The 103,930-nt window shown below is 64.0% G+C and carries 100 protein-coding genes, 1 rRNA gene and 1 pseudogene (1 of these 102 running past the window's edge); 41 read left to right on the top strand and 61 right to left on the bottom strand.

What is annotated here, in order from left to right:
* From ASC48_RS05795 to ASC48_RS05765, 7 genes are all read right to left on the bottom strand, one after another.
* Positions 1-66: ribosomal RNA gene (locus ASC48_RS05795) — 16S ribosomal RNA — on the bottom strand; the annotation flags it as partial.
* A 588-nt stretch (positions 67-654) separates the two neighbouring features.
* Positions 655-1,821, bottom strand: coding sequence for a thiolase family protein (locus ASC48_RS05790; protein WP_055454798.1), 1,167 nt, complete (start codon positions 1,819-1,821; stop codon positions 655-657).
* A 4-nt stretch (positions 1,822-1,825) separates the two neighbouring features.
* Positions 1,826-3,274: an AMP-binding protein gene (locus ASC48_RS05785; RefSeq protein ID WP_055454797.1), complete on the bottom strand. Its 1,449-nt coding sequence runs from the start codon at positions 3,272-3,274 to the stop codon at positions 1,826-1,828.
* Positions 3,271-3,831 carry a biotin transporter BioY gene (locus ASC48_RS05780; RefSeq protein ID WP_055454796.1) on the bottom strand — a complete coding sequence of 187 codons (561 nt, stop codon included), beginning with the start codon at positions 3,829-3,831 and terminating at the stop codon, positions 3,271-3,273. Before ASC48_RS05780 ends, ASC48_RS05785 begins: the two co-directional genes overlap by 4 nt.
* A 204-nt stretch (positions 3,832-4,035) precedes the next feature.
* Positions 4,036-5,412: an ammonium transporter gene (locus ASC48_RS05775; RefSeq protein ID WP_055454795.1), complete on the bottom strand. Its 1,377-nt coding sequence runs from the start codon at positions 5,410-5,412 to the stop codon at positions 4,036-4,038.
* Between the two features lie 12 nt (positions 5,413-5,424).
* Complete coding sequence (locus tag ASC48_RS05770) at positions 5,425-5,763, bottom strand: P-II family nitrogen regulator (protein WP_026355689.1); 339 nt, start codon at positions 5,761-5,763, stop codon at positions 5,425-5,427.
* Between the two features lie 401 nt (positions 5,764-6,164).
* Positions 6,165-6,743, bottom strand: coding sequence for a DUF924 family protein (locus tag ASC48_RS05765; protein WP_244270008.1), 579 nt, complete (start codon positions 6,741-6,743; stop codon positions 6,165-6,167).
* A 141-nt stretch (positions 6,744-6,884) separates the two neighbouring features.
* On the opposite strand from ASC48_RS05765, the gene ASC48_RS05760 reads away from it, so the two are divergent.
* A complete protein-coding gene (locus ASC48_RS05760) occupies positions 6,885-7,148 on the top strand; it encodes a sulfurtransferase TusA family protein (RefSeq protein WP_055454864.1) in 264 nt (87 codons plus the stop codon).
* On the opposite strand, the gene ASC48_RS05755 is transcribed toward ASC48_RS05760, so the two are convergent.
* Positions 7,149-7,448 (bottom strand): 4a-hydroxytetrahydrobiopterin dehydratase, encoded by a 300-nt coding sequence (locus ASC48_RS05755; protein WP_055454863.1) that lies wholly within the window; start codon positions 7,446-7,448, stop codon positions 7,149-7,151.
* 181 nt (positions 7,449-7,629) lie between these two features.
* On the opposite strand from ASC48_RS05755, the gene ASC48_RS05750 reads away from it, so the two are divergent.
* Positions 7,630-8,094, top strand: a complete 465-nt coding sequence (locus ASC48_RS05750) for a low molecular weight protein-tyrosine-phosphatase (RefSeq protein ID WP_055454794.1) — start codon at positions 7,630-7,632, stop codon at positions 8,092-8,094.
* 6 nt (positions 8,095-8,100) lie between these two features.
* On the opposite strand, the gene ASC48_RS05745 is transcribed toward ASC48_RS05750, so the two are convergent.
* Positions 8,101-8,958 carry a phosphatase PAP2 family protein gene (locus tag ASC48_RS05745; RefSeq protein WP_055454793.1) on the bottom strand — a complete coding sequence of 286 codons (858 nt, stop codon included), beginning with the start codon at positions 8,956-8,958 and terminating at the stop codon, positions 8,101-8,103.
* A gap of 192 nt (positions 8,959-9,150) precedes the next feature.
* Between ASC48_RS05745 and ASC48_RS05740 the strand changes: the two genes are divergently transcribed.
* Positions 9,151-9,762 (top strand): 2-hydroxychromene-2-carboxylate isomerase, encoded by a 612-nt coding sequence (locus ASC48_RS05740; RefSeq protein WP_055454792.1) that lies wholly within the window; start codon positions 9,151-9,153, stop codon positions 9,760-9,762.
* A 3-nt stretch (positions 9,763-9,765) separates the two neighbouring features.
* Here ASC48_RS05740 and ASC48_RS05735 read toward each other — a convergent pair whose 3' ends face one another.
* The 4 genes from ASC48_RS05735 to ASC48_RS05720 all read right to left on the bottom strand — a co-directional run bounded on the left by ASC48_RS05735 (position 9,766) and on the right by ASC48_RS05720 (position 13,645).
* On the bottom strand, positions 9,766-10,653 hold the full coding sequence (locus ASC48_RS05735) for a cation diffusion facilitator family transporter (RefSeq protein WP_055454791.1): 888 nt from the start codon (positions 10,651-10,653) through the stop codon (positions 9,766-9,768).
* Between the two features lie 138 nt (positions 10,654-10,791).
* Positions 10,792-11,535: a DUF1223 domain-containing protein gene (locus ASC48_RS05730; protein WP_082439996.1), complete on the bottom strand. Its 744-nt coding sequence runs from the start codon at positions 11,533-11,535 to the stop codon at positions 10,792-10,794.
* A 125-nt stretch (positions 11,536-11,660) separates the two neighbouring features.
* Complete coding sequence (locus tag ASC48_RS05725) at positions 11,661-12,428, bottom strand: SDR family oxidoreductase (RefSeq protein ID WP_055454789.1); 768 nt, start codon at positions 12,426-12,428, stop codon at positions 11,661-11,663.
* Positions 12,429-12,442: 14 nt separating this feature from the next.
* Complete coding sequence (locus ASC48_RS05720) at positions 12,443-13,645, bottom strand: mandelate racemase/muconate lactonizing enzyme family protein (RefSeq protein WP_055454788.1); 1,203 nt, start codon at positions 13,643-13,645, stop codon at positions 12,443-12,445.
* Between the two features lie 160 nt (positions 13,646-13,805).
* On the opposite strand from ASC48_RS05720, the gene ASC48_RS05715 reads away from it, so the two are divergent.
* From ASC48_RS05715 to ASC48_RS05700, 4 genes are all read left to right on the top strand, one after another.
* Complete coding sequence (locus tag ASC48_RS05715; protein WP_208975545.1) at positions 13,806-14,561, top strand: GntR family transcriptional regulator; 756 nt, start codon at positions 13,806-13,808, stop codon at positions 14,559-14,561.
* 96 nt (positions 14,562-14,657) lie between these two features.
* Positions 14,658-15,677 carry a TRAP transporter substrate-binding protein gene (locus ASC48_RS05710; protein WP_244270007.1) on the top strand — a complete coding sequence of 340 codons (1,020 nt, stop codon included), beginning with the start codon at positions 14,658-14,660 and terminating at the stop codon, positions 15,675-15,677.
* Positions 15,678-15,848: 171 nt separating this feature from the next.
* On the top strand, positions 15,849-16,427 hold the full coding sequence (locus ASC48_RS05705) for a TRAP transporter small permease subunit (protein WP_055454861.1): 579 nt from the start codon (positions 15,849-15,851) through the stop codon (positions 16,425-16,427).
* A gap of 3 nt (positions 16,428-16,430) precedes the next feature.
* Positions 16,431-17,759 (top strand): TRAP transporter large permease, encoded by a 1,329-nt coding sequence (locus tag ASC48_RS05700; protein WP_208975543.1) that lies wholly within the window; start codon positions 16,431-16,433, stop codon positions 17,757-17,759.
* A gap of 102 nt (positions 17,760-17,861) precedes the next feature.
* Here ASC48_RS05700 and ASC48_RS05695 read toward each other — a convergent pair whose 3' ends face one another.
* The 6 genes from ASC48_RS05695 to ASC48_RS05670 form a co-directional block, all read right to left on the bottom strand.
* Complete coding sequence (locus ASC48_RS05695) at positions 17,862-18,479, bottom strand: DsbE family thiol:disulfide interchange protein (protein ID WP_055454786.1); 618 nt, start codon at positions 18,477-18,479, stop codon at positions 17,862-17,864.
* Positions 18,476-18,661 (bottom strand): heme exporter protein CcmD, encoded by a 186-nt coding sequence (ccmD, locus tag ASC48_RS05690; RefSeq protein ID WP_055454785.1) that lies wholly within the window; start codon positions 18,659-18,661, stop codon positions 18,476-18,478. Before ccmD ends, ASC48_RS05695 begins: the two co-directional genes overlap by 4 nt.
* Positions 18,662-18,668: 7 nt before the next feature.
* Positions 18,669-19,436 carry a heme ABC transporter permease gene (locus tag ASC48_RS05685; protein ID WP_055454784.1) on the bottom strand — a complete coding sequence of 256 codons (768 nt, stop codon included), beginning with the start codon at positions 19,434-19,436 and terminating at the stop codon, positions 18,669-18,671.
* A 143-nt stretch (positions 19,437-19,579) separates the two neighbouring features.
* Complete coding sequence (ccmB, locus tag ASC48_RS05680; RefSeq protein ID WP_055454783.1) at positions 19,580-20,251, bottom strand: heme exporter protein CcmB; 672 nt, start codon at positions 20,249-20,251, stop codon at positions 19,580-19,582.
* Complete coding sequence (gene ccmA / locus ASC48_RS05675) at positions 20,248-21,024, bottom strand: heme ABC exporter ATP-binding protein CcmA (RefSeq protein WP_409842636.1); 777 nt, start codon at positions 21,022-21,024, stop codon at positions 20,248-20,250. The genes ccmB and ccmA overlap by 4 nt, the downstream gene beginning before the upstream one ends.
* Positions 21,025-21,124: 100 nt before the next feature.
* On the bottom strand, positions 21,125-23,917 hold the full coding sequence (locus ASC48_RS05670; protein ID WP_055454782.1) for a bifunctional aconitate hydratase 2/2-methylisocitrate dehydratase: 2,793 nt from the start codon (positions 23,915-23,917) through the stop codon (positions 21,125-21,127).
* A 519-nt stretch (positions 23,918-24,436) separates the two neighbouring features.
* On the opposite strand from ASC48_RS05670, the gene acnA reads away from it, so the two are divergent.
* The gene (gene acnA / locus ASC48_RS05660; RefSeq protein ID WP_055454858.1) at positions 24,437-27,115 is read left to right on the top strand and encodes an aconitate hydratase AcnA; all 2,679 of its coding nucleotides are present in this window, start codon (positions 24,437-24,439) and stop codon (positions 27,113-27,115) included.
* Between the two features lie 136 nt (positions 27,116-27,251).
* Here the strand turns inward: acnA and ASC48_RS05655 are convergent, their stop codons facing one another.
* Positions 27,252-28,397, bottom strand: coding sequence for a hybrid sensor histidine kinase/response regulator (locus ASC48_RS05655; RefSeq protein ID WP_055454780.1), 1,146 nt, complete (start codon positions 28,395-28,397; stop codon positions 27,252-27,254).
* A gap of 236 nt (positions 28,398-28,633) precedes the next feature.
* Here ASC48_RS05655 and ASC48_RS05650 point away from each other — a divergent pair, with 236 nt between their 5' ends.
* Entirely contained in the window at positions 28,634-29,599 is a 966-nt protein-coding gene (locus tag ASC48_RS05650; protein WP_055454779.1) for an AEC family transporter, read from the top strand.
* Between the two features lie 2 nt (positions 29,600-29,601).
* Here the strand turns inward: ASC48_RS05650 and gluQRS are convergent, their stop codons facing one another.
* Both gluQRS and ASC48_RS05640 read right to left on the bottom strand, forming a co-directional pair.
* The gene (gluQRS, locus tag ASC48_RS05645) at positions 29,602-30,468 is read right to left on the bottom strand and encodes a tRNA glutamyl-Q(34) synthetase GluQRS (protein WP_055454778.1); all 867 of its coding nucleotides are present in this window, start codon (positions 30,466-30,468) and stop codon (positions 29,602-29,604) included.
* Between the two features lie 74 nt (positions 30,469-30,542).
* Positions 30,543-35,360 carry an NAD-glutamate dehydrogenase gene (locus tag ASC48_RS05640; protein ID WP_055454777.1) on the bottom strand — a complete coding sequence of 1,606 codons (4,818 nt, stop codon included), beginning with the start codon at positions 35,358-35,360 and terminating at the stop codon, positions 30,543-30,545.
* A gap of 86 nt (positions 35,361-35,446) precedes the next feature.
* On the opposite strand from ASC48_RS05640, the pseudogene ASC48_RS05635 reads away from it, so the two are divergent.
* The 4 genes and pseudogenes from ASC48_RS05635 (at position 35,447) to ASC48_RS05620 (ending at position 38,800) form a co-directional block, all read left to right on the top strand.
* Positions 35,447-36,014, top strand: a pseudogene (locus ASC48_RS05635) (peroxidase-related enzyme).
* A gap of 103 nt (positions 36,015-36,117) precedes the next feature.
* Positions 36,118-37,068 carry an N-acetyl-gamma-glutamyl-phosphate reductase gene (gene argC, locus ASC48_RS05630; protein WP_055454776.1) on the top strand — a complete coding sequence of 317 codons (951 nt, stop codon included), beginning with the start codon at positions 36,118-36,120 and terminating at the stop codon, positions 37,066-37,068.
* A 57-nt stretch (positions 37,069-37,125) separates the two neighbouring features.
* Positions 37,126-37,731, top strand: a complete 606-nt coding sequence (leuD, locus tag ASC48_RS05625) for a 3-isopropylmalate dehydratase small subunit (protein ID WP_055454775.1) — start codon at positions 37,126-37,128, stop codon at positions 37,729-37,731.
* A gap of 178 nt (positions 37,732-37,909) precedes the next feature.
* Positions 37,910-38,800, top strand: a complete 891-nt coding sequence (locus ASC48_RS05620) for a protein-methionine-sulfoxide reductase heme-binding subunit MsrQ (RefSeq protein ID WP_055454774.1) — start codon at positions 37,910-37,912, stop codon at positions 38,798-38,800.
* A gap of 4 nt (positions 38,801-38,804) precedes the next feature.
* On the opposite strand, the gene ASC48_RS05615 is transcribed toward ASC48_RS05620, so the two are convergent.
* Both ASC48_RS05615 and ASC48_RS05610 read right to left on the bottom strand, forming a co-directional pair.
* The gene (locus ASC48_RS05615; protein WP_208975542.1) at positions 38,805-39,263 is read right to left on the bottom strand and encodes a Crp/Fnr family transcriptional regulator; all 459 of its coding nucleotides are present in this window, start codon (positions 39,261-39,263) and stop codon (positions 38,805-38,807) included.
* A 67-nt stretch (positions 39,264-39,330) separates the two neighbouring features.
* Complete coding sequence (locus ASC48_RS05610) at positions 39,331-40,014, bottom strand: response regulator transcription factor (RefSeq protein ID WP_050474100.1); 684 nt, start codon at positions 40,012-40,014, stop codon at positions 39,331-39,333.
* A gap of 192 nt (positions 40,015-40,206) precedes the next feature.
* Here ASC48_RS05610 and ASC48_RS05605 point away from each other — a divergent pair, with 192 nt between their 5' ends.
* From ASC48_RS05605 to ftsY, 4 genes are all read left to right on the top strand, one after another.
* Positions 40,207-40,749, top strand: coding sequence for a L,D-transpeptidase family protein (locus tag ASC48_RS05605; RefSeq protein ID WP_055454772.1), 543 nt, complete (start codon positions 40,207-40,209; stop codon positions 40,747-40,749).
* Positions 40,750-40,896: 147 nt separating this feature from the next.
* Positions 40,897-41,817, top strand: a complete 921-nt coding sequence (gene dapF / locus ASC48_RS05600) for a diaminopimelate epimerase (RefSeq protein WP_072242532.1) — start codon at positions 40,897-40,899, stop codon at positions 41,815-41,817.
* Entirely contained in the window at positions 41,814-43,082 is a 1,269-nt protein-coding gene (gene mtaB / locus ASC48_RS05595) for a tRNA (N(6)-L-threonylcarbamoyladenosine(37)-C(2))-methylthiotransferase MtaB (protein WP_055454770.1), read from the top strand. Before dapF ends, mtaB begins: the two co-directional genes overlap by 4 nt.
* A 33-nt stretch (positions 43,083-43,115) precedes the next feature.
* Positions 43,116-44,357, top strand: a complete 1,242-nt coding sequence (gene ftsY, locus ASC48_RS05590) for a signal recognition particle-docking protein FtsY (protein ID WP_055454769.1) — start codon at positions 43,116-43,118, stop codon at positions 44,355-44,357.
* A gap of 29 nt (positions 44,358-44,386) precedes the next feature.
* Here the strand turns inward: ftsY and ASC48_RS05585 are convergent, their stop codons facing one another.
* The gene (locus tag ASC48_RS05585) at positions 44,387-44,833 is read right to left on the bottom strand and encodes a hypothetical protein (protein ID WP_141658876.1); all 447 of its coding nucleotides are present in this window, start codon (positions 44,831-44,833) and stop codon (positions 44,387-44,389) included.
* Between the two features lie 254 nt (positions 44,834-45,087).
* Here ASC48_RS05585 and queC point away from each other — a divergent pair, with 254 nt between their 5' ends.
* From queC to queF, 4 genes are read left to right on the top strand one after another with little or no spacing between them, the layout of a single operon-like run.
* Entirely contained in the window at positions 45,088-45,777 is a 690-nt protein-coding gene (queC, locus tag ASC48_RS05580; protein ID WP_072242531.1) for a 7-cyano-7-deazaguanine synthase QueC, read from the top strand.
* Positions 45,770-46,150: a 6-pyruvoyl trahydropterin synthase family protein gene (locus ASC48_RS05575; protein WP_055454766.1), complete on the top strand. Its 381-nt coding sequence runs from the start codon at positions 45,770-45,772 to the stop codon at positions 46,148-46,150. Before queC ends, ASC48_RS05575 begins: the two co-directional genes overlap by 8 nt.
* On the top strand, positions 46,147-46,875 hold the full coding sequence (gene queE / locus ASC48_RS05570; RefSeq protein WP_055454765.1) for a 7-carboxy-7-deazaguanine synthase QueE: 729 nt from the start codon (positions 46,147-46,149) through the stop codon (positions 46,873-46,875). The genes ASC48_RS05575 and queE overlap by 4 nt, the downstream gene beginning before the upstream one ends.
* A gap of 2 nt (positions 46,876-46,877) precedes the next feature.
* Positions 46,878-47,345 (top strand): preQ(1) synthase, encoded by a 468-nt coding sequence (gene queF / locus ASC48_RS05565; protein WP_055454764.1) that lies wholly within the window; start codon positions 46,878-46,880, stop codon positions 47,343-47,345.
* 78 nt (positions 47,346-47,423) lie between these two features.
* Here the strand turns inward: queF and ASC48_RS05560 are convergent, their stop codons facing one another.
* The 8 genes from ASC48_RS05560 to ASC48_RS05525 form a co-directional block, all read right to left on the bottom strand.
* Complete coding sequence (locus ASC48_RS05560) at positions 47,424-48,056, bottom strand: CbiQ family ECF transporter T component (protein WP_055454763.1); 633 nt, start codon at positions 48,054-48,056, stop codon at positions 47,424-47,426.
* 7 nt (positions 48,057-48,063) lie between these two features.
* Positions 48,064-48,834 carry an energy-coupling factor ABC transporter ATP-binding protein gene (locus ASC48_RS05555; protein ID WP_082439994.1) on the bottom strand — a complete coding sequence of 257 codons (771 nt, stop codon included), beginning with the start codon at positions 48,832-48,834 and terminating at the stop codon, positions 48,064-48,066.
* A gap of 83 nt (positions 48,835-48,917) precedes the next feature.
* On the bottom strand, positions 48,918-49,562 hold the full coding sequence (locus tag ASC48_RS05550) for a DNA-3-methyladenine glycosylase family protein (protein ID WP_055454762.1): 645 nt from the start codon (positions 49,560-49,562) through the stop codon (positions 48,918-48,920).
* On the bottom strand, positions 49,559-50,614 hold the full coding sequence (locus ASC48_RS05545) for an ATP-dependent carboxylate-amine ligase (RefSeq protein WP_055454761.1): 1,056 nt from the start codon (positions 50,612-50,614) through the stop codon (positions 49,559-49,561). Before ASC48_RS05545 ends, ASC48_RS05550 begins: the two co-directional genes overlap by 4 nt.
* Positions 50,615-50,659: 45 nt before the next feature.
* Positions 50,660-51,265, bottom strand: a complete 606-nt coding sequence (locus tag ASC48_RS05540) for an outer-membrane lipoprotein carrier protein LolA (protein WP_244270005.1) — start codon at positions 51,263-51,265, stop codon at positions 50,660-50,662.
* Positions 51,266-51,428: 163 nt separating this feature from the next.
* The gene (locus ASC48_RS05535) at positions 51,429-54,311 is read right to left on the bottom strand and encodes a DNA translocase FtsK (protein WP_055454760.1); all 2,883 of its coding nucleotides are present in this window, start codon (positions 54,309-54,311) and stop codon (positions 51,429-51,431) included.
* Positions 54,308-55,531, bottom strand: a complete 1,224-nt coding sequence (locus tag ASC48_RS05530; protein WP_055454759.1) for an aminotransferase class I/II-fold pyridoxal phosphate-dependent enzyme — start codon at positions 55,529-55,531, stop codon at positions 54,308-54,310. The genes ASC48_RS05535 and ASC48_RS05530 overlap by 4 nt, the downstream gene beginning before the upstream one ends.
* Before the next feature lie 120 nt (positions 55,532-55,651).
* On the bottom strand, positions 55,652-55,903 hold the full coding sequence (locus ASC48_RS05525) for a DUF1674 domain-containing protein (RefSeq protein WP_050474149.1): 252 nt from the start codon (positions 55,901-55,903) through the stop codon (positions 55,652-55,654).
* Positions 55,904-56,151: 248 nt separating this feature from the next.
* Between ASC48_RS05525 and htpX the strand changes: the two genes are divergently transcribed.
* The 5 genes from htpX (at position 56,152) to ASC48_RS05500 (ending at position 64,654) form a co-directional block, all read left to right on the top strand.
* On the top strand, positions 56,152-57,168 hold the full coding sequence (gene htpX / locus ASC48_RS05520; protein WP_055454758.1) for a zinc metalloprotease HtpX: 1,017 nt from the start codon (positions 56,152-56,154) through the stop codon (positions 57,166-57,168).
* A gap of 195 nt (positions 57,169-57,363) precedes the next feature.
* Entirely contained in the window at positions 57,364-58,773 is a 1,410-nt protein-coding gene (rsmB, locus tag ASC48_RS05515) for a 16S rRNA (cytosine(967)-C(5))-methyltransferase RsmB (RefSeq protein WP_208975541.1), read from the top strand.
* Positions 58,774-58,900: 127 nt separating this feature from the next.
* Positions 58,901-60,649 (top strand): heparinase II/III family protein, encoded by a 1,749-nt coding sequence (locus tag ASC48_RS05510; RefSeq protein ID WP_055454757.1) that lies wholly within the window; start codon positions 58,901-58,903, stop codon positions 60,647-60,649.
* Positions 60,650-60,757: 108 nt separating this feature from the next.
* Entirely contained in the window at positions 60,758-62,374 is a 1,617-nt protein-coding gene (gene purH / locus ASC48_RS05505; RefSeq protein WP_055454756.1) for a bifunctional phosphoribosylaminoimidazolecarboxamide formyltransferase/IMP cyclohydrolase, read from the top strand.
* 183 nt (positions 62,375-62,557) lie between these two features.
* Entirely contained in the window at positions 62,558-64,654 is a 2,097-nt protein-coding gene (locus ASC48_RS05500; protein ID WP_055454755.1) for a methyl-accepting chemotaxis protein, read from the top strand.
* Between the two features lie 60 nt (positions 64,655-64,714).
* On the opposite strand, the gene ASC48_RS05495 is transcribed toward ASC48_RS05500, so the two are convergent.
* From ASC48_RS05495 to ASC48_RS05470, 6 genes are all read right to left on the bottom strand, one after another.
* Complete coding sequence (locus ASC48_RS05495) at positions 64,715-66,073, bottom strand: MFS transporter (protein WP_055454754.1); 1,359 nt, start codon at positions 66,071-66,073, stop codon at positions 64,715-64,717.
* Between the two features lie 8 nt (positions 66,074-66,081).
* The gene (locus ASC48_RS05490; RefSeq protein WP_050474080.1) at positions 66,082-66,285 is read right to left on the bottom strand and encodes a DUF1737 domain-containing protein; all 204 of its coding nucleotides are present in this window, start codon (positions 66,283-66,285) and stop codon (positions 66,082-66,084) included.
* A gap of 36 nt (positions 66,286-66,321) precedes the next feature.
* On the bottom strand, positions 66,322-67,212 hold the full coding sequence (locus ASC48_RS05485) for an HpcH/HpaI aldolase/citrate lyase family protein (protein WP_055454753.1): 891 nt from the start codon (positions 67,210-67,212) through the stop codon (positions 66,322-66,324).
* Between the two features lie 220 nt (positions 67,213-67,432).
* Positions 67,433-67,828, bottom strand: coding sequence for a response regulator (locus ASC48_RS05480; RefSeq protein WP_019964371.1), 396 nt, complete (start codon positions 67,826-67,828; stop codon positions 67,433-67,435).
* Between the two features lies 1 nt (position 67,829).
* Positions 67,830-68,393: a hypoxanthine phosphoribosyltransferase gene (gene hpt, locus ASC48_RS05475; RefSeq protein WP_055454752.1), complete on the bottom strand. Its 564-nt coding sequence runs from the start codon at positions 68,391-68,393 to the stop codon at positions 67,830-67,832.
* A complete protein-coding gene (locus ASC48_RS05470; protein ID WP_055454751.1) occupies positions 68,390-69,376 on the bottom strand; it encodes a zinc-ribbon domain-containing protein in 987 nt (328 codons plus the stop codon). Before ASC48_RS05470 ends, hpt begins: the two co-directional genes overlap by 4 nt.
* Before the next feature lie 197 nt (positions 69,377-69,573).
* On the opposite strand from ASC48_RS05470, the gene ftsE reads away from it, so the two are divergent.
* From ftsE to ASC48_RS05450, 4 genes are all read left to right on the top strand, one after another.
* Positions 69,574-70,233 carry a cell division ATP-binding protein FtsE gene (ftsE, locus tag ASC48_RS05465; protein ID WP_072242530.1) on the top strand — a complete coding sequence of 220 codons (660 nt, stop codon included), beginning with the start codon at positions 69,574-69,576 and terminating at the stop codon, positions 70,231-70,233.
* 22 nt (positions 70,234-70,255) lie between these two features.
* Positions 70,256-71,299, top strand: a complete 1,044-nt coding sequence (locus ASC48_RS05460) for a cell division protein FtsX (protein ID WP_055454855.1) — start codon at positions 70,256-70,258, stop codon at positions 71,297-71,299.
* A gap of 116 nt (positions 71,300-71,415) precedes the next feature.
* Positions 71,416-72,186 carry a YdcF family protein gene (locus tag ASC48_RS05455; protein ID WP_208975539.1) on the top strand — a complete coding sequence of 257 codons (771 nt, stop codon included), beginning with the start codon at positions 71,416-71,418 and terminating at the stop codon, positions 72,184-72,186.
* 69 nt (positions 72,187-72,255) lie between these two features.
* Positions 72,256-73,026 carry a lysophospholipid acyltransferase family protein gene (locus tag ASC48_RS05450; RefSeq protein WP_208975565.1) on the top strand — a complete coding sequence of 257 codons (771 nt, stop codon included), beginning with the start codon at positions 72,256-72,258 and terminating at the stop codon, positions 73,024-73,026.
* Between the two features lie 16 nt (positions 73,027-73,042).
* Here the strand turns inward: ASC48_RS05450 and ASC48_RS05445 are convergent, their stop codons facing one another.
* Positions 73,043-73,573: a gamma-glutamylcyclotransferase gene (locus tag ASC48_RS05445; RefSeq protein ID WP_050474074.1), complete on the bottom strand. Its 531-nt coding sequence runs from the start codon at positions 73,571-73,573 to the stop codon at positions 73,043-73,045.
* Between the two features lie 103 nt (positions 73,574-73,676).
* Between ASC48_RS05445 and ASC48_RS05440 the strand changes: the two genes are divergently transcribed.
* Positions 73,677-74,702: a DUF2125 domain-containing protein gene (locus ASC48_RS05440; RefSeq protein ID WP_055454748.1), complete on the top strand. Its 1,026-nt coding sequence runs from the start codon at positions 73,677-73,679 to the stop codon at positions 74,700-74,702.
* 185 nt (positions 74,703-74,887) lie between these two features.
* Here the strand turns inward: ASC48_RS05440 and ASC48_RS05435 are convergent, their stop codons facing one another.
* Positions 74,888-75,376, bottom strand: a complete 489-nt coding sequence (locus ASC48_RS05435) for a GNAT family N-acetyltransferase (protein ID WP_050474145.1) — start codon at positions 75,374-75,376, stop codon at positions 74,888-74,890.
* Between the two features lie 204 nt (positions 75,377-75,580).
* On the opposite strand from ASC48_RS05435, the gene yddG reads away from it, so the two are divergent.
* Complete coding sequence (gene yddG, locus ASC48_RS05430) at positions 75,581-76,468, top strand: aromatic amino acid exporter YddG (protein WP_055454747.1); 888 nt, start codon at positions 75,581-75,583, stop codon at positions 76,466-76,468.
* A 39-nt stretch (positions 76,469-76,507) separates the two neighbouring features.
* On the opposite strand, the gene ASC48_RS05425 is transcribed toward yddG, so the two are convergent.
* From ASC48_RS05425 to argH, 4 genes are all read right to left on the bottom strand, one after another.
* Entirely contained in the window at positions 76,508-79,048 is a 2,541-nt protein-coding gene (locus ASC48_RS05425; protein WP_055454853.1) for a TIGR02302 family protein, read from the bottom strand.
* 177 nt (positions 79,049-79,225) lie between these two features.
* Positions 79,226-80,491 carry a diaminopimelate decarboxylase gene (gene lysA, locus ASC48_RS05420; protein WP_055454746.1) on the bottom strand — a complete coding sequence of 422 codons (1,266 nt, stop codon included), beginning with the start codon at positions 80,489-80,491 and terminating at the stop codon, positions 79,226-79,228.
* Positions 80,492-80,555: 64 nt separating this feature from the next.
* Positions 80,556-80,744 (bottom strand): hypothetical protein, encoded by a 189-nt coding sequence (locus tag ASC48_RS05415; RefSeq protein WP_055454745.1) that lies wholly within the window; start codon positions 80,742-80,744, stop codon positions 80,556-80,558.
* 81 nt (positions 80,745-80,825) lie between these two features.
* A complete protein-coding gene (gene argH, locus ASC48_RS05410; protein ID WP_055454744.1) occupies positions 80,826-82,211 on the bottom strand; it encodes an argininosuccinate lyase in 1,386 nt (461 codons plus the stop codon).
* A 55-nt stretch (positions 82,212-82,266) separates the two neighbouring features.
* Here argH and tlpA point away from each other — a divergent pair, with 55 nt between their 5' ends.
* Positions 82,267-82,965 (top strand): thiol:disulfide interchange protein TlpA, encoded by a 699-nt coding sequence (gene tlpA, locus ASC48_RS05405; protein WP_055454743.1) that lies wholly within the window; start codon positions 82,267-82,269, stop codon positions 82,963-82,965.
* A gap of 90 nt (positions 82,966-83,055) precedes the next feature.
* Here tlpA and ASC48_RS05400 read toward each other — a convergent pair whose 3' ends face one another.
* The 12 genes from ASC48_RS05400 to ASC48_RS05340 form a co-directional block, all read right to left on the bottom strand.
* On the bottom strand, positions 83,056-83,280 hold the full coding sequence (locus ASC48_RS05400; RefSeq protein WP_055454742.1) for a hypothetical protein: 225 nt from the start codon (positions 83,278-83,280) through the stop codon (positions 83,056-83,058).
* Between the two features lie 57 nt (positions 83,281-83,337).
* Positions 83,338-83,583, bottom strand: a complete 246-nt coding sequence (locus tag ASC48_RS05395) for a hypothetical protein (RefSeq protein ID WP_141658875.1) — start codon at positions 83,581-83,583, stop codon at positions 83,338-83,340.
* A gap of 366 nt (positions 83,584-83,949) precedes the next feature.
* Positions 83,950-84,150 (bottom strand): hypothetical protein, encoded by a 201-nt coding sequence (locus ASC48_RS05390; RefSeq protein WP_050474067.1) that lies wholly within the window; start codon positions 84,148-84,150, stop codon positions 83,950-83,952.
* Positions 84,151-84,213: 63 nt separating this feature from the next.
* Positions 84,214-85,707: a class I adenylate-forming enzyme family protein gene (locus tag ASC48_RS05385; protein ID WP_055454740.1), complete on the bottom strand. Its 1,494-nt coding sequence runs from the start codon at positions 85,705-85,707 to the stop codon at positions 84,214-84,216.
* 7 nt (positions 85,708-85,714) lie between these two features.
* Positions 85,715-86,596 (bottom strand): 3-hydroxybutyryl-CoA dehydrogenase, encoded by an 882-nt coding sequence (locus ASC48_RS05380; RefSeq protein WP_055454739.1) that lies wholly within the window; start codon positions 86,594-86,596, stop codon positions 85,715-85,717.
* Between the two features lie 184 nt (positions 86,597-86,780).
* Positions 86,781-87,719 (bottom strand): electron transfer flavoprotein subunit alpha/FixB family protein, encoded by a 939-nt coding sequence (locus ASC48_RS05375; protein ID WP_055454738.1) that lies wholly within the window; start codon positions 87,717-87,719, stop codon positions 86,781-86,783.
* A gap of 27 nt (positions 87,720-87,746) precedes the next feature.
* Entirely contained in the window at positions 87,747-88,496 is a 750-nt protein-coding gene (locus ASC48_RS05370; protein ID WP_055454737.1) for an electron transfer flavoprotein subunit beta/FixA family protein, read from the bottom strand.
* Between the two features lie 214 nt (positions 88,497-88,710).
* Positions 88,711-89,406 (bottom strand): rhomboid family intramembrane serine protease, encoded by a 696-nt coding sequence (locus ASC48_RS05360; RefSeq protein WP_055454735.1) that lies wholly within the window; start codon positions 89,404-89,406, stop codon positions 88,711-88,713.
* Between the two features lie 95 nt (positions 89,407-89,501).
* The gene (locus ASC48_RS05355; RefSeq protein ID WP_055454734.1) at positions 89,502-90,077 is read right to left on the bottom strand and encodes a cob(I)yrinic acid a,c-diamide adenosyltransferase; all 576 of its coding nucleotides are present in this window, start codon (positions 90,075-90,077) and stop codon (positions 89,502-89,504) included.
* 52 nt (positions 90,078-90,129) lie between these two features.
* Positions 90,130-90,327, bottom strand: a complete 198-nt coding sequence (locus tag ASC48_RS05350) for a twin transmembrane helix small protein (protein ID WP_055454733.1) — start codon at positions 90,325-90,327, stop codon at positions 90,130-90,132.
* A gap of 77 nt (positions 90,328-90,404) precedes the next feature.
* Complete coding sequence (locus tag ASC48_RS05345) at positions 90,405-91,283, bottom strand: SDR family oxidoreductase (RefSeq protein ID WP_055454732.1); 879 nt, start codon at positions 91,281-91,283, stop codon at positions 90,405-90,407.
* Between the two features lie 36 nt (positions 91,284-91,319).
* The gene (locus ASC48_RS05340; RefSeq protein ID WP_055454852.1) at positions 91,320-92,582 is read right to left on the bottom strand and encodes a ubiquinone biosynthesis hydroxylase; all 1,263 of its coding nucleotides are present in this window, start codon (positions 92,580-92,582) and stop codon (positions 91,320-91,322) included.
* Positions 92,583-92,767: 185 nt separating this feature from the next.
* Here ASC48_RS05340 and tesB point away from each other — a divergent pair, with 185 nt between their 5' ends.
* Positions 92,768-93,631 carry an acyl-CoA thioesterase II gene (gene tesB / locus ASC48_RS05335; RefSeq protein WP_055454731.1) on the top strand — a complete coding sequence of 288 codons (864 nt, stop codon included), beginning with the start codon at positions 92,768-92,770 and terminating at the stop codon, positions 93,629-93,631.
* A gap of 4 nt (positions 93,632-93,635) precedes the next feature.
* On the opposite strand, the gene ASC48_RS05330 is transcribed toward tesB, so the two are convergent.
* Entirely contained in the window at positions 93,636-94,838 is a 1,203-nt protein-coding gene (locus ASC48_RS05330; RefSeq protein ID WP_055454730.1) for a CobW family GTP-binding protein, read from the bottom strand.
* Between the two features lie 27 nt (positions 94,839-94,865).
* The gene (locus ASC48_RS05325) at positions 94,866-96,254 is read right to left on the bottom strand and encodes a D-alanyl-D-alanine carboxypeptidase family protein (protein ID WP_279626034.1); all 1,389 of its coding nucleotides are present in this window, start codon (positions 96,252-96,254) and stop codon (positions 94,866-94,868) included.
* 329 nt (positions 96,255-96,583) lie between these two features.
* Between ASC48_RS05325 and ASC48_RS05320 the strand changes: the two genes are divergently transcribed.
* The 7 genes from ASC48_RS05320 (at position 96,584) to ureG (ending at position 102,049) form a co-directional block, all read left to right on the top strand.
* The gene (locus ASC48_RS05320; RefSeq protein ID WP_055454728.1) at positions 96,584-97,474 is read left to right on the top strand and encodes an urease accessory protein UreD; all 891 of its coding nucleotides are present in this window, start codon (positions 96,584-96,586) and stop codon (positions 97,472-97,474) included.
* A 31-nt stretch (positions 97,475-97,505) separates the two neighbouring features.
* Positions 97,506-97,808 (top strand): urease subunit gamma, encoded by a 303-nt coding sequence (locus ASC48_RS05315; protein ID WP_019964339.1) that lies wholly within the window; start codon positions 97,506-97,508, stop codon positions 97,806-97,808.
* Between the two features lie 95 nt (positions 97,809-97,903).
* A complete protein-coding gene (locus tag ASC48_RS05310) occupies positions 97,904-98,209 on the top strand; it encodes an urease subunit beta (RefSeq protein ID WP_050474055.1) in 306 nt (101 codons plus the stop codon).
* 63 nt (positions 98,210-98,272) lie between these two features.
* Positions 98,273-99,985, top strand: a complete 1,713-nt coding sequence (gene ureC, locus ASC48_RS05305; protein ID WP_055454727.1) for an urease subunit alpha — start codon at positions 98,273-98,275, stop codon at positions 99,983-99,985.
* Positions 99,986-100,032: 47 nt separating this feature from the next.
* Positions 100,033-100,674 carry an urease accessory protein UreE gene (locus ASC48_RS05300; protein WP_055454726.1) on the top strand — a complete coding sequence of 214 codons (642 nt, stop codon included), beginning with the start codon at positions 100,033-100,035 and terminating at the stop codon, positions 100,672-100,674.
* A gap of 44 nt (positions 100,675-100,718) precedes the next feature.
* Positions 100,719-101,432: an urease accessory protein UreF gene (locus ASC48_RS05295; protein WP_055454725.1), complete on the top strand. Its 714-nt coding sequence runs from the start codon at positions 100,719-100,721 to the stop codon at positions 101,430-101,432.
* Complete coding sequence (ureG, locus tag ASC48_RS05290) at positions 101,429-102,049, top strand: urease accessory protein UreG (RefSeq protein WP_055454724.1); 621 nt, start codon at positions 101,429-101,431, stop codon at positions 102,047-102,049. Before ASC48_RS05295 ends, ureG begins: the two co-directional genes overlap by 4 nt.
* A 23-nt stretch (positions 102,050-102,072) precedes the next feature.
* Here the strand turns inward: ureG and ASC48_RS05285 are convergent, their stop codons facing one another.
* Both ASC48_RS05285 and ASC48_RS05280 read right to left on the bottom strand, forming a co-directional pair.
* A complete protein-coding gene (locus ASC48_RS05285) occupies positions 102,073-103,515 on the bottom strand; it encodes a TrkH family potassium uptake protein (protein WP_055454851.1) in 1,443 nt (480 codons plus the stop codon).
* Positions 103,516-103,711: 196 nt separating this feature from the next.
* Positions 103,712-103,930, bottom strand: the 3' portion of a protein-coding gene (locus ASC48_RS05280; protein ID WP_055454723.1) for a VOC family protein. The gene runs 165 nt beyond the window's last position; 219 of the gene's 384 nt are visible here — the last part of the coding sequence; the start codon falls outside the window, past its right edge — the gene reads right to left on this strand; it ends in the stop codon at positions 103,712-103,714.

The following is a 103,930-nucleotide window of genomic DNA, read 5'->3' as shown; positions in this document are numbered from 1 at the left end:
TTCGACTTGCATGTGTTAAGCCTGCCGCCAGCGTTCGTTCTGAGCCAGGATCAAACTCTCAGGTTAAACAAAAGTTCAATCTCAGGCACCAATTCTCAATCGCTGCATAAAGCACTCAAAGTTCCTGCACCCTTCTCAGGACACAGAACTCGACAGAGACCATCAAGGCCTCTCGGCCAAAATGTGTCTTCCTTGCTTCTTTTTCCGAAAAAGAAACGTACCTGTCCGTAACTCTTGCCTCTTGGCAAATCTGTCACCAGATCCGCCGAAGCACAAAGTCAACGCCGGCCGCGTTTCCCTTCCTTCAAATACCTGATTGTCAAAGAACAGAACGATCTCTCGTTCATCACCCAGCAGAAAACCGCCGCCGAACTCTCATTCAGCCACAAAAGCCACCCTGCCGGGAAGTCTCGGGAACAGCGTTCCCGCCGCCAGCGACGTTGCCGCCGTCGATGAACAGGCTTATACGCAGCTCCCCTGCCCCCGTCAACAACCTTCTGTCCGATTTTTTTGCAGCCGCTGATTATTTTTGCGGCTCCCATGTGGATAAGCTGGCTTACAAGCCCGCAAAAGCCGCAGAAATCAGCCACGAAACGGGGAAAAATGTTTATCAACAGGCACTTGCCGCGCCGCGAAAATTCTTCGCAGGCGCACTCAAGCCCGTGTGGACTGTAGAAGCAAGGCCGTTCCGAGCCCTCCGGCGGCGGCAATCGCAGCCAGTCCTATGCCCTTGCGCGGCCCCTTGGCGAGGATATGGGCGAGCCGGACCGCCAATATGGCGCCGGATGCACCAATGGGATGGCCACGAGCCAGCGCCCCGCCGCGCTGATTGACGCGCAGATCATCAAGGCCAAGGCCGAGCGCCCTGCGGCTCACCATCGCCTGAACGGCGAAGGCCTCCATCAGCTCCACAACAGAGATGTCTTCAAGGCTCATGCCGGTGCGGCGGAAGAGCTCCAGCGCCGCCTCATGCGCCCCCGCCGCCGGATTGGCCGGATCGCCTCCGGTCATGACGCCCTGCCCCACTGCGGCCAGAGGCATCAAACCCCGGTGCTCAGCTTCCTTGCGGCTCATCATCACAAGGATCGCCGCTGCATCGGCTTCCACGGCGATGGTCGATGCTGTCAGCCCATAGGCGTATCCGCCTGCAAGCACCGGAAGCCGGGACTGCAGCCTGGCCTCAAGCGGACGGGTGAAGGCATCCGCGTCAAGGTCTGCCAGCGGAACCGTCTCCGCTGCGAGATCTCCGGCCGCCTGAGCCCGCAAGGCGGCCGCATGGCTGGCACGGGCATAGGCTTCCTGTGCCTCACGGCTGATCTGCATATGCAGCGCCAGCCTGGCTGCGGCCTCTGCCGGGTCCGGATCCGGAAACGGCGGCGGCGCAAAGGCCGGACGGTCATAGGCAACAGGCACGGCACCCTTCTGCAGCGGGCGGTGCATGCGGACCGGCGCGCGGGAGAAACTTTCAACGCCGCCCGCAATGACCACATCCGCCTCCCCGGCCCGGATGGCGCGGGCTGCGAGGATCACCGCGTCAAGGCCGGAGCAGCATTGCCGGTCGGCGGTCATGGCGCTGACGGTCTGCGGCAGGCCTGCGGCCAGGGCCACCAGCCGGGCGGGATTGCCGCCCGCGCCCAGCGCATTGCCAAGGATCACTTCATCCACCGCCTCCACGGGCAGCCCGGCATCCGCGAGGGCTGCCTGCAGCACGGGCGCGCCCAGTTGCGCCAGGTCCAGCCGCGCAAAGGCGCCGCCGCGCGGGGCCACGGGCGAGCGCCGGGCAGCCACAATCACGGGGCCATGCGCCGTTGTGCCGGTCATGGCCTCACCTCGTCTGCAGCCGGGCATGGACAGCCCGTTCCAGCGCCGGAAGATCCGTCTTGCCGCCCGGCGTCAGGGGAAAGGCCTCGAACAGGAGAAAGGCACGCGGACAACGGGCACGGCCCAGGGCCGTCAGCACGGCGCGCCGCAGCTGGCTGCCGTCCTTCAGACGGTCAGCGGCTTCCGGTTCCGGCCAGATGGCGGCCGCCAGTCTTTGCCCGCGCAGACGGTCCGGCGCGCCGAAGACGGCGGCGGCCGTCACCCCGGGCACGGCGCGCAGCACCTTCTCCACCTCTTCGGGAAAGATATTGAGGCCGGAGCTGTTGATCATCCGCTTGTCGCGGCCCGCGAGATAGAGAAAGCCCGCCTCATCAAGCCAGCCCCGGTCACCGATGGTCAGCCAGCCGTCCTGCCAGCGCACTTCTTCCCCGCCGCCGCATATATAGCGGTCGAACAGCAGCGGGCTGCGCACCCACAAATGCCCGGCCCCGCCACTCGGCAGAACGTGGCCCTGCCCATCGCGGATTTCCACCTCCACTCCGGGAAAGGGGTGCCCGACGGACGCCTCCGGCCCCGTGCCATCCTGCAGGGAGATGAAGCTCATTTCGGAGGCGCCGTAGAACTCGCAGGTCCGCACGCCGGGCAGACGGCGGGTCAGCATCTGCCGGTCCTCCGGTTGCAGCTTGGCGCCGCTCGACAGGACAAGCCGCAAGGACGGCGCGGCCTCCACTTCGCGCAAGATCAGCTGCAGCTGGGTCGGCGTCGCATAGAGCATGGTGGTGCCGCCTTGCGCCAGGCGGCGGGCCACGGCCCTCGGCTGGAAACGCGGCATGACCTCAACGCCCGCTCCGGCGCAAAGCCCTTCGACCGCCGCATAAAGATGCAGCGAATGCACCAGCCCGCCGCAGACCAGCACCTTGTCCTGAGGTGAGGTGCCGAAGGCAGCAGCGCTCAGGCGGAAACTTTCCGTCCAGGAGCGGTGGGTGCGGGCAAAGCCCTTGGGCACACCCGTCGAGCCGGAGGTGAAGCCGGCATAGAAAAGATCTTCCGGCGCGGGAAAGGGCAGCGGCGTCCCTGCCGTTTCCTTCCGTTCCTCCGCCTCTGCCATCAGCGCCGGAAAACCGGCGGCATCAAGGACAAGATCAGGCGCAGAGGCGGCGAGGATCTGATCGCGCAGGGCATCGGGCCATGTGGTGTCGAGCATCAGGGCAATGCCCCCGGCCCGGCCTGCAGCAAAGAAGGCCATCAGCGCCTGCAAGGGATCTTCCAGAAAGATACCAATGCGCGGCTGACGGGAGGATACAGCAGGCAGGCGACGGTGCAGCTGAAGAGCCAGCGCTTCGACCCGGGTTTGCAGCGCGGCGAAAGTGAAACTTGCCCCGCCGCAAACCAGTGCGGTCTGGCCGGGGCGGGTGGCCGCGTGATGCGCCAGCGCCGCCCCGGTGAAACTCATGGCCGGCTCAGCAGGGCGCGCGGCAGGCCGCGGGCAACCGTCTGCGCCACCACGGCGGTGATCGCGACCTTGATGAGGTCACCCGGCAGATAAATGGCCGTGCCTGCCAAGGCCTTGGTGAAGGGCAGATCGGCCAGGATGATCAGGCCCGGGATGCCGAAGAGATAGACAACACCAACGCCGCCCACAGCTGCCGAGAGGGCAGCGGCGGCAAGCACCGGCAGATTGCGGCTGCGCTCCATGATGAAGCCCGCGACGAAGGCGCCGATGGGCCAGCCGATGAGGAAGCCTGCGGAAGGTCCGGCAAAGACGGCAAGCCCCCCGCGCCCGCCGGCCAAAAGCGGTGCGCCCAGCGCCACGGCGAAGAGGAAGAGCAGCATGGACAGGCCGCCGCGCACGGAGCCCAGCATCACACCGGCCAGCATCACGCCAAGGGTCTGCGCAGTGATGGGCACACCTGCCAGGAACGGAATGGCGAAGGGCGGAAACTGCCCCAGCACCGCAATCAGCGCCGCATAAAAGGCGATCTGCACCAATGCATAGTCTTTGCTTGCCATGATCCTGGCTCCTCTGCCCGTCAAAACTGCTTATTCACGCACCACCCGGCGACGGGCTTTTTAATGCGGCGGCGGCGCCATTGCAAATCCGCAGAAGAGAGGATTGCATGCCGGAGGATGAGGAACGCTCACAAAAAGCCCGGGGCGCGTACCCCGGGCTTGAGGTTTGGCCATATGGCCTGCTCCTGGGAGAGCTGGTCCGGATCAGAGGCGCTGGGAGCCCTGACCGAACTCCGGATAGGCTTCGACGCCGATTTCCACCTTGTCGAGGCCGAGAGCCTCTTCCTCGGGGCTGACGCGGATGCCGACGGTGGCCTTGAGGATCATCCACAGAACCAGCGAGGTCACGAAGATGAAGGCGCCGTAGGAGGCAATGCCGATCAGCTGGACGCCATAAGAGGTGTCTGCATTGGACAGCGGCACGATCAGGGTGCCCCAGATGCCGCAGACGAGGTGGACCGGGATGGCACCGACAACGTCGTCAATCTTCAGCTTGTCGAGCAGCGGCACGACGAAGACGACCAGCGCGCCGCCAACGGCACCGATGAAGACCGCCTGTGCAACAGTCGGGTTCAGCGGCTCGGCGGTGATGGACACGAGACCGGCCAGCGCACCGTTGAGCGCCATGGTGACGTCGACCTTCTTGTAGAGGATCTGGGTCAGGGCCATGGCAGCCACCACACCACCGGCAGCAGCCATGTTGGTATTGGCGAAGATGCGGGAGATGTCGGTCACGTCACCGATCGTGCCCATGGCGAGCTGCGAAGCACCGTTGAAGCCGAACCAGCCGAGCCACAGGATGAACGTGCCGAGGGTGGCCAGCGGAATGGACGAGCCCGGCATCGGGATGACCTGGCCGCTGGAGGTGTACTTGCCCTTGCGGGCGCCGAGGACGATGGCACCGGCAAGCGCCGCCCAGCCACCGACGGAGTGCACCAGCGTGGAACCGGCGAAGTCGGAGAAGCCCATCACTGAGAGCCAGCCCTTGCCCCACTGCCAGGAGCCCGCGATCGGGTACAGCAGGCCGGTCAGGACAACGGTGAAGAGGAGAAAAGGCCACAGCTTGATGCGCTCGGCCAGCGTGCCGGAGACGATCGAAGCAGCGGTGGCGACGAAAACCATCTGGAAGAACCAGTCGGAGGCCGTCGAATAACCGGTGTCCAGCGCATTGCCGCCGACCGGATCGAAGGAATAGGGGCCGAAGGAGCCCATGAAACCGCCGTCGACGCCGGTGTACATGAGGTTGTAGCCGGTGAGCCAGAACAGGATGCCGGCGATGGAATAGAGCGCAATGTTCTTCAGGCACTGCATCGACACGTTCTTGGACCGCACGAGGCCCGCTTCCAGCATGGCAAAGCCGGCCGCCATCCACATGACGAGGAAGCCGCCCAGAAGGAACAGCAGCGTGTTGAAGATATAGGCCGTGTCGGCGGCCAGGGCATAAGCCGGCGCCTCGGCGGCAGCAGCGGCGGTTTCAGTGGCAGCTTCTGCAGCCGGTGCAGCGGTCTGGGCCAGGCCCGGATCGGCCATCAGACCGAGTACCGCCATGCCGATTGCGGCATAAGCGAAAGACTTCTTCATGTTACTCACCCCTCAAAGCGCTTCTGTGTCGGTTTCGCCGGTGCGGATGCGAACCACCTGATCGATCGAATAGACGAAGATCTTGCCGTCGCCGATCTGGCCGGTCTTGGCGGCGCCGGAGATGACTTCCACGACCTTGTCGACGGACTCGCTGGAAACAGCGACTTCGATCTTGAGCTTCGGCAGGAAGCTCACCGCATATTCGGTGCCGCGGTAGATCTCGGTGTGGCCCTTCTGGCGGCCGTAGCCCTTGACCTCGGTGACGGTGAGTCCCTGGATGCCGATGCTCGTGAGGGCGTCACGCACCTCGTCGAGCTTGAACGGCTTGATGATGGCCATCACAATTTTCATGCTCGTTACCCGTTTCCCCTGCTTGTCACCGGTCCGGGACTGGACCGGTCTGGCCACCTGACCCGCATCCTCTGCGCTTCAGGAGGAACCTGCGCTGAGGGCGGGCCGGGCCGGCTTTCCCCTTCTCTTAAACAAGGACCGTGCCAACTTTGGCTGGAGGCAGGAAAATGCCCGATTTCCGCCAGATTCATGGGAGCAGGCGCGGAGGCGTCAGGTATCTGACCGTTCAGGAGGCAGCCAGAGAGCGATGGATGTGCCTATTTTCTATTCAAATCTCAAAAATTGCACATGCGATAAGCAAAACTGAAAAACAGAAACGCCACCGCCGCTTTTTAAGGCAGCGATGGCGTCCTGTTGGAGGCGCAAACTTCGGGATGGAGGCAGAAAGACGTCTGCTGATTTCAGGCCGAAAAGCCGCCATCGGCCAGATAGGCGGCCTCTTCCGCCGTCGTCTCGCGCTCAAGCACATGATTGCGGTGCGGAAAGCGGCCAAAGCGGCGGATCACATCGAGATGAACGAGGGCATAGAGATAGAACTCCTTGTCCCCGAGCCGGCGGAACAGATCGACGGATTTCTCTTGCTGGGCCATGTCCTCCGCATGTTCGAAAGGCAGGTAGAAGAAGGCACGGGCATCCTTGGGAAAGGCTTTGTCGAAGCCTCTGGCCAGTGCGGCCGTGGCGATGATCTGCGCTTTTGCATCGGTTGCGAAAGCGCGCTTGTCCTGCCGGTAGACATTGCGGGGGAACTGGTCGAGCAGCAGCAGCAGGGCCAGCGCGCCATGCGGCGTTTCCTGCCAGTGGTCCAGCGCGCCCGATGCCGCATCATCCATCAGCGGCACGAAATGGCTGCGGATATCCGCGTCAAAAGCATCACTGCGGGTGAACCAGGCTTCACGGCCGGCCTTCCACCAGAAATCAAGAACGGCCACCGGATCGGCGGCGGCCGTTTGAGTGGGAACGGGGATGGATGTGCTGGTCACGGGCTGTTTCCTTCTCGTCTGCTGTCTTTCAGGTCTCTTCCAATGTCGGCCCTTTCGGCGGTGTTTCAAGCCTTTGCGGCTTGACGCAGTGTTCACGGCAGGACAAGAGCTGAAGCCGGACGAAAAACCGTGCAGGGCATCATGGCAGCACCAGACACATCAGCACCTGACCAGCATCTCGACCTGAAGGGCCTCAAGTGCCCGCTGCCGGTGCTGCGCAGCCGAAAGGTGCTGGCGGGTCTGAGACCCGGCGCCGTGCTTGTGGTCGAGGCAAGCGACCCGATGTCGGTGATCGACATTCCCCATATGTGCAGCGAGGATGGGCACGCGCTTCTGGCCCAGGACAAAACCGGAAACAGCCTGCGCTTCACCATCCGCCGGGGTGCACAGAAGAACGAAGTCTGATCAGGTCATCCGCGCGGCGATACGGTCCATTTCCGCGGCCAGCGCAATGTCCAGCGCCGTCAGCCCGCCCGCATCATGGGTGGACAGGATCACCTCCACCGTGCGGTAGACGTTCGACCACTCCGGATGATGGTTCATCCGTTCGGCAGCCAGCGCCACCTGCGCCATGAAGCCGAAAGCTTCAACGAAACCTGAAAAGACAAAGCGGCGGGTGATGGCGTCGCGCCCCTCCACCAGCCGCCATCCGGTGAGCTGGGCCAGCGCTTTCCCGCGCTCCCCGTCCGTCAGACGTGCCGCCATCTGCATCTCCCGTCTTGAAATCCGCCGCGTCACGGGCATTTTCTCCCGCGTCCAACCGAATATAGGCCGGACGACAACTCTGGCCAGCGTTACCTCACACCAAGGCTCAGACGCCGCACGGGCTTGACCGGATCCCGGCCTGTCAGGCTCATCAAAATCTGGATCACACAGGAGCCCAGCCATGACATCTGTCCTCTTCGTCTGCCTTGGCAACATCTGCCGCTCACCGCTGGCAGAAGGCGCGTTCCGCAAGGTCGTGGAGGATCTGGGCGCGGGCAGCCGGGTGCTGATCGATTCGGCCGGAACCGGCGGCTGGCATCAGGGCGAGGCGCCGGACCCGCGCTCCATCGCCGTGGCGGCCCGCAACGGCATCGACATTTCCGCCCAGCGCGCAAGGCAGGTGGTGAAGGCCGATTTCAGCCGCTTCGAGCACATCCTCGCCATGGACAGCAGCAATCTCAACAATCTGCGCAAGCTGAGCCCGGCAGAGGCCCCAGCCCGCCTACGGCTGTTTCTGGAAGCAGAGGGAATGGATGTGCCCGACCCCTATTACGGCGGCCCGGCCGGATTCGAGACCGTATTCCGGATGGTCATGACAGGCGCTGAGAATCTGGCGGCAGAGCTGGGGCTTGGCCGGCAAGGCTGACCCGCCTCAGCGGAACTTCGCCACAAAAGCCCGCAGCGCCCGGCCGATTGCAGCCAGAAGCGGCAGCACGGCGCGGCGCAGGCGCAATCCCGCCGCAGACAGTCCGGCATCAAGCTGTGCGTCGCCTGCCCAGCGCGGCGTCCTCACATAGAGCAGCCAGTAGACCGACAGGAGCACCAGGAAGGTCAGCCCCCAGGCCAGCAGCGTGTCGGAGAGAAAGTGACCGCCGAAGGCCACCCGGTTCACCGACAACGCCAGCATCAGCGGCAGAATGGTCAGCACCACCGCCGGGCGCCAGCTTTTCGGCACCACAAACGCCAATGCCATCAGCCACATACTGGCAGAGCCCTCACCCGAAACGAAGGAACAGTTGGTGCTGCACCAGTCCGTCTTGAGCCACACCGGTATGAACGGCAGATCTCCGCCGAACTGCTCCACCATCACCGGGCGCGGACGGCCCCAGTTGTTCTTCAGGATGGTGTTGACCAGGATGCCCGGCCCCAGCACCAGCGTGGAGAGCAGGAACACCGGCTTGCGCAGCGGCATCAGCGGCGGCAGCTCCGGCAGCAGCAGCTTGAGAAGCAGCACAAACCCGCAGATGACGGCCACCGTCTGCACCAGATAGGGGCCGAGATAGCGCAGCTTCTGCAGGAAGGGCGAGGACGCTGCCGTAAAGCCTTCGCCGGGCGTGTAGAACAGGCCGCTGGCCAGAAGATCGAGCCCCGGCACGGCCAGAAACACCAGCGACACCACACCAATGAACGTGAAGGCTGCCCCAAACGGATGGGTACGGCACCAGCGCACGATGGCGCAGATGAGAGTACGGGCACGGAAAAAGGCGGAAGGAGCAGCGTGATCAGTCATTCGGGCTCTCTAGCCTATTTTTTCAAGCTCGGCCAATATCTGCGCTGCGGCAGCGCCGCAAACGGACCAGATGTCATACCAACTATCGATGAGCTTGCCTCATCAAGAGTTGGTCAAGCCCGTGCGGCGCCTGAGCAATCTCAAGGCGCGATGCGTCAGCATCTCAACGCCTTGACATAAGAGGAATTTTCCATGCAGCAACGGCCGAGGCTCGATTTCTGGTTCGAATTTGCCTCCACCTACAGCTACCTCACTGCCATGCGCATCGAGACCGTCGCCAAGGACCGGGGCATCGATCTGGTCTGGCGGCCATTTCTGCTTGGCCCCATCTTTGCCCGGCAGGGCTGGGACACCTCCCCCTTCAACCTGTTTCCGGCCAAGGGCCGCTACATGTGGCGCGAGGTGGAGCGCCTGTGCGAGGACATGGGCCTGCCGCTGACCGTGCCCGATCCCTTTCCGCAGAACGGCCTGATGGCGGCGCGCATCGCCCATGCCGGGCGGCTGGAACCCTGGATCGGCAGCTTCGTGCGCGCTGTTTACATGGCGGAATTTGGCGAGGGCCGCGATATCAGCGACGAAGGTCTTCTCGCCGGCATCCTCTTGGATCTGGGACTGGATGCAAAGGCCCTGCTTGCCAAGGCCCAGAGCATAGAGGTGAAGATCGGCCTGCGTGCAGCGGTCGCAGAAGCGGAAGCTGCCGGTGTTTTCGGAGCACCCAGCTTTGTGACGGAAGACGGGGAGCTTTACTGGGGCAACGACCGGCTGGAAGATGCCGTCGAATGCGCCCTGCGCCTCACCCGCTAACCTTCAGAGAACCACGATGCCCGAGTGCTTGGCCTTGTGCTCGGGCTCCACATGGATCGTCACCCTGGCGCCGGGCAGTGACTTGCCGATGGCCTGTTCGATCCGGTCACAGATGTCATGGGCGGCATCGACGCTCATTTCCCCCGGCACCACCAGATGGAAATCCACGAAGGTCAGCCGCCCCGCCAGCCGGGTGCGCAGATCATGGGCCTCGATGGCCCCGTCCCCGTGTTCGGAGATCAGCCCGCGCAGCATGTCCTGCACATCGGTGGAGGCCGCTTCATCCATCAGGCCGCTGACGGAGGCTTTCATCAGGGTCCAGCCAGACCACAGCACATTGAGACCGACAAGCCCCGCCAGCAGCGAATCCAGCTGCCGCCAGCCGGTCAGAAACACGAGAATCACGCCTACGAGAACGCCCACGGATGTTACCACATCCGTCATCAGATGCTGGCCATCAGCCTCAAGCGCCGGGGAGCCGTTCTTGCGGCCGAAACGGATCAGCAGCACGGCCCAGCCGCAGTTGAGCACGCTGGCAAGACCGTTCACGGCCAGGCCCTTCACCGTGTAATCAGGCATTTCTGTCGCGTGATAGCCTTCCCAGGCCGCATTGAAGATCGACAGCGCCGCCAGCACGATCATCACGCCCACAAGAACTGCAGCGAAATACTCCGCCTTGTCATGGCCATAGGGGTGATTGGAATCGGCCGGTTTGGCCGCATACCAGACCGCCAGCAGGGTGGCGAAGGAGGAGGCCACGTTGACGATGGATTCCAGCGCATCCGAATAGAGCGCCACGGATCCTGTCAGCACATAGGCCAGATACTTCAGGCCCAGAACGGCGGCGCCGACAATCACGCTGCCGAGGGCAATGCGCAGACGCAGGCTCATGGCTACCTCACGGATTGAGGGCGCGGCACTGAGCACGCCCGGTCAGGAAGCGGCGGCCTTGCTGGCGCGCCGTCCCGTTCGGGCAAGGCCTTAGGCATGTTTCAGGCTGAACGCAAGGGCAGAGCGCGAGGAGAAGCGCTAGATTCCCGTATCCCACAGGTTGGAGGCGGCGCCGATGATGCGCCCCGGCCCGCTGTCATCCTCCAGCTGGACAATGACCGCGCAGCGCTTTCCGTCCTTTTTCATCGGATGCTGGGGCAGGTTCAGCTCCAGCTGCCCGCCGGACCACATGCCCACCGCTTCCAGCCGCTTCACCACATTGACATAGGTGACCTGCCGCCCCTCATTCTCGCCACGGCCGACCTCGACTGTCTTGGAAGGCATGACATGGAGCAGGTAGACGGTCGCCATCTTCGCCCCTTCGGGCAGCGATCCGTCGATGGTGACTTCCAGCATGTCGGGCGTTGAATGAAGCATGACCGAGGCCGTCATCTTCGTCGCGCGGCCAAGCGCGGCCTTCACCGCCGGCTCGTCGCCCCCCACCACATGCTCGCCACCATTGATGATGATCTGCGGTGTATAGACTGACCTGTCGCCGCGGCGGGCGGAGTACAGCCGCTGGCGCTCGGAGTTTTCCGGAGTGGCAAGCGTGTCCTTCCAGCCCAGGTAATCCCAGTAGTCGACCGGCAGGGATAGCGCGAGGACGCCGGCATCTTTTGAAAGATTCTGCAGCAGCTTGTCGGCTGGCGGACAGGATGAGCAGCCCTGACTGGTAAAGAGCTCCACCACGACCGCCGGCGCCTTGCCATCCCTGGCAGCCGCTGCCGCCGGCAGAGCCATGACGGCAAGGCAAACCGCAGCCGCCAGCCGTGAAATCAGCATTCGCACAGGGCCCATGGCCGGGGAACTCACTCTTGTCTTCCGGATCTTTCTCTCGTCCAGAATACATATTCTGCGCCGCCGCGCGAGTCACGTCGCGGTGAGACGGGCTGCGGCGGAACGTGATTTCAGAGGACGGAGAGCATGCCGCCATCGACATAGATGATCTGACCGTTCACGTAGTTGGACGCAGAAGAGGCCAGATAGACCGCCGTTCCGGCCAGTTCATCCGGATTGCCCCAGCGTGCGGAAGGGGTCCGGCCCTTCACCCAGGCGTCGAACTGAGGGTTGTTGATCAGCGCCTCATTCATGTCGGTGACCATGTAACCGGGACCGATGGCATTGGCCTGAATGCCATGCTTTGCCCATTCCGCCGCCATGCCCCGGGTCAGCATCTTGATGCCGCCCTTCGCCACCGTATAGGGAATCACCGTGGCCCGGGCGAGTTCGCTGGTCAGAGATCCGATGTTGATGATCTTGCCCGCCCCGCGCGGGATCATCCGCCGGGCAGCCTCCCGGCCCATCAAGAAGGCACTGGTCAGGTTGGTGTCGATTACTCGCTGCCAGTCGGCCAGCGCCAGTTCCACCATGGGCTGGCGGTGCTGGATACCGGCATTGTTGACCAGAATGGAAATGCCGAGGCCAGCTGCATCGAACCGCTTGAAGGCGGCAACCACCTCTTCTTCGCGCGTCACGTCAAAGGCTGCTTCATGCACGGTGAAGCCGCGTCTGCGCAGTTCTGCCGCCCGTTCCGCAACGGCCTGGACACTGCGGCCATTGAGAACAACCGCCGCACCAGCCTGGGCAAGACCCTCGGCAATCGCGAGGCCAAGGCCACGGGTCGAGCCGGAAATCAGCGCCGTCTGCCCGGAGAGATCAAACAAGGGTTTGGTCATCGCAGGTTCACTCCTCACAGAACGGAACGGCGGACGGTCAGGTCAGACCGCTCGAAGACGGCCGGCAGCAGCTCGGTTCCAAGACCCGGCCCCTCCATCGGCAGGACATAGCCATCACGCACGACCGGCATTTCGGTCACCAGTTCCTTGTACCAGCCGGTGTAGAAGGCACGCACGGATTCCTGAATCAGCGTGTTCGGCTGGCTGAAGGAGGTGTGGATCGCGGCGATATAGGCCACCGGACCGGTGCAGTCATGCGGGGCGAAAGGCCGGTGATAAGTGTCGGCCAGCGCGGCAATCTTGCGCCCTTCGGTGATGCCGCCAGTCCAGCACAGATCCACCATGGCGATGTGGCTGGCGTTGCGCTCCAGCATGTCCTTGTAGGGAAAGCGCGAGCCGAGCGTTTCGCTGGCACAGACGGGCACCGTCGTGGAGGCGGCATATTCGGCCAGCGCCTGCGGCGAGTTCATCCGGATCGGGTCTTCGTACCAGGTGGGGGCATAGGGCTCCAGCGCACGGGCAATCTTCATGGCTGTTGGCACGTTCCACAGGGAGTGGAACTCGACCATGATCTCCATCCGGTCCCCAACGGCCTTGCGGATCTTCTCGAAAGGCTCGATCGCCTTGCGCATCTGTTCGGCATTGATGTAGAGGCCGCGGTTTTCCTGCGCGGGCGGATCGAAAGGCCAGATCTTCATCGCCGAAATGCCGCTTTCCAGCAGGCTCTCGGCCAGGGCACCGGCATCCGTCATGAAGGCATTCAGGTCCTCGTAGGGGCCTTCGCTGGTGCTGCCGATGTTCCAGGTATCGACCGGCCGGATGTTGTGGGTCCGCACATAGCCATAACCGGCGCAAGTGTTGTAGATCCGCAGCTTGTCCGTGGTGATGCCGCCCAGCATCTGATGCACCGGCTGACCGCAGACCTTGCCGAAGAGATCCCACAGGGCAATGTCGATGGCCGATGCGGCGCGGTACTCCACGCCGGTGGAGGCCTGTGCAAGCGGCAGATCCGTCATGACCCGGTTCAGGGCTTCGATCTGCAGCGGATTGCGGCCCAGTAGCCGCCCGGCCAGCGTGTCGTGAATATGCGCCTCGACAGCCGCTGCGCCATAGAAAGTCTCACCCAGACCGATGGTGCCCTGGTCCGTATGGACCCGCACCCAGAGCACATTGGCAAATTCCTCTGTCCGCAGTGTTTCCAGTGCTGTGATTTTCATACCGGCCTCCCGTTTTTGCGCCGGTCTGACCGGCCGCCAGAACACCGGTCGGCCCACATTCTGGATTCGAACCGGCGTTCATTGACATATCATGATACTATGTGAAATATCAGCATCAAACCGACATAAGGCCGATGCAGCTTTTTGGCAAGAGATGATGATGAAGACCGGCAAAGCAGAGGATGACCGCACGGACCAGGCAGCCGCCCCTGCCTGGAGCCTTGAATGCGCTCAGGACCTTACGTCCCTTGCCTATGAACGGGTCGAAGAGCTGTTTGTTGCCATGCAGATTGCTCCGGGCGCGGATATCCGGATCCAGGACCTTCAGGAACGGGTTGGCCTGGGCCGCACGCCCGTCCATCAGGCCGTGCGCCGGCTCGCCGCAGAAACGCTGCTGGAAGTCCGCCCCCGGAACGGCCTGCGCGTCGCCCCGATCGACCTGACCCGGGAGCGTAACCTTGCCGAGCTGCGCCGGGACGTTGACCGCTTTGTCACCGCCACCGCCATCCGCAACATGTCTGCCAATGACCGGGCAGCCCTGCACCACCTGCGCCGGCGGGTTGAGGCAGAGTTCGACAGCCTCAGTCTCGACGGCTTCAATGCCATCGACAAGTCCTTCGACCGGCTTCTGATCCGCGCTTCGGGAGAGCGCTTTCTGGAGCGAACCGCCAGTCCGCTGCAGGCCTTCGCGCGCCGCATGGGCTATCTGCACATCACCCAGATCAGTGGCCGGAAAGGCCTCGCCGCGAGCATGGAGCGCCACATGGCGATTATGGATCATGTCCTCGCCGGCGATACGGATGCCGCCTGCTCGGCCTCCCGTGATCTGGTTGCCTTCAGCATGTCCCTCATCAGCGAGCTGGAACGGGAAATAGACCCGGCTCTGCTCGATGTCCGGTTCTCCGCCCAGCCATGACGCCAGGCGGAAACGGCGGCTCTCAACCGCCGCAAAAGGAGCTCTGACGGGCTCCGGCACATACCCATCCAAAAGCTCATCAACGGAATGATGATGATGAAGCGATTTTTGAAGACGGCATCCCTGACAGCTGTGGCAGCCTTCGCGCTGGCAACAAGCGCAATGGCGCAGGAGTACACGTTCCGGTTCCAGTCCTCGGACCCGGCGGGCAACCCGAATTTCGAATATCAGAAGGGCTGGACCGATCTCGTCGCTGAAAAGTCCGGCGGCAAGGTGAAGATCGAGCTGATGCCGGTCGGCTCCGTCGTCGAATACAATGAAACCCTGGACGCGGTTGCGGCGGGCATTCTGGACGGCCAGATCTGCGATTCGTCCTACTGGGCCGGCAAGGACCCGGCTTTCGGCCTCATCGCCAACCCGGTCGGCGCCTGGTCCGATCCCGCCCAGATGATCGACTTTGTCGAGAATGGCGGCGGCAAGGAAATCATGCAGGAGCTGCTTGGCTCCTACGGCCTGCATTTCATCGGCGTGTCCACGCCCGGCCTTGAGGCTTTCGTCTCCCGCGTTCCGCTCAATGGCGTTGATGATCTCAAGGGCGTCAAGGTCCGCTCACCGGAAGGCCCGATTGCCAACGTCTTCGCAGCAGCAGGCGCCGCTCCGGTGAATCTGCCGGCTTCGGAAGTCTTCACCAGCATCGACAAGGGTGTGGTGGACGCTGCCGACTATTCGGTGTTCTCGGTCAACCAGATCCAGGGCCTCAACAAGGTTGCCCCGCACCCGGTCTATCCCGGCTTCCACTCCCTGCCGCTCGTGGAAGTGTCCATGAACAAGGCCAAGTGGGACGCCCTGCCGGACGACATCAAGACCTTGCTGGAAACGACCGTGAAGGAATTCCAGCAGGCCCAGATCAACGGCCTCAAGGCTGCCGACCTGAAGGCGATCGAGGAAGCCAAGGCGGACGGTTCCATCAGCATCCACAACTGGCCGGACGAAGAGCGTGCCAAGTTCCGCAAGATCGCCATGGCCGAATGGGAGCGCATCGCCAAGGGCTCTGCGATGGCGCAGAAGGTCTATGACACCCTCACCAGCTATCTGACCCAGAAGGGCCTGCTCTGAGACAGAGCTGCCTGAGACGGGTGGCCTGAAACCGGCGCCTGAAACGGGGTGCGGCGGGACAGCACATGCCCCGCCCTCCTGGACCGCACAGGCACCATCCGTCTGCAAGGTCATGAGGCGGCGCGGCCCCGTGCCGCTTCAGCCCTGAGGCTCATCCCGCTGGAAACAGACATGACACACGGCACCACTCACACTGACGCGAAGGCCCCCGGCCTTCCACCCGAACCGGAACAGGGCGCAGCGCCTGAAGCCGGCCTTCTGGGCCGCCTGATCAACGGCTCCGGCTTCATCTTCGCAACAGGCATTGTCCTGGCAGCTGCCATTCTCCTGCTTGAAGTCTTCCTGCGCTATCTGCTCAACAGCCCCACCATCTGGGCGCATGAGGCAACGGTCTTCCTGTGCGGCATCGCCTTCGTCTTCGGCGGTCTCTATTGCACAAGCCGCAACACCCATATCCGCGTTGTGCTGATCTACGACCTCCTGTCCCCACGCCTGCGCCGGGCGGCGGATGTGCTCATTTCCCTCGCCTGTGCGATTGCCAGCGGTTTCTTCGCCTATGCCTCATGGCACATGGTGCAGCGCGCCGTGCTGGCCCCCTCCGGCGGGATCCGGCTGGAGACCACCGGCAGCGCCTGGAGCCCGCCGACCCCGGCCTTGATCAAGGTCTTCATCCTGGTGGTGATGATCGCTTTGGTGCTGCAGTTCCTGGTGCTCGCCGTCAACCATGCCCGCCGCAGCGTGAAGGACTGAGCCATGACCGAACTTCTGGATTTCAGCTTCAACCTGCAGGCCCTCGGCATCGGCTGGGGCACACTGGCCATGTTCATCATGATGGTCGTGCTGCTGCTGACCGGCATGCCTCTGGCCTTCGTGACGCTGCTTGTGGCGCTCATCTTCGCGCTCGGCTGGTTCGGCCCCATGTCGATCCCGCTCATCACCAGCCGCGTCTATTCCTTCGTGATGAACTTCGTGTTCGTTTCGGTGCCGATGTTCGTGCTGATGGCCGCCATCCTCGACCGCTCCGGCATCGCCCGGGACCTGTTCGATGCGATGAAGCTGTTTGCCGGGCGCATACGCGGCGGCGTGGCAGTGCAGACCGTATTCGTCTCGGTGATTCTGGCCGCCATGAGCGGCATCATCGGCGGCGAGATCGTGCTGCTGGGCATGATCGCCCTGCCCCAGATGCTGCGGCAGGGCTATGACCGCAATCTGGCCATCGGCGTGGTCTGTGCGGGCGGCTCGCTCGGCACCATGATCCCCCCGTCCATCGTGCTGATCATCTATGGCCTGACCGCCAACGTCTCCATCGGCGAGCTGTTCACCGCGGCCTTTCTGCCGGGCTTCATGCTGGCCATGTTCTATGTCGCCTACATCCTGGCCCGGGCTTATTTCACGCCCCATGTGGTGCCGCAGGTCGACCCGGAGCCGATTCTGGCGGCGGAAAAGCTGCGGCTGCTGAAGGGGCTGGCCCTGCCAGTGCTGGTCGTCTTCATCGTCCTGGGCTCGATCTATGGCGGCATCGCTTCCGTGACCGAAGCTTCAGCCATTGGCGTCGGCGGCGTGCTCCTGTCCACGATCCTGCGCGGCGAGTTCTCGTTCAAGCTGTTGCGCGATGCGGCAATGCAGACCCTGTCCACGGTCGGCATGATCGTCTGGATCGGCATCGGTGCCACCGCCATTGTCGGCGTCTACAATCTGATGGGCGGGGTGAACTTCGTCTCGGGCATGATCACCGGCATCTCGGACAATCCCACCGTCATCGTTCTGGTGATGATGGCAATCCTGTTCGTCCTCGGCGCCTTCCTCGACTGGGTCGGCATTGCCCTGCTGACGATGCCGATCTTCGTGCCGATCATCAAGTCGCTCGGCCTTGACCCGGTGTGGTTCGGCGTCCTGTTCTGCATGAACATGCAGATCTCGTTCCTGTCGCCGCCCTTTGGTCCCGCAGCCTTCTATCTGAAGTCCGTGGCACCTCCCGGCATCACGCTGGGCATCATCTTCCGGGCGCTGCTGCCTTTCATCGCCCTGCAGATGCTGGCTGTCGGTCTGCTGGTCGCCTTCCCCGGCATCACCGGACGCTGAGAAACACCCGATGCTGCGGCAGGCCCACCCCCGCCGCGGACCTACCAACGCCGCCCGAGCTAACCGGCAGCGGGCGGCGTTGGTGTGATCAAAATCCTGAAATCAGCTGCCGCCGGCCAGAACCCGTTCCAGCTGCGGCAGGAACACGCGCTCGTAGCTTTCGGGCGAGAGCGGGCCGATGAACTTGTAGCGGATCACGCCCTTGCCATCGACCACATAGGTCTCCGGCACGCCATAGACGCCCCACTCAATCGCCGCGCGGCCACCGGCATCGGCGCCCACCTTGTCATAAGGGTTGCCGAGCGCGCCGAGGAAACGGCGGGCGTTTTCGGGCTGGTCCTTGTAGTTGATCCCATACATGCGGAACCTGCCGTCCTTCGCCATTTCCTCCAGCACCGGATGCTCCTGACGGCAGGGCACGCACCAGGAGGCGAAAACATTGACGACAGACACGCCGCCATCCAGATCAGCCGCCGCGATGCCGGGCACGGGCACACCCTTGTCCATCAGGCCTTCCACCGCAGGAAGCTCCATGCGGGGGGCCGGCTTGTTGAGCAGGGCCGAAGGCAGTTCGGACGGATCGCGCCCGAAGACCATCTGGAACAGGAACAGCACCGCCAGCGCGGCGAAGACCACCAGCGGCAGCAATGCGAACACAGGAATGCGGCGGCGCCCCCCTGCATCCGGCTTGGCGGCGGAAGACTGGTCCGGCGCGCTCATTGGCCCTGCGTCCCTGCTGCCGTGCGGCGGCGCACCCCTTGCGCCTCCAGCGCCCTGAGATCCGAATTGAGACGCCGCCGGTCCAGCCACACCCAGCCGGTGAGGCCGAGCACGACGCCAAGGCAAATGACGAAGGAGGCAATGATAAAGCCCGCGTGGGGGCCAAGGTCGAAGGCAGCCATGCTCACCTCACTCCGCCGCGACAGGGGTTGCGGCGCTGGCGCCCGCCGGGCGCACGGCGGCAGCGCGCATGCGCAGCGCCCGCACCCGCCGCCGCAGGATTTCGTTGATCATCGCATGGGCATGCAGCACCAGGAACAGCAGCGTGAAGGCTGCCGCCATCACCATCAGCGGCCACAGCAGATCCGGGTGGATCGTTGGCCCGTCCATGCGGATGACGCTGGCCGGCTGGTGCAGCGTGTTCCACCAGTCGACGGAGAATTTGATGATGGGCAGGTTGATGACCCCGGCCAGCGTCAGCACCGCAGCCGCCTTGCCCGCCCGGATCGGGTCATCCATCGTCCGCCACAGGGCCATGAGGCCCAGATACATGATAAAGAGCACCAGTACCGAGGTCAGGCGCGCATCCCACACCCAATAGGTACCCCACATCGGCTTGCCCCAGAGCGAACCGGTGATCAGCGCCATGAAGGTGAAGGCAGCCCCAAGCGGTGCTGCCGCCTTGGCCGAGACATCGGCCAGCGGATGCTTCCACACCAGCGTGCCGAGGGAAGACAGGGCCATGACCGAATAGCACATCATCGACAGCCAGGCGGCGGGCACGTGGACATACATGATCCGCACCGTGTCGCCCTGCTGGTAGTCCTCCGGCGCCACGAAGAAGGTCATGTAGAGCCCGATGGCAAACAGCAGCACACACAGGCCCGTTGCCCAAGGCAGGATGGCCCGGGCAAGGCTCATGAAACGGGTCGGGTTCGCCAGATCAACAAGTGCCATGGAATGGTTCTAATCCCTCTCACCCGCCGCTGCAATGCAAGGCCGCAGGTCCGCTCTCTATGCCTCAAGGGTTTTCGCATTGCCTTGCGCTGGGTCAAGCCCCCATCTGACCGCAATCACGAAAGCGTCATGCCCTGACGGGTTCAATCCGCCGCAAAGCGCAGCGCCGCCGCCGCCGCCACCGGCCCGAGAACAGCCGAGAACAGCGTCAGCGCGCAGAGGATCAGAAACGGCGTCATGAAGGGCACCGGGTCATTCACGGCAGCGTCCGCCGCGCTCACGCCGAAGATCAGCACCGGGATCGTCAGCGGCACCACCAGCACGGCGAGCAGCAGACCGCCCCGGCGCAGCGACACGGTCAGCGCCGCGCCAATGGCGCCGATCAAGGTCAGAGCGGGAGTCCCCACCAGCAGGGTCAGCGTCACCGCCCCCATGGCCACCGGCCCGAGGTTGAGGAAAACAGCCAGAACGGGCGCTGCCAGCACCAGCGGCAGGCCGGTTGCCACCCAGTGGGCAAGGCATTTGCCCAGCACCACCAGTTCCAGCGGCTGGCCGGCCATCAGCATCAGATCGAGCGAGCCGTCATCCCGGTCGGCCTGAAACAGCCGGTCGAGCCCCAGCAGCGCCGACAGCAGCGCCCCGATCCAAAGGATCGCCGGGCCGATGCGGGACAGGAGATTGAGATCCGGCCCGACGCCAAATGGAATGACCGTGACCACGGCCAGAAAGAACAGCACGCCGATCAGCGCCCCGCCGCCAACCCGGATGGCCAGGCGGACTTCGCGGGCAACAAGGGCGGAGAACCAGCCGCTCATGCCTCTTCTCCCTCGTCTGCGGTCTCATCACCCTGTTCTGGCCCCAGCTCTGGCGCAGCCAGATGCAGCGCATCGGCGGGATGCAGCGCAAGCTCGGAATGGGTGGCGGTGATGATCTGACCGCCTGCAGCCAGATGCGCGTTCATGAAACCGAGAAGCTGCGCTTCGGAGGCCTTGTCGAGGGCCGAGGTCGGCTCATCCATCAGCCAGATGGGGCGCGGTGTCACGAACAGGCGCGCCAGCGCCAGCCGCCGGGTCTGGCCCGCCGACAGATAGGCCGCGGGCAGGTTCGCGGTGTGGCCGATGCCGAGGCGGTCGAGAATATCCAGCGGCTGCAGCACCTCGCCGTCAAACCCCTCCGGCCGGGCCGGGACCATGAAGCTGCGCCAGAACTCAAGGTTTTCCAGAACGCTCAGGGCACGCTTCACCGCGCTTTCATGGCCGAAATAATGTGCGTGCTCGGCCAGGCTGCGCTCGCTGGCACCGCCTTCCAGCGTCAGCTTGCCCTCGCTCACCGGCACAAGACCCGCCAGCGTGCGCAGCAGCGTCGACTTGCCGACACCATTGGCCCCGGTGATAACCAGCGCCCGGCCCGCCTCAAGCTCAAAGCCCAACCCGGCAAACACCCGGCGCCCGCCCCGGTCCACGGCAAGTTTCTCGGCAATCAGTTTCAGAGGACAGCTCCGCGCTTCATTCCGGTCCTTGTTAGGATGCCCCCCGGACGATGGCAAGCAGCTAGAACTGCGTAGAGGGAGGGCAGAGCTGCGCCTCACAAGTGAACGGCCGCCGGTCCGGGTCAGATCCGATAGGATCCTCACCGGACGGGCGGCCGCTGAAAGTCAGGCCATCAGAGGCTCAGATGCTTCTGGCGGCTCAGAAGTGAACCGAGCGCGCCGTTGCCAGCTTTTCGACCGGCGGGGAGAACTTGGTCAGGTCAATCCCTTCCACGGCCTGCTTGTACTCGTCCACGTTGGGCGTGCGGCCCAGAATGGCGGCGAGCACCACCACAGGGGTGGAGGCGAGCAGGGATTCACCCTTCTTCTCGGCGCTGTCTTCCACCACACGGCCCTGGAACAGGCGGGTGGAGGTGGCCAGAACCGTATCGCCCTTCTCGGCCTTTTCCTGGTTGCCCATGCAGAGGTTGCAGCCCGGACGCTCCAGATACAGGATGTTTTCGTACTGGGTACGGGCTTTGCTCTTCGGCGCATTGTCGTCGAATTCGAAGCCCGAGTACTTCTGCAGAACGTCCCAGTCGCCTTCAGCCTTCAGCTCGTCGATGATGTTGTAGGTCGGGGCTGCCACCACGAGCGGAGCCTTGAACTCGACGGTGCCATGCACCTTTTCGAGGTTCTTCAGCATCTGCGCGACGATCTTGATGTCGCCCTTGTGCACCATGCAGGAACCGACGAAGCCCAGATCGACCTTCTTCTCGCCGCCGTAATAGGACACGGGGCGGATGGAATCATGGGTGTAGCGCTTGGACACATCCGGGTTGTTGACATCCGGGTCGGCGATCATCGGCTCATCGATCTGGTCGAGATCGACGACGACTTCGGCGAAGTACTTGGCGTTTTCGTCCGGAGCCAGCGCCGGCTTTTCGCCGGAGCGGATTTCGGCGATGCGCTTGTCGGCCTTGGCGATCAGGCCCTTCAGAACCTGAGCGTCATTATCCATGCCCTTGTCGATCATCACCTGAATGCGCGACTTGGCCAGTTCCAGCGAGCCGATCAGCGTCTCGTCATCGGAGATGCAGATGGAGGCCTTGGCCTTCATTTCTGCGGTCCAGTCGGTGAAGGTGAAGGCCTGGTCCGCCAGCAGCGTGCCGATATGCACTTCGATGACACGGCCCTGGAAGACGTTGTCGCCGAACTGGCTCAGCATCTGGGCCTGGGTGGCATGCACCACATCGCGGAAATCGACGTGATCCTTCATGGAGCCCTTGAAGGTCACCTTGACGGACTCGGGGATCGGCATGGTGGCTTCGCCGGTGGCAAGAGCCAGCGCCACGGTGCCCGAGTCCGCACCGAAGGCGACGCCCTTGGACATGCGGGTGTGGCTGTCGCCGCCGATGATGATGTCCCAGTCATCCACGGTGATGTCGTTCAGTACCTTGTGGATCACGTCCGTCATGGAGTGATAGACGCCCTTCGGGTCACGCGCGGTGATCAGGCCGAACTTGTGCATGAAGCTCATCAGTTTCGGAATGTTGGCCTGTGCCTTCAGATCCCAGACCGAAGCCGTGTGGCAGCCGGACTGATAGGCGCCATCCACCAGCGGCGAAATGACGGTAGCTGCCATCGCTTCCAGTTCCTGCGCGGTCATCAGACCGGTGGTGTCCTGCGAGCCGACGATGTTGACGCGCACGCGCACGTCGGAACCGGCATGCAGCACCTTGCCCGGCGCAACGCCAACCGCATTGCGGTTGAAGATCTTCTCCACCGCCGTCAGGCCCTGGCCCGGATGGGAGACTTCCTTGGCCGGAGAGAACACCAGCGGCGCTTCGACGCCCAGCGTTTCGGCCGCAAAGGTCTGCAGCTTCTTGCCGAAAACGATGGCATATGAGCCACCGGCGCGCATGGATTCCATCTTCTGCGGACGGAAGGATGCGGACAGATCGGCAAGCTCTTCCTTGCCGTCCTCGCTGTAGAGCTTCTTGGACTTGCTGTTGATCTTCAGCACGGTGCCCGTGTCGACCGAGTACTTCTGCACCAGAACCGGATTGCCGGCATTGTCGATGACCGGCTTGCCCTCGTCATCCAGCTTCTTGACCCAGTTCTTCAGGTCGATGCCGATGCCGCCCGTCACATCGACAGTGGTCAGGAAGATCGGCGAAATGCCGTTGGTGCCGGCCACGATCGGGGCAATGTTGACGAAGGGAACGTAGGGGCTCGCCTGCTTGCCGGTCCACAGCGCCACATTGTTGACGCCCGACATGCGCGAGGAACCGACGCCCATCGTGCCCTTTTCGGCGATCATCATGACGCGCTTGTCCGGATGCTGCGCCTGCAGGGCGCGGATCTCGGCCTGAGCGGCCTCGGAGATCATGCACTTTCCATGCAGCTCACGGTCGGAGCGCGAATGCGCCTGATTGCCCGGTGACAGCAGGTCGGTGGAAATATCGCCTTCTGCCGCGACATAAGTGACGACCTTGATCTCCTCCTCGACCTCGGGAAGCTTGGTGAAGAACTCGGCCTTGACGTAACTCTCCAGAATGTCCCTGGCGACCGGATTGCCAGCCTCGAAGGCGGCCTTCAGACGGTCGGTGTCGGCGGCATAGAGGAAGACCTGGGTCTTCAGCACTTCGGCAGCGTCACGGGCGATGGAGGCATCCTCGCCCAGCGCCAGATCCAGAAGCACGGCGATGGACGGGCCGCCCTTCATGTGGGACAGCAGCTCGAAGGCGAAGGCGCGGGAGATTTCCGGCACCACCTCGGTTCCCAGGATGATCTCCTTCAGGAAACGGGACTTTTCGCCAGCAGCGCCCGTTGTGCCGGGAATGGTGTTGTAGATGAAGAACTGCAGCGAATCGGCGCGGTGGGCGCTGCCCGTGTCCTTGATATTGGCAATCACCTCGGCGAGGAGCGCGGCATCCTCGATCGGCTTGGGGTGAAGGCCCTGACCCTTGCGGGTTTCGATCTCGGCGAGATAATCGGCGTAAAGGCTCATGGTGATCCCGGAATCCCTTGTTGGTCAGTGCCAACCTCCGGATCGCGGTCACTTCTGGCGGGCCGGGGCAAGCGGGCTGAGTGTTATTTTTCAGCGCGGTATACAATAGTATGCAATGTCATTCAAGCGCTTTCGATCACCCATAACCGGAATGCGGGCCTTTGTCCTTGACCCCTGTTGCCCTTTGAAAAATAAACCCAATATCTGATGTCGAAGCCTTTCACTGCGAGGTGTCCCGAAGGCCGGCCCAAAAGGTTGAAACAACACCTGGGAGACCGGTTCCAGTTGCAGATGCTGCGGGCATGACTCGCCGCAAAAGCCAAATCCGGCTATAGGGGCAGCATACATCAGCCTCTTGCCCTGCCCGCCTGCGGGCAGCGGCTGGGACTGTGCGGCACCAAAGGCGAGGCCCGGCAAGAGGCCAGTCAGATCCGGCTGCGGCCGGGACCAGAGATCTTTAATCCTCCGGGCAGGCACCATCCCGCCGCCGGGCCCGGTCTTGAGAGGAGAGTGCTCGACGTGACCCAATCCCTCGACAGCTTCAAGTCCAGGAAAACCCTTGAAGTCAACGGCCAGACCTACACCTATTTCTCCATTCCGGACGCCGAGAAGAACGGCCTTGAGGGCGTCTCCCGCCTGCCGAATTCGCTGAAGGTGGTGCTGGAAAACCTGCTGCGCTTTGAAGACAACCGCACGGTGACCGCTGATGACATCCGCGCGGTGGCGCAGTGGCTCGTCACCCGCACATCCGAACACGAAATCTCCTACCGCCCGGCCCGCGTGCTGATGCAGGACTTCACCGGCGTTCCGGCCGTGGTCGATCTTGCCGCCATGCGCGATGCGGCAGTGAAGCTGGGCGGTGACCCGAAGAAGATCAACCCTCTGGTGCCGGTGGATCTCGTCATCGACCACTCGGTGATGATCGACTATTTCGGTACAAAGGATGCCTTCTCGAAGAACGTGGAGCTGGAGTACCAGCGCAACCGCGAGCGCTATGAATTCCTGCGCTGGGGCCAGTCGGCCTTCGACAATTTCCGCGCCGTGCCCCCCGGCACCGGCATCTGCCATCAGGTGAACCTCGAATATCTGGCCCAGACGGTCTGGATCAAGGAAGAGAACGGCGAAACCATCGCCTATCCGGACACGCTGGTGGGCACCGATTCCCACACCACCATGGTGAACGGCCTTGCGGTCCTTGGCTGGGGCGTCGGCGGCATCGAGGCGGAAGCGGCCATGCTCGGCCAGCCGATTTCCATGTTGATCCCGGAAGTCATCGGCTTCAAGCTGACCGGCAAGCTGAATGACGGCATCACCGCGACCGACCTTGTGCTGCGCGTCACCGAAATGCTGCGCAAGAAGGGCGTGGTCGGCAAGTTCGTGGAATTCTACGGCCCCGGCCTCGACAACCTCAGCCTTGAGGATGCCGCCACCATCGCCAACATGGCTCCGGAATATGGCGCGACCTGCGGCTTCTTCCCCGTCGACCGCGAGACCCTTGCCTATCTGAAGGCCACCGGGCGCGATCCGCAGCGCGTTGCGCTTGTCGAGGCCTATTCGAAGGCACAGGGTATGTTCCGCGATGCGGCCTCCCCTGATCCGGTCTTCACCGATACGCTGGAACTCGACATCTCCACCGTCGTGCCCGCTCTCTCCGGCCCCAAGCGCCCGCAGGACCGCATCAACCTTGATGCCGTCGCCGCAGGCTTTGCCAAGACCATGGCCGACGAGTTCAAGAAGGCGGACGAGCTGTCGCGCCGTGTGCCCGTCGAGGGCCGCAGCCATGACCTTGGCCATGGCGATGTGGTCATCGCCGCCATCACCTCCTGCACCAACACCTCGAACCCGAGCGTGCTGATCGGCGCGGGCCTCGTCGCCCGCAATGCCCGCAGGAAGGGCCTCAAGGTCAAGCCCTGGGTGAAGACCTCGCTTGCACCCGGCTCGCAGGTGGTGACGGATTACCTCATCAAGGCCGGGCTTCAGGACGATCTCGACGCCCTCGGCTTCACCCTCGCCGGCTATGGCTGCACCACCTGCATCGGCAACTCCGGGCCGCTGGCACCGGAACTGTCGAAGGCGATCTCCGACAATGACCTTGTCGTCAGTGCCGTGCTCTCGGGCAACCGCAACTTCGAGGGCCGCGTAAACCCGGATGTGCGCGCCAACTATCTGGCCTCCCCACCGCTGGTCGTTGCCTATGCGATTGCGGGCAACATGACCATCAATGTTGCCACGGACCCGCTGGGCGAGGATCAGGACGGCAAGCCGGTCTACCTCAAGGACATCTGGCCCTCGACGGAAGAGATCACGCAGATCATTCGTGCCTCGATTGATGATGACATGTTCCGCAAGCGTTATTCGGACGTGTTCAAGGGCGACGAGCACTGGCAGGCAATCAAGGTGGAAGGCGGCATGACCTACAAGTGGCCGGTCTCCTCCACCTACGTGGCCAACCCGCCCTATTTCGAGGGCATGACCATGGAGCCCAAGCCCCTGACGGACATCGAGGGCGCCGCCGTGATGGGCCTGTTCCTCGATTCCATCACCACCGACCACATCTCTCCGGCCGGCAACATCAAGGCCAGCAGCCCGGCTGGCAAATACCTGTCCGAGCATCAGGTTGCCGTTACTGACTTCAACTCCTACGGCGCGCGGCGCGGCAATCACCATGTGATGATGCGCGGCACCTTCGCCAACATCCGCATCAAGAACCAGATGGTTCCGGGCGTGGAAGGCGGCGTCACCATGAAGGACGGCCAGCAGAAGTGGATCTATGACGCCTGCATGGAATATCAGGAAGCCGGCATCCCGCTGGTGATCTTCGCAGGCAAGGAATATGGCACCGGCTCGTCCCGTGACTGGGCTGCGAAGGGCACCAAGCTGCTCGGCGTGCGCGCCGTCATCGCCCAGTCCTTCGAGCGCATCCACCGCTCCAACCTCGTCGGCATGGGTGTCATTCCGCTGACCTTCAAGGAAGGCGAGAGCTGGCAGTCCCATGGCATCACCGGCAAGGAGCGGGTGACGATCAAGGGCATCGCAGACATCACCCCGCGCCAGATGATGAACGTGGAAGTGACCTACGAGGACGGCACGGTGAAGAACATCGAGTGCCTGTGCCGTGTCGATACGCTGGACGAGCTGGAATACATCAAGGCCGGCGGTATCCTGCACTACGTCCTGCGCAACCTCGTGCGCAGCTGACCATTTTTGAACGCAAAACGGAAAGGGCCGCTCCGCATGGGGCGGCCCTTATCTTTGCGCCGCCTCTCCATCGTCATACCGGACGCAGCGAAGCGCGAGCCGGGACGACGATGGAGAGAAATGGACAACTCCCCCCCTACCCCGTCCTCTCCTCCAGCCGCAGCTTATGGCGGGTGCGGGCGAGGTTGAGGGTCTGGTAAAGCTGCGAGGGGGAGATGGGCTTGGGCAGCACGTCATCGAACCCGGCCTGCCGCAGCTTGCGGTCACCCACCGACTCCAGCGCGGCCGTCACGGCAATCAGCGGCAGACGCGCGCCATCCGGCCCGAGGCGCAGGGCGGCGGCGGTTTCGATGCCGTCCATGCCGGGCATGTGCAGATCCAGCAGCACCCCGTCATAGGCGGTTGCTGCCGCCATGTTCACGGCCTGCTGGCCGGTGCCGGCCGCGTCACTGGTCATGGCAAAGGATTCCAGCAGCGCGGCCAGCAGACGCCGGTTGGTTTCGTTGTCATCGACGATCAGAACATGCGGCCCCGGCTGGGCTGTGCCGCCCTCCGGTGCCCTGCTCCCGCCTGGCAGCGGCAGATGCACGGAGAAACGGCAGCCGCCGCCCGGCGCATCGTCGAGATCCAGCCGCCCGCCAGCTGCCTTCACCACCTCCGCAGCCCCCCAAAGGCCAAGGCCCGAGCTGCTGCCGTCCCCGGCCCGCCCGGCCGTCCCGCGCGTGAAAGGGCGGAACAGGCGGCGGCGCTCCATGACGCCGATCCCCGGCCCGGTGTCGGTGATCTCGAGCAAAAGAGTACCCGCCTCCTCGCGCAGCACTGCCCGCACCTGCCCGCGCGGAGTGTAGCGGATGGCATTGTCGATGAGAACCATGGCCGCACGGCGCAGGGCCATCTGCACCTCCGGCGGACAGAAAAGCGGTGCTTCGGGCACATTGACGGCCAGTGCAAGGCCCTTTGCCTTCGCCAGCGGTTCAAAAAGACCGGCGATTTCCAGCAGAAGCCGCCCGGCGTCCGGCGTATCGGCCTGCTCACGCGCAGCCTTCGGCAAGGGTGTGAGACCTGCGGCGGCGCGGCCTTCGTTCAGCACGGCGGCAGTCATGTCTGCCAGGCCATCAATCGCCGAAATCAGGGTTGCGAGGCGCACCTGCTGCAGGGGGCTCAGCGGCTCCATACCGATCAGCTCCGCCGTCAGACGCATGGCATTGAGCGGCGTGCGCAGGTCATGGGCCATCAGGGCGAGCCGCTGGCTCTCGGGACTGCCCTTCTCCTTACCCGTCATGCTGTTCCCCTGCTGCCAGCGTCATAAGGGCTTCCGGTTGACCGGCAAGCCGTGCCTCTTCTACAGTTGTGCTTGTGATGCGGCTGCGCCGCCCGCCTGAATCGCGGTGTATCACCCCATTGTGTCACGGTGCCCTGGGCTGGTCCATGTGCCGTGCGCCCTCCGTTCTGCCTTGTCCGCAGCCCTCTGCTGCGCGCCGCTCTGAAATCCATCCCGGATGCATTCTGGAACCCGCCATGTTCGAGCAGATCCTGACCATCGTTGTCCCCGTTTTCGTGCTTGTCGGGCTCGGCTATCTGGCAGCACGCACCGGCCTGCTACCCCAATCCGTGGGCGAAGGGCTCGGCCAGTTCGTCTTCGTGGTGGCGATCCCTTCGCTCATCTTCAAGACGCTGGCAACGGTCTCGATGGATCACGGCTTTCCCTGGGCACTGTGGGCCGCCTATTTCAGCGGCGTTGCCCTCACCTGGGCCATTGCCACGCTGATCGTGCGCAAGATTTTCGCCCGTGATTCGCGCGCCGGCGTGATAGCCGGCGTTTCCGCCGCCTTTGCCAACACTGTCATGGTCGGCATTCCGCTTGTGTCTTCCGTGCTGGGCCCGGATGGCCTGCTGCCGCTTGTGCTGCTGATTTCCGTGCATCTGCCGGTGATGACCATCGTCATCGCCGTGCTGATGGAGCGGGCGGCCGCCGCCGATGGCGCAGGCGGGTCCCAATCACTCCCGGAACTGCTCAAGAAAATCCTCGGCAGCCTGATCACAAATCCGATTGTCGTGGCCATTCTGGCCTCGCTGGTCTGGCGGGTGTTCTCCCTGCCGCTCACCGGCATTGCGGGAGACGTGATCGACCGGCTCTCCTCCACCGCCCTGCCCGTCGCCCTGTTCTCACTGGGCATGAGCATGGTACTCTATGGCATCCGCGGCAATCTGGCACCCGGCATCATCCTGAGCGTGCTGAAGGTCCTGATGATGCCTGCCATCGTACTGGTGCTCTGCGCCTATGTCTTCGCCCTGCCGCCGGTCTGGACGGCGGCCATGACACTGACTGCCGCCTCTCCGACAGGTGTCAATGTCTACATCTTCGCCACCCGTTACGGCACGGGACACGCCATGTCGGCCAATTCCATCACCCTCACCACCGCCGCAGCCGTCGTCACCTGCGGGCTCTGGGTGCTGGCGCTGGACATGCTGGGGCTGATCTGAATTCAGATCCCGATCCGGCCGCGCACGTCGTCCACCGTCCACCCGGCAGCGCGCAGTTCCCGCAGGGCCGTGTGCCCCTCCGATTTCGAAAGTTTGCGCCCGTCCGCCCCCAAGATCAGCCGGTGATGGTGATAGCGCGGCTCCGGCAGGCCGAGCAGAACCTGCAGCAGCCGGTGCACGGCAGTGGCGTGGAACAGATCCTGCCCCCGCACCACATGCGTCACCCCCTGCCAGGCATCATCCAGCGTGACGGAGAGGTGATAGCTCGCCGGCGTATCCTTGCGGGCGAGGATCACATCGCCCCAGGCGAGCGGATCTGCCGCAACTGTGCGGCCCTGCCCTTGCCCCCCTTCTTCCTGCCAGAACAGCGGCCCGCTCAGCAGGCTCACTGCCTTGCGCATGTCGAGCCGGAGGGCAAAGGGGGTTCCGGAGGCCCGGCGGCGGGCGATTTCTGCCTCATCCAGCAAGGCCGCATCGCCAGGATAAAGCGGCGCCCCGTCCGGATCCCGCGGCCAGAGTTTTCCCTCAGCCTCCAACCGAGCTACAAAACCCCCGATTTCAGCACGGGTCAGATAGGCCTCATAGATCAGCCCCATCTCCTGCAGCCGGGCAAGAGCTGCGGCATATTCGCCGAAATGCTCTGACTGGCGGCGCGGCGGCTCTTCGTAGCCAAAGCCGATCCAGCGGAGATCCTCCAGCATCGCCGCTTCCAGTGCGGGCGTGCAGCGGGCCGTGTCGATGTCCTCGATCCGCAGCAGCACCCGCCCGCCCGCCGCTTGCGCAAGCTGCCGGTTGAGCAGCGCCGACAGGGCGTGCCCCAGATGCAGATACCCGTTGGGGGAAGGCGCGAAGCGGAAAACGGCGGTCATGACGCGTTATGGCAGGTATGCTGAGCCATGAAAAGCTGGTCCGGACTCAAGGCCCGGACCAGCAGAACTTTAGCTTAGCGCGCGATTTCCGCGAGCAGGCTTGCAGCGACCGAGAACTTGGAAACGCTGATCGTGCCTTCCAGAATCTCGCCCACCGAGCGGGTGGTGCGGGCCACGATGGCCTCATGCCCGGCCAGCCAATGGGCAAAGCCACCGGCCCTCAGCGCTGCCGCCGTCAGCTGGCGGTGCGCATCGGAAAGCGTTGCCAGGGCCCGGTCGAGCGCCAGCCCGTCGTAATAATCCGCAACCACCAGATTCCGTGCCCGGATAGCCATTTCGGCAATGCCGAAATGCGCCGCCACCTCGAAGAAGGTGGAGGCTGCCGCATCCAGTTCCGCCCCCGTGTCACCGGCGATGAGCACGATGTCCGGAATGGTCGCTTCCACCGGCAGCCAGGTGATGCGGCGGGCCAGCGGCTCCGGCACACCCTTGGCCACGTTCTCCTCTACTGCGGCGGCCAGAAGCGCTGCCTGTGCGGGCGTGACGGCCTTTTCCAGATGCGGCCGCATCGCGTCAATCCCGGCCCGGAAGCGTTCCACCACCGCCGCAATACCGTCCTTGAAGGAGACATGGCGGCGGAACCAGACCACCTGATCGAGGAACAGGTTCTGCACTTCGGCATAAAGCTCCAGCTGCACCTTGCCGTCGATCTTCGTGTCGAGCGCGTCAATTTCCTCGTTGAGGTCCGTCAGGCCATAGCTGTTGCGCACCGCAACGAAGCCGCGGGCAATCTCGGCGGCGCTGGCGCCCGTCTGGTCGGCAATGCGGGTGATGAAGGTCGGCCCGCAGCGGTTGACCATGGAATTCGCCAGCATCGTGGCGATGATTTCCCGCCGCAGCCGGTGCCCCCGGATTTCCTCGGCATAGGCGTCCGCCATCTGGTCCGGGAAGTAGCGGAAAAGTTCGCGCGCCAGATAATCATCGTCCGGCACGTCACTTTCCAGCAGCGCGTCATAGAGCGTGATCTTGGCATAGGCGAGAAGCACGCCAAGCTCGGCGCGGGTGAGGAACAGCCCGGCCTTTTCCAGCTCGGCCAGCGCCGCATCATCGGGCAGGAATTCCACCTGCCGGTCGAGATGGCCTGCCTGCTCCAGCTGGCGCATCATCCGGCCCTGATAGCCGAAGTCCTCCAGCCCGCGCTGTTCAGTCATAGAGATGGCGAGGGACTGCAGGTAGTTGTTGCGCAGCACCAGCTCCGCCACCTCGTCCGTCATTTGCGCCAGAAGCACGTTGCGGGCGGGAATGTCGAGCTTGCCCGACTGGACGGCAGCGCCCAGCGCGATCTTGATGTTCACCTCCATGTCCGACGAGTTCACACCGGCGGAATTGTCGATGGCATCCGAATTGGAACGTCCTCCATTGCGGCCAAATTCGATACGGGCGCGCTGGGTCATGCCGAGGTTTGCGCCCTCGCCAATGACTTTGGCCCGCACTTCACGTGCAGAGATGCGGATGGCATCGTTCGCCTTGTCGCCCGCATCGGCATCCGTTTCGGTGCTGGCGCGGATATAGGTGCCGATGCCGCCGAACCACAGCAGATCAACGTCGAGCTTCAGGATGGCAGTCATCACCTCCTGCGGCGTTGCCTTGGCCCGCGGGATGCCAAGCAGCTGCTGGGCTTCCTCACTGAGCGGAATGGACTTCAGCTGGCGGGAGAAGACACCGCCACCGGCGGAAATCAGGCTCTTGTCATAATCCGCCCAGGACGAGCGGCCCATATCGAACAGCCGCTTGCGCTCGGCAAAGCTGGACGCTGCATCCGGCGTGGGGTCGAGAAAGATGTCGCGGTGGTCGAAGGCGGCCACCAGCCGGATTTCCTTCGACAGCAGCATCCCGTTGCCGAAGACGTCGCCGGACATGTCGCCCACACCGGCCACGGTGAAGGGCTCGCTCTGGATGTCGCGGTTCATTTCGCGGAAGTGGCGCTTCACCGCTTCCCAGGCGCCGCGTGCGGTGATGCCCATCTTCTTGTGATCATAACCGGCCGAACCGCCCGAGGCGAAGGCATCGCCCAGCCAGAAATCCCGGCTGGTCGAAATGCCGTTGGCCGTGTCGGAGAAGGTTGCCGTGCCCTTGTCGGCGGCCACCACCAGATAGGGATCATCCTCATCGTGGCGCACCACATCCAGCGGCGGCAGGATCTGGTCGCCCTTGAGGTTGTCGGTCACATCAAGCAGCGAGCTGACGAAGATCTTGTAGGCTTCCGTGCCTTCGGCGAACACCGCCTCGCGGTCACCGCCCGCAGGCAGGCGCTTGGGCACAAAGCCGCCCTTGGACCCAACCGGCACGATCACCGCATTCTTCACCTGCTGCGCCTTGACGAGGCCCAGCACTTCGGTGCGGAAATCCTGCGGCCGGTCTGACCAGCGCAGGCCGCCGCGCGCCACCTTGCCGAAGCGCAGATGCACACCCTCGACACGGGGGCTGTAGACCGAGATTTCCCGGAAGGGCTTGGGCTGCGGCATGTCATCGATGCGGCGGGAATCGATCTTGAAGGCGAAGGCCTGCTTCGGCTTTCCGTCCGCATCCAGCTGGAAGAAGTTGGTGCGCAGAATGGCGTCGATGACATTCTGGAAGCGCCGCAGGATGCGGTCATCATCCAGGCTGACCACCGCATCGAACTCGGACGACAGCTCGTTCTCGATCCGCGCCGCATTGAGCGTGCGGTCTGCCTCGCTGAGCGCCGGATTGAAACGCACGTGGAACAGCTCGACCAGCTTGGCGGCAATGGCCGGGTAGTTGTTGAGCGTGGTCCACATATAGTCTTCGGAATAGCGGATGCCCACCTGGCGCAGGTATTTCGACAGGGCGCGCACCATGGCGATGTCGCGCCAGCCGAGGCCGGCCGTCAGCACCAGTGCGTTGTAGCCGTCGCTTTCCGCCTGCCCCAGCCACACGGCCATGAACAGGGCTTCGAGGCGGCCCTTCAGATCGGCCGAAAGCTCGATGCTGCCGCCCTTGGCCGCTTCCAGCGTCATTTCATGCAGGTAGCAGAAGGGCATGCCGGCCGGCGAGATGCGGTAGGTGCGCTCGTTGATGACCTTGAAGCCCATGTTCTCCAGCAGCGGCACGCGGGCCGACAGCGGGATCGGAGCTTCCAGATGGAACACCTTCAGCGACAGGCGCGTATCCGGCGCGCCGGAGCTGCGGAAGAAGGTGATCGCCGCCCGGCGGTCCTCCGACAGGCTCTCGATCTTCTGCACGTCCGCAAGCGCGTTTTCCGCGTTGTAGACCTCCTTGTAGCCGCCGTGGAAGGCGAGAGCATAGCGGTCCGACAGGCGCTCGGCCACATCCGGGCTGAAGTGTTCCTTGAAGGCATCCATCAGCCCGTCCGGCCAGGTGCGGATGATGGAGGCGACGGCCTTTTCCAGCTCGTCCTGGGCCACCGAAGGCGTCTTGCCGCCGGAACGGCCAATGATGAAATGCACCCGCGCCAGAGGCCCTTCCGGATAGGTCACATACCAGGCAGACAGGTGGCCATCGAAGACATGGGCGAAATAGGTGCCGATGTTGAGGCGCACTTCCGTGGTGTAGCGGTCACGCGGCACGTAGCAGAGGATCGAGACGTATCGGTCGAACTTCTCCGGCCGGGCCAGCACGCGGATGCGCGGGCGCTCATCCAGCTGCAGGATCGCCATGGCGAAGTCGTAGAGCGTTTCTTGATCAATCTGGAACAGCTCGTCCCGCGGGAAGGTTTCCATCACATTGGTGAGGGCGCGGCCCGAATGGCTGTCGGAATCAAATCCGGCCTTGGCCAGCACCTTGCTCACCTTGCGCCGCAGGAAGGGGATCGTGCCCGTCGGCTCGTTATAGGCGGTGGAGGCAAACAGGCCGACGATGCGCAGCTCGCCGGTCATCTTGCCGGAGGCGTCAAACATCTTGGTGCCGACATAGTCCATGTAGACGCGCCGGTGCACGCGGCTCTTCACGTTGGCCTTGGCGATGATCAGCGGGTCCGGGCGCATCAGGAACTCGCGAATCTCCGGGGTGATCTGCACGAACTCCCCGCCCCTCCGCAGAACGCGCATGTCCGGATCAGCCAGAAGGCCAAGACCGGTGCTGTCCACCGGCGTCAGCTCACCCTCGCCCGCGCCACCGTCAAAGGTATATTCGCGCATGCCGAGGAAGATGAAATTGTCATCGGCCATCCATTCAAGGAACTGGATCGCCTCCCACAGTTCGTTGCTGGAGCTGTCGGCCTGCGCGGTCTTGTAGGTGTTCACCGCCTTGGTCAGGCGCTTGCGCATGGCCTTCCAGTCTGCAACAGCGGCACGCACGTCATCCATGATGCGTGTCAGGCGCTGCTCCAGCCCGGCGCGGGCTTCTTCGCTCGCGATCCGGCTGACGTGGATATGGATTACGCTTTCCTGATGGTCTTCCCGTGCCGCGCCGCCCTTGTGGCCGCTGAAAGACACGAGTTCGCCCTGCGCGCCGCGCTCCACGTTGTAGATGGGGTGCAGCACCAGATGGACGGTCAGCTTGCTGTCATGCAGCTCGGCCATGACCGAATCCACCAGGAAGGGCATGTTGTCATTGACCAGTTCGATGACCGTCACCTCACCGGCCATCTTGCCCTTGGTCTTGAAGGACGGGTTCGTCACGCTGATGCGGCTGGTGCCCCTCGGGTGCGCGCTGAAGTCCTGGAATGCGGCACGCGCGAAAGCGGCCAGCTCGTCCGCCGAGTAGGCGACAAGATCTTCTGCAGCACCCTGCTGATAAAGTTCAGCGGCAAAATCCGGGAGACCGGCCCCTGCCGTCTCCGCATTTGACGTCAGAATTTTGCTCACCTCTTCAATGAGCTTTGTCTTCTGGATTTCCCGTGCTTGCGCCATCTCTGTCCTCCTGACCCGCGAATCAGCGGCGGCATGCTAGGCTGCCAATGCCGCTTAAAAAATGGCATTCGGGAGGATTCACCAAAATGACGAACAAAGATGTAATGGCGCTAAATTTGCCGGCCGAAGGCGAGTTGAGCGAAGCGACGCAGGGATACTTTGCAAAGTGTGAGGAAAAATAGGATTTATTCCAGATGTGCTGCGCGCCTACGCCTTCAACGACACAAAATTGCGCGCCGTCACCGGCATGTATAACGATCTGATGCTGGGCCCTCAAGCCTCTCCAAGCTGGAGCGGGAGATGATTGCCGTGGCCGTGTCGAGCGTGAACCGCTGCTTCTATTGCCTCGCCGCCCATGGCGCTGCCGTCGGCCAGCTGTCCGGCGATCCGGTGCTGGGTGACATGCTGGTGATGAACTACCGGGTGGCGGATCTGACGGCAAAGCAGTGGGCCATGCTGGACTTCGCCGCGCATCTGGCAGAACGCCCCGCCGCAGTAGTGGAGGCAGACCGGTAGACCCTGCGTGATACAGGCTTCAGTAACCGGGATATCTGGGACATTGCCGCCCTTGCGGCCATCTACAACATGTCCAGCCGCATGGCTGCGGCCACCGGAATGCGCCCAAATGATGAGTATCACTCAATGGCCCGTTGAGAACGCCGACAGCGGCCAGACCCCGCTTGCCCGTGACAGGCTGGCGGAATGTGTGTAAAACCCGCTCCATTCTTATGTCCTTGCAAATGAGGGAGCGGGCGCAATGGTGGCGCGGATTTTCATTGATGGCGAAGCCGGCACGACGGGTCTGCAGATCCGCGAGCGCCTCGCCGTGCGCCGCGACATCGAGCTGCTGTCCATCGCCCCGGAGCAGCGCAAGGACATGTCCGCCCGCGCGGACATGCTGAACAGCGCCGATGTGGCCATCCTCTGCCTGCCCGACGATGCAGCGAAGGAAAGCGTGTCGCTGATCACCAACGGCACCACCCGCGTCATCGACGCCTCCACCGCCTATCGCGTGGCAGACGGCTGGACCTACGGCTTTGCCGAGATGGACAAGGGCCAGAGCGCGGCGATTGCCGCCGCCCGCTTTGTCTCCAATCCCGGCTGCTGGCCGCAGGGCGTCATTGCCGCGCTGCGCCCGCTGGTGGCCGCAGGGCTCGTTCCGGCGGATTTCCCCGTCACGGTCAACGGCATCTCCGGCTATTCCGGCGGCGGCAAGTCGATGATTGCCAGCTATGAGGCACAGGGCGATGCGGCCAACGTGTTCCTGCCCTATGGCCTGGCACTTGGCCACAAGCACCTGCCGGAGATGAAGACCTATTCGGGCCTTGCCGATGCGCCGCTGTTCGTTCCGGCGGTCGGCAACTACTACAAGGGGATGATCACCAGCGTGCCGCTCAATCTGGCGCGCCTGCCGAAGGTGCCCACGGGCGCTGAGCTGCATGCGGCCATTGCCGATCACTTTGCCGGTCAGGCGAAGGGTTTCGTCGAAGTCGCGCCGCTGTCGCCGCTCGACAGGGCGTCGGAGCTGAACCCGCAGGCCCTCAACGGCACCAACATGATGCGCGTCTATGTCTTTGCCAATGACGCCCGTGCGCAGGCCGTTGTCATCGCCGTCTATGACAATCTGGGCAAGGGCGCCTCGGGCGCTGCCGTCCAGAACCTCAACATCATGCTGGGCGCAGACCCGGCAGAAAGCCTGGCCGCCTGAGCGCGGCAGGGCACAAGAACAACAAAGACAATTCAGAGAGCCCTTGGAGAGACCGCCTTGCAGAAGTTCACCTCCCTCACCGGTGTTGCGGCGCCCCTGCCGATCATCAACATCGACACCGACATGATCATCCCGAAGCAGTATCTGAAGACGATCAAGCGCACCGGCCTTGGCACCGCGCTGTTCTCGGAACTGCGCTACAACGAGGATGGTTCGGACAACGCCGAATTCGTGCTGAACAAGCCGGCCTACAAGGGTGCGACGATCCTTGTGGCAGGCGACAACTTCGGCTGCGGCTCCTCGCGCGAGCATGCTCCCTGGGCACTGCTCGATTTCGGCATCCGCTGTGTGATTTCCACCAGCTTCGCCGACATTTTCTACAACAACTGCTTCAAGAACGGCATCCTGCCGGTCGTGGTCACCCGCGAAGAGCTGGACAAGCTGCTGGATGACGCTTCGCGCGGCGCCAACTCCACCCTGACGGTGGATCTGGAGGCCCAGGAAATCCGCGGCCCGGATGGCGGCGTCATCTCCTTCGAGATCGATCCCTTCCGCAAGCACTGCCTGATGAACGGCCTCGACGACATCGGCCTGACCCTGGAGAAGGCCACGTCGATCGACCGTTTCGAATGCGCCACCGCCGAAAGCCGCCCGTGGGCTTAAGCATGTCCGGAGCCTGATGGCCCGCAACGCAGAGCAAGCTGAACAAAGGCCGTCCGCAAGGGCGGCCTTTTGTCTTGCAGTCCCTGCATCTTTCACGCAGGCTTGAAAAATCCTGAAACGCAGGCATCTCGTAAAGAGATACAAGGCTGCATCAGGATTTTCCGGAGCGATTGACGAAATGCCCAATGTGTCAGGCCTGCGCCCCGTGGCAGTTTTTCTGCCCTGGACGGACCGGCAGGGGCGCCTGTCGGGTCTGAAGCTTGCCGTCTTCCTGATCGCCATCGCTCCGGCGCTCTGGTATCTTACCCGCGCCGCCATGGGGCTGGTGCAGCCGGAACCGGCGCGCCAGCTCGTCTTTGTCAGCGGTGACTGGGCCATGCGCTTTCTCGTGGCAGCGCTGGCCGTCTCGCCGCTGCGGCGCATCACCGGCTGGGGCAAGCTGGCAGGCATCCGCCGCATGCTGGGCCTGACGGCTCTGGCTTACGGGCTCGCCCACCTGACGCTCTATGTGATCCGTGAAAATCTCGACCTGTGGCGCATCACATCGGAAATCGTGCTGCGCTTCTATCTCACCATCGGCTTTGCCGCGCTGGCAGCACTTGTGGCGCTTGGAGTGACCTCCACCGATGGCGCCATCCGCCGCATGGGGCCGCGCTGGCACAGGCTGCACAAGCTGGTCTATCCGGCCGCTGCGCTGGCCGCCTTTCATTATTTCCTGCAATCCAAATCGGATGTGAGCCAGGCCACCCTGCTGACGGGGCTGTTCCTGCTGGTGATGATCTACCGGGGGGCCGCACGCCTGAAACTGCCGCTTGCCTCACCTCTGGTGCTGGCGGGGCTTGGCCTTTTGGCTGGCCTTGGGACGGCGGGCATCGAATATCTCTGGTATCACCTTGCAACGGGCGTTCCGGCGGAGCGGGTGTTCCTCGCCAATTTCAACTGGCAGCTCTTCACCATGCCCGCGCAGATCCGGCCGTCCTGGTGGGTGGTGCTGGCCGGCCTGTTGACCGCGCTGCTGCCGCTGATCAGCACAAGGCTGCTGCCGCAACCGGCGCGACGGCAACGCTGAAAGCCTATTCGCCTTTCACGCGGGCCTTCAGCTCATCCATGATGGTGTTCAGTTCAGCCATTTTCTCGCCGATGGGGGCGAGACCGGCGACGGTGGTCTGGAAACGCGCGGCATAGCTGTCGAAGAGGCGGCGGGCGAGTTCGGGGAACTCCTGCACCATGCGCTTGAACAGGGCCCGGCGGATGCGGATGACGCGCACCGGGCCGATGCAGACCGCACGGGCAGGGCGGCGGGTTTCCACCAGCATGGCGGTTTCGCCCAGCAGCACGCCGGGGCCTACCATTTCGACTTCCAGAAAGCCGTGAGTGCTCTTGCGCTGCAGGCTGACATTGCCCTTGGCAATGACGATGCCGCTATCGGCCCGCTCGCCCTCGTCAAAGACGAAGGACCCTGAAATCAGGTCCATGCCCTCGGCGCTGAAGGCAAGCAGGCGCAACTGGTCGTCGGAGAAATCCGACAACATGGGAATCTGCCGAAGAATCGCAATGTCCTGAACGAGGCTCATGCCTCAGTGTTATGCCGCAAATGGCTCACGGCACAAGCTTATATCCACCGGCTTCCGTCACCAGAAGCTCGGCATTGGAGGGGTCACGCTCGATTTTCTGCCGCAGACGGTAGATGTGGGTCTCCAGCGTGTGGGTGGTGACACCGGAATTATAGCCCCAGACCTCATGCAGCAGCACGTCGCGGGTTACCGCCCGTTCGCCCGCCCGGTAGAGGAACTTCAGGATCGAGGTTTCCTTTTCCGTCAGCCGCACCTTGCTGCCGCGGTCATCCACCATCAGCTTGGCAGCGGGGCGGAAGGAATAGCGGCCGATGGTGAAGGTCGCGTCCTCGCTCTGCTCGTGCTGGCGCAGATGGGCACGCACCCGGGCGAGCAGCACGGCGAACTTGAAGGGTTTGGGCACATAATCGTTGGCCCCGGCCTCAAGGCCCAGGATCGTGTCGCTGTCCGTGTCATGCCCGGTCAGCATGATCACAGGCGCCTTGAATCCGGCCTTGCGCAGAAGCTTCACCCCCTCGCGCCCGTCCAGATCCGGCAGGCCCACATCCATCAGCAGAAGATCAACCTGCCCGGCCTTGGCAGCGGCAATGCCATCCGAGGCGGTGGAGGCCTGCTGGGTGGTGAATTCGTCATAGAGCGAGAACTGCTCGACCAGCGCCTCGCGCAGGTCATTGTCGTCATCCACGATGAGAATGGTGCGTGCGTTCATTTGCAGTCCTCGTTCCCTTGCAGCATTTTTGGCCGGATCGGTTGCAGCCCCTATGTGCTTTTCATGCAATGACGGATAGGTGGGAAAAAATCATCGTGATTTTTAGTCTCTGCCGTCAATTCTGCTTCACATCCACTTTACATCCGGTTGATGGCACTGGATCAACGGTACGTTATGCAATTGGGACTGACCATGACCTCTCCTGCCTCCTCTGCGGACAAGCGCCTCACCGTGCGTCCCCTGCCGGGCCATCCCTCACGCGGCACGCTGACGCTGGGAAGCCTGACCGTGCCCTGTGCTCTCGGCAAAGGGGGCCTCACGCTGCGCAAGCGCGAAGGCGATGGCGCAACGCCTGTTGGCCGCTTTGCCGTGCTGGACGTGTTCTACCGGCCCGACCGGGGACGGCGGCCGGAAACGGCCCTGCCCGTCACGGCGCTGCGCCCGGAAGATGGCTGGTGCGACGATCCGCGCCACCCGCGCTACAATGCCCCTGTCCGTCTGCCCTTTGCCGCCAGCCACGAGAAGATGTGGCGGCAGGACGGGGTCTATGACATCGTTGTGGTGCTGGATTACAACCTGAGCCCCGCCGTGAAAGGCAAGGGCAGCGCCATCTTCTTTCACCTCGCCCGGCCCGGCTACACGCCGACCGAGGGCTGCGTGGCGGTGGCAGAACCTCACATGCGCCGCCTGCTGAAGGCCCTGCGACCCGGCGCGGTGATGGAGATCCGCCGTTAAGCCCTGTTGGGCGAAGCACCAGGTCGAAACTCTGGCAATCCGCGGGTATTTCCGCCATATAGGGGAAAAACGGGGTCCGGTGATCCCGCACCTCCCGGCACAAACCTTCTGCAACCCGGCTTGCAGAACCTGACAGGCACAGCGCCGATGCGCAGACCGTTTTTGAAGATGAATGGCCTTGGCAACGATTTCGTTGTCTGGGATGCCCGCGAGGCACCGCTGCGGCTGAGCCCGGAGGTGATTGCCGCGCTGGGAGACCGTATGTCCGGCATCGGCTTTGACCAGATGATCACCGTCGAGCGCTCACCTTCCGGGGCGGATGCCTTCATGCGCATTCACAACCGCGACGGATCGGAAGTCTCTGCCTGCGGCAACGCAACCCGCTGCATTGGCCGCCTGCTGATGGAGGAAAAGGGCGTTGATGCGGTGAGCATCGAGACCCGCGCCGGATTGCTGCTGGCCCGCAAGGCAGAAGACGGCCCGCGTTCGGTCACCGTCGATATGGGCGAGCCGCGCTTCGGCTGGACCGAAATCCCGCTCGCCGAGGAATTTGCCGACACCCGCGCGGTGGAACTGCAGATCGGCCCGATTGATGAGCCCATCCTGCACACACCTGCCGTGGTCAGCATGGGCAATCCGCATGCGGTCTTCTGGGTGTCCGATGTGGAGGCCTATGACCTTGGCCGCATCGGCCCGCTGCTGGAGCATCACCCGCTGTTCCCGGAAGGGGCCAACATTTCGCTGGCGCAGGTGATCTCCCGCAAGGAAATCCGCGTGAGGGTGTGGGAGCGTGGCGCAGGCCTCACCCGTGCCTGCGGCACCGGCGCCTGTGCCGCCGCCGTGGCCGCCGCCCGTGACAACCGCGCGGACCGCACTTCCACCGTGCATCTGCCGGGAGGGCCACTGACGATCAGCTGGCGCGAGAGTGACAATCACGTGCTGATGACCGGCATGACGGAAGTTGAATACGAGGGTGAAGTGGACTTCGAGGCCATGACCTTCACCCGCACCGGACCGGGGGATGCAGAGCTGGAAGCCGCTGCCCCCGCCATGGAGACCGCACTGTGAGCATTGATGTCGTCACCTTCGGCTGCCGGCTGAATTCCTATGAATCGGAAGTGATGAAGCGCGAGGCGGAAGCTGCGGGCCTCAAGGATGCCATCCTGATCAACACCTGCGCGGTCACCTCCGAAGCGGTGCGTCAGGCGCGTCAGGCCGTGCGCAAGGCCCGCCGCGATAATCCGGAAGCCAAGATCATCGTCACCGGCTGCGCCGCCCAGACCGAAACGGCCAAGTTCTCCGAAATGGAGGAAGTGGATCTGGTTCTGGGCAACTCGGAAAAGCTGGAGCGCGCCTCCTATGGCCGCATCGCCCAGTTCGGCCTTGATGCCAGCGAGAAGGTGCGCGTCAACGACATCATGAGTGTGCGCGAGACCGCCGGTCACCTGATCGACGGGCTGGAGGGCCGCGCCCGCGCCTTCGTGCAGGTGCAGAACGGCTGTGACCACCGCTGCACCTTCTGCATCATCCCCTACGGCCGGGGCAATTCGCGCTCCGTGCCCATGGGCGTCGTCGTCGATCAGGTGCGCCGCCTCGTGGAAAACGGCTACCGCGAAATTGTCATCACCGGGGTAGACATCACGTCCTATGGCTCGGATCTTCCCGGCACGCCCCGCCTTGGCTCGCTTGTCGCCAAGATCCTGAAGCTGGTACCGGAGCTGAAGCGGCTCAGGCTGTCGTCGATCGATTCCATCGAGGCCGATGACGAGCTGATGCGCGTCATTGCCGAAGACGAACGGCTGATGCCGCATTTCCACCTGTCGCTGCAGGCGGGCGATGACATGATCCTGAAGCGGATGAAGCGTCGGCACCTGAGGGCCGACACCATCCGCTTCTGCGGCGAGGTGCGGCGCTTGCGCCCGGATGTGGTCTTCGGTGCCGATATCATCGCCGGTTTCCCGACCGAGACGGAAGAGATGTTCGCCAACACGCTCGCCATCGTCGATGAATGCGGGTTGACGCATCTGCATGTCTTCCCCTTCTCCCCCCGTCCGGGCACTCCGGCCGCGCGCATGCCGCAGCTGGCCAAGGGCCTCATCAAGGAGCGCGCCGCACGGCTGCGCCTCAAGGGCGAGGCGGCGCTGGCGGCTCATCTCAGTGCCGAAGTCGGCCGGCTGCGCCCCATTCTGCTGGAGCGCGAGGGGCTGGGGCGGACCGAGCAGTTCACACAGGTCGAGGTGGATGGCGGAGAGGCCGGGCAGATCATCGAAACCCGCATCACCGGGCACACCGGGCGCCATCTTCTCGGCGCGCTTCTTTCACAGGCCGCCTGAGGGCGGGACAGACTTCAGCGGCAGGACAGGTTCATGAGCGAGAAGAAGCGCGGCTTTCTGGGCCGTTTGTTCGGCGGCAAGGACAGCGCCGGCACGGCTGCCGAAGAGTTGAAGCCGGAAACGGAACTCCTGACCGGAGAGGAAGCTGCCACGCCAGCCCCTGAAGCTGAGCCGGAAGCCGCTGAAGACATGGCTACCGGATCGGCGCTTCCCGCAGAACAGCCGGAACCTGAGGCAACCGCCGCAACAGAACCCGAACTGGTGGATGAGCTTGAGGATGAGCCGGCGGAAGAGGCTGCGCCCTCCGCTCCCGTCCCCGTTCCTGCGCCGGTTGCCATGAGTGAGCCGCAGGAAAAGCTGTCCTGGTTCCAGCGTCTGCGCAAGGGCCTTGCCCGCTCGTCTTCCGCGCTGACCGAAGGCATCTCGGCAATCTTCACCAAGCGCAAGCTGGATGCGGGGATGCTGGAGGATCTGGAGGACATTCTCCTTCAGGCGGATCTGGGTCTCGAGACGGCTGGCGCCATCACGGAGCGCCTGTCGGAAGGGCGCTTCGACAAGGAAATCTCGCCGGAGGAAGTCCGCAAGATTCTGGCAGAAGAAGTGCGCAAGGTGCTGGAGCCTGCTGCCCGCCCGCTGGACCTTGACCGGGGCCACCGCCCGCATGTGGTGCTGATGGTGGGCGTCAACGGCACCGGCAAGACCACGACCATCGGCAAGCTGGCAGCCAAACTCTCCGCCGAAGGCAAGACGGTCATGCTGGCAGCGGGCGACACGTTCCGCGCCGCTGCCGTCGAACAGCTGAAAATCTGGGGCCAGCGGACAGGCGCCGAAGTGGTGGCCCGGGAAGCAGGCGCAGATGCCGCCGGTCTTGCCTTTGATGCCCTGCAGGCGGCAAAGGACAAGGGCGTTGACGTGCTGCTGATCGACACGGCCGGCCGGCTGCAGAACAAGGCCGAGCTGATGGCGGAACTAGAAAAGGTGGTCCGCGTCATCCGCAAGCAGATCCCCGATGCCCCGCATGACGTGATCCTGACGCTGGATGCCACCACGGGCCAGAACGCCATGAACCAGGTGGAAATCTTCGGCAAGGTGGCTGGCGTCACCGGCCTCGTGATGACCAAGCTGGACGGCACCGCCCGCGGCGGCATCCTCGTCGCCATCGCCGCAAGGCACAAACTGCCAGTGCATTTCATCGGCGTCGGCGAAGGCATCGGCGATCTCGAATCCTTCTCCGCCAAAGACTTTGCCGAGGCGATTGCCGGACTGGCGCGGTAGGGACCGGCAGACCTACGCGGCGGCGGCCCTCACGTCGCTACGTTGACGGCGTGATGCTCGATCTGGCCGCCGTGGTCCTCGTAGGCGTGGCGGACGACGGCGGGGGGCTGATGGTCGCGGGTGGCGCGCTGCGGCAGGGAGCGGCTGGCCGGAAGGGCGCTGTGCGGCCCAGCCGGCTGGCGCATGGCCCGTTCGGCAGCGGCCCTATAGGCGGCAATGCCATCCAGCGTATGGCTGACTTCCTGATTTGTCTCGACCAGAACGGCCGGCTCCTCACCTCGCGGTCCGGTACCGGCGCCAGCCGGCAGATTGCCTTCGCCCGACAGAGCCTCTTCAAAGCCCTCGCCAGACGGCTGCTCGCCGGACTGCTGGTCGTTGTGCTGCTCGTGTTCCCGCTCGCGGCGGCGCTGATCGCTATGCTCGGTGGCATGAACGATACCGGACGGCGGTAACACCCGTTCCAATCCTGATGACATGGGGCCCTCCTGGCCTGTCTGCTGCCTGTGGCGGCCTGCCGGGCCTTCTGGCCCTCCGTCTCTGCCCCTTTTCAGCGGGGCATGGCCGAATCATCTCAACAAAGAGTTAAGGATTCTTTACGCAAGGTAAACGGCAAAAACCGGGCGCTTTGCCCTTCCCTTTTGCAGAACTGCTGCTAAAAGGCCCCGTTCGCCCCTCGGGCGGTCAACCGGTCGCAGCCTACCCGGTTCCAGCGAAAACAAGGGACACATCTTTGAAAACGCTTGTCGTCTGTTCCGGCGGAATGGATTCCGTCACCCTTGCGCACAAGGTTGCGCAAGAGAACGAGCTGGTCGGGCTCGTTTCCTTCAACTACGGCCAGAGGCACCTCAAGGAGCTGGATTTTGCCAGAGCCTGTGCGGATGATCTGGGCGTTGAACACATCGTCATCGACATTTCCGGCATCGGCCGCCAGCTGTCCGGCTCGGCCCTGACCGATGACGTGGCCGTCCCCGATGGCCACTATGCCGAAGAAACCATGCGCATCACTGTGGTGCCGAACCGCAATGCCATCATGCTGGCCATTGCCTTCGGCATTGCCGCCGCGCGTGGGGCCGAGGCGGTGGCAACTGCCGTCCATGGCGGGGATCACTTCATCTATCCCGACTGCCGCCCCGGTTTTACCGAGGCCTTCGAAACCATGCAGCGCCAGGCGCTGGCCGGTGTCGCGGATGTGCGGCTCTACACGCCCTATGTCCACACGGACAAGGCGGCCATTGCGGCCGAAGGCGTGCGTCTTGGCGTCGACTACACCCGCTCCTGGTCCTGCTACAAGGGCGGGGAGATCCACTGCGGGCGTTGCGGCACCTGCGTGGAACGGCGCGAGGCCTTCCATATGGCGGGTGCGGAAGATCCCACCACCTATGCCGACCCGGATTTCTGGAAGGAGGCCTGTGGTGTTTAGGATCGCCAAGGAGTTTCACTTCTCCGCCTCCCACCAGCTCTTCGGCCTGCCAGATGACCACCCTTGCGCCCGGCTGCACGGGCACAATTATGTGGTCGAGGTGGAGCTGATGTCCGAAACGCTGGACAGCGTGGGCTTCGTGCGGGACTACCGGGAGCTTGGCCCCTTCAAGACCTGGCTCGACGACACTCTCGACCACCGCCACCTCAACGATGTGCTGGGCAACGGCAATGTCACCGCCGAGCGCATGGCCCGGCTCTTCTACGACTGGTGCAAGGCGCGCTGGCCGGAGGTGAGCGCCGTGCGCGTGCGCGAGACGCCCAAGACCATGGCCGAATACCGCCCGAAAGGCAGCTGCGGGTGCAGCGCATGAGCGGCGAGATCTTGCGCATCAGCGAAATCTTCGGCCCGACCATCCAGGGCGAAGGCGCGCTGATCGGCATGGCCACCGTCTTCGTGCGCACCGGCGGCTGCGATTTCCGCTGCTCCTGGTGCGACACCCTGCATGCGGTGGACAGCGCCTACCGGGACACCTGGACGCCCATGAGCGCGGACGCCGTGATGGACGAGGTGCGGCGCCTGTCCGGGGGCGAGCCGCTGATGGTCACCGTTTCGGGCGGCAACCCGGCCATCCAGCCGCTGGGCCGGCTGATTGAACTGGGCAAGCGCGAGGGCTACCGTTTCGCGCTGGAAACGCAGGGCAGCCTGTCGCGGGACTGGTTCGCGGCGCTCGATGTCCTCAGCCTCAGCCCCAAGCCGCCGTCCAGCGGCATGGCGTTTGACCGCAAGGCGCTGGCGGATGCGGTGGCCGCCGCTGGCCCCAATACGGCAATCGCGCTGAAATTCGTCGTCTTTGACGAAGCAGATTACGGCTTTGCCAGAGAGGTGGCGCGCGCCTATCCGCATCTGCCGGTCTATCTGCAGCCCGGCAACCACACACCGCCGCCTGCCGGTCAGGAGGATGCGGTGATCGACATTCCCGGCATCATGGCGCGGCTGCGCTGGCTGATCGGCCGGGCCGCCAATGACCGCTGGTTCCAGGCCAGCATCCTGCCGCAACTTCATACCCTCATCTGGGGCAACCTTCGCGGAGTGTGACCATGAGTGACAAGACCATCTATCAGAACCTGACCCAACTCGGGTCCTCCACCGCCCTGCCCCAGAGCCCGGAAGAGGCGGTGCTGGAGCGCGTACCCAATCCGCAGGCGGGCACCGGCTACATGGTGCGTTTCGTGGCGCCCGAGTTTACCTCGCTCTGCCCGATCACCGGCGCACCGGATTTCGCCCATCTCGTCATCGACTATGTGCCCGCAGACTGGCTGGTGGAGAGCAAATCCCTGAAGCTTTTCCTCGGCTCCTTCCGCAACCACGGCGCCTTCCATGAGGACTGCACCGTGTCGATAGGCAAGCGGCTGGTGGACTTCCTCTCACCCCAATGGCTGCGCATCGGCGGCTACTGGTATCCGCGCGGCGGCATCCCGATCGACGTGTTCTACCAGACCGGCCCGGCGCCGGAGGGTGTGTGGATCCCCGAGCAGGGCGTGCAGCCCTACCGCGGGCGGGGGTGATTCCCCCCCCCACTCCGTCATGCCATGACTTGATCATGGTATGACGAATACAGAGAAGGTGGGGAAAATTTCGAACCATTACCCCCGCCTCTTCCCCCGCTCCGCAGCACCAAACCCGTCGGCGCCGCCGCGGGCAACAAGGGCTTCGCCCACGTGGTCGGCCATGGCGAGGGCCTGAAGGGCGAAGGGAGCAAGAAGCCGCCAGCTGCTGCGTTTGCCGGTGCGGGCCTGATAGGCTTCCCGCTGGGCAGCGCTCAGCGCCAGCAGCACCGGCACGAAGCGCAGGACAAGCGTGACGGCCAGCGCCGGGCGGCGCGGCGAAACACCAAAGTAGGCCAGCGGGCGGAACAGGGGCGAAATCGCCTCCAGCATGTCATCCATGCGCGTTGTCATGGTGACGAGATTGGCCAGCATCACCAGCAGCAAGAGCCGCAGCAGCACCACAACGCCCCCCATGAGCGAGCCGGACAGCCAGTGCAGCGCCAGCAGCACGGCGAACAGCGGCAGCAGCGGGCGCAAGAGCGAGAGCTGCTGCAGGGCCGCCCGGCCCAGCGCCGCATAAACGGCCAGCACCGCGCCGCAGCCCGCCGCCAGAATGACGGCATTTTCCACGGGGAAGAACATCAGGCTGGCGGCGGCCAGACCGGTGAGCTTCACCCCGGCAGGCAGGCGGTGGAGAAGGCTGGTTCCGGGCAGATAGAGCGAGATCACGCGTGCCTCACAACAGGCCGGAGACGGCGGCGCGCCGCTCGATATCATCCACATAGGCGGGCAGCACCGCGCCGGGCTCACCGTCCATGCGGATCTGGCCGTCCTGCAGCCACAGCACCCGGTCGAAATCGCGGATCAGTTCCAGATCATGGCTGACCATGATCAGCTTCTGCTCCAGCCCCCGGATCAGCGACATGATCTGGCGGGTGGCGAGGCCATCGAGGCTGGAAAAGGGCTCGTCAAAGACGATCAGCCCCGGCTGCATCACCAGCACCGCAAGAATGCAGATGAGCTGCTTCTGCCCCTCGGACAGGTCCAGAAAGGGCCGCTCCGCCAGATGGGCGCAGCCGTGAGCCTCCAGAAAACGCCGGGCATTGAGCCGGGCCTCCTGCCGGGACTGGCCCAGCTGGGTCAGGCCGAAGGCAATCTCCTCCTCCACCGTCGGGAAGATCGCCTGATGGTCCGGGTTCTGGAAGACAAAGCCCACATGGCGCGGCAGGTTCGCCCGCGCCTGCCGGGTGTCCGCGCCGTAGATCTGCAAGGTGCCGCTGTCCGGCAGCAGCAGGCCGTTGAGCAGGCGCACGAAGCTGCTCTTGCCAGACCCATTGAGCCCGATCAGCGCAATCCGCCGCTCGCTCAAGGTGAGATTCAGCCCGTCCAGCACGGTCTTGTCCCCGCGCTTCAGGCTCACCTGATCAAACACGGCATAATCAGCCCGGCGCGGGTCGCAAGCCGTCTCCATCTTGCCGCTGCCGGGTTTGAGGCGCCAAAAGGCCATGGGCGGTGATCCGTTCCCTCTGTTGCGGCCTGCATATTCCCCGCCGCTGCGGCAATGTCAAAGGTTGATACCAGTTCCCGCTTCTAAAGCGGCTGGCTGTCGCGGCCCTCGCGGGCGGCCTTGTACCAGGCCCAGAACAGGCGGGCTGCGACACCGCGCCAGGGAGCCCAGGCTTCCGCCAGTTCATCCAGCGCACGGGGACTGGGGCGGTCCGGCAGAGCGAAGGCATCGCGCACCGCATTCTGCAGGGCAATGTCGCCGCTGGGGAAGATATCCGGATGGCCGGCACAGAAGAGCAGGTAGATATCCGCCGTCCAGCGGCCGATTCCCTTGACCTGGCACAGCGCCTCCCGCGCCACATCGGCCGGAACGCTCGCCAGCGCCTGAAGATCCAGCCCGCCGCCGACCGCTTCAGCCAGCGCCCGCACGGCGCGGATCTTGGGCCGGGACAACCCTGCGCCGCCCAGCGCCTCTTCCGTATGGGAGAGCAGAACATGTGCTTCCAGCGGATCGACGAGGGCGGCAAGCCTTGCGCCAATGGCATTGGCGCTGGCGACGGACACCTGCTGCGAGATGATGATCTGCACCAATGCTGCAAAGCTTGGCGGCCGGCGGCGCAGGGGCACTTCGCCAGCAAAGGAAATGACCGCAGGCAGGCGCGGATCGGCGGCGGCCAATGCGGCAAGGCCCGCAGCGATATGCTCCGGCGTTTCGATGATCACGCTCATGGCTTCGCTCCTGCCCTGATCCCCCGTGTCAGCGCGTCGAAGATCCTTGCATAGATTTCCTCCACGCGCAGCGCCTCATGCGGGCCGAGCCGGTGAAAATGACTGAGGCCCGGCGCCGCATTCATCTCAAGAATGGCATAGGGGCCAGACCCTGCCGCAATATCCGGGCAGATGAGATCAAGACCATAGAGCCGCAAGCCCACGGCCTCGCCCGCCTTGCGGGCTATCTCAGAAAAATACGGGCTGATCGCGCCGGTCACATCCACCGCACTGCCGCCGGAAGAAAGGTTCGCATTGGGCAGCAGCGCCACGGCTGCACCGGCTTTCGGCACGTGGGTGAGATCCATGCCGCTGTTGGCGAGAAAGGCGAGAATGCGCGGATCATCCGCCGCAATCTTCGAGCCCTTGCCGCCCGCGGCAAAGCCCTGCGTTGCCTGCGTGATCAGTACCCGGAGGGAAGAAACACCATCACCGGTTACCGAGAAGGGCCGCCGCTCGAACACGGCCAGAACCTCCCCATCCAGCACCAGCACCCGGTAATCCCGCCCCCTCACCTCTTCCTGCACCAGAATGCGGTCATAACTGGCGCCCAGAACGGTCAGCGCGGAGGAAAGCCCCCGTTCGTCCTGCACCCGCAGGATGCCGCGCCCTTCCGAATCATCATTGGGCTTCACGAACAGCGGAAAGCCCGTCTCCCGGGCAAAGGCGATTGCCTCAGCCTCCCCGTTCAGCCTTGCGGCAACAGCCGGGTTTTTCACCTCGATGTCGCGGATGAAACGCTGCGAACTGATCAGTACCCCGCGCGGCACGCTGAGGCCGGCCGCCTCCAGAAAGAAGGCGCCATAGGCCTTGTCGCGGGCGATGGCAGAAGCGGCAGCGGGATTGATGTCGAAGCCCGCGCCCTTGAAGAAGGCACGGCGCCCGCCCGGCGCCTCCACATAGCCCGCATAGCCATAGGCGGGTTCGGCAAAAACGGTCAGCCCGTGCTCTGCCGCATGGCGCCGCAGCAGCACAAGCGCCAGAGGCTCACGGCGGGAAGGATCGGAAGTCATGCTGCGGCGGCGCCCTGAAGCGGGCAGCCGCTGCGCGCGGCCGGATCAGTTCCGGCTCTGGCGGGCGGCTGCCAGATAGTCGATGACGAAGAGCTTCGGATTCGAAGGCCCGTTCGCGGTCACATTATAGATTGCCACCGACGTGTCCATGCCTTGCGCATCCGTCACGGTCCACTGCTTCAGATCGAAGGTCTGGGCGTCGAAGATCAGCGTCAGCTTGCCGGAATTGAAGGTGGTGCGGTCCTCGACCACAACAGTCACAAGATCGGGCTCCACCACCACGCCCACCACATTGGTGTCCTTGGTAAGGTCGATCTGCTCGGCCAGCAGGAAGCGCAGCGGGGTTTCGCTCAGCGGCCAGATGTCCTGCGTCTGCACCTTGCGGTCCAGCACGGAAACCGACTTGCCATCGGCGATTATGTCGAGCTGTGCGGGCGGGTTGTAGTAGAAGCGGATCTTGCCCGGACGCTCCAGATAGAACTTGCCTTCCACCTGCCCGCCCTCGGGGCCGAACTGCACGAAATCGCCATGCATGGTCCGCACCGAGTTGAAGTAGGTATTGACCTCGTTCAGCGTTTCCTGGTCCTGCGGACTCAAGGGCGCCTTCTGCTGCGCGGCGGCAGGCGACAGAGCAGCTGCCACGCTCAGCATGATGGCCGCAGTCCAGGACAGGAAGCGATGCGAACAGTTTGGCTTCATGGTATGCTCAGGGCTCCTTCGAGGCGGCCCGGCAGAAATCCTGCAGCCGCTTCCCTCAATGTCTGAGAGCCGTTCTAGTTCCCGCTTGTGGCAAGGTTGCGGCGGACGGGGCGGATCAATAGTCCTCGTCCACCCCGTTTTTCACCAGAATCTCACGCTTTCCTGCATGGTTGGCGGCGCTGATCACGCCTTCTTGTTCCATGCGCTCGATCAGCGAGGCAGCCCGGTTATAGCCGATGCCAAGACGGCGCTGGACATAGGAGGTCGAGACCTTTTTGTCGCGCAGAACCACGGCCACGGCGCGGTCGTAGAGATCATTGCCCTCGTCGGAGCCGGACACCGCATCATAGGGATTGTCCTGCATCTCCTCTTCCTCGGTCACCGCCTCCAGATACTGGGGCGTGCCCTGAAGCTTCAGATGCGCGACGATCTGCTCCACCTCGTCATCGGCGACGAAGGGGCCGTGGACACGCTGGATGCGGCCGCCGCCGGCCATATAGAGCATGTCACCCATGCCCAGAAGCTGTTCGGCGCCCTGCTCGCCCAGAATGGTGCGGCTGTCGATCTTGGACGTCACCTGGAAGGAGATTCGCGTCGGGAAGTTGGCCTTGATCGTGCCGGTGATCACGTCCACCGACGGGCGCTGGGTGGCCATGATGATGTGGATGCCGGCGGCACGGGCCATCTGGGCCAGGCGCTGGATCGCGCCTTCGATGTCCTTGCCGGCCACCATCATCAGGTCGGCCATTTCGTCGACGATGACCACGATGAAGGGCATCGGCTCCAGCGGCAGATCCTCTTCCTCATAGATCGGCTGGCCGGTCTCCCGGTCGAAGCCCGTCTGCACGGTGCGGGAGAAGCTTTCGCCCTTTTCCAGCGCCTGCTTCACACGCATGTTGTAGCCGTCGATGTTGCGCACGCCCATCTTCGACATCTTCTTGTAGCGCTCTTCCATCTCGCGGACGGTCCACTTGAGCGCCACGACCGCCTTCTTCGGGTCGGTCACCACCGGGGTGAGAAGATGCGGAATGCCGTCATAGATCGACAGTTCCAGCATTTTCGGGTCGATCATGATCATCTTGCACTGGTCCGGCGTCATCCGGTACAGCAGCGACAGGATCATGGTGTTGATCGACACCGACTTGCCCGAGCCGGTGGTACCGGCGACGAGCAGATGCGGCATGCGGGCAAGATCGGCGATCACGCTTTCGCCGTTGATCGTCTTGCCCAGCGCCATGGCGAGCTTCGCCTTCGACTTCTCGAAATCCTCCGCCGCCAGCAGTTCGCGCAGATAGACCGTCTCGCGCTTCTGGTTCGGCAGTTCGATGCCGATGGCGTTCTTGCCGGGGATCACGGCAACGCGGGCGGAAATCGCGCTCATCGAGCGGGCGATATCATCGGCAAGGCCGATGACGCGCGAGGACTTGATGCCGGGAGCGGGCTCCAGCTCATAAAGCGTCACCACCGGACCGGGGCGCACCTCGATGATTTCGCCGCGCACGCCGAAGTCTTCGAGCACGCCTTCGAGAATGCGGGCGTTCTGCTCCAGAGCATCGGCGGACAGGCCCGGCGTCTTGCCGGCCGGCTTGGGCTCGGCCAGAAGCCGCAGAGGCGGCAGTTCATAGACATCGGGCGCTTCCAGCAGCGAAGGCTGGGCCTCGGCCTGGACCCGGCGGCCCGGCTGCGGGCGCGGCGCCTGCGGCACGACACGGGCAGCGCCCTGTGCGGGGGCACCCGGCCCGGCGCGGCCCTGATCGGGGCTGGCGATGCCAACGGGACGGCCCAGCGGCGGACGGTCGAGCGGGGCTTCATCCCGCCCTCTGCCACGGCCACGCGGCGCAACCGGCACAACTTCTTCCATGCCGTAGCCGTCATCATCCATGTCGAACGGCGGCTCGTCATAGGCGGAGGCTTCGTCCCCGCCGTCGTAATAATCCTCGTCCTCTTCCATCTGCGGCGCACGGCCCATGACCGGGCCGCGTGACGTCACTCGGCGCGGCGCCTCGCGGGTGTCCCGGGCGTCGGGATAAAGATCGCCAAGGCCATCGTCTTCCTCGCCGGGAACAAAGCGCTCCTTCAGCGCACGGCGCAGCGAGCCGAAGCGGCTTGCGGGCGGAGCGGCATATTCGTCCTCCGCATCCTCCTCGAAATAGTCGTCTTCCTCATCCTCCCGCACATGGCGGCGGGACAGGCCGATGCCGGTCATGCGCTGCACGGCAGACTGGGCCTGCAGGCGCCAATGCGCGGCAGCCCCCATGAGCGCAGCAAACCGGGGTTCGCGCTCGTCCTCGTCCTCATCATCGAAGTCAATGGGCGGCTCGGCCCTGCGGCCACGCATCTGCTGGCGGGCGGTGCGGGACGGCAGGGACGGCAAGTCCTCTTCGTCATCCTGATAGCGCTCGCGCATGTCGCCAAACCAGGCACCGGCGGCCACCAGCAGGAAGACGGATGGAAGCCCCAGCCCCAGCACACCGGTAATGGTTGCCGCGCCCGGTGTCAGATTGTGGGTCAGCATGGAGGGGACATAGTGCATGGCATCACCGGCAAAGCCGCCAAGACCCGTCGGCAGCGGCCAGCTTTCCGGCACGGGCAGCGCCGCAACGGCACCGGCGCCCAGAAGTGTGCCCACGAACCAGAACATGATCCGGCGGAAGCCGATGCGCATGGTCTTGCCCGAAAGAAGACGCCAGCCCCACAGCACCACCGGCACCAGGAATACAGCCGTCGCCAGCCCGATCGACTGCATCAGGATGTCGGAGATGATTGCTCCCGGCGTGCCCAGCGCATTGCGCACCGGCTCACCCGTCGCATGATTGAAGCTCGGGTCATTCACCGACCATGTAGCAAGGCTCGCCGCCAGTGCCGCCGCCAGCGCTATGACCAGAAGCCCGGCCGCACCCACCAGATTGCGGCGGACGAGACGCTTCAGCGGGCTTTCGGTGTCGAGAATATGCGCCGCACCCCGTCCGGACCCGCGCATGGCTGTTGCCCGTCTCATGCCGCACCTCCCAGCCAGCCGGCCATGCGCTCCAGCGCTTCACCCGTCAGCGAGGACGGGGCGCACAGGCCAACGCGGATATAAGGATCACCCGGATTGCGGCCATCGGCCTGGGTGGAGGCCAGATAGGAGCCGGGCAGCACCTTGACGCCAACCTCACTCCACAGCCGCTCGGTCACGCTGACCGCGCCACCCCAGCGGCTCACATCCAGCCACAGGAAGAAGCCGCCTTCCGGCGTCACCGGCCCGAGAATGGGTGACAACAGCCTTTCGGCAATTTCGTATTTCTCGTTGTAGAGGCGGCGGTTCTCGACCACATGCGCCTCGTCGCCATAGGCGCGCACGGCCAGCGCCTGTGCCGGCAGCGGCACCTGCGGGGCGGCAAGACCACGGAACTTCACCCAGCGCGGCAGAAACTCCGGATCACCGGCAGCAAAACCGCAGCGCAAGCCCGCAAGATTCGACCGCTTCGACAGGGAGTTGAACGCCACCACCATGGAATAGCCTTCACCCAGCGCATGGGCGGCTTCCAGAACGCCCGGAGGCGGGGTGCTGCGGTAGATCTCCGAATAGCACTCATCGGCAAAGATGTAGAACCGGTGGCGGCGGGCAAGACCTATCAGCTTCTGCCAATAGGCAAGGCTCGCCACCGCTCCTTGCGGATTGGCGGGCGACGCCACGTAAAAGGCGACGGTCCGGTCCAGCAGCTCCGGCTCCAGCGCATCCAGATCCGGCAGGAAGCCGGTGTCTGCGCCCGTGTCGAGCATGACCGCCTCGGCCCCGGCAATATGGGCTGCGGCTGCATAGGTCTGGTAGAACGGGTTGGGCAGGATCACCGCAGGGCGCGCCACATCCTTGGCCAGCTGATCGCGGGCGGAAATCGCGCCGAAGGACAGGCCCTCGCGCGAGCCGTTGAGCGGCAGAACACCCTTGTCCTTGTCTATGGTGCCGCCAAGATTGTAACGCCGGTCCAGCCAGGCCGCGATGGCAGCACGGAAGGCCGGAGAGCCTTCGATCGGCGGGTAACGGCGGAAATCGGCCAGATTTTCCATCAGCACCTCGCCCGTGAAGGGCGGCAGCGCATGCTGCGGCTCGCCAATGGTCAGCACAATCGGGTCCGCACCCGGGCGCGTATCACCCAGAAGCGCGGCAAGGCGCTGGAACGGATTGGCGTCGGGCAGGGCCGCGCGCGGGGTTGAGGCAGGCATCGTGGACGTCATCTGACCTTCCGGACACTCGAACACACTTTGCCCGGACGTTAACGTGCCTTTGGTAAAGCCCTCATTAACCAACCAGCAGCAACAGCCTTTTCCCGCTGCCGCGCAGGCAGTTGTCAAATGTCAGAAATCGACGGTGATCCCCTTGATTTCCCAGTCTTCATAACGGGTTGGCTCAAGTCCGCCGCGCCCGTCCAGCTCTTTTGCCATGGCCTGCTGGCGGGCGTCGATTTCTGCGCGGCGCGCTTCGGCTTCCTTCAGCGCCCGCTGCGCTGCGGGGGGAAGATCCTCGAATCGCCGCTGCGGGGCGGGGGCGGGCTCTGCGGCAGCTTCCGGCTCTGCGGGCGCGGCACGCTGGGGAAAGGGAACGACCACGCCACGGTTGTCCGCAGCACCGGCCTCAGGGCCATTCGCTCCGGTGATCTCGTCGTCGTGCATGGATATCTCCATCGTTTGGACCGCCGGCCGCCGCTTCAAGACAGGTTGAAGACCAGCAGGCTTGCGGGAAATCGGGCTCATACCCATCATATAGGGACTTGGCCCATCATTTAGGGTACTGGCGGCAGCCGAAAACTCCCGTCAGGTGTACCACCCGCACTTAAGCGCGACGAGGACCGAAGGCAATGAACTATTTCCGCACTGCCATGCTGCTGGCCGCCATGACCGCCCTGTTCATGGGTATTGGCTTCCTGATCGGCGGACAGAGCGGCATGATGATCGCACTGGTGATTGCCGGTGCGATGAACCTGTTCAGCTACTGGAATTCCGACAAGATGGTGCTGTCCATGCACCACGCGCAGGAAGTGGATGAGCGCAGCGCGCCCGAACTGTTCCGCATGGTGCGCCAGCTGGCGCAGAACGCACAGCTGCCGATGCCCAAGGTCTATATCATCAACAATCCGCAGCCGAATGCCTTTGCCACGGGCCGCAATCCGCAGAATGCCGCCGTGGCTGCGACCACCGGCCTGCTGGAGCGCCTGACCATGGAAGAAGTGGCGGGTGTGATGGCGCATGAGCTGGCCCACATCAAGAACCACGACACGCTGATCATGACGATCACCGCGACGATTGCCGGTGCCATCTCCATGCTCGGCAACTTCGCCTTCTTCTTCGGCGGCAACCGGGAGAACAACAATCCGCTCGGCTTCATCGGCATGCTCGTTGCCATGATCGTCGCGCCTCTCGCTGCCATGCTGGTGCAGATGGCGATTTCCCGTACCCGTGAATATGCCGCCGACCGCATGGGTGCCGAAATCTGCGGCCACCCGATGTGGCTCGCCTCTGCCCTTGCCAAGATCGCGGGCGGTGTGGAGCAGATCCACAATCCGGATGCGGAGCGCAGCCCGGCGACGGCACACATGTTCATCATCAACCCGCTGTCAGGCGAGCGGATGGACAATCTGTTCTCCACCCACCCCAACACCGCCAACCGCATCGCAGCCCTGCGCGATCTGGACGGGCAGATGGGCGGGCGCGGCGGTGGTTCTGGCGGCGGCTGGAACCCGGCTCCGGCGCAGACGCGCAACCAGTCTTGGGGTGGTTCTGCGGGTGGTGCTGGGCGCAGCTCCGGCCCTTCAGGTCCGTGGGGAGGCAGCGGAAACGCACGCCCCTCGGGAAAACCCAAGGGCCCATGGGGCTGAAACCGATGGGGTTGAGCCGGACGGCTGATCTGCGGTAGAAGCTTCGGATCACAGCCTCGGACGCGATGGACGGCACCGCAGCCTGTCCCGCGCCGCAGGACCACCAGACATGTCTTGCCAAGGGCGCCGCGAGCACCGGTTCGCGGCGCCTTGACTCAATCCTGCAACACAGCCAACCCAACGAAGGCCAGCGCTTTGAACGAATCCACTGGCTCCCGCCCGAAATCCCCCTCCCGCCCCGCCGGCGGCAAGGCAGGCGGCACGGCAAATGGCGGCGGCTCGCCCGGGCGGCCCGCTCCCGGCTTTGCCGCCCGCAAGGTGGCCACCGACATTCTGGGCAATGTGGTGCACAAGCACCGCACGCTGGATGCCGAATATGACGTGACCTCGGGCCATTCCGGCTTCCGCGCGCTGGAGCCGAAAGACCGGTCGCTGGTGAAGGCCATCGTCGCTGCAGCCCTGCGCCGCCGGGGCCAGCTCGATGCCATTCTGGCGGAGCTGCTGGACCGGCCCATTCCGGAGCGCACGGGCCGCGTCACCGATATTCTCCACGTCGCTGCGGTGCAGATCCTGTTCCTCGACGTTGCCGACCATGCCGCCGTGTCGCTGGCGGTGGATCTTGCGGGGTCCGACAAGCGGGCAAGGCCTTACAAGGGCCTCGTCAACGGCGTGCTGCGCCGTCTGGCGCGGGAAAAGGACACGCTGTCCGCCATCACCGGTTCGGGTCCGGCAGGCCTGCCGCTCTGGCTCGCCACCCGCTGGCGCGAAACCTATGGCCCAGAGACCTTCGAGGCGATCCTGCGCGCCCATCTGGAAGAACCTGCACTGGATCTCACCGTCAAGAGCGATGCCGAAGGCTGGGCGGAACGCCTCGGCGGCCGTGTGGTGGCAGCCGGATCGGTCCGCCTGTCGCGCAAGGGCGCGGTGGAGGGCTTCGAGGGCTTCAACGAAGGCGGCTGGTGGGTGCAGGATGCCGCAGCCTCCCTGCCCGCCCGCCTGCTGGGGAACCTCACCGGCAAGCGCGCCGCCGATCTGTGCGCTGCCCCTGGCGGCAAGACGGCTCAGCTGGCCACGCAGGGCGCCGATGTGACGGCGGTCGATATTTCCGAAAAGCGGCTGAAGCGCGTCCATGCCAATCTGGAGCGGCTCGGCCTTTCCGCCCGTGTTGTCGCTGCGGATCTGCGCAGCTACGAACCGGACGAGCCTTTCGACGCCATCCTTCTCGATGCGCCCTGCAGCGCCACCGGCACCATGCGCCGCCATCCGGACGTGGCCTGGACCAAGCGCCCTGCGGATGTGACGACACTGGCGGGCATCCAGGCCGAGCTCTTGCGCAAGACCATCACCTGGCTGAAGCCGGGCGGCGTTCTGGTCTATTGCACCTGCTCGATGGAACGGGAAGAAGGCGAAGACCAGATTGCGGCACTTCTGGCAGATATGCCGGGAATCGCGCTGGAGCCGGTACGGCCGGAAGAAATCGGCGGCCTTGGCGAGTGCATCACGCCGGAGGGCTATCTGCGCACCCTGCCCTGCCATCTGGGCGGCGGCACGGAGCCGGAAGGCGGCCTCGACGGATTTTTTGCCGCCCGTCTGCGGCGGCTTTAACTGCCCTGTAACCACTCTGACCCGCAATGGATAACTGAGAGCTAACCCTAACAGTTCGTTACCTCTTATGGTGAAAGGGCAAGTCAATTTCATTCTGGCGCCAGCACAAGGGCGGTGAGACACTGCCATGACGATCCGGGCGATGGGTGAGCAGGGGCGCATCGGGCGCCTGCTGCTCCATCATCTCTGGCAAAATAGCCTGCGCTGGCTGCATGGCGGACCCCTGTTCCGCTGGCAGCCATTTGCGGGAACGCCTTCCCGTTTGCTCATCGCCCCGCAGGATCTTCGCACCGCCGACCAGACCAACGCCCTTGATATCTATGGCGGCCGCTTTCTTTTCTCCGGCAAGGTGGTAGAGGCCAGAGGCCGCTCCCCCTTCGAGCTGAAGGGCGAAGATCCGGCCTGGCAGCGCGAATTGCACAGTTTCGGCTGGCTGCGCGACCTGCGCGCCGCCGAAAGCCTTGTCGCCCGCCAGAATGCCCGTGCCCTTGTCGATGACTGGATCCGCCTGTGCGGCCGCTGGGCCCCCATCGCCTGGGAACAGCCCGTCGTGGCGCGGCGCGTCCTGTCCTGGCTCGCCCAGTCGCCGCTGGTGCTGGAGGATGGCGACGCGGAATTCTACCGCCGTTTCCTGCGCTCGCTCGGCCGTCAGGTGCGCTATCTGCGCCGCACCATCAACGAAACACCGGATGGCGTGCCGCGCCTGCAGGCGGCGCTTGCGGTGGCGGCTGCCAGCATCTCGATGGCCGGTCAGGGCCGTTACGTGCGCCAGAGCCTCCGGCGCCTGGAGCATGAGCTGCAGCGCCAGATCATGCCCGATGGCGGACATGTGTCCCGCAATCCCGGTGCGATCCTCGAAATTCTCACCGATCTTCTGCCAATCCGGCAGGCCTTCATCACGCAAGGGCTGGAGACACCCGCCGGCATGATGCAGGCCATCGACCGGATGATGCCGATGGTGCGCTTCTTCCGCCATGTGGACGGTGCCTTTGCCCATTTCAACGGCATGGGCTCCACCCCCACCGATCTGGTGGCAACGATCCTGGCCTATGATGATGCGCGCGGCGCTCCTCCCGGCAACGCACCCTTCTCCGGCTATCAGCGGCTGATGGGCGGGGACACGGTGGTGCTGATGGACACCGGCACACCGCCGCCGCCGCTTCTGAGCCAATCGGCCCACGCCGGCTGCCTGTCGTTCGAAATGTCCTCCGGCCGCCACCGGCTGGTGGTCAATTGCGGCGTTTCCGGCTGGGCCAGCGAAGGCTGGCGGCAGGTGGCCCGTTCCACGGCAGCCCATTCGACGGCCGGCATGGAAGACAGCTCGTCCTGCCGGTTTCTAACAGAGAAGCCTTTCACCGGCTGGCTCGGCGCGCCGATCCTCAGCGGTCCGACCAGCGTGCCCGTCAACCGCGAGGAAGACGTGATGGGCACCCGCGTCACCGCCTCCCATGATGGCTATGCCCACCGCTACAATGTGCGCCATGAGCGCGACATCCGCCTGTCGAGTGACGGCTCCGTGCTGGACGGCATCGATCTGTTCTCGACGCTGGGCGCCCTTACGCATCACGACCATTTCACCATCCGCTTCCATCTGCATCCGCTGATCAAACCGAGCCTGCTCAGGGCAGGCACCGCCGCATTGCTGATGGCGCCGGACGGCGAAGCCTGGGAATTCAATGCATCCGGTGCAGAACTGGTGCTGGAAGAATCCGTCTATCTGTCGGATGTCTATGGCCACCGCCGCACCCAGCAGCTGGTGCTTTATGGCCGCATCAGCCAGTCCAGCCAGGTCGCCTGGCAGTTCCGCCGCACCGCGACAGCCCGCAATGCCCGGCGCGAACGCAGCGCTGCTCAGGAGCCGGAATTGCCGCTGTAAGCGATCGGGATGCTGATTCGCAGCGCGGGTCTTCTTGAGCTTCCGTTTCTGCCCCGTTCGTGCTAGGGCCACGGCCACTTTCCATCCTCAGATCTGCGAGGCAAGGCCATGGCTGTGGTGTCCAAGGGGGTTCCCGTTCCCCCGCTCGTTTCCATCAAGCGCGCCCTTCTTTCCGTTTCCGACAAGACCGGTCTGCTCGACTTCGCCCGCGGGCTGTCCGAGCGCGGCGTGGAGCTGATTTCCACCGGCGGCACCCGCAAGACGCTGGCGGACGCCGGCCTGCCGGTGAAGGACATTTCCGAAGTGACCGGCTTCCCGGAAATCATGGATGGCCGGGTCAAGACCCTGCATCCAATGGTGCACGGCGGCCTGCTCGCCATCCGCGACGATGCCGAGCATAAGGCAGCCATGGATGCCCATGGCATTGGCGGCATCGACCTGCTCTGCGTCAACCTCTATCCCTTCGAGGATACAGTTGCCTCCGGCGCAGATTATGCAACGGGCGTCGAGAACATCGACATCGGCGGCCCGGCCATGACCCGTGCCGCGGCCAAGAATCATGCCTATGTGACCGTCGTGGTGGATCCGGCAGACTATGCTGACGTTCTGTCGGCACTGGATGAGAACAACGGCCAGTCGCCAATCGGCCTGCGCAAGAAGCTGGCCCAGAAGGCCTTTGCCCGTACCGCTGCCTATGATGCCGCCGTGTCGAACTGGCTGGCTTCGCAGATTGGCAACGAAGCGCCCGATTACCGCGCCATGGGCGGCAAGCTCGCCGAAGTCATGCGCTATGGCGAGAACCCGCATCAGTCGGCCGGTTTCTACACCACCGGCGAGCGCCGCTCGGGCGTGGCCACCGCCCGCCAGCTGCAGGGAAAAACCCTGTCGTACAACAACATCAACGACACGGACGCCGCCTTCGAGCTGGTCAGCGAGTTTGACCCCAAGCGCACCAAGGCCGTTGCCATCATCAAGCACGCCAACCCTTGCGGCGTGGCCGAGGGCTCCAGCCTGAAGGCAGCCTATGAACTGGCGTTGCGCTGTGACCCTGTTTCTGCCTTCGGCGGCATCGTTGCCCTCAACGATACGCTGGATGCGGAAGCCGCCGAAGAGATCGTCAAGATCTTCACCGAGGTGATCATCGCCCCGGCTGCGACGGATGAAGCCATCGAAATCGTGGCAAAGAAGAAGAACCTGCGCCTGCTGGTCACCGGCGGTCTCGCCGACCCGCGTGCGGCCGGTCTGGCCATCAAGTCCGTCGCTGGCGGCCTTCTGGTCCAGTCCCGCGACAATGGCGTCATCGATGATCTCGACCTCAAGGTCGTGACGAAGCGCGCGCCGACCGCACAGGAACTGGCCGACCTCAAGTTCGCCTTCCGCGTTGCCAAGCACGTCAAGTCCAATGCCATCGTCTATGCGAAGGACGGCGCCACGGTGGGTATTGGCGCGGGCCAGATGAGCCGCATCGACAGCGCCCGCATCGCCGCACGCAAGGCGCTGGATGCGACCGAGGCTGCAGGCCTGTCCACCCCTCTCACCAAGGGCTGCGTGGTCGCCTCCGATGCCTTCTTCCCCTTTGCCGACGGACTTCTCTCCGCAGCGGAAGCAGGCGCGACTGCGGTCATTCAGCCGGGCGGCTCCATGCGCGATGATGAAGTGATCGCCGCAGCCGACGCGGCAGGTCTTGCCATGGTGCTGACCGGCATGCGGCATTTCCGTCACTGAGAGTAAGCCCGCTGTAAAAACCACCGCAAGTTGCTTCGGCGCCAAATAGTTGGAAAAATTTTTAGCTTCCAGAGGCAATTGTCTGCTTCTGGAAGCTTTTTCTTAACAAGATTCAGCGCTTCCTGCCTCTAGGAGAATCCTGCCTGGACGCAAGAATTCCGGGCAGTCGGAAGGGGTACCAGGATGTTGAAACAGGCAAAGATCGCAACCAAGCTTGCGGCCGTCAGCGTGACTGCGCTGGCCGGAGTCCTTGCTGTTGGAATTGGTGTCATTGGATATCAGGCCACCTCAGCAACGCAGCAGCTTGCCATTCAGCAAGTGGAAGCCATTGCGCAGGAACAGGCCGAGTATGTTGCACGGGTGATCGAGGAAGGTCTTCTGCCCGCGCAAGGTCTCGGCAATGCCCTCAATGCGCTGAAGCGCAGCGGACCAGTCGACAGGCAGGCCTGGACCAACATTCTGCAGGATGCGATGCAGACCCACCCCAACATGGCCGGCACCTGGGGCATGGTTCCCGACAACAATCTGGACGGGCGTGACGCCGAATTCGAAGGCCAGCCCGGGCACGACGAGGCCGGGGTCTGGCGCCCCTATTTCTACCGGAACCAGGGCAAGGTCGAGTTCAGTCCCATTCCGCCACTCAAGCCATCGCCTGAGGGCGACTGGTTCCATGTCTCCTACAGGACCGGCAAGGACTTCGCCACGGAACCCTACACCTGGGAAACCGATGGTGTTGTCATGACTGGCATTTCCTTCAGCACCCCAATCCGCGATGGCGGCAAGGTCATCGGCGTGACCGGTGGCGACCTTCTCCTCACCGATCTGACGAAAACCCTGTCTTCCCAGAAGCCGATGGGCACCGGCCAGGTGAATCTTCTGTCCCAGGCCGGGGTCTGGATCGCCAACACGGATCCGGCTCTTCTGGGCAAGCCCTGGACTGAAGCCAAGGGATCTCAAGAGGCGGCCTTCGGCGCGCAGGTTCTCAATGCGGTCAAATCGGCCCAGCCCTTCTCCTACACTGCCTACGCAGAATCGGCTGGCGGAGACATGATCAACATCGTCCGCCCGGTTGCCATCGGCAACACCGGTGCCACCATGGCCGTCGTGGTCAGTGTGCCCATGGCAACGGTGAATGCCGCCTCAACGCAGATCATCTACACCATCCTTGGCATTGGCGTGATCCTGCTGGCGGTCCTCGCCATCGCGGTCATGTTCTTCAGCAACCGCATCGTCCGCCGTCCGCTGGAACGGGCCGTCACCACCATCAACGCCCTGATCGACCAGCGCTACGACATCACCATTCCGGACAAGGAGCGCGGTGACGAGATCGGCCACATCAATCAGGCACTCGAGATCTTCCGGGAGAAAGCGAAGCAGGCTGAAGAGCTGGTGGCCGAGCAGGAAGAACAGCAGCGCCAGCGCATCCTGCGCGCCGAGGCTGTCCGCGATCTGTCCCAGTCCTTCGACGCCCGCATTTCAAAGCTCACCACGACGGTCTCAAGCCTCGTCGACGACCTCAACAATGCTTCCAACGTGCTGACGGTGGGCGCAGACGACACCAGCGCCAAGAGCACCGCCGTTGCGGCCGCCTCCGAGGAAGCGGCTGCCAACGTGGAAGCTGTTGCGTCTGCTGCCGAAGAGCTGCTGGCCTCCGTTTCGGAAATCCGCCGCCAGATGGAACAGTCCGCCGGGATCGCCAGTCAGGCCGTGCATCAGGCACAGGCCACCAATGGCAAGATCGAAGCACTGGCCGATGCCGCCAGCCGCATCAATGAGGTGGTGGCGCTGATCCAGGCCATTGCCGAGCAGACCAACCTTCTCGCCCTCAATGCCACCATCGAGGCGGCCCGTGCCGGCGAGGCCGGCCGCGGATTTGCGGTCGTGGCAGCGGAAGTGAAGGAACTGGCCAACCAGACCGCCAAGGCGACGGAGGAAATCTCCAGCCAGATCCAGTCGGTCCAGTCGGAAACGGCCAATGCGGTGAAGGCCATTCAGGAGATCTCCTCGACCATCGAGCAGATCAACGAAATCTCCGGCAGCATCCAGGTATCCGTGGACCAGCAGGGCCTGGCGACCACCGAAATCGCCCGCAACATCCAGGAAGCCTCCAACGGCACACAGGAAGTGACTCGCAACATCGTCGCCGTGTCCGCTTCGGCCAACGAAACCGGCGAAACGGCCCGCAGGGTCAGCTCCTCGGCCGCGATCCTCCAGCAGGAAGCAAGCGAGCTGCGGCAGGAAGTGGAGCAGTTCCTGAGAGATATCCGCCAGAGTGCCTGACCGGCCGCAGCATCCAGCTCAAACACGCAGCCCCGGCAAGCCGCCGGGGCTGTTGCCGTTTCAGCGCGGCTTCAGACCTGCAAGAACGAAAGCCCCGCCGGCAAAGAACACGAGGATCACCGCCATGCCTGCCGCCTGACTGGCGGTGGCTGTGGTGACAAGGGCGACGGCCAGCGGCGCAAGGAAGCTGGTCACCTTGCCCGACAGCGCAAGAAGACCGAAGAACTGGCCCTGACGGCCCTCCGGTGCCAGATGCACCAGAAGGCTGCGCGCCGCCGACTGCAACGGTCCCGCCAGCGCGCCGATACAGCCGCCGAGCACCAGGAACATCAGATCCGGCAGGGACCCGAACAGGGCACCGGGGGCTGCAGGCGTCACATCGAAGACGAAGAACACCGTGTCCCGGTCCACCGAAACAAGGCCGAGGCCGCACAGGATGAGACCGCCAAGCGCCCCCAGAATGACCTTGCGGGAACCAATAAGGTCGTCCAGCCAGCCGCCGGTCAGCGCTCCGATGGTGCCGGTGATGGTGAGCAGGATGCCGAAGGTGCCGATCTGGATCGTGCCCCAGCCGAGCACACCGGCCGCATAAATGCCGCCAAAGGCGAACAGCGCCACCAGCCCGTCGTTGTAAAGCATGTTGGCGATGAGGAACCGCGCCATGCCGGGCACCTGCAGCACGTCTGCAAGGCTGCGGCGCAGGGAAGCAAGGCCCTGCCGGACAGCAGCCCTCACCCCCATGCGGCGCGGCTCATCGGGCGTGAAAAGGAACATCGGCAGCACGAAGACGAGGAACCACAGCGCCGAGAACGGCCCCGATGCCCTGTCCCCCTCGCGCGCGGCCGGATCAAGCCCGAACAGCGGGTCCGCACCCAGCAGGGTCTTGCCCGTTTCCGGATTGGCCGCCATGAAGCCGAGCACGATGACGAGGCTGATCAGGCCGCCCAGATAGCCGACCGCCCAGCCTGCGCCCGACAGGCGGCCGAGCCTGTCACGCGCCACCAGCGAGCCCATCATGGAATTGTTGAAGACCGTGGCAAACTCGATGGCGAGCGTGCCCAGCGCATAGCCCGCCAGCGCCACGGCCATGCCGTAGCCGGTGCCGGGAACGGCCCACCACAGGGCAAGGCAGGACAGCACGTAAGGCACCGTCAATGCCGCGATCCACGGCTTGCGTGCCCCGCCTGCATCGGCAACGCAGCCAAGAAACGGGGCGAGCAGCGCAATGGCAAGCCCCGCCGCCGAGGTGGCATAGCCCCAGAGGGCCTGCCCTTCCGCCGGGGTGGCGGCAAGGGCGGAGGCAAAATAGGGCGCGAAGACGAAGGTCGTCACCAGTGTGAAGAAGGGCTGGGCTGCCCAATCGAAGAGAACCCAGCCGGCGACGCCGGCAGCCCGTGTCTTCCGCCCTGCGGTGCTCATCAAGCGGCTCAGTAGTCGCCGAGCTTGATATCCGGGGTGTAATCGCCCGGCACTTCCTTGGTCACGGCCTGACCGCAGACGACAATGCCGCGGGTGGCATCAAAGGTCAGCTGCGGCGCACCGGCCAGCTCCCAACCCTTGTTGAGGGCCTGCGTGACCCGGTGGCAGAACTGGCTGTCGTCGGGGCCGGTGATGAAGCGGTAGAGTTTCATGGCAATCTTTCCAGGAACAAGAACTGCTCCGGCATATCATTCCTGCGCGGATGCCGCCATGGCTTTGGCAATGGCCAGCACCCTCAACCCCATGTCCGCATGCAGCCGCTCCACCATCTTGCCGTCGATCTGGATCGCCCCCTTGCTGGCATTTTCCGGCAGGGCGAAGGCATCGTTGATCTTCTGCGCCCAGGCGATTTCCGCCTCCGAGGGCGAAAAGGCAGCGTGACAAGCCTCGATCTGCTTGGGATGGATCAGCGTCTTGCCGTCCATGCCCATCTCCGCCCCTTGCGCGCATTCAGCGGCAAAACCGTCCAGATCGTTGAAATCGTTGTAGACACCGTCAAGGATATCAAGCCCGCCCGCCCTTGCTGCGGCCACGCAGGTCATCAGCCAGGGCATCATCACGGCCCGGCCCGGCAGCAGGCGGGCGCGGGTTTCCTTGGCCAGATCATTTGTGCCCATGACGAAGCAGGTGAGGCGTGTTTCCGGGTCCCGTCCCGCCGAGGCAATGCTGGCCGCATGCAGCATGGCGAGCGGCGTTTCCATCATCGCCCAGAGCTTCACGGAGGCAGGGGCACCTGCCAGCTTCAGCCGGTGCGCCACCCGTTCCACATCGGCAAGGGACGAAACCTTGGGCAGGAGGATGGCATCGGGGGCTGCGGCAATCGCCGCCTCCAGATCCGCCTCGCCCCATTGGGTATCAAGCCCGTTGATGCGGATCACCGCCTCGCGCCCAGCAAAGGCACCGGCCGTCACGGCCTCACAGACCTGCTGGCGGGCGGCTTCCTTGGCATCGGGCGCCACGGCATCTTCCAGATCCAGCAGCAGGCAGTCCACGCCGAGGCTGCGCGCCTTTTCCAGTGCCCGGCCGTTGGAGCCGGGCATGTAGAGTGCCGAGCGGCGGGGCTTGAAGCTTGCGGTCACGGGCGGTCCTCCTGCGGGTCTTTGCGGCATTGGGTTTTTGCAACGCAAAAGCTAGACGGTGGCAGCCGCTTTTTCCACTCGCCTTTCGGCGGGTATCTCCTGGGTATCTTTGGGGGCTCTCAGGTGCAGCAGCGCAGAGCGCCCAAAATAAAACCCGGCGAAAACGCCGGGTTCACACACACCAGAGCTGCCGCGTCCAGTAAGACAGAAGATTGACCGCTCAGGCTGACAGGCGGCGCTGTTCGCGGACGACGCCATGAATGGCGTCACGCACGGCCTGACGGATATCAGCCAGCGAGAAAGGCTTGGTGATGACATCATGCACCAGCTCGTCGAGGCCGTTGGCCCGTTCACGCTGATCGGCAAAACCGGTCATCAGCAGGATCGGCAGGCTCGGCCAGTCGCGGGCGGTGGCCAGCGCTAGGGCGATGCCATCCATCACCGGCATCTTGATGTCGGACAGCAGCAGATCGAAGCTGCCTCTCTCGCGAACAAGCGTTTCCAGCGCTGCTCCGCCATCTTCCGAGGCGCAGACGGTGTGGCCATCCAGTTCAAGGGCGCGTTTCACAAAGCTGCGAACCGCCTCGTCATCTTCCGTCAGAAGAATCCGGGCCATATCACACTCCCGTTGTTTCGCGAGGGGGTGTAGCCTCTTCCCCGGCCACATACCCGATGAAGGGCAACTGCCGCCAGGCGTGCCCCATGTCCATCCCGTAGCCCACCACAAACCTGTCCGGACAATTGAAGCCCACATAGTCAGCCTGAATATCGGCCTTTCTGTGATGCGGCTTGTCCAGCAGTGCGGCGACCTTGACCGAACGCGCGCCCCTTTCAAGAAGCCTGTCCTTGGCGAACTTCAGGGTACGTCCGGATTCCAGAATATCATCCGCCAATATGATATCGCGATCCTTAACAAGACTTTCAACGTCACGCAGAACCTGAACATTTCCAGAGCTTACGGTCCCTGCCCCGTAGCTGGATAAATGCATGAACTCCATTTCGAGTTCCAGACCCGCACGGTGCATGGCACGCACCAGGTCGGCGGCAAAGATGAAGCTGCCCTTGAGCACAGCCACGACCAGCAGCTGATGCGGACGGGAAGAAGCCACTTCGCGGGCAAGGCTCTCAACCCGTGCGGCGATCTCGGCTTCATCGTAAAGGGTATGGATCACCGGCTTCATCTTGTTGCTTCTGCTGCTTGTCCTGAACGGCGGTCCACAAAGCGGACCTGAATATCTGCTGCGTCTGCAGGAGGATCTGTCAGCCTGGTCCTGAAGCGCGTGTTCGCGCCCGGCTCCAATGCCACCGCACGCGGCTCGAGGGTCCAGGCATAAATCTCCTGATGATCCTCGCTTCGCAGCGACAGGCGCACCGCGGGTACTGCGGCAGGCTGTTCCGATACGCTCTGGATTGTCCCCTCGACAACCAGAACGATGGTCCCCTCGTCGACTTCCCTGAATGTTCTCAAATCACGGAACTCAAGTCCGCGCAAGTTCACAGGAAGTCCCATCATGTCGAACAGACTGGCAAGGTCCGGAACGTGCTTGACCACGAACTGGCGGTTCGTAAAGATGAGCGTGCTGAATCCCGCTGCTGCAAGAAAGATCAAAAGGCCGCCGGCGCGGCGCAGGTTGTTCACCGTCACGTGACGGGTCAGGAATGACCAGTCACGCTCCCGCTTGGGTTTTTTCGTGTTAACCTTGATCTTCTTACGCTTGGCAAGGGACTCAATGTCAATCGTACGGCGAGCATTTTCCTTCTCGTCCGTTTCATCATTTGCATCGGAGGCCACTACATCTGGGTATTCCGGCGGCGCATCTCTACCATTCTTTGATTTACCCTGAGTATCCACAGATCCTTTGGCAGGTTCGGGCTCATCGTCCTCAAACGCGCGCACCTTGGCAAGGGCTTCTTCCTCCGTGGCATCCTCCACCCATGCCGCTTCATCCTCGTCTGTCTCCGGCTCATCCTCGATGGCCATGGCAGGCTTTGCAGCGCCTCCGGCAGAGGCAGCCGGAGAGGCAGGCGCGGGGATTTCTTCCTTGCGCGGGCTGATGAACCAGCGGTTTCCGCAGCGTGCACATTTCACGCTGCGCCCTTCCGGGCCAACCATTTCCGGCTTGATGTCATAGGAAGTATCGCAGTCCGGACAGGTGATCTTCATGTTTGGGAGACCCTCGCTCCACGGCCTCGCTGGGCCTTGATGGCGCCATCCATGACGCGGATGATAGCAGTCCGGTGCTGAATTGGGGGGAAGACCTGCGTCAGAGCGCCCCCAATTCTGGTCCAGAGGACATTCATATGTTTAATGAAGCGTTAAAGGGATGGCTCTAGGGTAAGCGCCGTCCACGGAGGTTTTGCGTGATCCGTTTCGAGAACGTCGGGCTGAGATACGGCATGGGGCCGGAAATCTTGCGCGACCTGACATTCAGCATCGAGCCGCAGTCGTTTCAGTTCCTGACCGGGCCCTCCGGCGCGGGCAAGACAACGCTGATCCGCTTGCTGTTTCTGTCGCTGCGGCCCACGCGCGGCCTCATTCGCGTGTTCAACCGGGACATGGCCACCATCGCCAAGAAGGAACTGCCGGAGCTGCGCCGCCGTATCGGCGTGGTGTTTCAGGATTTCCGGCTGCTGGACCATCTGACGACTTACGAAAATGTCGCTCTGCCGCTGCGCGTTCTGGGCAAGGAAGAAGCGAGTTACCGCTCGGACGTGGTGGAACTGCTGAAATGGGTGGGCTTGGGCGAGCGCATGCATGTGCTGCCGCCGGTTCTCTCGGGCGGTGAAAAGCAGCGCGCGGCCATCGCACGGGCACTGATCACCCGGCCGGACATGCTGCTGGCGGATGAGCCGACGGGAAACGTCGACCCTCCCCTTGCCCGCAGGCTGTTGCGGCTGTTCATTGAACTCAACAGGCTTGGCACATCCGTCGTGATTGCCACCCACGACATCACCCTGCTTGAACAGGTCGAGGCGCGCCGGATGGTTCTGGCGGACGGGCGCCTGTCCATTTTTGACTGAGGGCATGGGGAAGGCACCGCGCATGGCATCCAAGGCCCCGCCACCAAAGAAGACCGGCGCTAAGGCGCCGCGACAGCAGAAGAGCCGGCCCAAGCTGCCGCGCCCTTCGCTGAAGCTGTCCCTGCGCGGCAAGGCCAAAGCTGCGGCAGGCGGGCAGGACGCACGCCTGCGGCCGTCAGCGGCCATCGTGCCGTCCCAGTCCGTGGCCGGACGCGCCCTGACGCTCGTCGTCGCCATCATGAGTTTTCTGGCCTGCCTCACCGTCGGCTCCGTCTCTGTCGTCTGGGAGGCGGCGCATGACTGGAGCAATGACCTCGTGCGGGAGGTGACCGTGCAGATCCGCCCCGCCGACGGGGTCGACATGCTGCGCGAGATCGACAAGGCCGTGGCGCTGACGCAGGAGTTTCCCGGCATCGGCACGGTGCGCGCCCTGTCGGACGAGGAAACCCGCCAGCTGCTGCAGCCCTGGCTCGGCGCAGGCCTCGACCTCGAAACGCTGCCCGTGCCGCGCCTGATCCAGGTGACCGTCAGCAATCCGCAGGAGCTGGATCTTCCGGCGCTGAAGCAGTCGATCGAACAGAACGTGCGCGGCGCCAGCCTTGATGATCACAGCATCTGGACCTCCCGCCTGGCCGCCATGGCCGGGGCCGTGGTGGCCGGGGGCTTCGGCATCCTGGCGCTGGTGCTGTTTTCCATGGTGCTCAGCGTGATCTTCGCCACCCGTGCGGCCATGGCCGGAAACCGCGACGTTGTGTCCGTGCTGCATTTCGTCGGCGCCAGTGACGGCTTCATCGCCCGCGAGTTCCAGCGCCACTTCCTCGTGCTGGGTCTCAAGGGGGGAATAGCTGGCGGGCTTGCCGCTTCCTTCTGCTTCATTCTGCTGGAAGCCTTCACCCGGCAAACGTCCGGCATGGCCGGTGCCGACCAGATGTCGGCGCTGTTCGGCTCCGTGGCGGTCGGCACGCCGGGCTACTTCGGAGTGGCCGGCATTGTCTTCATCGTCGCCCTGCTGACGGCGCTGACCTCCGGCCTTGCGGTCAAATCCCACCTTGCCAAAATCGACTGACTGCAACATCCATCCAAGAAACAGCGGAATTGGTCTATAATCTTCGCACGATGAAACCTGCGCCTTCGGACAAACAGCCTGATGCTGCCGCCCCTGCACCGGTCCAGGAGGACCGTGTGCGGGCTGAGGCTTTGCTGGCTGCGTCCGGGGAGCGGGCAAGTCACGAGGCAAATCAGATTCTTGCGCCCGAAGCAGGACAGCCGGCAGGAGAGCCCGCCGGGGAACAGGCAGAGCAGCAGCCAGGGCCAGCACCGCAGACGCCGCCGCCGCGCCGCAGGGGCTACAAGCGCTGGCTGGCGCTGAAGGCAGTTGGGATTGCCGCCACGCTTGTAAGCCTGTGGCTGCTCATTTCCTTCATCCGCTTCACCGCCGATGTGGTCACCATCGATCAGCCGCAAGACCCGCGCGCCGATGCCATCGTTGTGCTGACCGGCGGCCAGGAGCGGATCGAGACGGCGGTGCAGCTGCTGCAGCAGGGCCGCGCCCAGCGCCTGCTCATCTCCGGCGTCTATCCGGCCACCACCGCACGCCAGCTGCGGCTGCGCACGGAGGCCGAACGGGACCTCTTCAACTGCTGCATCGACCTCGACAAAAAGGCCCTCAACACCATCGGCAATGCCACCGAGGCCGCCATCTGGGCGAAGACGAACGGCTATGCCTCGCTCGTGCTCGTCACCAGCGCCTACCACATGCCGCGTGCCGAGATGGAGCTGAATGCGGTCATGCCGGATCTGGTGGTCATTCCCTATCCGGTGTTTGCGGGCGATCTCAACCTGGAGAGATGGTACGCGGAGCCGCGGACCTTGCGGCTTCTCCTGAGGGAGTTTGTGAAGTATACCCTCGCGCGGTTGCGGGTGAGCACGCTGGGTGTCTCTGCTGCGGGCTGAGGGCCTCAACCCGGCCGCGCCGCTCAGTCTGCCCGGCTTCCAGCCCGTTCCTGTCTCCAGTCCGGTTTCCTGATGATCTATCTGCGCTCGCTTCTCTTCCAGATTGCCTTCTACCTGCTGACACTGGTCCAGATGGTGGTCTACAGCCCCTTCGTCTTTCTGGCCCCGCGCCGCATGGCCTGGGTGGTGGTGCCGTTCTGGGCGAGGGTCAATCTGGCGCTGCTGCGCTGGATCGCCGGGCTCAAGGTGGAGTACCGGGGCATTGAAAACATCCCGCAGGGAGGCTTTCTGGTAGCATCCAAGCACCAGTCCGCCTGGGAAACCTTCGCCCTCATCCCGTTCTTTCCGGACCCGACCTACATTCTGAAGCGCGAGCTGCGCTGGATCCCGATTTTCGGCTGGTACACGGCCAAGATGAAGCAGATCCCCATCGACCGGGGCAAGCGCTCTGCGGCACTCGCCGCCATGATGGCAGCCGCACGCGAGGCGATTGCCGAAGGCCGGCAGATTCTCATCTTCCCGGAAGGCACGCGCCGTCCGGCAGGTGCAGAACCCGCTTATAAATACGGCATTTCCCATCTCTACCGGGATCTTGCCTGTCCGGTGCTGCCGGTGGCGCTCAATGCAGGGCTTTACTGGCCGCGCAAGGGCTTCCTGATCCATCCGGGCACGGTGGTTGTCGAGTTCCTGCCCGTCATCGGGCCGGGCCTTGAGCCGGCCGTCTTTTTCGAGACGCTGACAGGACAGATCGAAACCGCCTCCAACCGCCTCATCGAGGAAGCCCGGCAGGCGGAGCGGCCCTCGCCGGTGTTGAAAACCATTCCGCCGCGCGGGGCCTGATCAAGGAAAAGCCCCGTCAGGCTGAGGCCATTTGCTTCAGCCGCTGTGCCAGCCAGGAGACGCGGGCATCGTGGATGCCCAGTTCTTCCAGATGGCTCGCCGTGTTCAGCACATATTCCGGATTGGCGCCGGACTGGCCCACCGCCCCATCCACCAGCTCCAGCTGGCGCTCCAGCGGCAGCACGCCCGCATATTGCGGGTGCTGCCGGTCAACAAGATAGGTGAGCGCAGTGGCATTGGTGCCATCGGCAAAGCGCACCGGGCGCAGGGCTTCCAGATAAACCATGGTCGCCTGTTCGCGGGCGCGCAGATATTCGATCGTCCCGTCCCGGTCCTGTTCCCGGACGCGGAAGGCCATGCCCCGGCAGGCGCCGCCCCGGTCCAGCCCGAAGACGAGGCCGGGCCGCTCCGGCGTGCCCCGGTGCACCCAGGAATAGACGCAGAGCGAACGGTGGGCACCGTGCAGCAGCGCCGGACGCTTCTCCTCAAACGGGAAACCGGGCTTCCAGATGAGAGAGCCGTAGCCAAAAACCCACAAATCGCCCATATCGGTCACGATACCTTGTTTTGCCTGAGCCGCGCACTTAGCAATGCGCCGGGCAAGTTTCAATGGCCGTGCTGCAAGTGGACTGTGGCACCAGAGGACAGACATGACCGAAATCCCTTCCGCGCCGCGCAAATCCTCCAGCCGCAAGTTCATCTATCTCGCCGGAGCCGTGGTGCTTGTGGCCGGTGGATGGAGTGCGGCCTGGATTGCGGCCCGCAGCTTCGTCAACAGCCAGATTGATGCCGCCCTGCAGAATGCAGCGGCCATGGGCTTCGAGATCGCCTGCAGCGAGCGCGGCCTTGGCGGCTATCCGTTCCGCTTCGAGCTGACCTGCAAGGACTTTGCCCTGCGCACGCCGGTGGGCCATTTCGTCAGTGTCGCCGGGCTGCGCGCCGTCGCCCTCGCCTATAATCCGCAGCACATGATCATCGAGGCGGACAGCCCGATGGCCGCCTTTGCGCCCGGCGACGGCCCGATCCAGGAAGGCACATGGGAGAGCCTGCGCGCCAGTCTGCGTTTTAATGGCACGAGCCTGCGCCAGCTGGATGGGGTGATCACAGCCTCCCGTTTCTTTACCTCCGAGAACCCAGATGCAGGTGAAGTATCTCTGGCAGGCGGAGAATTGCACCTGCGGCCAAACCCCGCACAGCCGGACGATCTGGATCTGGCCGTCAGCTTCAAGGGCCTGAAGGTGGCGGCAGAGGACCAGCCCGGTGACGGCAGCTTCATCGGCCAGATTTCCGGCGGGGCGCCATTGCTGTCAGGCACCGTGCCGCAGACCCTTTTTGCCAGCACGGACGGCCAGCCGGCGCTGACCGTCAGCGCCCTGAAACTCACCACCGGCAGCACTAGCCTCAACACCACCGGTCAGATCCGGCTGGAAACCAACGGCACCCTCTCCGGCGAGCTGCCGCTGACAGCGGTGGAACCTGATGGCATCAAGGCCGTTCTTGCGCCCTTCTTCCCGTCCGATTCCGGCTTCCCCGAAGCGCTGCAGGGCGCCGTCATCAGCTTCGGCAAGGCGACGCAGGTGGATGGCAAGGCGGCGGTGGAAGCAAAGGTGCAGCTCACCAACGGCTCCGCCCGCATCGGCATCCTGCCCTTCGCACAGATCGACCCGGTGTATTGAGGGGGAGCTTCAAGCCCCTTTGACCGCGTGAGACACCACCGCATTCGTCATGCCATGGCTCCGCCCATGGCATGACGAAAAAGAGGGCGGAGCAAGCGCGTCTGCGACCTAAACTCCGGCCAACCTCTGGCAAGGCTGCCCCGGATCTGACGTTCAGCATCCGGGGCGCTTCGCCGCAAGCTGCGTCAGGCCGACGCCAGCCGGTCGATGGCGATGATGTAGCTCTTGTGATGATCGGGCTCGGCGATCTGGTCATAGAGAGCAAGTGCAGGAGCGTTCTTGCTCGGCACGATCCAGCGCAGCTGCAGCCAGCCACGGCTCTGGCCCTCGGTGACGAGGGTCTGGATCATCTTGCGGGCAATGCCTTTCTGGCGGAACTCAGGGCGCACGTAGATGTGGTCCATCTGGCCGGAGCGCAGGCCCGTGATCAGTTCCGGCAGATCGAAGAAGACCGCAAAGCCGACAAGCTGCCCGTCCACAAAGGCGCCGATCACTTCGGCGGAGCGGTCACCCAGAATGCGCTCGGCATAGAACTGGTCCGGACGGCGCGGGGCGCCGCGCTTGAGGGCCTGGGCATTTTCAGCAATCAGGGGCGCAAGGTGCAGGGCATCGTCGGGGCCAAGAGCCTTGATGTCGAGCTTGGTCAATTCGGTCTCCGCTATGGGTCGGATCATCGTTACATGCGCAAGATGTCCCGAACCGGCGGGACGATCAAGCACCTGATGAGGCGGCATAACCAGCCCATGGGCGCTTGAGCCTTGCTAAAGCTGTGACAGATGCACAATGCACGCAGATGAGGCATGCCTGTCCTTGCGCCACCTCAAGGACTATGTATTTCTGTCGCTGCAAGACCCGACGCACCATTTCCTCAGGATGCCATGACCGATCAAGCCGCCCGCTTCCGCGCCACACTCGTTGGCCTCACGGCCGTGCTCATGTGGGCCACTCTTGGCGTCTTCGGTGCCGGGTCCGGCGCGGTGCCGCCATTCCTGCTCAACGCGCTCTGCTTCGGTCTTTCGGGCCTGCTGGCCTTTTCGTGGCTCGCCTTTCGCGGCAAGCTCTCCGCCCTGCGCCAGCCGCTGAAGGTCTGGGCCTTCGGCACGGCGGGACTGTTCGGCTTTCATTTCTTCTATTTCACCGCGATCCGCAACGCGCCGCCGGTCGATGCCAATCTCATCAACTACACCTGGCCGCTGCTGATCGTGGTGTTTTCCGCCCTGCTGCCGGGCGAAAGACTGAAGCTGCATCACGTGCTGGGGACCGTGCTCGGCCTCGGCGGTGCGGCGCTGCTGGTCAGCAAGGGAGAGGGCCTCAGCCTCGATCCCGCCTTTGCCCTCGGCTATGGCGCGGCGGCCGCCTCTTCCCTGTTCTGGTCCACCTATTCAGTCCTCTCCCGCCGCCTGGGCGAGGTGCCAACGGAAGCGGTGGCCGGCTTCTGCCTGCTGACGGCGCTGCTGTCGGCCATCTGCCATCTGGCACTGGAAGACACCGTCTGGCCGTCCGGCACGGTCGAATGGGCCAGTGTCGTGGCGCTTGGCCTGCTGCCGGTCGGCCTTGCCTTCTTCACCTGGGACATTGGCGTCAAGCGCGGCGACATTCAGGTCCTGGGCGCGGCCGCCTATTCGGCCCCGCTCCTCTCCACGCTGCTGCTCATCACCTTCGGCTTCGGCACCTTCACCTGGATCGTCGGCGCAGCCTGCATTCTGATCACCATCGGCGCGGTCATCGCGGCAAGGGACATGATCTTCAAGCGCGCTGCGGGCTGAGGAACGGGGCTGAAAACCGGGGTGCCCCCCCGGCGCCCGTCAATAGCTGCGCAGCAGCCTCTCCAGATAGTCGAGTTCCAGTCTCGGGCGGGCCGGATCGGAGAAGCGGCGGCGCAGTTCTTCCAAGATCCGGCGCGCCCGCTGCACGTCGATCTCGTCCGGCACCTTCACCTGACTGCCAAGATCCGGCCCCTGATTGCGGCGCGGACGGCCGAGCGGGTCCGTATCCATAGGCGAACGCTGGCTCATGCCCTGCCCTTCGCCCATGCCCATCATCTGCTCGCCCAGCTGCTGGGCGCCACGGCGCAATGCGTCGAGGGCATCGCCCTGCTGACCGACCGCCTGATCGCCCTGCCCCTGCCCGAGCGACCGCTGGGCCTGGCCCATGGCGTCGCCCGCCTCGCCCAGACCTTCGTTCTGCGACAGGCCGTTGCGCTCCATCTGCTCCATCAGCTGCTGCAGCTGCTGGGCCAGATCGCCCTGGCCTTGCTGCAGCTGGTCAAGCAGGTTGCGCAGCTGCTCTTCGGTCATCTGCTGGCCCTGCCCGCCATTCTGGCCGCCCTGCTGCCCCCCTTCGCCCTCACCCTGCTGCTGTTGCTGCTGGTTGAAACGGTGGGTCTGGTCCATCAGCTCCTGCTGGCGCTGGATCATCTGGCCAAGCTGGTTCAGCATCTCCATCATTTCGTTGGTGAGGCCGTCAGGTGCCATCTGCGGGCGGCCGGTCTGCAGGTTCTCCAGCATGCGCTGCATCTGCGCCAGAAGATCACGGGCTGCATCGCGCGAGCCGCTGCGTGCCAGTTCTTCGATACGCCTCAGCATCTCGTCGAGATCGCGCGTGCTCAGGCTTTGCTGATTGGGATTGAACGGCTGCATGGCCTGCGGGTTCTGGCGCAGCTGTTCGGTCAGCGCCTGCATGTATTCCTGCAAAGCCTGCCGCAGTTCCTGTGTCAGGCGGGCAATCTCCTCATCGGATGCTCCCTCTTCCAGCGCCTCGCGCAAAGCCTCCTGCGCGTCGCGCAGGGCCCGCTCGGCCATGGAGAGATCGCCATCCTCGATGGACAGCGCCAGATCCCAAAGAAGCGGCAGCAGCTCCTTCAGCTGCTCGTCGCTGCGGGCGGCCACCAGATTGCGGTAGGCGAAGGCAAGGCCCAGATGCACGCGCGGCTGCACATCAAAGGCCTCGGGCGCCAGCAGCAGCGCATCGAAAGCATCGATCACCCGCAGCTGGGACTTGGCATCCAGCGCCAGATCCCGGCGCTGCTCCACCACGGCCTTGGCCAGCGGCTTGGAAAAGCGGCGCTGCGGCAGGGTGAAAACCGCCGGTTCCGACGTGCCCGTCTGCCCCGCCTCATCGCGGGCAATCAGGGTCAGCAGCACTTCGGAACCCGCCCAGGGGTGAGACGTCAGGTCGCGGATCGTCTCGCCGGGCTTGGCCGAGCCGGGTGCCTGCGGCGGAACGGATAGGGGAAACTGCGGCGCCTCGACCAGCGGGCGCGGCTCTTCATGGGTGTCTGAGGCTTTCGGCGCGGGCTCGATCTGTGCCTCTGCGCCGGTCACCCGGTAGTCGTCCTGCGCCAGATAGCTGAGCTTCAGCGCACCGCTGAGCTGGGCTTCCGGATCATCCAGCAGGCGGATGGTGGGCGGCAGATCCGGCTGCACGTCAAACGGCCAGGTGGCAATGACGGTACCGCCCTGTTGCAGCGCATAGGAGCCGCTTTCGGAAAGCGTCAGGCGCTGTTCTTCAACACCGGTGTTCTGGGCTGCTGCGGGCTCATCCTCCTGCGCCGGAGTGACCGGCTCGCCATCCTTGTAAATGGCAAGGCCCGAGGTGCCCTGCGCCCGCAGGGTCAGCACGCTGCCAGCCGGAATCTTCAGCGGCACGGAAGGGTCACGCAGGGCAGCGCTCTCCCCGGTGAGATAGATGGGCGCGCGGGCCGTGTAGAGCGGCGGCGTAACCCAGGCATCAATACGGCTGGCAACCTCCTGCAAATCGAGCGGCGAGGTGAAGGCCGAGCCGAGCCGGTTCAGTCTCGTGCCGTCCTGTGTGACCGCAAATCCGGTCACCAGCAGCATCAGGGCAACCACGCGCAGCGCATAGGGATCACGGCGGAAGGCTTCCGGATGGGCAAGGCCGGAGCGCATGGAGCGCAGCGTTTCGGCCATGCGGCGCTTGTGCATCTCCCACAGGGCCAGCGTTTCCGGGCTGGCACTGCCGGGCGGCAGGTCATCCTCGATCGCCGTGAGCGGCCGGTTGGAAAGTCCGCTGACCAGTTCCACCCGGTGCAGGGCGTCCTGACGGCTGGGCCAGCGCAGGCCCAGGAGCGGGCGCAGCGACCAGAGGAATGCCCCGGCAAGAGCCGCCACCAGCACAAGCCGCAGCCAGACCGGCACAACGAGCCAGGTCCCGGCCAGCGAGAGACCGGCAAACAGGGTAAGGAGAATGAAAGGCAGATAGAGCGCGGGCCAGAGCCGTTCCCAGAACAGCGCAACGCGGCTGCGCCAGACCACGGCCTTGAGACGCTTGTCCACCGCCGCCCGCGTCAGATCCTGCGGCAGAGACAGCCTGTCGCTATCCGTCACGGCAATCTCCTGCCCGGATGGAAACTTGCGCTCAACTGGGTCCTGTTCCGCCAAACCGTATTTCTCCGCGTTCAGCCCTCAACCCCGCAGTATCCTAGAGTGGGGCAAAGCGGGTCTGACGGCAACCCGCCCCGGTGATCAAGGGCGATCAAATCCGCCGTGATCGTCTTGCCCGCGTCAAAGCCAGTCCGGCATCCTGTCCAGTCCCAGCAGGTCCTCATAGGACGGGCGCGGGCGGATCACGGCATATTGCGAGCCGTTCACAAGCACTTCGGGCACCAGAAGGCGGGTATTGTAGCTGGAGGATTGTGTCGCGCCGTAGGCACCGGCGGTATAAACCGCCAGCAAATCCCCCGCCTTCACCTCCGGCAGATCGCGGCCCAGGGCGAGATAGTCGCCCGTTTCGCATACCGGACCTACCACATCGGCAATGATTCGCCCGCTGTCTGCGGCCGGTTCCACCACCGGTCCAACCTCGTGCCAGGCATCATACAGCGTCGGCCGGATCAGATCGTTCATGGCCGCATCGACAATGACGAAGGACTTGTCCTGGCCCTTCTTCACATAGATCACCCGGGTGACCAGAATGCCGGCATTGCCCGCAATCAGGCGGCCGGGCTCGAAGATCACCTGACAGTCCAGCCGCTCCACATGTTTGCGCACGACAGCGGCATAGTCATCCGGGTGCGGCGGCGGAGTGTTGTCAAACACATAGGGCACGCCCAGGCCGCCGCCGAGATCGACGTGATCAATCTCATGCCCGTCGGAGCGCAGCTGCGCCACAAGCTCGCCAAGCCTTGAGAAAGCCGCGTCGAACGGTTCCAGCTCGGTGATCTGCGAGCCGATATGCATGTCGATGCCGCTGACCTTGATGCCCGGCAGGCGCGCGGCCACCGCATAGGCCTCGCGGGCGCGCTTCCAGGGAATGCCGAACTTGTTCTCCGACTTGCCGGTGGAGATCTTGGCATGGGTGCGCGCGTCCACATCCGGATTGATGCGCAACGACACCCGCGCTGTCTTGCCCAGTCCTTGCGCCACACGCGAGAGCTGGATCAGCTCCGGCTCGGATTCCACGTTGAAGCAGAAGATGCCCTGCTCAAGGCCAAAGGCATGCTCTGCTTCGGTCTTGCCGACGCCGGAGAACATGATGCGCTCCGGCGGAGTGCCTGCGGCCAGCGCCCGGCGGGCTTCGCCTTCCGAAACCACATCCATGCCTGCGCCAAGCCGGGCCAGCGTGCGCAAGACGGCGAGATTGGAGTTGGCCTTCACCGCAAAGCAGACCATGGACGGAATGTCCTTCAGCGCTTGCGCAAACACACGGAAGTGCCGCTCAAGCGTCGCGGTCGAATAGCAGTAAAACGGCGTGCCCACCGTTTCTGCCAGCTCAGGCAGGCTGACATCCTCAGCATGGAGAACGCCGCCCCTCATCTCGAAATGATGCATCACTGCTCCCGGAACATAGGCGCAGCCGGCGGGATTTTACCGCCGGCCTCAGGACTTTCCGGCGTCAGGACTTCGGCGCGGAGGCAGCGGTACTGGCGGCAGCAGGCTCTGCCGAAGCAGCCGGTGCGGTCTGGCTCTGCTTGGCAGACGCGCGGACGGGCTCCAGGGAACCGCGGCGGCCACAGGCCGAAACGGCCAGACCAAGGCAGAGAATGCAGGTGGCAGCTGCCAGAAAGCGCCGGTTCTTCAGCATGTCGGACCTCGTTGCATGAAACGTCTCAGGTGCGATGTCCTCGCACGCCTTCCCGCGCGCGGCAAGCCCCGCGCCGGTTCCTCAGCCCTTGGCCAGCTGCTTCAGCCAGCGGCGGGCCTGCTTGCGCACATTGGCCGGAGCCGTGCCGCCGTAGCTGGTGCGGCTCTTCACCGACTTGTCGACGGTCAGCACGGAATAGATCTCGCGGGTGATGCGCGGCTCGATTTCCTGCATTACGGCCAGCGGCACCTTTTCAAGCTCAACGCTTTCGGCAACCGCATAGCCGACGATCTTGCCAGTGACGTGGTGGGCATCGCGGAAGGGCATGCCGAGCACGCGGACCAGCCAGTCGGCCAGATCCGTTGCGGTGGAGTAGCCGGAGCCTGCGGCCTTCTTCATACGCTTCACCTGCGGCTCCATGTCCCGCACCATGCCGGTCATGGCGGCAAGCGCCAGCGACAGGGACGGCAGCGCGTCGAAGGCCTGTTCCTTGTCTTCCTGCATGTCCTTGGAATAGGCGAGCGGCAGGCCCTTCATCATCACCAGCAGCGCCATCATGCCGCCGTAGATGCGGCCCGTCTTGGCGCGCACCAGTTCGGCCGCATCCGGGTTCTTCTTCTGCGGCATGATCGAGGAGCCGGTCGAGAACTTGTCCGACAGCTTGATGAAGCCGAACTGGGCCGAACACCACAGCACGATTTCCTCGGCAAAGCGAGACAGGTGCATGGAGCAGATGGCCGCGGCAGAAAGCGCCTCGATGACGAAGTCGCGGTCGGACACGCCGTCGAGCGAATTGGCCATCGGCCGGTCGAAGCCAAGCGCCTTCGCGGTTGCTTCGCGGTCGATCGGGAAGGACGTGCCGGCCAGCGCCGCAGAGCCCAGCGGAGACTCGTTCATGCGCTTGCGCGCATCGGCAAAGCGGCTGCGGTCGCGGGCAAACATCTCCACATAGGCCATCATGTGGTGGCCGAAGGTGACCGGCTGGGCCGACTGGAGATGGGTGAAGCCCGGCATCACGTCGGCGGCGTGGGTCTCGGCCTTTTCGGCCAGTGCCACCAGCAGCCCGGCCAGCTGGCCATCGAGCGTATCGAGCGTGTCGCGCACCCAAAGGCGGAAATCGGTCGCCACCTGGTCATTGCGCGACCGGGCGGTGTGCAGGCGTCCGGCCGGCGCACCGATCAGCTCGGCAAGGCGCGCCTCGATGTTCATGTGGATGTCTTCAAGGGCGCGGGAAAAGGTGAACTTGCCCGTCTCGATCTCTGACAGGATCGTGTCGAGACCGTGAACGATCTTTTCTGCATCCTCGCCCGCGACAATCTGCTGCGCGGCCAGCATGCGGACATGGGCCTTGGAACCCTCTATATCCTGCCTGTATAGCTTCTGATCGAAGCCAATGGACGCGTTGATCTCTTCCATGATCGCGTCCGGGCCTTCGGCGAAACGGCCGCCCCACATGCGGTTGCTCATATGACTGCCTCTTGATAGACGCCCCGGAGAGGTGCCCTTGCCAGGTGAAGAAGACATGAAGCCGACAAGACAGACCCGCTCCGGTTACAGACGTCCGCTGGTTGCGGTCGCTGCGGCCGGTCTGCTTTCAGCCATTGCGGCGGTATACGTGATTGGCAGCCCCGGTGGCAACACAAGCGCAGGGAAAAGCTGCCAGGCCTCGCTGGCGGCAGCCTCCGCTGCCAAGCCCTTTGCCCGGGGTGATGTCGCCGCCTTCCTGCCCGCGCAGAAGCCGCTCGACCTCAGGAGCCTGAAATTCAAGGGACCGAACGGCGAGGACGTCAGCATTGCGCAATTCACCGGCAAGACGGTCCTGCTGAACCTCTGGGCCACCTGGTGCGCCCCCTGCCGCAAGGAAATGCCCGCGCTGGACCGGCTGGCGCAGGCCCGCAACGGCGATGATTTCGCGGTGGTTACGGTCAACCTCGACCGGGGCGGTCCTGAAAAGCCCAAGGCCTTCCTTGACGAAATCGGCGTTGCCTCGCTCACCTATTATTCGGATGCGTCGAACGCGGTGTTCCAGGACCTGCGCAGCAAGGCCCGCGCCACCGGCCTGCCGGCAACGATCCTCGCCGGACCCGACGGCTGCGAGATCGGCACCATGTACGGCCCGGCTGAATGGGACCATGAGGACGCGCTGCAGCTGATCGATGCGGCACGGGCAAAGGCGCCAGGGCAGACTACGGGCCAAAGTACGGGCCAGACGGCAGGATAAACGGCAGGTGGGTGGTTGCGGAAACAACCCTCAAAAAGACAAAGCCCCGCCGGAGCGGGGCCATGGATCTGCTAATGAGGCCGTCCACCGTCAGGCGGTGATGTCCACCGCATTGCCGAGACCGGGAATCTTGCGGCTTTCGCGCTGCTCTTCCTGGCGGGACGTCTCCTGCACGGTCTCGCGGCGCTCTTCCGTCTGACGTTCTGCGGCCTGACGCTCAACCCGGGCTGTTTCCTGCGCAGCCCTGGCGGAATAATCAGGACGCACCCGCGGCGCAGCGAGGTCAGCCGATGCAGTTCCGGAAATTGCAACCATAACTCAAGCCCTTTCCAGTTGATGCCTGCTCCAGCCGGAGCCCGGAGAATGCCGGGATCAGACCGTCACATCGACGCGGTTGCCCATGCCAAGGACGGCACGGCGCGCGATGCGATCAGCATCATCACTCAATTGCTCTGCGCGGTTCGCCTTCCTGTCCGCTTCGCGGTTCACCGCTTCGGCCAGCATGGCGCTGCGCCGGGCGTTGAATTCCTCGAACCGTTCAGTGCGGCGTTCCGAGAGGGTCTTCTCCTCTCTCAGCGCAGAGGCTGGAACACCGCGGTAGCTTTCGATCTCCGCCATGTGAACCTCCATCGTGAGCACCGGCCGGCGAACGGCCAGATAGCTGGAATGCCACGAAGGATAAGATAGGCCATGGAGCCAAAGCAAACATTACAACGAATCAGGCAAATTATCTAAAATTTTATTAAAATGTCGAATTACGCTAGGTTAGACTAGAAATAGCTCAATAAAATCAGCCACCCCGGATTCATATATTAACTATTGATTAATCATAGAATCAAGGTGCCAAAATATTACGAAAGCCCTGCCCTGAATTTCGTCAGATGATTTTATCAGAGGAAAACTTGGTAAACGGCCGCAAGGCTGCAGCCTGCACCGGGCTTGGCCCGTGCTCGCACCAGCGGAATGAGGCGAATCTGAAGGTGGTCAGACGGTAACGTCCACGAAACCGCCGGTCCCTGCGGCAAGCGGTGCAGACCCTGAACCGGAAGAGGCCGCCTGATCCAGCATGGCGACAACGGCCTGATCCGGCTGCATCGACATCTTCAGCATTTTGGCCTGAAGCTGCTGCTGGGTCTGGGCCTGTGTTGCCCCGACAAGCGCGGCTGCGATGGATGCGCTGCTCATGGATAAGCCTCTCTTCGAGACCGGCAGTGTCGCCGCAGAAAGTTAATGTGGCGTTAATAGTTTTCAGGAGTTTTCCCGCCACAGCGCCTTGCGCTGCAGCTTTCCGGAAGGCGTGCGCGGCAGATCCGCCACAAGACGGTAGACCTTGGGCCGCTTGTATTCCGCCAGCCGCTCCACCACGAAGGCGGCGACAGCATCTGCGTCCAGCGCTGCGCCCTCCCGCAGCACAAGAAAGGCCGTGACAAGGCTGATGCCATTGGCGGCCGGCACCGCCGTCACAGCCACATCCGCCACGTGCGGATGGCTGGCAATGACGCGCTCCACCTCTTCCGGCGCAACGCGATAGCCGAAGGCATTCATCACATCATCGGCCCGGCCCTCATACCAGAGATAGCCATCCGCATCCTGACGGGCACGGTCGCCGGTCAGAAACCAGCTGCCGCGCATCACCTCCGCCGTATCCTGCGGCCGCTGCCAATAGCCCAGCATCAGGCCCGGATCATCGCGCGAGACGGCCAAAAGGCCTGTTTCACCAAGGGGCAGCGGCGTATCGCCGCCCTCCTCCGGCAGAATGGCGATGGAGCGTCCGGCCTGCGGCTTGCCAGGGCTGCCGGGGCGCGTGGGCACCTGCGGGCCGCTGGAGACATAGGTGGAAATTTCGCTCATGCCCAGCGCCTCATAGAGCGGCCGGCCGCTGCGGCGGGTCCACTCTTCATGCAGGGCTGCGGGCAAGGCCTCGCCAGCCGTCAGCCCATGGCGCAGGTGCGGGAAGCGGTGCGGCGTAACATCGCCGTATTTCAGAATGCGCCGGTAAAGGCTCGGCACCGCTGCAAACAGCGTGGCGCCCGTGGCTTCCAGCAGATCCGGCCAGACATGCGGATCACGCGGGCCGTCATAGACAATGCTGGTGGCGCCATTGGCCCAGGGGTCCATCAGGCCAACGCCGAGCGTGTAGGTCCAGTTGAAGGCGCCTGCATGCAGCAGCCGGTCCTGCGCGGAGATCCCGTACCAGCCCTGATCCATGGGCCTGCGGCCAGAAGCGGCGCGCTGTGCGTGCAGCACGCCCTTGGGGCGGCCACTGGTGCCGGAGGTGTAGACGATGAAGGCCGGATCGTCCGGCTGCGTGTCCGCAAATGCGCCCTGCGGCGCGCCTTTAAGCGCTGCGATGCCCTCCGGCCCGATGAAGCGCACCCCATCACGCGGCTGCGGCAGCGGCGTTGCACCATCATGAATGACGGCAACAGCCCCACTGTCGGCCAGAAGCATGTCGCATTCCGGCCCGGTCAGCAGCGCGGAACTGGGCACCGGCACGAATCCGGCGGCAATGGCACCGAAGAAGAAAAGCGGAAAATCGCTGGAATGGCCGATGCGCAGGAGGATGCGGTCGCCCCGCATCACCCCTTCGCCAGCAAGCCCGCCCGCAACAGACAGCACACTTGTGGTGAGATCGCCATAGGTCCAGCGCTCCAGCAGCGCCCCGCCCGGCCCCACCACCTCCAGCGCCACCGCGCCCGGATCGGGCGCAGCGCGGGTGAGGCAGTAGCGGGCGAGGTTCATGCCGCCGTCAGCGGGTCGGAACCGGAGTTTCGCCGCGATAATCGTAGAAGCCGCGGCGGGTCTTGCGGCCAAGCCAGCCGGCCTCGACATATTTCACCAGCAGCGGGCACGGGCGGTACTTGCTGTCGGCGAGACCTTCATACAGCACCTGCATGATGGACAGGCAGGTGTCGAGGCCGATGAAGTCCGCCAGCTGCAGCGGGCCCATCGGATGGTTGGCACCAAGGCGCATGGCCGTATCGATGGATTCCACCGAGCCAACGCCCTCATAGAGCGTGTAGATGGCTTCGTTGATCATCGGCAGCAGGATGCGGTTGACCATGAAGGCCGGGAAATCCTCGGCCACGGCTGTGGTCTTGCCCAGACGCGCGACGAAAGCCTTGGCGGCCTCAAAGGTCTCGTCTTCGGTGGCAATGCCGCGCACCAGCTCCACCAGCTCCATGACCGGAACCGGGTTCATGAAGTGGATGCCGATGAAGCGCTCCGGCCGGTCGGTCGAGGCGGCAAGGCGGGTGATCGAAATGGACGAGGTGTTGGTCGCCAGCACCGCTTCGGGCTTCAGTACCGGGCAGAGCTGGGAGAAAATCTTGCGCTTGACCTGCTCGTTCTCGACAGCGGATTCGATGACAAGGTCCACATCGGCCAGCATGTCCAGGTTTTCCGCACCATGCAGCCGGTCGAGAGCTGCGGAACGGTCTTCCTCGGAAATCTGGCCCTTGGACACCTGACGGGCCATGTTGCCGTTGATCGACGCCAGACCGGATTCGATCCGGTCGCGGGACAGGTCGTTGAGATAGACCTGATATCCGGCCACGGCGCAGACATGGGCAATTCCGCTGCCCATCTGGCCCGAACCGATCACACCGACTTTCTTGATCTCGACCACCATCGTCTCATCCGATCCTGTTGCAGGCCGTGCGGTACATGCACGCAAACCGCGCTATTCTTTACAAGGTTCACCGCATCGGGCAAGGACCACGGCCATAAAACCGGATCATACCTTCTGCCTTAACCTTCAAAAACAGTTCAGGCTGCCGGGATGTCCGCAGCAGCCTGAACCTCTTGATGCGCCATCAGGCCTTTTCGAGTTCTGCCTTCAGCTGCGGCAGGATTTCGAACAGATCCCCGACAAGGCCGTAGTCCGCCACCTGGAAGATCGGAGCTTCCTCATCCTTGTTGATGGCGACGATGACCTTGGAGTCCTTCATGCCGGCCAGATGCTGGATGGCGCCGGAGATACCGCAGGCGATGTAGAGCTGCGGGGCAACCACCTTGCCGGTCTGGCCAACCTGCCAGTCGTTTGGAGCATAGCCTGCATCGACCGCAGCGCGCGAGGCACCGACAGCCGCACCCAGCGCATCCGCCACCGGCATGATGACTTCCTGGAACTTCTCCGCAGAGCCCAGCGCACGGCCGCCCGAGATGATGATCTTGGCCGAAGCCAGTTCCGGACGGTCGGAGCGGGACAGCTCTTCACCGGCGAAGCTGGAGAGGCCGCCGTCCGCAGGAGCCGCCACATCCTCAATGGCCGCCGAGCCGCCCTCGCCTGCAGCGGCGAATGAGGCGGTGCGCACGGTGATCACCTTCTTGGCATCGCCCGACTTGACGGTCTGGATGGCGTTGCCGGCATAGATCGGACGCTCGAAGGTCTCGCCATCGATGACGGCGGTGACGTCAGAAATCTGCATCACGTCGAGCAGGGCTGCAACGCGGGGCAGTATGTTCTTGCCGCTGGCGGTGGAGGCGGCAACGATGGCGTCATAGCCACCGGCCAGCGAAACGATCAGGTCTGCCATCGGTTCGGCCAGCTGATGGGCGACGGCATCGCCCTCAGCCACCAGAACCTTTGTAACGCCTGCGAGCTTGGCCGCAGCCTCGGCGGCAGAGCGGGCGCCCTCACCGGCCAGCAGCACATGCACATCACCGCCAAGCTTCACTGCGGCGGTCAGGGCCTTGCCGGTTGCGTCGTTCAGGGCACCATTGGCGTGTTCGGCCACAAGAAGTGTCGTCATGGGTGTTTATCCTCCTGTGACGGGTCCTTAGAGGACGCCGGCCTCGTTCTTCAGCTTGGACACAAGCTCGGACACCGAGCCAACCTTCACGCCAGCCTGACGGGATGCCGGCTCGACCGTCTTCAGCACGGTCAGGCGCGGAGCGATGTCAACACCGAAATCTTCCGGGGTCTTTTCGTCGATCGGCTTCTTCTTCGCCTTCATGATGTTCGGCAGGGACGCATAGCGCGGCTCGTTGAGGCGCAGGTCCGTGGTGACGATGGCCGGAAGCTTCAGCGTCACGGTCTGCAGGCCGCCATCCACTTCGCGGGTCACATCCACGCTGCCGTCACCAACGCTGACCTTGGAAGCAAAGGTGCCCTGGCCCCAGCCGAGCAGCGCCGCCAGCATCTGGCCGGTCTGGTTGCAGTCATCGTCGATGGCTTGCTTGCCGAGGATCACGAGACCCGGCTCTTCGGCTTCCACGACCTTCTTGAGGATCTTGGCAACCGCCAGCGGCTCCACCGTGGCATCGGTCTTCACCAGAATGCCGCGGTCGGCGCCCATGGCCAGCGCGGTGCGCAGGGTCTCTGCCGCCTGAGCCGGCCCGATGGACACCACCACCACTTCCGCCGCCTTGCCCGCTTCCTTGAGGCGAAGGGCCTCTTCAACGGAGATCTCGTCGAAGGGGTTCATCGACATCTTCACATTGGCCAGCTCGACGCCGGAACCATCCGGTTTCACGCGAACCTTGACGTTATAGTCGATCACCCGCTTTACGGGCACAAGGATTTTCATGGGTCTTATCCTCCCGCTTCGGCGGCTTTTTTGCCGCACTGCGTCAACAGGTCGAGCCGGCTTAACATCCCGCGGAGAAAACGGCGGGTTTCAGCCAATACTTGCATTCGGCGCGCGACGGTAAACACCCGGACGCCGGGTGTCAACGATGGCGCTACGGAAGGTCCGCCCAGTTCATGCTGCAACGCAAAGGCTTGGGCAAACCTCATCCGGTTCAGGTCCTCATATCCCGGTCGAACAATCTCACGCCCGGACGGCGCATCACCAGCACAAGAACGGCACCGGCCATAATGCCTCCGGCATGGGCCGCCCAGGCCACCTGGCTCTTCTGGAACAGGAAGAGGCTGGCGATCTGCACGATGATCCAGCCGCCCAGCAGCCACAGGGCCGGCAGGCGCAAGGGGATGCGCCCCATGAACAGCACCCAGACCCGCACCCGTGGATGCAGCATGAGATAGGCCGAAACAATGCCCGAGACCGCACCGGACGCGCCGATCAGCGGCACATCCGAAGCCGGATCCAGCAGCGCGAAGGCAAGCCCGCCTGCCGCCGCGCACAGGAGATAGAAGGCAAGGAACTTCACATGCCCCATGGCATCCTCGACATTATCGCCGAAGACCCAGAGAAACAGCATGTTCCCCGCCAGATGCATGATGTCGGCATGCAGGAAGGCATAGCTGACGAGTGACACCTTGGCGGGCAGGACGGTCAGCTCCGGCGCCAGATCCTTCGTGTCGAAGAACACGGACGGGATGAGGCCATAGGAATAGGCGCTGGCAATAGCCGCATCGCCAAAGCCCCCGCCTTGAATGAGCAGATAGACCAGCACATTGGCGAGGATCACCGACCACGTGACCACGGGCCTCAGCACGTGGCGCAAGGAGTTATGGTCGTAGAGGGGAAAAAACATCCGTCTCTGCCTGATCCCTGTTTTCTCATATGCCAGGTCTTGAGATGCTGACGCATCAAGCCCTGAATTGCTCAAACGCCGCACGGGCTTGACCCTTACCGGTTCTTGCCAGGCACCCAGAGCACGTCGCCTGCGCCCTTGTCATTCAGATACCGGGACGCGACGAAAAAGAAGTCGGACAAACGGTTCATATAGCGTGTGGCAGCCGGGTTGATTCGCTCCTCCGCCGCCAGATGCACCATCAGCCTTTCGGCCCGGCGCGACACGGTGCGGGCCAGATGCAGATAGGTGGCCGCCGGCGTGCCGCCCGGCAGCACGAAGGAGCGCAGCGGCTTCAGATCCGCATTCAGATGATCGATGGCATGTTCCAGTGCGGTCACCTGCGCATCGGTGATGCGCAGGGGCTCATAGCCCAGATCCTTGTCCGTCTCCGGCGTCGCCAGATCGGCGCCAAGATCGAACAGATCGTTCTGGATGCGGCTGAGAATAGCGTCCACCTCAGCATCCACACCCGCAAGCGCGAGGCGGACGAGGCCCACCACCGAGTTGGTTTCATCCACCGTGCCATAGGCTTCGATGCGCAGGTCATACTTCGGGCGCCGTTCGCCCGAGCCCAGCGCCGTCGTGCCGTCATCACCGGTCTTCGTGTAGATCTTGTTCAGAACAACCATGCTGCAATGCCTCCCGGGCGCTCATGCCCTTAGGACGCGCTTCAGGCGCGCGTCAGGGCTTGGACCCCAGAAAATAGAGCGCCGCCATGATGATGACGATAGCGAGAAACTGCAGGCCAACGCGCCAGCGCATCAGCTTTTGCGAGCGGTTGGACGAACCGCCGCGCATCATGTTCCAGAGCCCGAGCAGCAGCACGACTGCCACCGCGCCAACAGCCACGGGAACCAGATAATAAAAGAAACTGCCCATTTCCTGTACCCCTCAGGCGGCAGGATGCCCGCCGCCGCTTTGCCCCGTTTACGCAGACCTGCGCAAGGGGGATGATCTCACTCTTCCCCGTCCGCCGCCTTCATCAGCACCCTGTCGAGGGCGCGCGTGGTCAGGAACCGGCGGGCGATGTTCATCCAGATGGTGGGCTTCGTCACCCGGTAGCGCGCCCTGGGCCGGCTCGCCTCGATGGCGTGCACCAGCTTTTCAACCACGGCTTCCGGCGGAAGTTTCCAGGGACCCGGCTCACCGTTTTCCATCCGCTTCAGCCGCCGCTCGTAGGTGGCGCGGTGCGGCGAGGCCATCATGCCTTCCCTGCCGATCCAGTGATGGAAGTTTGCCAGCGCATTTTCGGTAAAGCGCGTGTCAATCGGCCCCGGCTCGATCAGGCTGACATGAATGCCCGTGCCATGCAGTTCCTGCCGCAACGTGTCGGAATAGGCCTCCAGCGCAAACTTCGACGCCGTATAGGCACACCGGTATTTCATAGCGATGAAGCCGAGGATGGACGAGCATTGCACGATGCGCCCTGCCCCTTGGGCGCGCATCACCGGAATGACCTGCCGCGTCAGATCGTGCCAGCCGAAGAAATTCGCCTGAAACAGCGCCTGCAGCGCCTCGACGGGGAGATCCTCCACCGCGCAGGGTACGGCATAAGCGCCGTTGTTGAACAGCGCATCAAGCCGCCCGCCGGTTTTCGCCAGCACAGCTTCCAGCCCGGCATGAATGGTTTCGGGCCGCTCATAATCAATGAGCACTGCCTCAAAGCCTTGTGCGGCCAGGGCTTCCACGTCCTCCGGCTTGCGCGCGGCCGGAAACACCCGCCAGTTGCGCCCCCGCAGCAGCCGGGCAGAGGCCGCGCCAATGCCGCTGGAGCAGCCCGTGATCAGGATGGTGCGCGGGCCAGCTTCGGCACCGGCAGACACTGTTGCCGTCATCTTCTCCCCCGATGCCCATTTATCCTTGATGCCCGCTCAGATCGCTTCGCCTGTCAACAACCGGGGCGCAGGCCCGGCAAAACCGGCGGCCTCGCGGATGAACATGCCCTTGAGCTTCGGCAGCCGGTCCACCAGACCGAGGCCAAAGTCCCGGATGCCGCGCACCACATCAAGATCGTTGGAGAACAGCCGGTTCAGCACGTCGGTGACAACGCCCATCTGGAACGTGTCGAACCGGCGCCAGCGCTGATAGCGCTCCAGCACGTCGAGCCCGCCGATATCTTGACCCAGACGCCGGGCCTCAACGATGACTTCCGCCAGTGCCGCCACGTCCTTGAAGCCGAGATTGAGCCCCTGCCCGGCAATCGGGTGAATACCATGGGCCGCATCGCCCGCAAGGGCAATGCGCGGGCGGACGAAATCGCGCGCCAGCGTCAGGCCCAGCGGATAGGCATGGCGCGGGCCGTCCAGCTCCAGCTTGCCGAGATGGTGGCCGAAGCGGCGCTCCAGCTCCAGTTCGAAGGTGAAATCATCGGCGCGCACCAGCCGGTCCGCATCGCCCGTGCGCTCCGTCCAGACCAGCGACGAGCGGTTGCCCGGCAGCGGCAGAATGGCGAAAGGCCCGGCGGGGAGGAAATGCTCTTCCGCCCGGCCATTGTGCGGCCGCTCGTGCTTCACCGTGGTGACGATGCCCGACTGGCCGTAGGACCAGTGCACCGTGCGGATGCCCGCCAGATCGCGCAGGCGCGAGCGCACGCCGTCGGCTGCCACCAGAAGCTTGGCCCTGATGCGCCCGCCGCTGGCCAGAGCCACGCTGACATGATCGCCTGCCTGATGAAAATCGCGCGCCGTATCGGGCGCATGGAACCGCACACCCAGCGCCAGCGCCGCCTTGTACAGCGCCGGCAGCATCGCACCGTTCGGGATCATGTGCGCGAAGGGCTCGTCACCCTGGGCGCCGCCGGTCTCGCCCGCAAAGGTCAGGAACACCGGACGCACCGTGTCGCGCAGCTTGCTGTCGGTGACGATCATCTCGTTGATCGGCTGTGCGGTGGCGCGAATCTCATCCCAGATGCCGAGCTGGTCCAGCATGCGGCAGGCCGCAGCAGCGATGGCGGAGGCGCGCGGATCCCTGGCAAGGCTGTCCATGGGCTTGGGATCGATGACGGCCACTTCCATCGACGGATCCGCCTGCTTGAGCGCCAGGGCGAGGGACAGGCCGACATATCCGCCGCCGGCGATCACCACATCGGCCGCGCTCTCCTGAGCAGGACTGTCAGCGGCTTGGGACTCGCGCATCTTCATCTCCTTCATCGCCCGGCCGTTTCGCAAGCGCTGCGCAACAATTCCGGGCTATCTTCCCTTTGGTCAGCATTGACACGGACCGGACACCGCGTCCAATCAGGCATTCACGGACGGTGCGCCACGGGTGCATCCCATGCACTCATTTAGCCCCATGCGCTCATTTAGCAAGGAATGCGGCAATGAACACGGCCATCAACTCACTTTTGTCCATTCTTGACCTCGAACAGCTGGAACACAACCTGTTCCGTGGCCGCAGCCCCCAAGCGGGCTGGCAACGGGTCTATGGCGGACAGGTGATCGGCCAGGCACTCGTCGCTGCCTCGCGCACCGTGGTCGAAGAGCGGCAAATCCATTCCCTGCACGGCTATTTCCTGCGGCCCGGCGATCCGGCGGTGCCGATCATCTATGACGTGGACCGCATCCGCGACGGCGGCAGTTTCACCACGCGCCGCGTTGTGGCGATCCAGCACGGGCAGGCGATCTTCTCCATGTCCGCCTCCTTCCAAACGCTGGAAGACGGACTGGAACACCAGATCGACATGCCGGACGTGCCGATGCCGGAAGAGCTGCCAAGCGAGCAGGAACTCAAGGAAAAGTTCCTGAAGGTGGCGCCGGAAAACGTGCGCCGCTACTGGGAGCGGGAACGCCCGATCGAACTGCGCCCTGTCGATCTCACCCACTATTTCAGCGAGAAGAAGCTGGCGCCGCAGCAGTATGTCTGGGTCCGCGCAACCAGCCCCCTGCCCGACGAAACCCGCATCCACCAATGCGTTCTGGCCTATGCCTCGGACATGACGCTGCTGGATACCTCACTCTTTCCCCATGGCAAGTCGGTGTTCAGCCCGCAGATCCAGGCTGCCAGTCTTGACCATTCCATGTGGTTCCACCGGCCGTTCCGGGCCGATGACTGGCTGCTCTACGCCACCGACGCGCCTTCCTCGTCCGGCGGGCGCGGCATGAACCGCGGCCTGCTCTATGACCGCAGCGGCCACCTCATCGCCTCAACCGCCCAGGAAGGCCTGATCCGGCTGAAGCGCAGCTGAGGCGTCACCCCGGCTTGAAGCCTGAGATGGCCAGCGGGTTGTCCATCATGGCCTGAGCGTCCGGCGTATCGCTGACCATGGCGCCGGTGAAGGCATCGAACAGGCGGCGGACGAAGCCCTCGGCCAGATCATAGGTGATGAAGACCAGCCGCGTGCGCCGGTCGCCGTCCGGCCAGCCTGCCAGCGTGACCGGCGGATGGAACACATGCTGCACCCCGTGAATGACCACGGGCCGCGCCGGGTCTTCGGCGATCTGGATGATGCCCTTCACCCGCAAGAGCTTCGGACCATGGGCGGAGCGCAGCAGATCAAGGAACATTTCCAGCGCCGAGGCAGGCACAGGGCGGTTCGCGGTCAGGGTGAAGGCGCGGATCTTGTCGTCGTGGCGGTTCACATCGTGATGATGGTGCCCATGACCGTGGTGATGACCATGATGAGGGCCATGGGCGTGATCATGCCCGTGATGGTGATGCCCGTGAGCTTCATAGGCCTCCGCATTCAGCCAGCGCGCCACATCGGGGATCTTGGTGGCGGGATCATAGAGCCCGGCATTGAACAGATGCGCGGCATCGGCCTCACCCTTATGCCCGTTGAGAAGCTGCGCACCGGGATTGAGCGCCTTCAGCCGTTCGGTCAGTGCGCCAAGGGTTGCCGCTCCCGCATCGCCTTCCAGAAGATCGGTCTTTGCCAGCACCAGCCGGTCGGCCACAGCAGCCTGACGTACAGCCTCCTGATGGGCATCAAGCGTCGCAGAACCGTTGACCGCATCCACCAGCGTCACGACGCTGTCCAACCGGTAGCGCAGTATCAGATAGGGATGCAGCATCACCGTGTGCAGGATGGGCGCCGGATCGGCAAGACCGGTCGTTTCGATCACCACCCGCGCCAGACGCTCCATGCGGCCGTTATCAAGCCGGCGCAGCAGGTCTTCCAGCGTGTTTATCAGATCCCCCCGGATGGTGCAGCACAGGCAGCCGGATGAAAGCTCCAGAATGCCCTCGCTCGACTGGTCCACCAGAAGGTGATCCAGCCCGACATCCCCGAACTCGTTGATGATGACCGCCGTATCCGCCATCGCCGGATCCTTGAGGATACGGTTCAGCAGCGTCGTCTTGCCGGCCCCCAGAAAGCCCGTGACGATGGACAGGGGAATGGGCGGCTTCGGGCCGCGCTGCGGCTGTGCAGCGCCATCCTGAGCTTCGGTCATCTTGAATATCCTTCGCGCAGCTCTGCGTCAGTTGCCGCCTTTGGCTCTGGGGACGGCGGAAGCTGGCACATTGCCGTTGAAGAGGGAGCCAAAGGCCGGGGTGGTCTGGACCGCACCCTGTGCCGCGCCCGGGACAACCACGGAAGGCCTGAGATCCAGCGGCTTGGACGCAGGAAGACGGACGGAGGGCAGCTCAGCGGCAACCGTGGCGTCAGCTGCCGCCGCCGGGGCGATGGCCACAGCAGCAGGGACAGAGCCTGGTGCAAGGCCCGTGCGCACGGTGATGGGCGCATAAGCCACCAGTTCGGTGCCGACCGTGCGGTCGAGGATCATGTTCCAGTCAACCTTGCCGGATTTGGACGAAAATTCAGCGCCCTCTTCTCCCGGTTCCGCATCGCCTGAGGGAACCGCAATGACCGGACGGCCCTCGCCCGTCGACTGGAACGCTACCGAAGAGCGCGTCTTGCCCGCAGCTTGGCGGATATCATAGCGGGCCAGAATCTGTTCCGGTCCGAGCTTCGGGTTGCGCTTGCAATAACCGTCTGCCGGAAGTCCTGCACCACTCGGCGGCAGGGTAGAGACATGCTGGCCGCGCCCGCCAAGACGGAAACCGCGGTCGATCACCTCCCGGGTGAAGGCCGTGCGTTCCAGCCCGGACCCCGCGCCCAGAACCACGGCAATGACGGTGCGGCCGTTGCGCGTGGCGGAAGCGGCAACATTATAGCCCGAATTGCAGATATAGCCGGTCTTGAGCCCGTCAGCTCCCTGCACACGCTGCAGGAACTCACGGTTGGCGGAGCGCAGCGTCTGCTTGCCAAATTTCAGGCCCGGATGACGGTAGTACTTGTGGGCATCGGGAAACTCGCGCTTCAGCGCCATCGCCAGGATCGCCAGATCGGCAGCGGAAGAGACCTGACGGTTGTCGGGAAGCCCGTGCGGATTGACGAAATGGGTGCTGCGCATGCCGAGGCGGCGCGCTTCCGCATTCATCATCGCAATGAAATTCTCTTCGGTGCCGCCCACGGTCTCGCCAATCGCCACGGCCAGATCATTGGCGGACTTGACCATCAGGATGGTCAGCGCCGTTTCCAGCGTCAGCTGCGTGCCCACCTTGAAGCCCATCTTGCTGGGTGGCTGGGCGAGGGAATTGGCCGACTGGGTGACCGGACTGTCCAGCTGCAGCCGCCCCTCGCGCAGAGCCTTGAGCGTGACATAGGCGGTCATCATCTTGGTCAGCGACGCCGGATACCAGGGCCGGGTCGCCTCATGCTCTTCCAGCACGGTGCCCGTGGCTGCATCGATCACCAGATAGGGACCGATGTCCGCCTTGGCAGGAACGGCCAGCCCGCACAGGGACAGCCAGCCGGAAATGGCAGCAAGGCCCAGCAGGCGCTTGTCAATCAATCGCGAAAACACGACACCCTCGTCATCCGAATGCCCCGGATCAGCCCCGGAACGCAGCCCCCATTTCTCCATACCCGATCAAGGTTAAGGAATGCAAAGCCTCGACACGGGGATGTGAAAGGCCGTGAGCAAATAGACTGCATATGTTCTGGGCATTTGCCTGATTTTTGCACATTTTCAGATCAGGTCCAAACATCATAGGCACGGGCGCACAAGGCGCAGGCACATGGCCCCGGCTTTGCTAGCAGCTCTCTTCGGGGCCGGAACCGGCTTCCGGGGGCCCCCTTGCGCGAGACCGCGCTCCCGGCACAAGATCAGACAAAGCCCAAACGGGGCAAGGGATGGAGAGCACAGACAGGATGCGGGCGGATGCGGGCATTGAGGGTGGCGGAGCAGGTGGCGGCGGCAAGGCCCTGCCAGTAATGCAGCGCGCCCGTGGCACGGCCCGCGTCTCCTTTGCCCTGCGTGATGGCAAGACCCGCCTGGATGGGCTTTATCAATCGGGCTCCGCCAAGATCCGCCTGCCGAAAGTTTACGGCACTGTGCCGCTGGCCGTTCTGCTGAACACATCCGGCGGCATCACCGGCGGCGATCGTCTCAGTTACACCGGACACCTCGCCGCCGGAACCCGCGCCATCCTCACCTCCCAGACCGCCGAGCGCGCCTATCGCAGCTCCGGCGGTACGGGCGAAGTGCTGAACAGCCTGTCCGCAGAAGACGGCGCCCATCTGGAATGGCTGCCGCAGGAACTGATCCTCTTTGAGGCCAGCTCCCTCTCCCGCAAGATGGATGTGCGGCTTGAGGGCTCGGCCCGCTTCACCGGCCTTGAGATGGTGGTGCTTGGCCGCAAGGCGATGGGCGAGAGCGTGAAGACCCTTTCCTTCCACGACCAATGGCGCATCTGGCGCGGCGGGCGGCTCACCTTTGCCGACAATCTCGCCATCGGCCCGGACACGCAGATGCTGGACGGCCTCGCCACCGCTGCAGGCGGCTGCGCCTTTGCCACCTTCATCGACAGCGGACCGGACGCAGAAGGCGGCCTTGCCCGCGCGCGCCGCTGTCTGGAACAGATCACCCCCGAGGGCGGCCCCTTGCGCGGCGGTGTCAGCGCCTGGAACGGCCAGCTCGTGGCCCGTTTCGTCAGCGTGGACAGCCGCAGCCTGCGCGATGGTCTCATCACCTTTCTTGAAACCTGCCGGCAGGCCCCCCTGCCCCGCCTCTGGTCCTGCTGAGCAGACCAGGGCCACATAACGGAGGACCCACGTGAACCTGACCCCGCGCGAAAAGGACAAGCTGCTGATTTCCATGGCCGCCATGGTGGCCCGGCGGCGGCTGGAGCGAGGCGTGAAGCTGAACCATCCCGAAGCCATTGCGCTCATCAGCGATTTCGTCGTCGAAGGCGCGCGCGACGGGCGCACCGTGGCGGAGCTGATGGAAGCAGGCGCCCATGTTCTCACCCGCGACCAGGTGATGCCGGGCATTGCCGAAATGATCCACGACGTGCAGGTGGAAGCCACCTTCCCCGATGGCACAAAACTCGTCACCGTCCACCAGCCGATCCGCTAAGGCAGCATGGGCAGGCTTTTTCCGCACGGTGACGGAAGCACAGGGCTGCATGGCAACACCTTGCCATCACGCTTCAGGCACAAGGAGATGAAACGATGATCCCCGGAGAGATTTTTCCCGCTGATGGCGAGATAGAGCTGAATGCCGGGGCGCCGGTGACCGAGCTGGAAGTCGCCAACACCGGCGACCGGCCCGTGCAGGTGGGCAGCCATTATCATTTTGCCGAAACCAATCCGGCGCTCGCCTTTGACCGGGAGGCGGCACGCGGCCAGCGGCTGGATATTCCGGCAGGCACAGCCGTGCGGTTCGAGCCGGGGCAGACCCGCAAGGTGCGGCTGGTGCCCTTTACCGGGGACCGCACGGTCTATGGCTTCAACCAGAAGGTCATGGGACCGCTCTGACAGCGCGAGACGCTGTGCCTATCCCTGACGCCTGTTTTCACACGTGATTTTCGAGGTTCTCCCATGTCCTTCAAGATGCCCCGCGCCGCCTATGCGGACATGTTCGGCCCCACCACCGGCGACCGGCTGCGTCTGGCCGACACGGATCTGATCATCGAGGTGGAGAAGGACTTCACCATCTATGGCGAGGAAGTGAAGTTCGGCGGTGGCAAGGTAATCCGTGACGGCATGGGCCAGTCGCAGCATCCCCGCTCCGCCGGGGCGGTGGATACGGTGATCACCAATGTGCTGATCATCGACCACTGGGGCATCGTGAAAGCCGACGTGGGCCTGAAGGACGGGCGGATCTCCGGCATCGGCAAGGCCGGCAACCCGGATGTTCAGCCGGGCGTCACCATCATTGCCGGGCCGGGAACCGAAGTGATTGCCGGCGAAGGCCGCATTCTCACCGCCGGGGCTCTGGACGTTCACATCCACTACGTCTGCCCGCAGCAGATCGACGAGGCGCTGATGTCCGGCGTCACCACCATGCTGGGCGGCGGCACGGGACCGGCGACGGGCACCAACGCCACCACCTGCACCCCCGGCCCCTGGCATCTGGCGCGGATGCTGCAGGCCGCCGACAGTTTCCCGATGAACCTCGCCTTTGCCGGCAAGGGCAATGCTTCACTGCCGGCCGCTCTCGAGGAACAGATCCTGGCGGGTGCCTGTGCTCTCAAGCTGCACGAGGACTGGGGCACGACACCGGCGGCCATCGACAACTGCCTGTCCGTGGCAGACGAGTATGATGTGCAGGTGATGATCCACACGGACACGCTGAACGAAAGCGGTTTTGTCGAGAACACCAAGGCCGCCTTCAAGGGCCGCACCATCCATGCCTTTCATACGGAAGGCGCGGGCGGCGGCCATGCGCCGGACATCATCAAGGTGGTGGGCGAGGCCAATGTCATCCCCTCCTCCACCAACCCGACCCGGCCCTATACGAAGAACACCATCGACGAGCATCTCGACATGCTGATGGTGTGCCACCACCTCGACCCGTCGATCCCCGAAGACGTGGCCTTCGCCGAGAGCCGCATCCGGCGCGAGACCATCGCGGCAGAGGACATCCTGCATGACATGGGCGCCATGTCGATCATCGCCTCCGACAGTCAGGCCATGGGCCGCGTCGGCGAAGTCCTGATCCGTACCTTCCAGACCGCGCACAAGATGCGGGTGCAGCGCGGCCGCCTGCCCGAGGAGACCGGCGAAAACGACAACATGCGCGTGAAGCGCTACATCGCCAAGGTGACGATCAACCCGGCCATCGCCCACGGGCTGGACGAGCATATCGGATCGGTCGAGGTGGGCAAGCTGGCCGATCTTGTCCTCTGGTCGCCTGCCTTCTTCGGCGTGAAGCCCGACATGATCCTGAAGCTCGGCACCATTGCCGCAGCGCCCATGGGCGATCCCAACGCCTCGATTCCGACGCCGCAGCCGGTGCATTACCGGCCCATGTTCGGTGCCTTCGGCAAGGCGATGACGGCAAGCCGGGTCACCTTCGTCTCGAAGGCTGCCCATGACCATGGCATCAAGGACCGGCTTGAGCTGGACAGTCTTGTCCTGCCGGTGAAGAACACACGCGGCGGCATTTCCAAGCGCTCGATGATCCACAACAGCGCCCTGCCCCACGTCGAGGTGCATCCGGAAACCTATGAAGTACGGGCGGATGGCGAGCTGCTGACCTGCGAACCGGCGGAAGTTCTGCCGATGGCACAGCGTTATTTCCTGTTCTGAAACAAAAAGTTGCGCGCGCAAAAAAAGCGCGCTGCGGAGGCCTTGAAATGAGCACACCCTTGCGCGCAGGTCTCGTCCGGCCGGCCGGGACATGGCCGGACTGGTCGCTGGACACCATCACCCTGGGCGGCGAAGACCGGCACCGGCGCCGTGCACTGCTGACAACCGATGGCGGCACCAGTTTCCTGCTGGACCTTCCCGAGGCCGTCTGGCTGCGCCATGGCGACGGGCTGCAGCTGGAGGATGGCCGGATCATCAAGGTTCAGGCGGCGCCGGAGGCTGTGACCGACATCACCGCGCCCTCACCGGCCGCCCTGATGCGGATCGCCTGGCATCTGGGCAACCGCCATCTGCCGACACAGCTGATGGACGGGACCTTGCGCATCCTGCATGACCACGTGATCGAGGACATGGTGGTCCGCCTCGGCGGCACCCTCACCCACGCGATGGCGCCCTTCGACCCGGAAGGCGGCGCCTATGGCCAGGGCCGCACGCACGGGCATGATCATGGGCATGGCCATTCTCATGAGGGGTATGAGCATTCGCACAGTCACAGCCACTCGCACAGTCATTCTCATGCGCACTCGTACAGTCATGGGCATGGGCATGGGCATAGTCATTCGCATGCTCATGACCACTCGCATTCCCATGAACATGATCACAGTTCCGGCGGCGGGCACGGCCGTTGAGCGCTGAAGTCCACCCTGATTCATGTGAAACACCCCTGCCGGCGATGGGGCTGGCAGAGCTTTACCGTCTGCAGGCCTTCTTCTCGCCGGCCTTTCCGGTGGGGGCCTTCACCTACAGCCACGGGCTGGAGCAGGTGATCGAGGATGGCGAAGTGAAGGATGCCGCAAGCCTGCACCTCTGGCTTGGTGACATTCTGCGCCATGGTTCTGGCCGGACGGATGGCATCCTGCTGGCGGAGAGCTGGCGCGCAGCGATGGCAGGCGATGCGGACCACCTGCGCGAGCTGGCCGCCCTTGGCCTGGCCCTCTGCCCCTCGCGCGAGCGGTATGTGGAGACAAGCGCGCAAGGCACCGCCTTTCTGGCTACTGTCCGAAATGCCTGGGACCACGGCCGCCCGGACGCTGTCCCGGACGCAACCCTGTTCCAGACCCTGGCACAAGGCGGTGCAGCGGCGGAGCCATGGCCCTATCCGGTTGCCGCCGGGCTCGCGCTCGCCGCATCCGGCATCGGGCTCGATGCAAGCCTTGCCGCCTATCTCCATGCCTTTGCCGCCAACATCATTTCCGCTGCGGTGCGCGCCGTGCCCCTTGGCCAGACCGATGGCCAGCGGGTGCTGGCGGGGTTGATGCCTCAGGTTCTTGAGACGGCCAAGACCGCCGCAGCCAGCGGGATCAAGGGGCTTGGCAGCTGCACCTTCATCGCGGACATTGCGTCCATGCGTCACGAAACCCAGTACACAAGGCTGTTCCGCACATGACATCTCCCAACGGACCCTTGCGCGTCGGCATTGGCGGCCCTGTCGGCGCCGGCAAGACAACGATCACCGGCCAGCTCTGCAAGGCCCTGCGCGACCGCTATTCCATCGCCGTCATCACCAACGACATCTACACCAGCGAGGATGCCGAGGCCCTGATGCGGGCACAGGCGCTGCCAAGCGAACGCATCCGTGGCGTCGAGACCGGCGGCTGCCCGCACACGGCCATCCGGGAAGATGCTTCCATCAATCTGGCTGCCGTGCAGGACCTCACCCGCACCTTCCCCGATCTCGACCTGATCCTGATCGAGTCCGGCGGCGACAATCTGGCCGCCACCTTTTCGCCCGAACTGGCCGACCTGACGCTCTACGTGATCGATGTGGCCGCCGGTGAGGACATTCCCCGCAAAGGCGGACCGGGCATCACCCGCTCGGACCTGCTCATCATCAACAAGACCGAGCTTGCCCCCCATGTGGAAGTAAGCCTTGAGGTGCTGGAACGCGATGCCGCCCGCATGCGCAAGACGCGGCCCTTCGTTTTTGCCAATGCCAAGACCGGCAAGGGCATGACCGAGGTGGCGGAATTCATCATCCGCGCCGGCGGATTGCCACAAGCTTGATATCAGCCCCGGCTGGCGCGGGATCAGGTCTCGCGCCAGAAATCCGGGCTGAACACCAGCAGCCCGCCGATGAGTTCCAGCCGGCCCAGGATCATCTGGAAGCCGAGCAGCCATTTGGCACTGTCGGGCAGCTGGCTGAAGGTTCCCGCAGGGCCGATCAACGGCCCGATGCCGGGGCCCACATTTGCCTGCGCCGTGATCGAGGCGCTGATGGCGGTTTCAAGATCGAGGCCGATCATGGCGTAAATGACCGCGAAGACACCGAATGTGCCCGCATAGAGAATGGAAAAGACGAAGACGCCTTCCATGACGCTCGGGCTGACCGGCGCACCGGAGAAGCGCGGCTCGATGATGCGGTGCGGATGAACTGCGCGTTTCAGCAGGGCGCGGATCGAGCTGAGCAGGATCTGGATCCGGAAAATCTTGAACCCGCCCGAGGTGGAGCCGGAGCAGCCGCCGACAAAGGTCAGCAGGAAGAACAGCACGATGGCGAAATTGCCCCACAGCAGATAGTCGGTGCTGGCATAGCCCGTGGTGGTGACCACCGAGACGACGTTGAACATGGCATGGGTGAAAAGCGCAAAGGGCTCCGCGTCGACCCGGTTACGAACACCGATAAAGAGCACGAAACTCACCGCCAGGATCAGCAGAAGGAAGAAGCGCACCTGCTGGGGATGGGGCGACTCGCGCCGTTCGGCAAGCTTGATCAGATAGAGAAACGGCAGGCTCGACAGGGTCATGAAGACAATGGCGATCCAGAGAATTGCCATACTGTTGAACTGGGCGATCGAGCTGTCAGAGGTGGAAAATCCGCCGGTCGACACAGTCGTGAGCGCATGAGCCAGCGCGTTGAAGGCGGACATGCCGGCAAGGTAGTAGAGCAGCCCGCAAAAGACGGTCAGCAGAAGATAGAGCGACAGCAGCCGGAGAATGAAAGGCTCGATCCGGCCATAGGGCTTGCTGGTCTTTTCCGATGATTCGATGGCGAAGAGCTGCGAGCCACCGACCCTGAGGCCCGGCAGGAGCCAGATGCCGATCACAACGATGCCGATGCCGCCGATCCATTGCAGCAGGCTGCGCCAGAGCAGGATGCCCGGCGGCATGTTATCGAGGCCGGTGAGGACCGTGGAACCGGTTGTCGTCAGGCCGGAGGCTGCTTCAAAGAACGCCTCTGCCATGGTCAGGCCAATGCCGCTGGCATAGAGCGGAATTGCCCCGGCGAAACTGAAGGCAAGCCAGGCCGCATTGACGAAAATGAAGGTTTCGCGCGGCCGGAACTTGAATTCCTGCCGGTCCAGCGCCGCCGAGATCAATGCACCGACGCACACTAGAATGGTGGCCGAGCTCGCAAAGACGATCCAGTCCGGATTGCCTTCGATCAGATCGGCAATCGCTGGCGGGATCATGAACAGGGCAACGATGATCAGCAGTCGGCCAATCGGCAGGATTATAGCGCGAAAATCCATCGTGTCTCTTTCGCCGGCCGTCATCACGGACCATGACAGGCCCCGATGACTGGCCGGACAGGCCAGCGGACCGGCAGGGGAAGCTGTGCCCTTCCCATGCCTGACGCGCATGTTCCCTTTTCCGGCGGCGATTTCAAGCCTTGCCCGCCGCAAGACCTGTGCGGAGACCGGTGTGCCGGCTGGCGAGCCCCCTGCCTCAGCCGTTGAACACGGCGGCAATCTTGTTGCCGGAAGGGTCGCGCAGATAGGCTGCATACCAGTCTGGCCCGTAATGCGGGCGCGGGCCGGCTGCTCCCTCGTCCAAGCCTCCATGCGCCATTGCAGCAGCGTGGAAAGCATCGACTTCCTGCGGCGAGGCCGCGGGAAAAGCGGCCATCGTGCCGTTGCCCGCCGAAGCCGGTTCCCCGTTGAAGGG

This window comes from Pannonibacter indicus (genome assembly GCF_001418225.1).
Classification (GTDB): Bacteria; Pseudomonadota; Alphaproteobacteria; order Rhizobiales; family Stappiaceae; genus Pannonibacter; species Pannonibacter indicus.
The sequence above is the reverse complement of the archived record's forward strand: the minus strand, read 5'-3'. Positions and strand labels throughout refer to the sequence as shown.

Bases quoted from the DNA above. Each gene is read 5' to 3' on its own strand.
- ASC48_RS05790 (WP_055454798.1), bottom strand. From the start codon at position 1,821: ATGACCGGCACAACGGCGCATGGCCCCGTGATTGTGGCTGCCCGGCGC.
- ASC48_RS05785 (WP_055454797.1), bottom strand. From the start codon at position 3,274: ATGAGTTTCACCGGGGCGGCGCTGGCGCATCACGCGGCCACCCGCCCC.
- ASC48_RS05780 (WP_055454796.1), bottom strand. From the start codon at position 3,831: ATGGCAAGCAAAGACTATGCATTGGTGCAGATCGCCTTTTATGCGGCG.
- ASC48_RS05775 (WP_055454795.1), bottom strand. From the start codon at position 5,412: ATGAAGAAGTCTTTCGCTTATGCCGCAATCGGCATGGCGGTACTCGGT.
- ASC48_RS05770 (WP_026355689.1), bottom strand. From the start codon at position 5,763: ATGAAAATTGTGATGGCCATCATCAAGCCGTTCAAGCTCGACGAGGTG.
- ASC48_RS05760 (WP_055454864.1), top strand. From the start codon at position 6,885: ATGGCAGCACCAGACACATCAGCACCTGACCAGCATCTCGACCTGAAG.
- ASC48_RS05755 (WP_055454863.1), bottom strand. From the start codon at position 7,448: ATGGCGGCACGTCTGACGGACGGGGAGCGCGGGAAAGCGCTGGCCCAG.
- ASC48_RS05750 (WP_055454794.1), top strand. From the start codon at position 7,630: ATGACATCTGTCCTCTTCGTCTGCCTTGGCAACATCTGCCGCTCACCG.
- ASC48_RS05745 (WP_055454793.1), bottom strand. From the start codon at position 8,958: ATGACTGATCACGCTGCTCCTTCCGCCTTTTTCCGTGCCCGTACTCTC.
- ASC48_RS05740 (WP_055454792.1), top strand. From the start codon at position 9,151: ATGCAGCAACGGCCGAGGCTCGATTTCTGGTTCGAATTTGCCTCCACC.
- ASC48_RS05735 (WP_055454791.1), bottom strand. From the start codon at position 10,653: ATGAGCCTGCGTCTGCGCATTGCCCTCGGCAGCGTGATTGTCGGCGCC.
- ASC48_RS05730 (WP_082439996.1), bottom strand. From the start codon at position 11,535: ATGCTGATTTCACGGCTGGCGGCTGCGGTTTGCCTTGCCGTCATGGCT.
- ASC48_RS05725 (WP_055454789.1), bottom strand. From the start codon at position 12,428: ATGACCAAACCCTTGTTTGATCTCTCCGGGCAGACGGCGCTGATTTCC.
- ASC48_RS05720 (WP_055454788.1), bottom strand. From the start codon at position 13,645: ATGAAAATCACAGCACTGGAAACACTGCGGACAGAGGAATTTGCCAAT.
- ASC48_RS05715 (WP_208975545.1), top strand. From the start codon at position 13,806: ATGAAGACCGGCAAAGCAGAGGATGACCGCACGGACCAGGCAGCCGCC.
- ASC48_RS05710 (WP_244270007.1), top strand. From the start codon at position 14,658: ATGAAGCGATTTTTGAAGACGGCATCCCTGACAGCTGTGGCAGCCTTC.
- ASC48_RS05705 (WP_055454861.1), top strand. From the start codon at position 15,849: ATGACACACGGCACCACTCACACTGACGCGAAGGCCCCCGGCCTTCCA.
- ASC48_RS05700 (WP_208975543.1), top strand. From the start codon at position 16,431: ATGACCGAACTTCTGGATTTCAGCTTCAACCTGCAGGCCCTCGGCATC.
- ASC48_RS05695 (WP_055454786.1), bottom strand. From the start codon at position 18,479: ATGAGCGCGCCGGACCAGTCTTCCGCCGCCAAGCCGGATGCAGGGGGG.
- ccmD (WP_055454785.1), bottom strand. From the start codon at position 18,661: ATGGCTGCCTTCGACCTTGGCCCCCACGCGGGCTTTATCATTGCCTCC.
- ASC48_RS05685 (WP_055454784.1), bottom strand. From the start codon at position 19,436: ATGGCACTTGTTGATCTGGCGAACCCGACCCGTTTCATGAGCCTTGCC.
- ccmB (WP_055454783.1), bottom strand. From the start codon at position 20,251: ATGAGCGGCTGGTTCTCCGCCCTTGTTGCCCGCGAAGTCCGCCTGGCC.
- ASC48_RS05670 (WP_055454782.1), bottom strand. From the start codon at position 23,917: ATGAGCCTTTACGCCGATTATCTCGCCGAGATCGAAACCCGCAAGGGT.
- ASC48_RS05655 (WP_055454780.1), bottom strand. From the start codon at position 28,397: ATGACGGGTAAGGAGAAGGGCAGTCCCGAGAGCCAGCGGCTCGCCCTG.
- ASC48_RS05650 (WP_055454779.1), top strand. From the start codon at position 28,634: ATGTTCGAGCAGATCCTGACCATCGTTGTCCCCGTTTTCGTGCTTGTC.
- gluQRS (WP_055454778.1), bottom strand. From the start codon at position 30,468: ATGACCGCCGTTTTCCGCTTCGCGCCTTCCCCCAACGGGTATCTGCAT.
- ASC48_RS05640 (WP_055454777.1), bottom strand. From the start codon at position 35,360: ATGGCGCAAGCACGGGAAATCCAGAAGACAAAGCTCATTGAAGAGGTG.
- argC (WP_055454776.1), top strand. From the start codon at position 36,118: ATGGTGGCGCGGATTTTCATTGATGGCGAAGCCGGCACGACGGGTCTG.
- ASC48_RS05620 (WP_055454774.1), top strand. From the start codon at position 37,910: ATGCCCAATGTGTCAGGCCTGCGCCCCGTGGCAGTTTTTCTGCCCTGG.
- ASC48_RS05615 (WP_208975542.1), bottom strand. From the start codon at position 39,263: ATGTTGTCGGATTTCTCCGACGACCAGTTGCGCCTGCTTGCCTTCAGC.
- ASC48_RS05610 (WP_050474100.1), bottom strand. From the start codon at position 40,014: ATGAACGCACGCACCATTCTCATCGTGGATGACGACAATGACCTGCGC.
- ASC48_RS05605 (WP_055454772.1), top strand. From the start codon at position 40,207: ATGACCTCTCCTGCCTCCTCTGCGGACAAGCGCCTCACCGTGCGTCCC.
- dapF (WP_072242532.1), top strand. From the start codon at position 40,897: ATGCGCAGACCGTTTTTGAAGATGAATGGCCTTGGCAACGATTTCGTT.
- ftsY (WP_055454769.1), top strand. From the start codon at position 43,116: ATGAGCGAGAAGAAGCGCGGCTTTCTGGGCCGTTTGTTCGGCGGCAAG.
- ASC48_RS05585 (WP_141658876.1), bottom strand. From the start codon at position 44,833: ATGTCATCAGGATTGGAACGGGTGTTACCGCCGTCCGGTATCGTTCAT.
- queE (WP_055454765.1), top strand. From the start codon at position 46,147: ATGAGCGGCGAGATCTTGCGCATCAGCGAAATCTTCGGCCCGACCATC.
- queF (WP_055454764.1), top strand. From the start codon at position 46,878: ATGAGTGACAAGACCATCTATCAGAACCTGACCCAACTCGGGTCCTCC.
- ASC48_RS05555 (WP_082439994.1), bottom strand. From the start codon at position 48,834: ATGGCCTTTTGGCGCCTCAAACCCGGCAGCGGCAAGATGGAGACGGCT.
- ASC48_RS05550 (WP_055454762.1), bottom strand. From the start codon at position 49,562: ATGAGCGTGATCATCGAAACGCCGGAGCATATCGCTGCGGGCCTTGCC.
- ASC48_RS05545 (WP_055454761.1), bottom strand. From the start codon at position 50,614: ATGACTTCCGATCCTTCCCGCCGTGAGCCTCTGGCGCTTGTGCTGCTG.
- ASC48_RS05540 (WP_244270005.1), bottom strand. From the start codon at position 51,265: ATGCTGAGCGTGGCAGCTGCTCTGTCGCCTGCCGCCGCGCAGCAGAAG.
- ASC48_RS05535 (WP_055454760.1), bottom strand. From the start codon at position 54,311: ATGAGACGGGCAACAGCCATGCGCGGGTCCGGACGGGGTGCGGCGCAT.
- ASC48_RS05530 (WP_055454759.1), bottom strand. From the start codon at position 55,531: ATGACGTCCACGATGCCTGCCTCAACCCCGCGCGCGGCCCTGCCCGAC.
- htpX (WP_055454758.1), top strand. From the start codon at position 56,152: ATGAACTATTTCCGCACTGCCATGCTGCTGGCCGCCATGACCGCCCTG.
- ASC48_RS05510 (WP_055454757.1), top strand. From the start codon at position 58,901: ATGACGATCCGGGCGATGGGTGAGCAGGGGCGCATCGGGCGCCTGCTG.
- purH (WP_055454756.1), top strand. From the start codon at position 60,758: ATGGCTGTGGTGTCCAAGGGGGTTCCCGTTCCCCCGCTCGTTTCCATC.
- ASC48_RS05500 (WP_055454755.1), top strand. From the start codon at position 62,558: ATGTTGAAACAGGCAAAGATCGCAACCAAGCTTGCGGCCGTCAGCGTG.
- ASC48_RS05495 (WP_055454754.1), bottom strand. From the start codon at position 66,073: ATGAGCACCGCAGGGCGGAAGACACGGGCTGCCGGCGTCGCCGGCTGG.
- ASC48_RS05490 (WP_050474080.1), bottom strand. From the start codon at position 66,285: ATGAAACTCTACCGCTTCATCACCGGCCCCGACGACAGCCAGTTCTGC.
- ASC48_RS05480 (WP_019964371.1), bottom strand. From the start codon at position 67,828: ATGGCCCGGATTCTTCTGACGGAAGATGACGAGGCGGTTCGCAGCTTT.
- hpt (WP_055454752.1), bottom strand. From the start codon at position 68,393: ATGAAGCCGGTGATCCATACCCTTTACGATGAAGCCGAGATCGCCGCA.
- ASC48_RS05470 (WP_055454751.1), bottom strand. From the start codon at position 69,376: ATGAAGATCACCTGTCCGGACTGCGATACTTCCTATGACATCAAGCCG.
- ASC48_RS05460 (WP_055454855.1), top strand. From the start codon at position 70,256: ATGGCATCCAAGGCCCCGCCACCAAAGAAGACCGGCGCTAAGGCGCCG.
- ASC48_RS05445 (WP_050474074.1), bottom strand. From the start codon at position 73,573: ATGGGCGATTTGTGGGTTTTTGGCTACGGCTCTCTCATCTGGAAGCCC.
- ASC48_RS05440 (WP_055454748.1), top strand. From the start codon at position 73,677: ATGACCGAAATCCCTTCCGCGCCGCGCAAATCCTCCAGCCGCAAGTTC.
- ASC48_RS05435 (WP_050474145.1), bottom strand. From the start codon at position 75,376: ATGATCCGACCCATAGCGGAGACCGAATTGACCAAGCTCGACATCAAG.
- yddG (WP_055454747.1), top strand. From the start codon at position 75,581: ATGACCGATCAAGCCGCCCGCTTCCGCGCCACACTCGTTGGCCTCACG.
- lysA (WP_055454746.1), bottom strand. From the start codon at position 80,491: ATGCATCATTTCGAGATGAGGGGCGGCGTTCTCCATGCTGAGGATGTC.
- ASC48_RS05415 (WP_055454745.1), bottom strand. From the start codon at position 80,744: ATGCTGAAGAACCGGCGCTTTCTGGCAGCTGCCACCTGCATTCTCTGC.
- argH (WP_055454744.1), bottom strand. From the start codon at position 82,211: ATGAGCAACCGCATGTGGGGCGGCCGTTTCGCCGAAGGCCCGGACGCG.
- tlpA (WP_055454743.1), top strand. From the start codon at position 82,267: ATGAAGCCGACAAGACAGACCCGCTCCGGTTACAGACGTCCGCTGGTT.
- ASC48_RS05400 (WP_055454742.1), bottom strand. From the start codon at position 83,280: ATGGTTGCAATTTCCGGAACTGCATCGGCTGACCTCGCTGCGCCGCGG.
- ASC48_RS05395 (WP_141658875.1), bottom strand. From the start codon at position 83,583: ATGGCGGAGATCGAAAGCTACCGCGGTGTTCCAGCCTCTGCGCTGAGA.
- ASC48_RS05390 (WP_050474067.1), bottom strand. From the start codon at position 84,150: ATGAGCAGCGCATCCATCGCAGCCGCGCTTGTCGGGGCAACACAGGCC.
- ASC48_RS05385 (WP_055454740.1), bottom strand. From the start codon at position 85,707: ATGAACCTCGCCCGCTACTGCCTCACCCGCGCTGCGCCCGATCCGGGC.
- ASC48_RS05380 (WP_055454739.1), bottom strand. From the start codon at position 86,596: ATGGTGGTCGAGATCAAGAAAGTCGGTGTGATCGGTTCGGGCCAGATG.
- ASC48_RS05375 (WP_055454738.1), bottom strand. From the start codon at position 87,719: ATGACGACACTTCTTGTGGCCGAACACGCCAATGGTGCCCTGAACGAC.
- ASC48_RS05370 (WP_055454737.1), bottom strand. From the start codon at position 88,496: ATGAAAATCCTTGTGCCCGTAAAGCGGGTGATCGACTATAACGTCAAG.
- ASC48_RS05360 (WP_055454735.1), bottom strand. From the start codon at position 89,406: ATGTTTTTTCCCCTCTACGACCATAACTCCTTGCGCCACGTGCTGAGG.
- ASC48_RS05355 (WP_055454734.1), bottom strand. From the start codon at position 90,077: ATGGTTGTTCTGAACAAGATCTACACGAAGACCGGTGATGACGGCACG.
- ASC48_RS05350 (WP_055454733.1), bottom strand. From the start codon at position 90,327: ATGGGCAGTTTCTTTTATTATCTGGTTCCCGTGGCTGTTGGCGCGGTG.
- ASC48_RS05345 (WP_055454732.1), bottom strand. From the start codon at position 91,283: ATGACGGCAACAGTGTCTGCCGGTGCCGAAGCTGGCCCGCGCACCATC.
- ASC48_RS05340 (WP_055454852.1), bottom strand. From the start codon at position 92,582: ATGCGCGAGTCCCAAGCCGCTGACAGTCCTGCTCAGGAGAGCGCGGCC.
- tesB (WP_055454731.1), top strand. From the start codon at position 92,768: ATGAACACGGCCATCAACTCACTTTTGTCCATTCTTGACCTCGAACAG.
- ASC48_RS05330 (WP_055454730.1), bottom strand. From the start codon at position 94,838: ATGACCGAAGCTCAGGATGGCGCTGCACAGCCGCAGCGCGGCCCGAAG.
- ASC48_RS05320 (WP_055454728.1), top strand. From the start codon at position 96,584: ATGGAGAGCACAGACAGGATGCGGGCGGATGCGGGCATTGAGGGTGGC.
- ASC48_RS05310 (WP_050474055.1), top strand. From the start codon at position 97,904: ATGATCCCCGGAGAGATTTTTCCCGCTGATGGCGAGATAGAGCTGAAT.
- ureC (WP_055454727.1), top strand. From the start codon at position 98,273: ATGTCCTTCAAGATGCCCCGCGCCGCCTATGCGGACATGTTCGGCCCC.
- ASC48_RS05300 (WP_055454726.1), top strand. From the start codon at position 100,033: ATGAGCACACCCTTGCGCGCAGGTCTCGTCCGGCCGGCCGGGACATGG.
- ASC48_RS05295 (WP_055454725.1), top strand. From the start codon at position 100,719: ATGGGGCTGGCAGAGCTTTACCGTCTGCAGGCCTTCTTCTCGCCGGCC.
- ureG (WP_055454724.1), top strand. From the start codon at position 101,429: ATGACATCTCCCAACGGACCCTTGCGCGTCGGCATTGGCGGCCCTGTC.
- ASC48_RS05285 (WP_055454851.1), bottom strand. From the start codon at position 103,515: ATGGATTTTCGCGCTATAATCCTGCCGATTGGCCGACTGCTGATCATC.